A 113,051-nucleotide genomic window follows, 5' to 3' on the forward strand; every position below is an offset into this window, starting at 1 on the left:
CGCGACAGCACGAGGAATTTGATATGACTGACACGCAATTTGGCCAGCAGGGCTGGACACCGGAAAAGCTTGGGTCACTGACTGGCAAGACCTACGTCATCACCGGTGCGAACGCTGGAACCGGATTTCAAGCCGCACGGATTTTTCTATCTAAGGGCGCGAAGGTTGTGATGCTGAACCGCAGCGCTGGAAAATCCATGAAGGCAATCGATGATCTGAAACAGGAATTCGGGGCGAATGCCGATGTCGGTTTTGTTCAAATGGATTTGGCAGAGCAGGCAAGCGTCCGTAGCGCCGCCGCAAAACTGCTCGATATCGCCCCCCAGATTGACGCGTTGATCTGTAACGCGGCAATTGCACAGGTTCCAACCCAAAAGCTGACAGTGGACGGCTTCGAAAGCCAATTGGGGACAAACCACTATGGGCATTTTGTGCTTTGCGGCCTGCTGTTTGACCGGATTGAAAAATCGCAAGGCCGGATCGTGGTTGTCGCCAGCCTTGGGTACAACATGGGGATCAAAACCATCCAGTTCGATGACATGAACTGGGACAAAAACTATAGCCCGAACCCCGTCTACAGCCAAAGCAAGCTTGCGCAGATGATGTTTGCCTATGAGTTGCAGGACCGGATCAAGGCCGCGCATAAAGCAGTGGACGTTTTCGTCTGCCACCCCGGGTCATCTGCAACGTCGCTGATCTCGACCAGTGGAAGCCTTGTCATGCGAGCGGTTTTCCGGCTGATGGCAATGTCTCCGTTGGTACAATCTGCCGAAAAGGGAGCCTACCCCGAAGTCATGTGCGCGACCCAAGACGGTCTCGAACAACGCGCCCTTTACGGACCGACGGGCCGCATGGAATGGGTTGGACCCGTTGGCAAAGGCACGTTGGAACCGCATGCCTACGACAAAGCGGTGATGAGCAAGCTTTGGACGGTATCAGAACAAGCGACCGGATTTGATTGGTCATTGGACTGAAGCAGGTTCGACTGCGTCGCGCATCACCCCTTGGGCAGCAATACCGATGAATCCCCGTAGGAGAAGAACCGGTAGTCGTGATTGAGAGCGTGGGTGTAGATCGCTTTGATCTGATCCACACCCATCAATGCCGAAACCAGCATCATCAATGTTGATTTCGGCAGGTGGAAATTTGTCATCAACCCGTCGGTCAGTTGGAACTGGAACCCTGGTGTGATGAAGATGTCGGTGGCCCCCGACCATGCGTGCAACTGGCCGTCCTTCGCTGCACTTTCGATCAAACGTAACGCAGTGGTGCCAACGGGAATGATGCGCCCGCCTGCGTCTTTGGTTGCGTTCACCTCCGCCGCGGCTTGCGCTGTGACGTCACCCCGTTCGGCGTGCATTTTGTGGTCAGCAATATCGTCGACTTTCACGGGCAGGAAGGTCCCTGCGCCGACGTGTAATGTCACCTTGGTAAATTCGACACCCATATCGGCCAGCGTTTTCAACAGCTTGTCATCGAAATGTAGCGACGCAGTGGGGGCCGCGACCGCGCCCTTGTTTTCAGCCCATGCCGTTTGATAGTCGGTTTTGTCCGCTTCATCCGCTGGCCGTTTGGCTGCGATATAGGGCGGCAAGGGCATCGCCCCGACGGCGTTCAAAGCCGCATCAAAGTCATCGCCAGTCAGGTTGAATTGCAAAAGCCCCTGCCCGTCCGCGCGGCTGATCATGGTCGCTGACAGATCGTCGGAAAAGATGATCTCTTCGCCGTCTTTCACTTTTTTCAACGGCTTGATCAAGGCGGCCCATGCGCCATTCGGTTGCGGGTCGAGCAGCGTGACTTCGATCTTCGCCGACATCCGTCCCTGCGCCGTATCGCGCCACCGTAAGCCGGATAGGCGTGCGGGAATAACCTTTGTGTCGTTCAGGATCAGACGGTCGCCGGGGCGCAGGATACTAGGCAGATCGAACACGTGTTTGTCTGTGATCTGATCCCCTTGCGCCAACAACAGTTTGGCGGCTGTGCGCGGCTTTGCGGGCCGCACCGCGATCCGGTCATCAGGCAGCGAAAAGTCGAAATCGGAAAGCTTCATTGTGGAACCTGTGGCGGGGCACGGCGAAAGATTTCGCGGAACATGCCGGGTGTCAGTGCGGACAGTGGATTGACGCTGACGCTCGGTGCGTCCGCTGTGCCGCCGATGTTAAAGTTGAACCCGATGAGACCTTCTCCACGGCGTGTGAAAATCGACCCAATCGCGTTGATGATGTAGAGCGGTGAAATCACGCCCTGAAAGTCCATTTGTTTGCTGGCGAGCGTGTAAATCCCATCCAGCGAAATGCCAAGCCCCGGCCCCACCGCGCTTGATTGTGTCAGGATGACTTGCTGTGGGGTCAGGCGGAACCGCGCGTCGACTTCGTCAAAGGCGATGCCCTGCCCGTCCAACTGCTGCAACAGGCCAACAACGCTGATGGCATCCAAAAGCGCGGCTATGGCTGGGGCATCTTGGATGCGCAGGCTACGGATCGCCAAGGCCCCATCAAACGTCCCGTCGCCGCCCGTCGGCAGTAGCGTCAGGTCAAGCGTGCCGCCCCGTGCCCCCCGCAAAAGACCCGTCGCACGCGCCACCCCGCCCGCATCGTCACTGAGCAATCGTACAGCAGACCGCCCGTTGCGCGGGGCAACCGTTCCTTGAATGTTGGCTGCATCGTTGATCTTTGCTGTGAATTGGCCTGCAAAGCCACCGGAGCTGGTGAACTCACCGGCAAATCGGTTCAGCGCAATCCCTTGCGTCACCTGCAACCTGTCGAGCGCGATTGAAATAGGTCCCGTCGCCCCGCCAGAACTTGGGCCAAAGTTGGCGCGGCGCAGATCGATTGCCCCACCTTTGATTTCGACACCAACTGGACGGCCTTCGCCGCGTCCTCGCAGCGTGATCGGTGCGTTCAGCCAATTTCCGACCTGCACCTGTGAAAAACGCGCACGGTCCAAGGACCCGTCGCCCTTGAAGGTGACATCGCCGCGGGCGGTTAACCCGCCTCCGGAAATTGCGATTTCATCGACCTGTGGCGCATCACCCAAGCGTCCAGTTACCCGCAAATCTCCCGGTGTTTGCCGCGCTTTTGCCCACCCCACCGCAGGGATCGCCACGCGCATGCCGCGTAAATCAGATGAGATGGTATATTGCGGTGCCTGACCCGATGGTATGCGCAGGTCGATCCGCGCAGGCGCCGTGCCAGCCACCGATCCCGGTGGGAGAGACACATTGAAAGCGCGCAGTGTGTTTTCCGACAAAGTCAGCCCAGCTTGCAGCCTACTGCCCGTTCCATCGAAGCGCTGGACCCAAGATCCATTCATCCCGATCCCGTCAACAGTCGCGGCACCCGAAATTTCAAGCCTCGTTTGATCCGCGAACAGTGAAAGGCGATCAGCCGATAGACGACGATTGGGGATCAGCCGGTTTGAATTGATGCCGCGCAGTTCAGCCGTCACTTCAACATCAAAATCAGCAGGTGTATTCCCGCGCCGCATCGGATGACGCAGATTGATCCGTGCGTTCACGCGCCCGTCGGCGACATCAACGGGCAGTTTCGCACGTGTCGTAAAGCCGAGCGGCGGCAAGTCCATCATCGACATCACTGCGGTCATTGATCCGCTGAGGCGAATGTCATGTTCTGCAGGGCGCGGGTCTTGTTTCAGATCAGGCATATGCAGGACCGAACCCGTCGCATCTAACCGACCGCCAACAGGGGCTGCCACATGGCCAGCATCCAAGGTTGTCGTGAACGTGTCGGCTGTAAATGTGCCCAGGCCCGCGGCACCAACAATGGGTGGCATCGAATTCAGGAACCAGATTTCCGCGTTTTCAAATGCGTAGTTTCCTGCAACTTGCGCGGCGGCGCCCGGACGTTTCCGAAAGGCGAAATGCAGATCGGAATAGTCGGCCAAGGGAACTTGACGTTCGAGCCACCCGCGCACTTTCCCAAGCGATTGCGCGGGCCAAAGCTGCAGCAACGCCGCTTGATCGAACTGATCGATGCCCGCGTCAATAGCCACGTCCCATCCTGCATCAGTTGCCGCAAACCGGCCTTTACTAAGGATGTCAACGGTTTCGGTCTGCACAAAGACCTGACCGAGATCGATTGCAAAGGGACTGAGATTCAGGCGCATATCGACCTGCGTGTTGGGCAGTGTCAGGCCGTTTTCATACAGACCCGGCGGGTTTAACAATGTATCGGCAAAGCTGAATTGCCCAACAAGCGATTGCGGAAGACCATCTTCGATGTCCTTCAGAAACGCCTGACCATTTGCGCGTAGATTGCCCCAATCACTGCTCACCTCAATCTGATCAAAACTGATCGTCTGTGTGGCTGGATCAAAGTTGAGATACGCCTTGGCTGCGTCGAACCGGATCGGTTCTGTGGCCGCATTGGGCTGCAACGCACCCTGTCCCAAGGCCAATGTGGCATTCAGTGGGCCAAGTGCGCCTGCTTCATCCATAACGGTCCGAAGCGTCAGCGAAATCGGGGCGTTGATATCGGCCATCCAGCTTAGCGCCGCCGATTGCGCCGCGATATCGGACGCGAAGGCATCTGTGACGTTCACGCCAAAATCTGCCGCGCGGCTGCCGCGTGGACTATTATATGTCAGCGCTAGATCTGTGACACCTGCCCCGCCAGACAATACCGAGAAGGCCCCGCGCAAGTCGGTTTGGTCGTCGCGTAAGTCCAGATTGATCTGGCCGCCATCCACAGTCCACGCCTTACCCGCCCGCGCATCTTGGTAATTGACGATCAATCCATCCGCGCGGATCGTTTCGAGCGCGGCAAGAGCAGGCTGTTCGAACGCTTGATCCACCTGATCCAGCAATTCGGCAAAGCTGCCCGCCTGCCCCACGTCCTGCCCGCCTGTCTGAAATGCGAGTGCGACAGTGCCATCTGCGTTGCGGCGTAAATTAATCTGCGCACCACTTAACTGAACGTCCTGCATCAATGCTTCGCCTTGCAGCACAAGACCGCGTGGTGACATCAAGCCACGCACGACCGGAATGCGCGCCACTGTGGTGCCTGCCGCATCGGTCAATGTGGTATCGCGCAATGTGACTCGCGGATGCAGGTCGCGGCCCAGATTGACGGTCACTGCGCCAAAGTTCAGCGCGCCACCACTGAGAAAGTCACCTGCTGTCGCCTCTACGCGCGATTTGATCCATGAAGGTGCGGTAATGTCGCGATCCAGAATGGCTATGGCCACGATCATCACAATCACAAGCGGCGTCAGCAACAAGACGGCGGAGAGCTTGACGCTATGCCGCGTCCAATGACGCCACGCGCTGCGCGGCGGCTTTGCCCGCGTCGCCGGTTCTTCGACCGCGTCTAGCTGTGGTTCGTCGTTCATCACTGCCCATTACGGCGATCTTGGAAAGAACCCAAGAAAAAGCGCCGCATTTTGTGTCCCGGGCTTTATCTTTGCGCGCCTTGCCCTAAAACAAAACCTTAAATGCACAGACCGAAGGATAAACCATGACAAATCTTACTGTTGGCGATCCGGCCCCCGCAATCAATCTCCCACGCGACGGCGGTGGCATGGTTGATTTGTCTGAGACCAAGGGCATGAAAGTCGTGGTCTACTTCTACCCCAAAGACGACACACCCGGATGCACAAAAGAAGCGATTGGGTTTACCGAACAGGCTGCCGCTTTCGCAGAAGCCGGTGCCGTTGTTTGGGGTGTCTCGAAAGACAGCGTCGCCAAACACGAAAAATTCCGCGCCAAATACGAGCTGGGCATTCCTTTGCTGTCTGACGAAGACGGCACCGTCTGTGAAGACTACGGTGTGTGGGTCGAGAAAAACATGTACGGCAAAAAATACATGGGGATCGAACGGGCGACCTACCTAATTGACGGAGACGGAAAGATTGCGCAGATCTGGCGTAAGGTGAAGGTGCCGGGTCACGTGGACGCCGTGCTTGAATCAGTCCGCGCGCTGTAAGGATCCGAATTTTCTACGAAAATTTAGGCCTCCGGCGGGGATGATTGGTGCCAAAAGAATTGAAGGACAACGCAATGCTGCCACTGGCACAGATGGCCGTGACCGTCTTAACGACGGCTGACGGACGCGAAAAAACCGCGATATCGCGCGAGTTTGCGCAAGCATGGCGCGATGCACGTGCGGCGGGCGAAGTGCCCGAAATTGGTCATGCCAACCCGCCGGATATGCCTGCACGTCCCGCCGCGCCAGAACTGCTGAACCCACGCGATGTGCCACACCGCAAGCCCGGCACACCCGAGGGCCGCATCGCATTGTTGCACGCCGTGGCCCACATTGAGCTGAACGCCGTTGACCTGCATTGGGACATCATTGCACGCTTTACGGACGTGAAAATGCCGATTGGATTCTACGATGATTGGGTCCAAGCCGCAGATGAAGAATCCAAGCATTTCAATCTGATGTGCGACTGTCTTGAAGCGGAAGGATCGCACTATGGCGCCCTGCCTGCGCATGCGGGCATGTGGCGTGCAGCTGAAGATACAAAGGGCGATCTTTACGGGCGCTTGGCCGTCGTGCCGATGGTGCTGGAGGCCCGCGGATTGGACGTCACACCGGGGATGATCAAAATTTTCAAACAGGCAAAAGCCCACGATGCGGTGGCCGCCCTTGAGACAATCTATGCCGAGGAAGTCCATCACGTGGCATACGGATCGAAGTGGTTCCACTACCTTTGTGGCCGCCAAGAAGAAGATCCAACGCCGTTCTTTCACGCCCTTGTGCGCAAGTATTTCCACAGCGATCTGCGCCCTCCATTCAACGAAGAAAAGCGCGCCGAGGCGGGTATTCCACCGGATTTCTACTGGCCGCTAACCAAGGATGGACGACCGACTTAACCGTAGATCGGCAGAAACCCGCGCAAAAACGCCGAAAATGTCGTGTTTTCGCCTGCTTATCTGCCAAAGTTGTTGCGGGATGCCGACCTATTCCCTAACACAATCGCACGCGGACCAACGGGTGTGGGAGCCTGCCGTGTAGGGAATTGGGACAAGAGGGCATCACGTGCGATCACGGCTGACTAACCGCATTCACCATTGGCTTGAGCAATACTTTCCGGAGAAGCGCCTTTTCTTGCGCTCGGATTCTGAAACGCGCTTCATTCGTTTGATGCCAGAAACACAGCTTGTCGCTTGGGCTGGCAGCATCGTTGTTGTCGCGTGGACGATCATCGCCACTGCGATTTTGCTGATGGACAGCATCGGATCTGGCAACTTTCGGGCGCAGGCCCAGCGTGACCAGATGGTCTATGAGCACCGCTTGAACGCTTTGTCTGCCGAACGCGACGCACGTGCTGACGAAGCAATGGCCGCGCAGGAACGGTTTAGTTCAGCGCTTGAGCAGATTTCGATCATGCAATCCGAATTGCTAGCCACCGAAGATAAACGCCGCGAATTGGAAACCGGTCTTGAGGTTGTTCAAGCCACGCTGCGTAGCACGATGCGCGAACGTGAAGATGCACGCGACCAACTGGCCACAATTGCCGCTGACGGTACCGACCCTGCCGCAGTTGACGCCATCAGCGAAGAAGCAAACGGCACGGTTGAATTGCTGGCCTCTGCGCTGGCCGAAACATCTGCCGAACGCGACCTTATCGCCGAGGATGCCAAATTCGCAATTGATCGTGCCTCCGAGATCGAACTGGAACTGCGCCTGCTGCAGGACAAGAACGACGAAATCTTCCGCCAGCTGGAAGAAGCGATGCTTGTTTCTGTTGAACCACTGGATGATATGTTCCGCGCTGCGGGCATGAACCCTGACAACCTGCTGGCCCAAGTCCGCCGTGGATATTCTGGCCAAGGTGGCCCACTGATGCCGCTGTCTTTCTCAACACGCGGCGGCACGCCTGATCCAGATGCTGAACGCGCGAACGGGATTTTGGGCAAGCTGGACCGGATCAACCTGTACCGCATTGCAGCCGAACGCGCCCCGTTTGATATCCCAGTGAAAGCGAACTACCGCCTGACATCCGGTTTTGGTCAGCGTTGGGGACGCCTGCACGCTGGTACTGATTTTGCAGGTCCTGTCGGCACACCTATCTATGCAACCGCTGACGGCGTTGTCACATCTGCGGGTTGGTCGTCCGGTTATGGTCGCTTGATTAAGATCCAACACGAGTTCGGTATTGAGACCCGTTATGCCCACCTGAACCGCATGCGCGTGTCAGTTGGACAAAGGGTCTCGCGCGGCGAGCGGATTGGTGATATGGGGAACTCCGGACGGTCTACCGGACCGCACTTGCATTACGAGGTTCGCGTTGGCGGATCACCTGTTAACCCGATGATTTACATAAGAGCTGGACAAGATGTTTTCTAAAAGCAAAATCAACGAACCTGCACCTGCCGCCGGCGACAAGCCCGCTACAGACACTGCTACAGCAAAGCCTGCCGCATCCTCTGGCTCTGCTGATTACAAAGCTGCCGCACCAAAAGCGAAGCCACCAGCGTCCACGCTGTCCGCTGACCTTTTGATCACTGGCAACATCAAAACAACTGGCGATATCAATATCGAAGGTCAAGTAGACGGCGACATCCGCGCCCACCTGCTGACAGTTGGCGAAGGTGCCACTGTGAAAGGCGAAGTCGTTGCTGATGACGTAGTGGTCAACGGCCGCGTTGTTGGCCGTGTGCGTGGCCTAAAGGTCCGCCTGACAGCGACTGCACGTGTTGAGGGTGACATCATCCACAAGACAATCGCTATAGAGTCTGGTGCCCACTTTGAAGGTTCCGTGCAGCGTCAGGACGATCCATTGTCCACTGCTGGCACAGCGCCAAAAGCGAAGATGCCAGAAAACAAGTAAGCCGTTTACACGGCTGACACGACAAAGGCGCCCCAATTCTGGTGGCGCCTTTTTTGTTGCTTCAGTGGGTATGTGACGATCCGTTACTGCGCCGCGAAGATCACGCCACCCATCGTTTCGCCATTGAATGCCGCTGCAAGCTGGCCTTCCGGATAGAACCCGCCGGACAACGCACCGCTTTCGCCAGCATATGTCACGCTACCGGTCAGTGTGGTTCCATTCGCAATCGCTGCAACACTGACGTCGCCATCAACGCTAACCAATGTGTTGTTGCCGAATGTGTAGATCACCTCAAGCGGGCCGGTTGAGGTGCCACTTGCGTTTGTCACGGCGTAATTGCCGGTAAATGTCGCGTTACTCTCGGGGGCCGTTGTTGCAGTTGTACCGGTAATACCAGCAAATCCCCCGCCATTGCTGATCCCACCAATCGCAAGCATATCCGCGCTTTGCACTGCGTTCCCGCTGGTTTCATCGTCAGAGAACGCTGAGATTTCAGTATCCGTCAACGTCAATTCGGGGATGTCGATTGTCCCGGTGGTTTGCTCAATTGAAACGGCACCGTCGGCGTCTTGGTTTACCGCGCCTGGATCGACGTAGGTTGCCACATCGTCCGGTACGTCAGTCGTGAAGTTGAACGGGTTAGACCCGTCGCCACAGGCGCTCAATGCCAAAGTCGTCAATAGAAGTGGGATAGGGAACCTGATCATCTTGCTGCCTCGCGCTTGGATTGTCCCTCTTTGCGAGGGCATCGTTTACACGTCAGCATCAAGATTTGGCCCATTGGCGCAACGCATGAGTGTGCTGCGCCAATGGATCGCGTTTAGTTTGTGCCGTAAAAGACACCACCGATGGCGTCGTTATTGAATGCGCCAGCAACGGCATCGTCACCGTAGAACCCGCCTTCAAATTCCGCAGTTTCGCTACCGAATGTTACCGAACCGGTTACTTGACCGTTTGATGCAACGTCGCCGTCAACAACAAGTGCTGCGCCAGCAGCGCTTTCCAGCGTGTTGCCGGACAAGTCATAGACTAAGCTAATCGGACCGGTGCGTCCTGCGCCCGACGTTTCGCTCACGGCAAACCGACCGTCGAATGTAGCGTCACCTGCAGGGGCGTCACCAAGAGTTCCAGTAATACCAGAAAATGCAGTACCGCCTGCCCCGCCAGACACGCCGCCGATGGCAGTCACGTCGTCAGTGATAAAGCTGTTCGCGTTGTCTACGCCGCCATTGAAGCCCACCTGCCATGCAAGTTGGTCATTGGATCGGTTACATCAGTCCTCAGCCGTCGCATCGGCGCGGCTCATTCCTGATACGTCCATGGCGAGCGTTGCGGCCATCAAGCCATCAAGATCACCATCAAGAACCCCTTGGGTATCGGATGTTTCAAACCGTGTCCGGAGATCTTTCACCATTTGATATGGCTGCAGAACATAAGATCGGATTTGGTTGCCCCAACCTGCATCGCCAGCATTCTCGTGAACTTCATTAACTAACGCAGAACGTTTATCAAGTTCGATCTGATACAATCGCGACTTGAGTGCCTTCATCGCGATGTCACGGTTTTGGTGTTGGGATTTTTCAGATGACGTGACCACGATCCCGGTTGGGTGGTGCGTAATCCGCACTGCGGAATCGGTGGTGTTGACGTGCTGACCACCAGCACCGGAAGACCGGTAGGTATCCAAACGAATGTCCGCTGGATTCACCTCGATTTCGATATTGTCGTCGACAACCGGATACACCTTCACAGATGTAAAAGACGTGTGCCGCTTGGCGGCGCTATCAAACGGCGAAATCCGCACGAGACGGTGCACGCCGCTTTCCGACTTCAACCAACCATAAGCGTTCTGGCCGCTGATCTTGTAGGACGCGGATTTGATCCCCGCCTCTTCGCCCGGTGTCGTGGATTGCAATTCGACCTTATACCCTTTGCGTTCGGCCCAACGGACATACATCCGCGCCAGCATCGACGCCCAGTCACAGGATTCAGTCCCGCCCGCGCCAGAGTTAATTTCGAGGAACGTGTCGTTGCCGTCCGCTTCGCCGTCAAGCAAGGCTTCGAGTTCTTTCTTGGCCGCAAGTTCAGCCAGTTCGCCTAGCGATGCTTCGGCTTCGGCAACTACTTCGGCGTCGTCTTCCATTTCGCCGAGTTCGATCAGGTCGACCGTGTCGGTCAGTTCCTGTTTCAGCTTCTCGTAGTTGTCGATCCCGTCGACAAGATTTTGACGATCGCGCATCAGCTTTTGGGCCGCGGTCGCATCATCCCACAGGTTCGGGTCCTCAACGCGCGCGTTGAATTCTTCCAAGCGGTGCGGCGCTGTTTCGTAATCGAGCCGCTGTGCGAGCAAAGCCAATGACTTTTCAATGGCCGCAATCGTGTTTTGTGTCTCAGCGCGCATGGATCGTTTCCGCAAATATAATGTGATTTCAAAAGGTGATAGCCCGCCGCATCGCGACGGGCAATCGTGCTAGTACAAACCGCCAGAGGACAGTGACCCAAAGGACGCCTTTGGCCCCACAGTCGCAGTGCCACCAGTGGATGTGGTGACCTGACGGGCCGCGCGCGGCACTTCTTCAAACAGCGGCAGGTTGGCTGATACGCCAAAACCACCGTCAAATGTGATCCCGAAGACAGGTTCTTCGCCCGGACGGAAACATTCCGCGATCACGTTGTCGCCTGTCGCACCATCCGGTAAACGTGCTCCAGAAAAACGGTCGATCCGGATAAATTGGCAATCTTCAGGCGCACGGAACGCGCCGCCGCCGAAACGTTCAACGGCTTTGGTCATGAAGCGGTTAAAGACCGGACCACATGTCCCGCCACCGGACGCACCGCGCATTGTGCGTGGCGTGTCATATCCAATGTAGCAACCGGCCACGATGTTCGATGAGAACCCCACGAACCAAACGTCTTTGGTGTCGTTCGTTGTCCCTGTTTTACCCGCTATTGGCACGGATTGGTTCACCGTCCGCTTGGCTGTCCCGCGATCCACAACGCCCTGCATCATGGAGGTCAACTGGTACGCCGTGATTTCGTTCATCACGCGTTCGCGGTTGGACACGATACGTGGCGCTTCGCCTGCTCCAAGTTCGTAGCCCGTGCAGTTGACGCAGTTCCGCTGGTCGTGACGATACACAGTCGCACCGTAACGGTCTTGGACACGGTCGACCAATGTTGGCTCCACACGTTCGCCGCCATTCGCAAACATCGCGTAGGCCGCGACCATCTTGAACACCGTGGTTTCATCCGACCCCAATGACGCCGCCAGAACGCGGTTCATATTATCGTAAACGCCGAAACGTTCGGCATATTCCGCAATTGTCCCCATCCCGACCTCTTGCGCGAGACGAATGGTCATCAGGTTCCGGGACTGTTCGATCCCCGTGCGCAAAGGCGTCGGGCCATAGAACTGATTGGAAGAGTTTTGCGGACGCCAGACACCTTGCGGCGTGTTAATCTCGATCGGGCTATCGACCACGATCGTCGCAGGCGAATAACCGGAATCGAGGGCCGCAGCATAGACGAACGGTTTGAAGGATGACCCCGGCTGACGACGGGCCTGCGTGGCGCGGTTAAAGACCGAGTTCTGATAAGAGAACCCGCCCTGCATCGCCAGCACACGGCCCGTGTTCACGTCCATCGCCATGAACCCGCCCTGCACTTCTGGCACTTGGCGCAGCGTCCAACGGATAAATGCACCGTCGCTGTCTTGGGTCATGCGGCGCACGTGGACCACGTCACCAATTTCAAAATTGTCGAAGAAATTACCGCGCATCCACTGGATGTCGTCGCGAGGGACGACCTGTGGTTCGGCTGTGGTTTCAGCGATGCCTTCGATACCTACGCGAAGTTGCTGGTCTTCGATCCCAAGCACAACAGCTGGAAACCATTCATTTTCAAGTTCAATGTCGCGGGCAACACGGACGTCGGACAATGCATCGCGCCACGATGCTTCATCGACCAATGCCTCTGCCGGAATAGATTCACCTGTGCCGCGCCAGATCCCAAGACCGCGATCAAAGTCCTCGAGCGAAATTTGCAGCGATTCTGCGGCGACCTTTTGCAATTCTTCGTCGATGGTCGCGCGGATCGACAGACCGCCGTTAAAGAACTCTTCTTCACCAAAGTTAGCAGACAATTGGCGACGAATTTCGTCTGTAAAGTAATCGCGTGGCGGGCGTTCATCAAAGTGCGACGGGAAATCCCCGCCCTGCACGGTTAACAATGGGTCAGCCTTCGCGACTTCCCATTCTTCATCCGTGATGTAGCCGTTTTCGTGCATCTCGCGCAGAATAAACGCGCGGCGATCAAGCGCAGCTTCGCGGTTCCGTACTGGGTGGTAGCTGTACGGCGCCTTTGGATGCACCGCGAGGAATGCGGCCTCTGCCGGGTTCAGTTCAGACAGCGATTTGTTAAAATAGCTTTGCGCGGCCGCCGTCACACCAAAGGACCGGACACCAAGGTCGATCTCGTTCAGGTACAGTTCCAAAACGCCGTCTTTGCCGAGCGTTTCTTCCAGCCGGGGTGCCAGAATGATTTCTTTGATCTTCCGTGATATCCCGTCCAGACCGCGCCGCGATCCGTCCAAAAGGAAGTTCTTGGCGACCTGCTGTGTAATCGTAGACGCACCACGCAGGTCTTCACCGCGTGATTTGACTGCGTCCACAAACGCGGACGCCATACCGCGCGGATCGTAACCCGGGTGTTCGTAGAAATTCTTATCTTCCGCAGAGATGAACGCCTGCTTTACGATGTCAGGAATTTCTTCAATTGGTGTGAACAAGCGCCGTTCGGTCGCGAATTCATCAATGATCTTACCTTCACCCGAATAGATTCGGCTGATCGTTTTAGGCGCGTATTGTGACAGCACGTCATAAGACGGCAGATCACGCCCGTAGGCATAGAACACACCGCCCAGCCCCAGCGCACAGATCGCAAGACCAAACGTGAGGGTCGTAAAGATACCCCCGAAGAAAGATAAGATAAACCGCAGCAAGCCCGTAATCCTTTTGGATTTGTTGGCCGCTGGTATACGCGCTGTTGCGGTGATGGTCAAAAGCCGATTACGGGGAAACCTGCCGGAATTCGCCTATTTTTGCGCCCCGATGATCACGTTTTACTGGCGCACCAGCGGTGCGCGCGCGGCCTCTTCGCGGGCCCAGGTTAGTACGCCTGCGACAATCCCTTCCACGACAGGCGCGCGGCCCGACGGCGTGGACAGCATCGCCCGGTCATTTGCGTTGGACAAAAAACCGACTTCGATCAAGACGGACGCAAAATCAGGTGCGTTCAGAACGGCCAACCGCCCTTCGCGACGCGGCTTTGAATTGAGACGGGCACCTGCGTCGCGCAGCGCTGCCACCGCTTGTTCTGCAAAGCGTTGGCTTTGCGGTTCGGTTTCGGCCCGTGCGAGGTCCATCAAAACGGTCGCGACCCGGTCGTCTTGTTCTGACAAATCAACACCCGCCAGCAAATCGCCCCGTTCGTGTCTTTCGGCCATACGGGCAGCGGCGCGGTCGGACCCTTCGGCGTTGAGTGTGTAAATCGACGCACCACGGGCTTCGTCCACCTCTAATGCGTCGGCGTGCAACGAAATAAACAGGTCTGCCTTGGCGGCGCGTGCAATAGTCATTCGCCCTTCCAATGGAACAAAGATGTCGGATTCACGGGTCAAGATGGCCCGCACTTGGCCTGTTCTGTTCAACGCTTCCGCCACTTCGATGGCAAGTTTCAGCATCAGATTTGCTTCGACAACGCCGCCCTGAATTGCGCCGGGATCGACACCGCCATGCCCCGGATCCAGCACCACTGTCAGTGGGCCGTCTTCTGGCGTTGGCGCTGGCAAACTAGGTTGTGCGGTGGCGATATCCCACGCCGCACTGACAGGTGCGCCAGAGGTCGCAGCAAATTCGACTGGGTCTGCATCACGCAAAACTAACGTGAGCTTGGCGGTGTTATCCAATTGATTTACGGTCATTTCTGCCGCCTTCAGTACGACCGGTTCTGACAGATCAACGACCAGCCGCGACCACCCCGCCTGAAATGCACCGAAGCGGATGTCGCTAGCAATGTCGGACTGATCGAGCTGGGTCTTGTCCGTACCCGTCCACTCAATTTCGCGAAAATCGACAACCAGACGACGCGGTTCATCCAGCGTGAACACGCGGTAAGGTACAACCTGCGACAAATGTAAATTAACCGCCATGCCTTGGCGGGTGTCCGTGATCGCACTGGCTGAATGATCTATGCGGGCCAAGCCACTGAAATCTTGCGCAAACGCGGATCCCGCCGTCATCAAGAACGCCGCCACGACACGGATCATGCCGCACGTCCTTTCATAAACGCGGACAACCGTGCGAGGCCTTCGGTGATGTCTGCCGTGCCACGTGCATAGGAAAACCGCAGCCAGTGGTGCCCACGTCTGGGGTCAAAATCGAGTCCCGGCGTGACGGCAACCCCAGCCTGATCCAAAATCTCGCCTGCAAAGGCGAGCGCATCATCAGTGTAATCCGACACATCCACGTAGACATAGAAGGCCCCGTCAGGTGGCGCGAATTTGGTGAACCCTGCGGCCGTCAGGCCATCGATCATCAGCTGTCGGTTTGCGGTATAGACGTCGATATTCTGCGTAAGCTCTGCACCACAATCCATTGAATACAATGCCAAACGTTGGGCTGCATGCGGCGCGCAGATGAACATATTCTGCGCCAGTCGTTCCACGATCCGCACGTGATCTTCAGGCACAATCATCCAGCCGACGCGCCAACCTGTCATCGAGAAATACTTGGAAAACGAATTGATCACATAAGCGTCGTTGGTGACCTCTAGCGCAGAGACTGCGCGGCGGTCATAGCCAAGCCCGTGGTAAATCTCGTCTGATATCAACGCCGCCCCTTTGTCTGTACAGGCTTTGGCCAAAGCCGCAAGTTCACCCTTGTCCAGCATCGTACCAGTCGGGTTCGCAGGAGATGCAACGATCAAGCCCGCCAGATTGTGGTCAGCGACTGCAGATGGCTGGGGTTGGAACCGATCCGCGAGCGTCGTTTCAATATCAACAGGCGTCAGACCAACAGCCTTTAGAATTTGCCGGTAGGATGGGTAACACGGTGTGCCCAGCCCGACCTTTTCCGCGTTATCAAACAACGCACTAAAGGCCAAAAGGAAAGCACCTGAGGCCCCCGACGTAATGACGACACGGTTCGGATCGAGATCAACGTCATACCAGTCGCGGTAGTGTTGGGCGATCCGTGCGCGCAATTCCGGCAGGCCCAGCCCCACGGTGTAACCTAGAGGGTCATCCAAATCGGCCGCCAGCCGCGCACGTGCATCCGCAGGCGCACCCGTTCCGGGCTGGCCGACCTCCATGTGGATGATGTGACGCCCTGCGGCTTCGGCCTGACGTGCGGCCTCCATCACATCCATCACAATAAACGGATCGACCATACCACGGGTTGAATGACGCATCTGCTGCCCCTTATGATTTTGGCAGAGTTTTGCACGCAAGCGCCATGCGGCGTCAATGGCACTTGGCACGCAGTGCGCGATATGGTTTTCAGGTGACGACCCTGTAAAGGAAAACAGATTATGCTTCGTTTCGCCCCTTTCGCCGTAATGGCAGCCCTTGCCTCACCTGTTGTCGCACAAGACATGACACCAGAAGAACGCACAGCGTTCCGGGCCGAAGTGCGTGCATATTTGCTGGAAAACCCTGAAGTGTTGATGGAAGCCATCGGCGTTCTCGAAGATCGTCAGGCTGCGGACGCACGGGCGAACGACGTGAACCTTGTGGCACAAAATGCCGACGCATTGTTCAGCAGCGATACATCTTTCGTCGGGGGCAATCCGGACGGCGATTTCACAGTCGTTGAGTTCCTTGATTATCGGTGCGGTTACTGCAAACGCGCCCACCCCGAGGTCGCGGCTTTGATCGATGGCGACACAAATATCCGCTATGTGATCAAGGAACTGCCGATCCTAGGGGAACAGTCTGTTTTGGCATCCCGTTACGCATTGGCCGTACAACAGGTCGTGGGCGACGACGCCTATTACGACATCCACAACACGCTGATGGAATACCAAGGTAATATCACGGACGCGAACCTTGCGCGGATTTCAGATGCGTTTGGATATGATCACGACGCATTGGCGGACATGATGAACGGTCCCGAAGTCAACGCTGTGATTGCAGAAAACCGCGCGCTGGCAGACGCCTTGGCAATCACAGGCACGCCGTCCTTCGTGTTCGAAGACCAAATGTTGCGTGGTTACGTGCCGTTGGCGCAGATGGAACAGATCGTCGCCCAACTCCGGTCTCGCGACGGTTAATTCGGCCTTCTCGATAAATCATCTGGCCGCTGCGACGGAACGCCCTAGGTGTAGCGTATAAAGAATATGCACAACCAGGAGATTACCATGCAGCGCCTGCCCCAAAACCGCCGTCAGTTTCTAATTCACACAGCAGCAGCCAGCACACTGACTGTCCTGCCGTTCGCAGCACATGCAGATGGGCACGGCGCGGATAGCTTTCCGACCGCCAACGGCGCGATCGAGATTACCCCTGTGGACCACGCATCATTCGTGATGAAGACGCCGACTGCGGTGATCTACGTCGACCCTGTCGGAGATGCGTCCAACTACGAAGGCTTCCCGACTGCCGATCTTGTACTGATCACGCATGAGCATGGCGATCACTTCAACCTTGATACGCTCAATGGCATCGTTGCGGAAAACACAGCACTGGTCACGAACCCAGCCGTATTCGACATGTTGCCAGAAGACATGCAAGCTAAAGCGATGCAGATGGCAAACGGCGATGACACGACATTCGGCGATATCGCGATTGAAGCGATCCCTGCGTATAACACGACAGAAGATCGTTTGAACTTTCACCCTAAAGGCCGCGACAACGGCTACGTTCTGACCGTAGATGGATCCCGCGTCTATATTTCCGGTGACACCGAAGACATCCCGGAAATGCGCGCATTGGAAGACATCGACATCGCGTTTGTTTGCATGAACCTGCCATTCACGATGAGCGCAGAAGCCGCAGCTGATGCCGTGAACGAATTCAAACCCGCGAACGTTTACCCGTACCACTATCGCGGTCGGGACAATGGCACACAGGACCCGATGGCATTTGCCGAAATGCTTGCTGATGGTATTTCCGCAAAAATGGGCGGCTGGTACGGCTAAACGCAAAAACCTGCGCAGGGGGCATTTTTCAGATGCCTCCGGCGGGGATATTTAGAACTGAAAGAATGAGGCGGTGGAGAGTTACTCTGCCGCTTCTTTTTTTGCTGCAAGCGCGTCGAGTTCGGCGGCTTTCTTTTCGACCTGTTCGACGATGTGGTCGACCATACTGTCGTTGTCTTGTTTGTGGCTTTGCTTGCCCGCAAGATAGACCATGCCGTGACCCGCACCGCCGCCTGTGAAGCCGACATCAGTCATCAGTGCTTCACCCGGTCCGTTCACGACGCACCCGATAATGCTAAGCGACATTGGTGTTTTGATATGCTCAAGCCGTTGTTCAAGCGTTTCGACCGTTTTGATCACATCAAACCCTTGTCGGGCACATGACGGGCACGAGATGATGTTCACGCCGCGGTGGCGCAACCCCAAGGACTTCAGAATCTCGAAGCCCATTTTGACTTCTTCTACGGGATCAGCGGACAGCGATACACGGATCGTATCCCCGATCCCCATCCACAGCAGGTTGCCCATGCCGATAGCGGATTTTACTGTGCCACTGATCAAACCGCCCGCTTCAGTGATACCAAGGTGGATCGGTGCATCAGTGGCTTCGGCAAGCTGCTGGTAGGCAGCGGCCGCCATGAAGACGTCAGAGGCCTTACAGCTGATTTTGAATTCGTGGAAATCGTTGTCTTGCAAGATCTTGATGTGATCGAGACCGGATTCAACCATCGCGTCAGGCGTAGGTTCGCCATATTTATCCAGTAAATGCTTTTCCAGCGATCCAGCGTTCACCCCGATCCGGATTGAACAATTGTGGTCGCGGGCTGCTTTTATGACTTCCTTGACGCGTTTTTCGTCACCGATATTGCCCGGATTGATGCGCAGGCAGGCGGCACCCGCTTCTGCCGCTTCAATACCGCGTTTGTAATGGAAATGGATATCCGCAACGAGAGGCACTGACACCTCTGGCACGATCAACTTTAGCGCCTTGCTGGACGCTTCGTCCGGAACGGACACACGTACAATGTCGGCCCCTGCTTCAGCCGCTGCGTTAATCTGTTCGATCGTTGCCTTCACGTCTGTGGTCAGCGTGTTGGTCATCGTCTGGACAGAGATCGGCGCACCGCCCCCGACAGGCACATTGCCCACCATAATCTGACGGCTTTCACGCCGGTAAATGTTACGCCAAGGACGGATATGATTCAGCGACATAGGAGTATGGCCTTTGAATTACGCGACTGGCCTTAACCTATGCTTGCCGCCGCCTTACGGCAACGGGTAAGCCGCAGGTTATTGTGCCGCAGGGGCCACTTCGGCGACGCGGACGACTTCTGCCAAATCGCTGTCAGCTGTGATATCCGCGACTGAGTAGCTAGCCGTCAGATTATCAACCGACATTGCAAGGTTCGACGTCACCTGACCACGTGGACCAGCAGGCCCGTAGTGAGTGCCGTTGATCGCGAAATAAATCGCACCAGATGCACCAACCCGCAAAGTCGCGGGGTTTTCGGTTTGTGGTACTGTGAAGGTGTCACCAGCCTGCATCGTGGCTTCGTAGATCGTTGTGCCGTCAGCCGCCTTCACACGCACCCACGCAGGGCGTACAGCGACCATCTGCACCGCAGGCGCAGGCGTTTCAAGAACCTGCACACTGGACGGTTCTGGGAATGCGGCAGCTTCGGCAACGGCCTGTTCCAAAGTGGTTTCAGGTGCCAAGGCGCCGAATGAACCCGGGTTTAATGATGCGATAGGTCCGTCGCGCGACACCAGTACCGGCACATCAAGAGCGGCAGGACGGTAAAGGCGATCCAGCGCTTCGACAGACGGGGCTTGGAAGGATGCAACATCTTCAACTTCTGGGGCGATATTCGCGCCGCCTGCCAGTGGATCAATGTCGGACACTACCGTCGGCGTCTGTTCAACGGGTGCGAACTGTACGCGCTGGACTTCTTGCAAGACGGTCCAGCCGCCGTAACCGATGCCACCAATCAGCGCGACAAGCACAAGAACGGAACCAATTGCGCCCGGTTCGATCCGGCTGAACATTGCGTCGCCTTCCGGCACAAAAGGTGTCGCGGATGACGAGAAAATATCGTTGCCCTTGGCTGGTGTTTTCTGAAGTGTTGATGGCTTGGCGGCCGATGCTTCCGCAGACATGCCGTGTGCCGTTGCAAAACCGCTTTCGCCACAGAACGTATCAAACGCCCAATCCGGATCCATGTTCAGGTAACGCGCGTAAGACCGTACATAGCCCGCAATAAAACCCGGCGTATCAAACGCAGTAGGGTCCGCATTTTCGATCGCGGCGATGTATGCTGCTTTGATTTTGAGTTCGCGTTGCACGTCCAACAGGCTTTTGCCCATGGTCGCACGTTCGCCACGCATCAGGTCCCCAAGACGCAAATCAAATGCATCAAATCCGGTCGATTCAGCTTCTTGCTGAACGCGATTGCGTCTGAATCCCTTGACGATCATAGTATACCGTAGCCCGCTTGTGTCCCCATGTACTGCCGAAACCTGTCCCGAATCCTAGCAGTAGCACCACTGTCCTACCACAACATGAAGATGTTTGCACATGCGGAAAGAGTCAAATTTGCGGCTTAGCCCGCCATTTCGGCACGATTCAGCGCACAGTGGCTCCACAGTGTATCCAATCCGGAAACAAGCGCATCCATTTCGCCAGGACCGTGTACAGGAGACGGTGTGAACCGTAAGCGTTCGGTTCCGCGCGGCACGGTTGGGAAGTTGATCGGCTGCACATAGATTCCGTGATCAGACAACAAACGATCTGATAAAACCTTCGTGTGAACCGGATCACCCACGATCAGTGGCACGATATGCGACCCGTGATCGATGATAGGCAGCCCCATTCCTTTGAGACGGTACTTGAGAATCGCAGCTTGCGTCTGCTGCTGATCACGCAAGTCCTGATCCGTCTTCAGATGCGCCACGGAAGCGGCTGCACCAGCGGCAATCGCGGGTGGCAGTGACGTTGTGAAGATAAAGCCCGGCGCATAGGAACGGATCGCATCGCACATACGAGCAGATGCCGCGATGTAGCCGCCCATAACGCCATAAGCCTTCGCCAATGTGCCGTTGATGATGTCGATGCGCCCCATCAGGCCATCGCGTTCCGCAACCCCTGCCCCACGTGGACCGTACATGCCGACGGCGTGCACTTCATCGATGTAAGTCAATGCACCAAATTCGTCGGCTAGGTCGCAAATCTCTTCGATGAGGCCAAAATCGCCGTCCATCGAATAGATCGATTCGAACGCGATCAGCTTTGGCGCGTTGCTGTCATCTGCTTCGAGCAATTCGCGCAGGTGCGCCAGATCGTTGTGACGGAAGATCCGCTTGGCGCCGCCATTGCGGCGTACACCTTCGATCATGGATGCGTGGTTCAACGCGTCGGAATAGATGATCAAACCGGGGAACAGCTTTGGCAGTGTGGACAACGTCGCATCATTCGCGATGTAGGCCGATGTGAAAAGCAGCGCTTCTTCTTTGGCGTGTAGATCAGCCAGTTCGGCCTCAAGCTGTTTGTGATAAACAGTTGTTCCTGAAATGTTACGTGTCCCGCCAGAGCCCGCGCCTGTGGCTTCGATCGCTTCGTGCATCGCAGCCATCACAACCGGATGCTGCCCCATGCCGAGGTAGTCATTGCCGCACCAAACGGTGACAGGCGCTGTTGTCCCGTCTTCTTTGTTCCACACCGCATGGGGGAACTGACCGCGTGTGCGTTCGATGTTGATAAACGTCCGGTAGCGTCCTTCGTCGTGAAGACGGGTGATCGCTGCATCAAGTTGTGCGTTATAATCCACCGGGTATTCCTTCGCCTTAACAGCGGTCCAAGTCACTGATAGCGCATCAGTCTAGAACCTTTCTAGGTCTCATATAGGGCACAAGACCGCGCATCAACATGCTTTGACGCGCTACAATTTGACGCCCCCTATTTGATCAAGATCACACAGGGCCGAATCCAAAGACATGATCTAGATCAATTCCTTGGCAGGCTTTCAAATAAATACCCCGACCCAGCAAGCGCGAGATCGGGGTATTGTATTGCTTATCGTGAAACCCGCCGTGGATTATTCAGCGCCAAGCCGGACGTCTTCCAACGGGTAGCCCAATGAATCCTGATCAGCGTAGGCCGCGTGGCAATCGTGGCAGAAGGATTGTTTGACGCCCATTGTTTTGCCGTTTGGCTGGACACCTGAATAGATCCAGTTGCCGAATTCTTCGGCTTCTGTACCAGGCTCGACCTTAGTCATGATCAAAAGCGGCCCCAGACGTGGTGTGCCGTCGTTGCGCAGCTTGTAAGATTCTTTGGCGATGACAGTCCCGACCGGCATTACAAAATCTTCGCCGTAGCCGTAGGTCACGTAGGTATCAAAGCCCACTTCGTTCACGAATGTGTTCAAGAAACGTTCGCCGTGGACGCCCGGCAGTGCAGGACCAGTCGCCGCGTTGCCCCACGTGCGGTAAACACCGCCAACTTCGTGATCTTCGGCGCCATAGCCCGCTTCAAGGTCATCGGACACGCAGGCATACAGCGCCGCGACGTCTGCTTCGTCAAAATCGAAAACGTCCTTATCAAAGGTACACGCGTCCGCATGGCTGTCAGCCGCAGCACTGTGTGCGCCGCCAAAGAGTGCAACAACAGCCGCCGTCGCAATAATCATTCCCGATTTCATCGAATTCTCTCCCTTTAGGTATTCATCGCCCACCTCTGAGCGTCGTTCTGTCGCACACTAGCCATGCCGCCCGTTTGTGCATAGCCAACACGTTGTCACAAAACTGCGAGGATTGCGTGATACATTTAGCATCGGTTTATAAGCGATAGGTTAACCCGATCTGTTTGCATGACCTGAGATTTTGACGTCCTATGCAGGCAAACTCAGCCAGACACAGAAAGCGTTCACCCATGACCCTTGATCCAGTCCTTGCCCAGATTGATGCCGACCTTGATGCGGCCACTGCCCGTCTGTTGGACTTGCTGCGCATCCAGTCGATATCGACCGATCCGGCGTACAAAGACCAATGTGATGCCGCTGCCGACTGGCTGGTCGATGATCTGACCAGCATCGGTTTTGATGCATCCAAACGCGCAACACCCGGCCATCCGATGGTGATGGGTCACACCGGAGACGATGGAACACACGTCCTATTTTACGGCCACTACGACGTGCAACCCGTTGATCCGATTGACCTATGGGACAACGACCCATTTGACCCACAAGTCGAAGATACCGCCAAGGGTAAGGTCATTCGGGGGCGTGGATCATCTGACGACAAAGGCCAGCTGATGACTTTTGTCGAAGCGTGTCGCGCTTGGAAAAAGGTCCATGGCACGCTGCCCGGCAAAATCTCGATCTTCTTTGAAGGCGAAGAAGAATCAGGGTCCCCGTCGTTGGTACCTTTCATGAAAGACAACGCGGAAGAACTGACCGCCGATGTAGCACTGATCTGCGACACGGGCCTTTACGGCGACAGCACGCCTGCGATCATCACGCAGCTGCGCGGATTGCTGGGCGAAGAGATCACGATCACGGGCCCCAGCCTTGATCTGCATTCCGGCATGTACGGTGGTTTGGCAATGAACCCTGCCCGCGTTTTGGCAAAGGTTATCGCAGCGCTGCACGATGAAAACGGCGCAGTCACGGTACCTGACTTCTACGACGGCGTGCCAGAACTGTCGAACGAACTGGCGGCAAGCTGGGATGATCTGAGATTCGACGAAAAGGAATTTCTGGGCGAAGTCGGCCTATCAGAACCCGCAGGCGAAAAAGGCCGTCGTCCGTTGGAAATGATCTGGTCCCGTCCGACTTGCGAAGTGAACGGGATGATTTCGGGCTACACCGGTGATGGTTTCAAAACTGTACTGCCGTCCAAAGCGAGCGCGAAGATCAGCTTCCGTCTTGTGGGTACGCAAGACCCACACAAAATCCGCGAGAATTTCCGCAAGATGGTACGGGACATGATCCCAGTCGATTGCGACGTGGAATTCCACGGACACGGCGCGTCAGCCGCGGGTCAAATGTCCACCGAAAACCCTGCGTTCGCAAAAGCTGCAAATGCTTTGTCTGACGAATGGCCAAACGCAGCAGCCTATGTCGGTTGCGGCGGGTCGATCCCAATCGCCGGACATTTTAAGACCGTCTTGGATATGGATGCGATGTTAATTGGATTCGGCAAAGACGACGACGCGATCCATAGCCCCAACGAAAAGTATGACCTGTCCAGCTTTCACAAAGGTATCCGTAGCTGGGCGCGTATTCTGCATTCACTTTCAAAGGACTAAAGAATGAAACGCATCCTAGGATGGATCGCGGGGATCGCCATTTTGGCGATCACCGTTCTTGGTATTAGTTGGGTCAAATATGCCCCGTCCCAAGACTTGCGCGGAGTGTGGAAAACGGACGGTTACGGGTTGATGTTAGATGTTGGTGCCCTGACCATCGATGTCTACGAGGTCAGCGATATCCATTGCACGAAAGACCAGACAATCCCTGCTCACATGTGGATTGTCGATTTCCTTGAAGGGGTCACTTTGTATCGCGAAGACGCACAGCTGGTGCTGGCCGCTGAAGGTACAATAAATCCGATCACCGCAGATCCGGTTGCGGCCCTGCCCGACAGCTGCGATGCTCCCCTGCCCAACACGCCAACTGCGGTTTTTGACGTGATGTGGGAGGTGATGAATACGCATTATTCCCATTTCGACACCCACGGCGTCGATTGGGGCGCCCGCCGTGCCTTGCGGCCGGAAACGGGCAGCCAGATGGACGACGCCGCGCTGATGGCTGTCTTGCAAGAGGCCCTGACAGGCTTGGACGACGGTCATACCTTCATCGCGACCGGCGACAGCATCTGGTCGCCATCTGTCCGCCCGGACTGGCACGACGTCCGGCACGTGGTGCGGGATACCACGCTGGCCGCCGTGAGCGATCTGTCCGCACCAAGCGATACGGGCTTACGCGTCGGTTGGGCCACGCCAGACATCGGCTATGTTTACATCGAGCACATGGACCCCGAAACGGGACTTGGCCAATCCGCGGCGACGGTTGCTGCGGCATCATTCCAGCAGGTGCTCGACTACCTCGCGGACGCCAAAGGCATCATTCTTGACGTTCGGTATAACCCAGGTGGGTCGGATGACATTTCACTGGCCTACGCGGGGTTCTTCACCGACGAACCACTGCCGGTTTTGACCAAAACAACGCGAACCGAAACAGGATTTACAGCGCCGCACACGGCCATCTTGGAACCGCAGCAACCGACGTTCGATCAACCCGTCGTAGTGCTAACAACACCCTACACAGGCTCTGCCGCAGAGATTTTCACGATGGCGATGCGCGAACTGCCGAATGTCACGGTGATGGGTGAACCGACCTCTGGCGGGTTGTCAGATATCATGAGCATCGAACTGCCCAACGGTTGGGAACTGGGCTTTTCCCACCAAGTCTATCTCGCGATGGATGGCGCTGATTTTGAAGGGGTTGGCGTGCCATCGGATATTGATGTGTCCGTCGACGTATCTGCGGCCGAAGCCGGTGACGATACGATCCTGTCTACGGCAATCGCGCGGCTAGATGGTCAATAAAGGCCACGACAGCCTAAAGTACTGACAATTCAAGATTAACAGAAAATTTTTTAAGATTTATTAACGTCGCTCCCGATACTTGCCTGCGTGCGCACAGGTACGAAGGGAGCGACGACATGCTACAAGCAAATATGGCTGCGGGATACGCGGCCCAAGCGACACAACCCACCTCCATCACCAGCCAGCAGGCCGAAAAGCTGACAACGTTTTTGGCCGACTACGATTCATCCAAGTTGACCGAATCTGATGCCAAGAAGATCGTCACGCAGATCAAAGAAATTGGGATCAGGCCGGGGTCCGGATTGGAATCACTGCTGAGCGACAACGGGATTGATGCAAAATATCTAGTCGACCAAGCTGGCATCAAGGGCGGCGACCGTCCACCGCCTCCACCGCCTGAGGGCGGCCAAGGTGGATCACAATCCAAAGGGTCTGTTGACACAGGGATCGTCGCGTTGATCGCTGATGCGGTTGAAGCGTTTGCAGAAACGGATGATGCCGAAACGGTGTGGTCTTTGCTACAACCTGCCTTGGAAGAAGCGGGTTATGACACATCACAGCAGATGATCGACGTTTACCTGTGATCTGATCAACACTTCATTCAATCGTCCTGAACGAAATCGATCAAACATATGGTGGAAAGTGGCGCGGTTGACGGGGCTCGAACCCGCGACCCCCGGCGTGACAGGCCGGTACTCTAACCAGCTGAGCTACAACCGCGCGTGAGGGGTGGGATAGAAGGAAGTGTCACACCCGTCAACGCCAAATCGCGCGGTTTTTGTACTTTTTTGATCGAATGCTAAACTAAGTGCTAAGCCGAAAGGACTTCGGGCCAATTTGCATCCCCCGCAGCGATGTATCCAGCCGTATCACGTTCCCATTTACGGCGGATGCGGCGCGAATAGTTCAGGTACAGCTTACCATCTACAATCGACCAAGCAGCGGGCGTCGTAGACGCTGTATAGCCCTGTGATACAGCGTAGGCGCAGTAGCCGCCGTATTGCGGGGCATAGGCGTATGGATCAGCCTCAAACGCGGCACGGTTTGCGGCTGATGAAAACAGCCATGTCGCCCCCCGCCACATCACCTGGTGATCAGGAGATCCTGCAACGGGTTCACCGTTGGTAAAATAGGCAACAGGGTCCGTACCATCGATTGCGATTCCATCTTCGGCATAAATGGCTGGCGTCTGCGCGACGGCTTGAGTTGCGACCATGCTCACCATTGGGAGTGAGACGGACAGGGTCATGAATTGGCGGCGGGACAGTGACATCTGCAATTCCTCAATAGATCTGTTGGAATCAAATATAAGGATGCAGATCGCGCACGTCTGCTACGTGACAGCGTTCTCATGCTGATGTGAAATCTTGTCATATTTCTGGGAAAAGAGAGAGGATGGCGCGGTTGACGGGGCTCGAACCCGCGACCCCCGGCGTGACAGGCCGGTACTCTAACCAGCTGAGCTACAACCGCGCATCTCTCAACATCTTGCGACGTTGTGGGGCTTCTATGCCGGGCGTTTGGGGGCGTCAAGAACGCACAGGCAAGAAGTGCAAAGAAAATGCATTTTCTTTTGGATGCCCGATGTTAACGGGTCCGCCCCGTGCGACCGCCATAGGCTATCAAAGCAAACTAAGCATGATTAATTGTAGTCATCCCGCAAAACATGTGCAGAGTCATTGGGATTGGAAAACATCAACATATTAGGACGATTATGCGCAACCTACTGATCACATCTGCCCTGTGCCTTGCGCCGATGGCTGCGACCGCTGACGACCAACTCGACCGTTTTGCGTCAGTCATGGTCGATATGAATGTTTTGATGGGTGAAATGATGGCCCTAGAGATCGAACAAGGCGGCGGCGATGGCACACCTGTGCGCGACGCGCTTGCCCTGCTGGAATGGACCCCCGCGCTGCAAACCGCTGCTGCCTGCGTACAAGACAAATTCGCGGATGTCGCGGGGCCAGATACGTTTTCAACGATGCTGGACGACATCGAGACTGTCATCGCCGATTCTCAAGGGATGACCATGACCGAATTTGCAGACTCGGTGGACCCGGTGGCCCTGATCCCACAGGGCATGACGGAAGACGAATCCCTGGCAATCAACGAAGAATGCGGACTACCAGACGCACAGCTCGCCGCAATGAGCGAGACGGGATTCACAGCAGCCGTCATGGCCGCGATGTCCGAATCCCAGTAAGAAATAGATTAACGCAGCGCTGGACCGATCACTTCGATCCGGTTGGTCCAGATATACCCGTCAAACTGCGCAGGCACGCGCGCGAGCGTTTCCAAGTCATCGACCCCACTGGAAAAACCTGACCCGTCGTAGGGTCCCCACAAGATCGCCTCTGTCCCAACAGCATGCATGCGGCGAGTGAACTTATGCGGCCAGCCCCAAAGATACGGCGCGTAATCCATCGGCACAGCGACCGTCATATCGGCGCAAACCGCAGGCGCCCTGCCCGTCCAACCGGTCAACGCGTATCTGAACAGGCAGGCCTTTAGGGTTTGTCGACTGAACCCTGTCCAAACGGACCTGTTCATCGCACTACTAGTCGGCGGACCGCCACCGTATACGCCCCAAATCGGTGCTTCCGTCTGGTGAAACCGATCAACCAACACGTCACCGTCTTCGCATCGGTTGCTTTTAAAATTGACGAGAAGCCGACCGTCTGGGTTTGCTTCAAAAACCTCTGTTAGTGTCGACATCTGACCCACAGCAGTTCCGCGCAAAGGATATGTTTCACCGTCGCTGGTATATCCATAACCTAAGTCGAGACCACGCAGATACGCCATGTTCTGCTTATGCGTCACACCCGTTCCGTCGGTTTGACAGTCCAACGCCCAATCGTGGAAAACCGCAAATTGGCCATCGGTGGTCAAGTGCACGTCAACCTCGACCACGTCAGCACCCGCGTCAAAAGATGTTTCGATCGACGCAATCGTGTTTGCAATGAAGGGATGCGCCATTGGCGTGACGGGATTGGCGGTACAGGTATCGGCGTTACGATCATTGCCTGCGTAGATTTGATGAATGCCTCTGTGCGCTATCAGCTTTGGCTGCTGATCCGCAGGCAAGCTGACAAATGCATTCGTGTTGGCCAACCACAGGGCCGCGCCTAGACAAACAAGGACAGCCAAAAGCCGTTTTATACGTCGCATATACGACGATTGCATAGGGCTAGCGGGATGTGAAGTGGTGGGTGATGAGAGGCTCGAACTCCCGACATCTTCCGTGTAAAGGAAGCGCTCTACCAACTGAGCTAATCACCCGTGAGGCGTCGTTTAGGCTATCGGTTCGGGTTACTCAAGCAGTTTTTGCACGCCGTCTTTCAAATGATAGACGCAGCCCTGCCCTCCGTGAATCGTCGGCACAGAAACTGCACCTTCGCCCGCCACGATAGACCGCAACATCCGGCTGGTGATTCCGTGCGTAATCAGGACGCTGGGGCCCTGCAGATCAGCAAGAAATGCGCGGCAACGGGTTTCAAGCCGTTCGAATCCCTCACCATTTGGTGCGATTTCATACTGCGCCATGAACGGGTCTTTGCCTTCAGGCATCGGCAAGTCGTCCCGCAGCAGACCCGACCAATCCCCGACACCAATTTCGCGCAGGCGATCATCCGTGCGCACATCAGTCGCGATTCTGCCAAGGGCAATCCCTGCGGTTTGGAATGCACGGCCTTGCGGGCTGCATAGAAATGCAAATCCGGTCAGATCAAGGGTCCGCAAAATTTCGCCCTGTCGTGCGGCGTCCATTTCACCCTTTTGCGTCAATGGGGAATTCAATTCACCCTGCATCCGGTTTTCGGCATTCCATTCGGTTTCACCATGTCGCAGGATATAAAGCTCTGGATGGGACATGGTGCGCCTCGCAGTTGATACAGAAAAGGCGCACCAACTTGGTACGCCTTTGGAAAATCTGGTGGGTGATGAGAGGCTCGAACTCCCGACATCTTCCGTGTAAAGGAAGCGCTCTACCAACTGAGCTAATCACCCGATAGCGGTGGATTTAAAGCCGGATTCGTGTGGGCGCAACCCACAAAGTTCACTCTGACGTATTTGGTGTGCGCAATTTCAGCGTGATCGCCTTAGCGCCCTTGCCAACATCCTTCGTCTTTACGATTTTCAGCTTGCCCAAAGGCGGCAGTTGCATGTCTTCGGCGTTGATAAGCTTGTCGGCCATGACTTCAAACAAGGCTTCGACGACCAGTTTCGCATCGGACCGTTTGATACCACTTTTTTCGACGACAGCATCCAAAATCGGCCCCTTTTTGACTGGGCCATCATCACTGACGACAGCTTTCGGCGCGCCGGCTGGCGCGGATTTCGGTGTCGATACAGGCACCGCCTGCGGCACAGACACGACGACGGGCTTGGGCCCTGTGCTGACCGGAGCAAGCTTTGCTTTCGCGTTCGGTTTGCCGGGTTTCAATTTGACGGTGTTCGTGTCGGGGGTGTCATTATCAGCCATCGGGCCCTCTTTTTCTCTTTAACCTACCGTACCCTGTCGGATCAGTGCCGCAACGGGGAAAAGCAAAAGGGCGCAACCAACGCTGCGCCCTTTTTCAAATTTGTGGCTTTGACAGCGCTCAATGTGCGATCGCACCGGCGCCAGTGCCACCAGCGGCGAGCGCTTTGGCAGCAGCGGCGGCTTCTTCAGCCTCTGCATCCCATTCAATCGCTTCTGGTTTGCGGACCAACGCGTGTTCCAACACTTCAGATACGTGTTTGACGACGATGATCTCGAGGCCCTCTTTCACGTTGTCCGGAATGTCCGGCAGATCTTTTGCGTTATCTTCGGGGATCAGAACCGTTTTGATCCCGCCGCGCAGCGCTGCCAGCAGTTTTTCTTTCAAACCACCAATTGGCATCGCGTTACCACGCAATGATACCTCGCCCGTCATCGCAATATCGCGACGCACCGGAATATCAGTCAGAACGGACACGATAGACGTGACCATGGCCAAGCCCGCAGATGGACCATCCTTTGGTGTCGCCCCGTCGGGGACGTGCACGTGGATGTCGATCTTGTCGAACTTCGGCGGCTTCACACCGATTTCAGGACTGATGGACCGCACGTAGGATGACGCGGCATCGATGGATTCTTTCATCACATCACCGAGCTTACCCGTTGTTTTCATGCGACCTTTGCCCGGCAGGTTCAGCGCCTCAATCGACAGCAGTTCACCGCCGACAGACGTCCAAGCCAGACCGGTCACGACACCAACCTGATCTTCGGTTTCGGCCAGACCGTACCGATGTTTCGGCACGCCAAGATAATCGTCCAGATTGTCGGCGTTGACCTCTACGGCCTCGACTTCCTTCTTGACGATCTTGGTCACCGCTTTCCGTGCGATTTTCGCGAGTTCACGTTCAAGATTCCGCACACCTGCTTCGCGAGTGTAACGCCGGATCATTTCGGTCAAGGCCGCGTCATCGATTGCGAATTCCTTGTCCTTCAACCCGTGGTTTTTCAAAACCTTCGGCAGCAAATGCTGACGAGAAATCTCGCGCTTTTCGTCTTCGGTGTAGCCCGACAGCGAAATAATCTCCATCCGGTCCAGCAAAGGACCCGGCATGTTGTACGAGTTCGCAGTTGTCAGGAACATTACGTTCGACAGATCATATTCCACCTCAAGGTAGTGATCGACGAATGTGCTGTTCTGTTCCGGATCGAGCACCTCGAGCATCGCGGACGCGGGGTCACCACGGAAATCCTGACCCATCTTGTCGATTTCATCGAGCAAGATCAGCGGGTTCGTGGTTTTCGCCTTTTTTAGCGCCTGAATAATCTTACCCGGCATAGACCCGATGTAGGTCCGACGGTGGCCACGGATTTCAGATTCGTCACGCACACCACCAAGGGAAATGCGGATAAATTCGCGCCCCGTCGCTTTCGCAACAGATTTACCGAGCGACGTTTTACCAACACCCGGAGGACCAACAAGGCACATGATCGGGCCTTTCAGCTTCTTCGAACGCTGCTGGACGGCCAAATATTCAACGATCCGTTCCTTAACCTTTTCGAGGCCAAAGTGGTCAGCGTCGAGCACCTTTTGCGCCCCTCCAAGATCTTTCTTGGTGCGGGATTTCACGCCCCACGGCACACCCAAAATCCAGTCCATGTAGTTGCGCACGACTGTGGCTTCCGCGGACATCGGCGACATGTTCTTGAGTTTTTTCAGCTCTGCGTCGACCTTTTCACGGGCTTCCTTAGACAGCTTCGTCTCGGCGATCTTGGTCTCAAGTTCTTCGACCTCGTTCTGGCCTTCTTCACCGTCGGCAAGTTCCTTCTGAATGGCCTTCATCTGCTCATTCAAATAGTATTCGCGCTGCGTCCGTTCCATCTGGGACTTGACGCGTGTCTTGATCTTTTTCTCGACCGACAACACGGACATTTCACCCTGCATCAGGCCGTAAACTTTTTCCAGCCGTTCAGACACGGACAGCGTTTCCAAAAGCTCCTGCTTTTGAGCAACTTCGATGCCAAGATGGCCTGCCACGAGGTCTGCCAATTTCGCAGGTTCGGTTGTTTCACCCACAGCAGCCATGGCTTCTTCGGGAATGTTCTTCTTAACCTTCGCGTAACGTTCGAATTCGGTCGCGACAGAACGGATCAACGCCTCTGTCTCATCTTCGTTACCCGGCATTTCGGTCAGATATTCAGCTGATGCTTCGAAGAAATCAGGGTTATCCAAGAACCCTGTAATCCGCACACGGCCGCGTCCTTCAACAAGCACCTTTACGGTACCATCGGGCAGCTTCAACAGTTGCAGCACGTTGGCCAGAACACCGGCCTTATAGATGCCGTCCTGCGCTGGATCGTCCTCACCGGGATCGATCTGGCTCGACAGCAGAATTTGCTTGTCGTCCTGCATCACTTCTTCAAGCGCGCGGACTGACTTTTCACGGCCCACGAACAGCGGCACGATCATGTGTGGGAACACAACAATGTCGCGCAACGGCAATACGGGGTATGATGAACTCAACGGTTCTTGCATTTCTTTTTCCTTACTTTGCGGCAAACAGATCGGCCCCGCATCGCGGCTGCACGCCCTGTTTCCTGTCTGGTTCCTACATCTGGGGTCTTAGGGCCCCGTATTCAACCAGTGCTGCTTTCTCATTCCGTTGTATTTTGACCCTTTGCGCAGGAAGGAGCAAGCCATCGCGCAAACAAATCCTAGCGCGTCCAAATAAGCCAAGCATGCCACGCAATCATGGGGTTAGGGCGTGCATTTCTTTGCGTACTACGCGGGTATTATGGATTGTATCTTAAAATTGTCACTTTTGCGCCCAGAACCAAACGTTTCAGCGTCTTACGCCGAAAAAGTTGTTCCCATTTTGTAGGTTAGTCGGTCCAACCCTTTTCATAGGCTTCCCAAATTTATGCTTCATAACCTTATGCGTCAGCGCCGCCGTATTGCCTTTGCTGTGTTGTTTACCCAGCTTGCTTCGCTTTGGTTATGGCCCGGCGTTGTGATGGTCGGCGTTATGGCAATGTGTGTGATGGTGGTTGCGGTCATCGTCATCGTCGCTGCCAAAGATCTGCGTCAAAGCGTCGAATGTGGCGCTGTGGGGTTTTATGTCGCAGCGATGATGCCACCGGTTCTGATGGTCCCGATGTTCATCGCGGCAACCGTCTTGACCTATGCGATCTTTTACACATCGTTTCTGGACCGCCTGCCCGTACGGATCGGCCTACGTAGTCAAAAACGCTTTCACGCCCCTTTCGACCGCCGCACGACATGGGCCAAAGTGGTGCCCGGACAAGGCCATACAGCCGCACATTGGACGGGTACAATGATGTCGGCGCGCGCAGATTCAGATGACGACAACACGCTGTATCTGACCTTCGAAGGAGACCGAAACCAGATCGAACATGCCACACTGACATATCTCACGCTAAACCCGCACTTTAATGCGTCGTACCTGTTGGAACGCGACAGCCATATCGAGGGTGAAGAGATCATCATGTCCTACACATTCGCAAAAGCAGGTCCCGAAAGAACAACGATCCTTTCAGATATGCAGGTCAGCGGCTTGCCGATCCGCGTCGCATTGTTGCGGTATTTTGACGACGTGCTGGGCGACGAGTTGGACAGTTTCGCGCGCATGAGCGATTGTCACCGCGCTTGGCGTTTTCGCGATCCCAAGAAAGCAAATCTTACGGATGAACTCGCATCGACCGAGAATGTGCAGAGTATTCGTACGTTGGGTGAACCAGTTGAGGTGGTTGAAACCAGTGTAAAACCTACGACTGAAAGGGCCAAGGCACAACGGACTAACGCCGCTTAACGGAACAGCGGGCGCGCCTCGTGACGCCCCCGCCCAATCTGTCATCGGCCCTACAATGGTTCGATATCGCCCTGCGCACGGCCTGCATGGAAATCAGCCTCCCATGCTGCAAAGGTCCCGGCTGCAATCGCGTCGCGCATGCCCTGCATGATTTCCTGAAAGTAATGCAGGTTATGCCACGTCAGCAGCATGCCCGAGATCATTTCTTGCGACCGAAAAACATGATGCAAATATGCCCGTGAATATTTCGAACAGGCGGGACATGTGCAGGCTTCATCCAGAGGACGCGGATCATCTGCGTGCCGCGCGTTCTTGATATTGACCACGCCGTTGCGCGTAAACACCTGGCCGGTGCGCCCTGACCGTGACGGCAGCACACAATCCATCATATCGATCCCGCGTTTCACGGCCCCAACGATATCGTCAGGCTTGCCGACGCCCATCAGATAGCGCGGCTTATCGACAGGCAGCTGTTCCGGCGCGAAATCAAGACAGCCGAACATGGCCTCTTGGCCTTCACCGACAGCCAGACCGCCCACAGCATAGCCGTCAAAACCGATGTCCGTCAGGGCTTTCGCGCTTTCTTCGCGAAGGTCTTCTTCAAGACCACCCTGCTGGATACCAAACAACGCATGTCCCGGCCGATCCCCAAAGGCATCGCGGGATCGCTGCGCCCACCGCATTGACATTTGCATAGACTCGTTGAGCCTTGTCCGGTCGGCAGGCAGCGCGGGGCATTCGTCAAAACACATGACGATATCAGAACCGAGAAGCTTCTGAATTTCCATTGACCGCTCAGGCGACAAGAAATGTTTGGAGCCGTCGATATGGGACTGAAATTGAACGCCCTTTTCGGACATCTTGCGCAGATCGGCGAGGCTCATCACCTGAAAACCGCCACTATCCGTCAGGATCGGCTTGTCCCAATTCATGAACTTGTGAAGGCCACCAAGGCGATCGATCCGTTCTGCAGTTGGACGCAGCATCAAATGGTACGTATTGCCCAGCAAAATGTCTGCGCCCGTTGCGGCCACACTTTCAGGCATCATCGCCTTCACAGTGGCGGCAGTGCCCACTGGCATAAATGCTGGTGTGCGGATGTCACCACGCGGCGTTGAAATCACACCCGTACGGGCGCGACCATCAGTGTGGTTCAGCGAAAATGAAAAACGATCTGTCATGCGCCCCACATGATCCAAAATTACAAAAATGCCAAGACGTCACGGCGACGCGAAACAGGTGTCCGCAGATCGGCGGATAATTGGTTAGCAAATACAAACGTATATGCTGGCTCTCTAAAGATACCCCGAACATCGGGCATCGTGCCGCACTTTGAACACAAATGGGATTCAAGTTTGAGGGACTAGAAAACAAGAAGCGCGGGACCTTCACTGGTCACCAGTGTTCAAACGAAAAGGCGAGAGTATGACACGTAGATTAACACAAGTGCGGCTAACCACGATTTGCCCACCATTCGAATTGCTTGCCTGCGCAGCAGGGCTGATCATCATTCTGATGCAATGATGACGAACGTAACGAATGAACTAACGTAACGGCGGTAAGACGCCCTGACACAACGGGACCCGCATTGGCACTTTCGGTGCGGGTCCATCTTACGGATAGCCATCTGTCAATCAGGACGTGAAGGGCCATCCCATTTGCAGAACCGTCTTCGACAACGAAAAGGTCAGCCAGTTTGATTTACGCGGCGCAGCTTTCGGCAGTCGTTGTGCCAACCGTTCGTCCGCTTCGGCAGACAGACGTGCAATCATGTCTTGTTGGATAAGTGGAAACTGAGAATTCATCGTAGCGTGTGATGCGTTGTACATGCGTTGTCTCCTTTAGGTTTACTGTGTGTCCTCAAGGTGCACGAAATGGGTTGGTCCTGAAAAAGGGAAGCCATGCACTGCTTTCCCCCTACGCTACGTCAACTTTGCGAAAACCCCTTAAAACATGCACTTTTCGGTCCCAGACTCAAAAGAGCATCTTGACAGGATTCAGCACCTATCGCCGATTCGGGCATGTTTTTTGATGCAAAACGCAAGTTTTTAACGGGCATTGTCATACCTCGCGTGCGACTGAAACATTGCAAAAGAATGCCGCGACCGCCCCCTTTACGCCCCCTGCGCCTAACCCTATATGATTGGTCAGGATTAAGCAGGACCAAGCTCATGACAGATGCAAGCACACCGATGGAAGGCGCGCCACTGATCGCGCCATCAAGCACGGATCACCCGTTGTATGATGACATCGTCATGGCCTGTAAGTCGGTGTTTGATCCCGAAATTCCAGTGAACATTTACGATCTAGGTCTTATTTACACGATCGATATCGCAGAAGATAACGCCGTGAACGTGATCATGACACTGACTGCACCGGGTTGCCCTGTAGCGGGTGAAATGCCGGGATGGGTTGCGGATGCAATCGAACCGTTGCCCGGCGTGAAACACGTTGATGTGGAAATGACGTTCGAGCCGCAGTGGGGCATGGACATGATGTCTGACGAAGCGCGTCTTGAACTCGGCTTCATGTAACTGGCTTGTCACGAAACATTAACGAAACCATCCGATAACCGTCACATAACGCTTCTACCCCGTGCCCATCTTTGCATAGGGAAGAAGACATGAAACTGACGACACCCACACTGCTTGCTGCAGCACTACTTGGGTCATCGGCAATCGCTGATACAAACGCTGGCCTGACATACGGCCCCCGCCCCGCTTATTTGATCAGTCAGATGGCCGACGGCGCACTCAAAGACAAACTGCTGTCCTGTGCAGATCAAACGCCCACCCGCACTGATTTCTCAATCGGCCACCGTGGTGCCCCGTTGATGTTCCCTGAACACACGGTCGAATCGAACGTGGCAGCCGCGCAAATGGGTGCAGGCATCCTGGAATGTGACGTGACTTTCACAGCCGACCACCAACTGGTTTGTCGTCATGCCCAAAACGATTTGCATACAACAACAAATATCGTGGCGACCGAGCTCGGTCAGAAATGCACCACGCCTTTTAGCCCAGCCCAAGGCGACGCATCTGCGACTGCGGAATGTCGGACATCCGATCTGACACTTGCCGAATTCCAAACGCTGCGCCCGAAAATGGATGCCGCAGACAGCGCTGCGACCTCAGCCGAAGACTATCTCGGCGGTACTGCAGACTGGCGCACCGATCTTTACGCCAAAAACGCTACTCTTATGACTCATGCGGAAAGCATTGCTCTGTTCCGCGATCTTGGCGCTAAGTTCACACCGGAACTGAAATCCCCATCCGTAGAAATGCCGCACAACGGCTTTTCACAGCAGGATTACGCGCAAGCCCTAATCAACGAATATAAAGATGCAGGCATTCCGGCATCAGATGTTTGGGCCCAGTCTTTCAACCTTGAAGACGTGCTTTACTGGATTGAAAACGAACCGGAATTCGGCGCGCAAGCGGTATACTTGATGGATGAATACGATATCGAAGGATATTCACCACAAGACCCGTCCACATGGCCAAACACGATGGCCGAATTGAAAGACATGGGCATCAATTACATCGCACCACCGCTGTGGATGCTCTTGTCGGTTGAGAACGGTGTAATGGTCCCGTCCGCGCTTGCAACTGCTGCGAAAGTTGCGGAACTGGAAATTGTGACGTGGACGTTGGAACGTTCTGGTCCGTTGGGCAACGGTGGTGGCTGGTACCATCAAACGGTTACGGATCAAATCAGCCAAGATGGTGATTATTTCGCGGTCTTGGATGTTCTCGCACAAGACGTTGGAATCGCTGGTATGTTCTCTGATTGGCCAGCCACGACGACCTATTATGCGAACTGCATGGGTCTTTAACGCATCATTGTGATCATTTGGTCAGGGGCCGCACCTTGTGTTGGCCCCTCACCCCGCCTATTTTGGGGATAACGCAGGAGACACCCCATGTTTGGCATTCCCGGCAAGCAAGCCGTATCCATCACAGACAAAGCCGCCGCACAGATCGCGAAACTGATGACCAAGGACGGGTCACAGGGTTTGCGCATTGGCGTCAAGAAAGGCGGCTGTGCAGGCATGGAGTACACGATGGAATATGTGTCTGAAGTTGACCCATTGGACGAAGTTGTCGAACAAGACGGCGCACGTGTGATGATTGCACCGATGGCGCAGATGTTCCTGTTCGGCACTGAAATCGACTACGAGGTGTCTTTGCTTGAAGCAGGCTTCAAGTTCCGCAATCCCAACGTCGTGGACGCCTGCGGCTGTGGCGAAAGCATCAAATTCAGTGACACTATCGACGCCGCATGAGTCTGAGCGACGGCGATATTGCTTTCGCCGTTGATCTGTTTGCCGATCTTGGTGCGCTGACGACCCGCAAAATGTTCGGCGGCATGTGTCTGTATCACGACGGCACAGTCTTTGCGTTGCAATCCAGCGATGGGCAACTTTACCTGAAAACCAAAGACCCTATCGGCCTGTTCGACAGCCGAACCGACCAATTTCACAACATGCCCTACTACGCAGTGCCCGAGGATTTATTGGATGATCCCGACGCAGCGTGCGCTGCGGCACGCACGGCCCTTATGGCTTTGGCTTGACCGCGCCCTTCAGGTGAACGTAGGTCTCGTTAAACCGCTTTTGTAAATGATCGACTGCGTTGATTGGCTCGCCGCCATTTGGTGCCACATCTGCATCATGGTTCGGATTAAAGAACAAAGGCACCGAAATTCGCTCCGCTTCGGTCCCGATGACACGGTGCGGGGTCGCGACAATCCGGCGCTCCGTCCACATCTCGAGCATTTCGCCAAAGTTGATCACAAACTCTCCCGGAGGGGCTGAAACAGGTATCCAACCGCCACCCCGTTTGCGCACCTCCAACCCAGGTGATCCATCGGTGGCCAGCAATGTCAGGCAGCCATAATCGGTATGCGTGGCGATCCCGAAATCCTTGTCCGTCGCCCACTCAGGGCGTTTCGGATAGAAATTCCCGCGCAAAAGCGCCATCGGATGCGTGAATTTATCGCGAAAATAAGCGCCATCCTCACCAACCGCATCCGCAATGGCACAAAGCAGATTCAGCGCAAAGGTCACCGTTTCACGGTAATAGGCCCGCAATGTGTCGGCAAAGCCCTCCGGTTTGTCAGGCCAGACATTCGGCGCATAGGCGGGCAGTTTCAACGCACCCAACGGTTCGCGCTCTGCCACAGGCAAACCACAGTCAAACACCTGTTTGTAATCAGGATTTGCATCAGGATCGACCTGCTCAGACCCCGGCGCGCCCCATCCACGGTTTGATCCTGTCTTGGCCATATCATAGGCCGCCTTGTCCGAGGCAGGCAGGTGAAAAAACGAACCGTACGTCTCAATCACATCCCGTACTGTGTCCGCACTGATCGGTGTATTGTAGACAGTCAAAAAACCGATATCTGCGGCACCGGACACGGCCTGATCGCGCGCCTCTGCATGGCCCGGATGGGCCGGATCGATCAGCGCTGCGGCATCAATACGTGGGATCATCTCGGGGTCTCCTATCGTTGGTGCCCGTCATGATAGACTTTGCATCAGGCTGCAAGGTTGATACCACAGCCGCAACACACACCAAGGAGAGATCAATGCGCCGGAAACTTGCCGCTGGAAACTGGAAAATGAACGGGACGCCAGCAGAACTGGCGGAATTGACGGCGCTGACACAAACCCACGACACGCCAACAGTCGACGTTCTGATCTGCCCGCCCTGCACATTGATCGCACAAGCAGCAAATACTGTCGCAGACCACAAGGTCGCTATCGGCGGCCAAGACTGCCATGCTAACGCCAAAGGCGCACACACAGGCGATATCAGCGCTGATATGCTCGCAGCAGCTGGCGCCACATATGTGATTACAGGCCATTCCGAACGTCGGACAGATCACGGCGAAACAGATGCACAAATTGCGGCGAAATCACAGGCAGCCTACGACGCAAAGCTGACCGCCGTTATCTGTATCGGTGAGACGTTAGGTGAACGCGAAGACGGTACGACCCTCGCGGTCCTTGATACCCAACTCGCTGGTTCCGTCCCGGACACGGCTACGGCCGCAAATACAGTGATCGCGTACGAACCCGTTTGGGCCATCGGTACCGGCAAAGTTCCGACGCTCGATCAAATCGCCGAAGTGCACGCCCATATCCGGACGCGGCTGACAGCGCGTTTCAGCGACGGAGACCAATTCAGTGTGCTTTACGGCGGGTCGGTCAAGGGCAGCAACGCAGCCGATATATTCGCGGTTCCCGATGTCGACGGGGCGCTGGTAGGCGGGGCAAGCCTAACGGCGGCGGACTTCTCCCCCATCATCACAGCCCTCGAAAACGCCTGATACGCCACGAAACGTCCAATTCTTTTGGTCAAAAATATCCCCACCGGAGGCGGCACTGCATCAAAACCAAAAGGCGACGCTCCAGATGAAGCGTCGCCTTTATTCTTGCTCAAATCAGAAATGCGCGGAAGCGCGCCTTTTACCTGATCACGATCTCCGGTCCCATAAAGGTTGTCGGCAAATAGGTCGAAATCGCCGGAATGTAGGTGACCATAATCAGGAACACGAACAACACAGCCAAGAACGGTAGTGCTGCGCGCACCACGGCCATCATTGGCATCCCCGCCACACCGGATGTCACGAAAAGGTTCAGACCAACAGGCGGCGTGATCATCCCGATCTCCATGTTCACGACCATAATGATGCCCAAATGGATCGGATCAATGCCCAGCTCGATGGCAATCGGAAACACCAGTGGTGCGACGATCACGATCAATCCTGATGGTTCCATGAACTGACCACCGATCAACAAAATTACGTTGACCACAATCAGGAACATCCACCAGCTTAGCCCCGCGTCGAGCATCGCAGCTGCGATATGTTGCGGGATCTGCTCGTCCGTCAGCACGTGCTTTAGGATCAACGCATTCGCAATGATGAACATCAGCGTGATCGTCAGCTTGCCGCCCTCAAACAGGGTCTTGCGTGTATCGGCGTGGACCCACGCCGTGACCAAAGCCCAAGGTTTGCGGAACAGTGAAATCGGCTTTTCGCCTTCTGGCGTCGCCAGTGGTCCCATGTCGCGGTAGATGAAAGTCGCAACGATGAACGCATAAACAGCGGCAACAGCAGCAGCTTCGGTTGGCGTAAAGGCCCCGGGTTTCCAATGCAGGCCTTCGCTGAAATCAACCCAAGGGTGGCCGTAGATACCGCCCATGATGATCACGATCAAAAGCAATCCCCAAAGCGCGTCCTTCAAGCTTGCAAAAATCTCGGTCCAGCCCTTCCATTCACCCTTTGGCATGTTCTTGATGCGGGCAATCACATAGATCGCCACCATCAACATAGTGCCTGCAAGGATGCCCGGAATAACACCGGCCAAGAACATGCGACCCACAGAGACATCCGTGGCCGACGCATAAACAACCATCACAATAGATGGCGGGATCAGGATGCCTAATGTACCCGCATTGCAGATCACGCCTGCCGCGAACTCCTTGGTGTAACCCACCTGCCGCATCGCTGCGATCACGATGGACCCGATAGCTACAACAGTCGCAGGCGATGAGCCGGATAAAGCTGCAAACATCATACAGGCCAGAACACCCGCGATGGCGAGACCACCCTGCAGGTGCCCCACACAGGCAATCGCAAAGCGGATGATCCGTTTCGCCACACCGCCCGTCGACATAAACGTCGAGGCCAGAATGAAGAACGGGATCGCAAGAAGGGTATAGTGCCCTGCCATCGCTTGATACAGCGACTGTGCGACAGATGCCAACGACGTGTCAGAGAACGCCAATAGGAAGATGATAGACGACAGACCAAGCGATACAGCGATCGGAACACCAATCAGCAGCATGCCGATAATCATCGTGAATAATAGAATAACGTCCATGACTTAGGCGTCCCTGTTCAAGTGGGCCGCTTCTTCGACGGCTTCTTCTGCTTCATGGCTGACGATCAAGCTTTCGTCCTGATCACGCCAAATCCTGCGGGTAGCTTGGAGAATCCGGAACAGCATCAATGCCACACCAATCGGCAGCATCACGTATGGGATAAACCGCGGTAGCTTTTCGTATTCCTCACCCATGTTGAAGGTGTTTTCGAGATAGGTCTTCGCAAACGGGATCGGCACCTGTTCAGTTTCGTACCACGCCTGATCACGGGTCTTTTCGTCGAACCCGGTCGGGATCACGCGGCCTTCGGTCTTGTACATGCCACCGAACGGCGCCCAATAATCCCATGCGCCTTTCATCATCAGGCCACCATAGGCGATGCAACATAGCGCCGAAATCATCACAAGAATTTTGCGGGTCGGTTTAGCCACAATGTTCAAAACGGCGTCCACGCCTAAATGCGCCGTCTTTTTGAACCCGTAGGAAATCCCGAACAAAACGAGCCATGCAAACAGGATCAGAACGGTCTCTAACCCCCATAACAGGCTGTCCCCGAACCCGTACCGCAACACAACATTGGCGAATGTGACAAGCGTCATCAAACCTAGCAATGCGGCGATAAAGTTCTCCTCGAAGGTATCAATTATTTTTGCAAAGCCTGTTGGCTCTGGCTTGGATGCTGACATGGTTTTGTCCCCCCCTGTCGCATGTTTAAAAAAGGCGACCCGCATCAAGTGGCACGGGTCGCCCAAATGGCTGTATGGGATGGTGGGTGGGGCGTCGCGGCAAGGCCGCGCGCGTCACCTCATCATACCATACGAGGCATCACCTTACAGGCTTTCGTTGATTGCCTGTGCTGCATCGATGTTTTCTTGACCAACATCACCAACGAACTGCTCCCAAACAGGCTTCATCGCTGCAACCCAAGCTGCACGCTGTTCTGCGGACAGTTGACGCACCACGCCACCTGCTTCAACGATCGCGTTTTTGCTTTCTTCGTTCACAGCAAAGGCTTCGCCGTTACGCAGCTCAGTCACTTCGCGCAGGATTGTTGTCAGTTGATCGCGCTGCGCATCCTCAAGGCTGTCGAGGAAATCAACAGATGTCACAACAAGATAATCGATGATGCCGTGGTTGGTTTCAGTCACACCGTCTTGAACTTCAAAGAACTTCTGGCCGTAGATGTTGGACCATGTGTTTTCCTGACCGTCCACAACACCAGTTTGCAGCGCGCCATAAACTTCGGAAAACGCCATTGGCTGCGGAGACGCACCCAGTGCTTCCATCTGCGCGACAAGAACGTCAGAGGTCTGTACGCGGAACTTCAGGCCATCGGCGTCTGTTGGCGCTTCAAGTGGCACGTTCGCAGAAAACTGCTTCATGCCGTTGTGCCAGAATTCAAGGCCTTGCAGGCCGCGGCGCTGCATGGAATCTTTCATCGCTTGGCCAGTTTCAGACACTTGGAATGCGTCAACAGCTTCGATGTTTGTGAACATGAATGGCAGATCGAAAATGCGGAACTGCTTTGTGAAGGCTTCGAACTTGGACAGGGACGGTGCCGCCATCTGCACGTCGCCTTGCAGCATCGCTTCCAGAACTTGGTCATCGTTGTACAAAGACGACGATGGGAACACTTCCATACACATGGAACCGTCCATTTCAGCATTGACCCGTTCCATCAACAAGGATGCCGCGATCCCTTTTGGGTGACGGTCAGTGTTGGTAACGTGGCTAAACTTGATCACAACTTCGCCGTCGTCACAGCCCGCAGGACCGCCTTCAGCATATGCAGCAGAGGCCGCAATAGAAGCGGCTGCAATCAGGCTTGCGAGTTTCGTGAATTTCATTGGTTTTCCTCCCATGGAACCTTTTGGTCGTCGTCACACGACAACCTTGCGCAGATCAGACAGTGTTTTGCCGCCCCCAACAACTTTTTCGTCAAGTGATCGAAAAATGTGCTTTTACAGGGCGATACGCACGCAGCGCACGCATGGGTATAACCGTTTGTCCCGAATCTCACACAGCCGTGAGCGTTAACTGTGCGGAAATCCGCACACTACATGCGGCGGAAATCTTCTGCCCGCAGTCCATGCTTGGACAACTTATCGTAAAATGTCTTGCGCGGCAGTTGCAGCAATTTTGCCGTTTCCGTCGCCTGTCCGTTGCACCGCCGCAAAGCATCCACGATCAGCGACTTCTCGATCTGGGCGATCTGCGCATTCAGCCCGAGTGTCTCGCTCGGTTCAACTTCACTTAGACCCATCGCGAAACGCATCGCCGCATTCATCAACGCCCGCGCATTGCCCGACCAATCCTGTTCCATTAGCCGCCCGGTCACATCGGCCGTGATATTTGGCATCGGCAAGTTTGCCTGTTCACAGGCCTGCCCGACAAAGTGGCGGAACAAAATTGGGATATCCTCGGACCGTTCCCGAATGGGCGGTATCCGCAAACGCATTAGATCCAAACGATAGAAAAGATCGCCGTGAAAACGCCCCGCGCCAACTTCCCCGTCCAGATCATGCGTGCTGCCAGCGATAACCCGCGCTTTGATCCCGCTATCCAGCTGTTCAGCAAGATAGAACTGGCTTGCCATCGGCAAACTGCCCACTTCATCGATGAACAAGGTGCCAGTGTCCGCTGCGGTGATCGCTTGTTCCAATGCGTCCACCGATAGAGCCGCCCCTGCCCGTTTCACGAATGGATCGCGTGCCGCTGCGGACAAAAGATGAATGACTTCCGCGACCTTTGATGTGCCGGCACCCGGTTCGCCGGTGACGACGACCTCGGCCCGCGATTTTGCGACCGCCCGCACGCGATTGCGCATGGCTTTGGCCAGTTCGGACGTACCGATTAGCATCCGAGATGCCGCATCACCCTGCTGCACATCCCGCATCATTTCACGGCCCTTGATGATCTCGTCGCGTGCGGTCAGGGCTTTTTCGACAACCGCCATCAGATCGCGCGGCCCGCAAGGCTTTTCTAAAAACGCATAGGCCCCTGCATCCAGCGCTTTGACCGCAGTCGGCACGTCGCCCTGTCCCGTCAGCAATATTACCGGCAGGTCTGCATCAACCTGCTGCACATAGTCCAATAGGTGGAAACCATCACGCCCCGGCATCATCATATCCGAGATGATCACGCCTTCGAATTGCGGCGTGATATGGTCCTTTGCCGCGATAAAGGCTGATGCCAAGATCGGATGCAGTCCGGCAATATCAAGCGTTTGCCCCAACGCATCGCGCACTTCTTTATCATCATCAACGATCAGCACTTTGCGGGTCATGTCGTTTCTACCGGTTGTAGCATCACTGAAAACTCTGCCCCGCCGTCGGGGTGGTTGCGGCCTTGGATATCGCCTCCGAAACTTTGCACAAGCCCATAAGAAATCGAAAGTCCCAGCCCCATGCCCTCTGCCGCCCCGATTGATTTGGTTGAATAGAACGGATCAAAAATGCGGTCTGGCTCGGCGATACCTGGTCCCGTGTCGCGGATACTGAGGATTGTTTTGTGTGCTTGCGTCACCGTTACATCCAATTGCCGATGCGATAAGCCATCCATCGCATCCGCGGCGTTGGTCATCAGATTGAGAACAACCTGTTGCAACCGCACTTCGCCGCCACGCACATGGACGGGCATTTTGGGCGGTGTCCAGTTGACGACAACGCTTTCCTTGGCAAAACGGGCAGCCAACATGTCAAGCGTTTCGTACACGACCGCGCCCAGATCAACATCGACCAGTGGTTCGTTTTCGTTACGTGCAAAGGCGCGCAAATTGCGGATGATCCGCGCCATACGTCTCGCAAGGTCAGAAATGCGGCCGAGATTTTGATCTGCAACGTCATATCTGCCTTGCTGCATCAATGCTGTGCCGTTTTCTGCAAAGGATTGGATCGCCATCAACGGTTGGTTCAGCTCATGACTGATGCCTGCTGACATTTGCCCAAGTGCTGACAGTTTTTCCGCCTGAACAAGTTCCGCTTGCGTGCGTTGTAGATCCGCGTTGACCGCTTCCAATTCGGCGGTGCGTTTGGCAACCCGCCGCTCGAGATCCGCGTTTGCGAAGGCCAAGGTGCGGCGCCGTTCAGTCACCCAAAACAACACAGCGCCAAAGGCCAGCATGATCGCCGCCGCTGCGATCGTTTGCAGGTAGGCCAGTTGGCGGGCGGGTGCGAGATCCGGCAATGCCTCGCCGACAAGATCAATCACAGGCATTGGCAAGGTCAGATGCAGCGCTTGTTCAGGTAAATACCGGCCGCCGTCTATTTCCCAGACCTCAAACGACCGGAATTGTTTTTCATTATGTCGTACGAATGGAGTGATCAGCCCTGTCGGATATTCCGCACTTTGGCCGACCATGCGGATGTCGGATTCCTTTGTCCGGTACACCAGTTCTGATCGGTTCGAAATAAAGACAACGCCCAGTTCATCCGTAAAGAAAACCGCCAATTCATCGCCGCGCCATGCGGTTTCCACAACGCCCACATCAACCGCGACAATCACGACACCCATAACTGGTCCAGCATCCGCAAAAACCGGTGCGGCGAAGTAAAAGACACGGCGGTCGTAGCGTGGATCGACAAAGTGGTAGACGCCAAGTGCGCCGTCCATTGCGCGTTCGAAATAAGGGCGCTGCGCGTGATCTACGCCAACGGTTTCGGAAGAGGACAGAATTTCCTCGCCCGCGGCCCCGACAATTAGGATATCAAGCGATCCGGTTTTGTCAGCCATCTCGCGTAAAAGTCCGCTGACCTGCGGGCTGCTGGTCCCCTGCAAGATCGCCATAATTTCGGGGCGGTCCGCAGTCAGGACAGCCAGACTGCGAAACCGCTGTAATTCTCCGGTTAGTCGCGATGCCGCAAGGGCCAAATCAGCCCGGCCCCGCTTTTCAAGCTGGTCAACCGCTGCCCCATAACCGAATGACCAAACGCCGCCGCACACGATTGCGGTCATCGTCACGAAGGCGAGCGTAAGTATGCTGCGGGATAAAATCGGACCAAACATACCAACCTGATAGGAAGGACACGCCGAAATAGGAAGGGTCAGTTATCAGACTTGATGATCTGTTGCAGGGTTGGGATCGCAGTTTTGATGTCTTCCAGCACCAATTCAGCACCCACCAACTTTTGGATTTCAGGGTTCTGAATGACCAGATTACCGGCCAAAGCAAAAGGTGTCAGCGGCTGCGAGATACGCAAAGCAACTGCCAACTGCAGCAATGGTGCGACCACACGGTCCGAATTCGCGGCCAGGACGATGACGCTGTAATGACGTTGATCAGACAGTGCCATTATCTCGTCATGGGACTGCCCAATGCATACATCGACATGCCCGCCATCTCTGCGAAACATGTCTGCTGCAATTTCGATCCCTAGCGTATGTGTCTCGCCCGGTGGCAGCGCAAACAAGGCAGACGTCCGTGTTCGCCCTTCTAGGATGACAGGACCAATCGCATGTCTCAGCCCACGGATAATGCGGTACAGGCGCCCTGTCCCGAGACCGACCTCGGCAAACGACGCCTCATCAGCTTCCCACATTTGTCCCAAGCGGCGACTAGCACCCGCGATATACCCCAAATAAACAACCTCGAGCGGAACCCCATCCGCCCTTGCGCTTAGGATAATCTGGTCAGACGCCCGTTCGTTTCTGGATAGAAGTGCCTCACAGAACCGCTCAATTTCGGCATGATCCGGCATTGCCGATGCGGTTTCCGTGTCAGACAGCCGAAACGCCAACCGCCGCACAACTTCGCGCGCCAAATCTTGGACCAATCCCGGTTCAAATCGTTCGTTTGCTAGTCGAAACGCAACGTCAGCGTCTTCGTAAGCATCTATGTCGATATTAGTGTTTTGCTTATTCAATGGCTTTTGCGCCATCCCGTTCCCCAGCTAGTTTGTCAACGTATGAGGGGACACAGGAAGGAGCAATTGCCTTCGCAGCATCCCGTTGGAAATGTTTATCAGAATGTTTCAACTCAAGGGTGCGGCAGAAGGTCGCACAAATCAAGAGTTCTGCATTGCACCGCCCGAAAAAACCGCGCACAGAGTGTCCATGAAACGCTTCGATCAATCCCCGACTGACCCTCAATTCGTCCAAAATCCATACCCGACTTACAAACAGGTCCGCGATACGGACGAAATCGTCTGGTGGGACACATATGGCATGGCCTGTGCGATGTCGTATGACACCGTGCGCTTGGCTTTGCGCGACAAACGGATGGGGCGTGAACAGCCCGCAGAATTGGTGCAACCTGTGCCTGATCACATGAAACCGTTTTATGGGGTCGAAGCACATTCGATGCTGGAACTCGAACCGCCCGTACACACACGCCTGCGTGGACAGGTATTGCGGGCCTTTACGTCTCGGCGCATTGCGGCCCTTGGACCAGAGATTGAAGCGTTATCGCATCACCTGATTGATCAGTTTCCCGAAGGTCCGATTGATCTGCTGAATGCTTTCGCCAAACCCCTGCCCGTGATCATCATCGCACGCCTTTTGGGCGTACCCGAAGAAGACGCAGATCAGCTTTTGGACTGGTCCAACGCAATGGTTGCAATGTATCAGGCGGGCCGGACGCGTCAGATCGAAGACAATGCAAGCACAGCCGCCCTAGATTTCACCACTTACCTTAAGGATGTGATCGCAGCCAAACGCAAAGCACCGGCTGATGATCTGATATCAACCCTGATTGCGGCTAGCGACACGGGCGAAAAACTGAACGAAGACGAACTGATCACGACGTGCATCCTGCTATTGAATGCTGGCCACGAAGCGACCGTACATACTATCGGTAACGGCACGAAAACGCTGCTGGAAACGGGCCATCGCGATATCACAGACGGCTGTGTCGAAGAAATCCTGCGCTTTGATCCGCCTTTGCACATGTTCACGCGACACGTTTACGAAGACGTTTCGCTTGGCGGGCATGACTTCAAACGCGGCGATCAGATCGGCTGCATGCTCGCGGCCGCCAACCGCGACCCGCTAGCCTACCCCGATCCGGACGTGTTTGATCCGTCGCGGCCCATCAAGCAAAACACCAGTTTTGGCGGCGGTATCCATTTCTGCGTCGGGGCACCACTTGCGCGACTGGAACTAAAAATCGCGTTGCGGGCCCTGTTTGACCGTTGTCCTAGCCTCGCTATCGCGGCGCCGCCGCAGTATGGCAATGTCTACCATTTCCATGGACTAACCGCCCTGCAAGTCACAGCCTAAGCCAGCGCCGCCTGCGGGGTACGGCGCCTCTGAACCTGCTCAAATCAAGAATGCGCGGTAGCGCACACTTGTTTCAACCCCCGTCAAAGCGGTAGCGCGACCGTCGATTTGATCTCTTCCATAGACAAAAGTGCTGTGACGTTGAAAACCCGCACTTCCGAAATCAGGGCCTGATAAAATTCGTCGTAGGCCCGCGCGTTTTGCACCCTCACCTTCAGAATGTAATCGATGTCCCCGGCCAGACGGTGCGCTTCTTGCACTTCGGGACGGGCTTGTAGGGCCGCGAGAAATTTTTGCTGCCATTCTGCTTCGTGTTCTGACGTCCGGATCAAAACAAAGAAACATGCCTCGAACCCAAGCGCCTCTGCGTCCAACAAAACAGTCTGTTGGCCAATGATTCCTCCTTCGCGCATTTTCTTGATCCGGTTCCACACAGGCGTCTTTGAAGACCCCACTTCTCGGGCAATATCATCAAGACTTTGTGAGGCATCACGCTGCATCGCCTTGAGAATTTTCCGATCTACCTCGTCTAACCGCACGTTCATCCCGAATTCCTTCGTATTGCAGAAAATGTTGCCCAGATCCGCCCGCAAGCAGAACACACGTCCTTACTTACCCACTCATATAGGCAACATCCAGAATAATGTTCTATATAGAGGGCAAGAAACACACGAGGTTCCATCATGGATCATTTTCCAGTCTTCATGGCCGTCGCCGGTCGCCGCATTGTCCTGTCGGGCGGTGGCGATGCTGCCATGGCGAAACTGCGTTTGATTATGAAGACCACCGCGCATGTGTCTGTCTTTGCTGAAACAGCCTCTCCTGAAATTCAGGGCTGGGCTGCGGACGGCAAGCTGACATTGATCAATCGCGCGATGGAACCCGGCGACGCAATGTGCGCGGTGTTGTTTTATGCGGCGAACGAAGACGACGCAGAAGACGCCCGCGTCGCGGCCATCGCCCATGCCGATGGCGCGAAGGTGAACATCGTCGACAATCTTGCTGACAGCCAGTTCATCACGCCTGCCATTGTGGACCGTGATCCGGTTGTTGTGGCCATCGGCACCGAAGGCGCGGCTCCTGTCGTTGCCCGCAAGGTCAAGGCTGATATTGAGGCACAGCTTCCTGCGTCCCTTGGTGTGCTTGCCCGTATCGGAAAAACCTTCCGTTCTGCGGTAGAGGTTCTGCCAATGGGCGCCAAGCGCCGCACTTTCTGGTCTGACTTCTACTTCAACGCTGGCCCAAAGGCCGTTGAAGCTGATGGTCAATCGGCAGTTATTCCGACATTGGAAGCCCTGCTTGATAAACACATCATGACCACCGAGAAAGCTGGTCACGTTGATCTCGTCGGCGCAGGTCCCGGCGATCCGGAACTGTTGACGCTGAAAGCACGGAACGCCTTGGACAAGGCAGACGTCGTGATCCACGACCGTCTTGTGACGCCTGAAATCTTGGAACTCGCCCGTCGTGAAGCTGTCATCATTGACGCGGGCAAAACGGGTTTTGGTCCTGCTATGGCGCAAGGCGATATTGACGCTCTGATCGTGGAACACGCCGTGAAGGGCCACCACGTTGTCCGCTTGAAAGCAGGTGACCCGACTGTATTTGGCCGTCTCGACGAAGAAATCGACGCTTGCGATGCCGCCGGAATCAGCTGGCGTATTGTGCCCGGTATTACTGCCGCCTCTGCTGCTGTCGCCAACATCGGCCAGAGCCTGACAAAGCGTGATCGCAATTCATCGGTGCGTTTCATCACTGGCCACGACACCAAGGGCTACGCCGACCACGATTGGCGTGCGCTGGCCCAGAACGGCGAAGTTGCTGCGATCTATATGGGCAAGAAATCCGCCCGTTTCATCCAAGGTCGCCTGCTCATGCATGGTGCCGATCCAGCGACGCCTATCACAATCATCGAAAACGTCAGCCGCACGGATCAACAGATCATCGCGACCACGTTGTCCGATCTGGAACCCACCCTGACACGCGCCAACTTGCGCGGTCCGGCAATCACTTTTTACGGGCTTGCCCCGCGTGCGGCGATGGACGCCGCAGACAGTTTACCCCTTGAGGAGTTCGCATAATGGCCCGTCAATTTACACCAAAGGTCATCACAACCAATCACCTGATGTCAGGCGATGCAGTGTGGTTCACCGCTGAAAGCACATGGACTGGCGATATCTCCAAGGCTGAATTCCTTGAAGACGAAGCCCACGCTGATCTGCGTCTGATCGAAGCCCAAGCGCAAAAAGATCAAATCACTGGCGCTTACTTGGCCGATGCCAAGCAAGGCGAAAACGGGCCAGAGCCTGTCCATTTCCGCGAAGCGTTCCGCACGCGCGGTCCATCCAACTATTTCCACGGCAAACAGGCAGAGGTGTAAACCCATGTATAAGTACAATGATTTCGACGAAGCCTTTGTCCGTGAACGTGTCGCCCAGTTTAAGGGCCAAGTAGAGCGCCGAATTGATGGGTCTTTGACTGAGGACGAATTCAAACCATACCGTTTGATGAATGGTCTGTACCTGCAATTGCACGCTTACATGCTGCGCGTCGCCATTCCGTATGGAACGCTGAATGGCGGTCAAATGCGTCAGCTGGCGTATATCGCTGAGACCTTTGACAAGGGCTATGGCCATTTCACAACGCGCCAAAACATTCAGTACAACTGGCCAAAGCTGGCAGATGTACCGGTGATCCTTGAAAAGCTTGCTGATGTGGAAATGCACGCGATCCAGACGTCTGGCAACACGATCCGGAACGTGACCGCTGACCATTTTGCTGGGGCGGCTGGTGACGAAATTGCTGATCCGCGTCCAGTTGCGGAACTGCTACGTCAGTGGTCAACAGATCACCCTGAATTCCAAGCGCTACCCCGCAAATTTAAGATTGCAGTATCTGGCGCCGAGAATGACCGTGCTGTTTTGCGTGCCCACGATGTGGCTGTGCAGGTTGTCCAACAAGACGGTCAACGCGGCTACCGTATTTTCGTAGGTGGTGGCCTTGGCCGGACACCGATGATCGGGAAGGTCCTGCGCGACTTCCTGCCAGAGGCTGATCTGCTTCCATATGTGGAAGCCGTTGTCTCTGTATGGAACCTGCTGGGCCGTCGCGACAATAAATACAAAGCGCGGATCAAGATCACGGTGCATGAGCACGGGATCGAAGAAATCTCGCGCCTTGTCGAAGATCGCTTTGCCGATATCCGCCCGACATTCAGCGGTGTGGATCAGGTGATGCTGCGCGAGATTGAAGCGCATTTTGCGGCCCCTACTTTCAAAGCTGCTGGCACCGATGCGTTTGACGCATACAAAGCTGCAAACCCTGCGTTCCGGTCTTGGGCTGACACCAACCTTGCCGCGCACAAAAACCCGGATTACGCGATTGTGTCAATTTCGTTGAAAGCCCACGGTGCTACACCGGGCGATGCGTCTGCAGATCAGATGCGGTTGATGGCGGAACTGGCGGAAAAGTATGGCCACGATGAATTGCGTATTTCGCACGAACAGAACGTGATCCTGCCTTACGTTCACAAGTCGGACCTGCCGGAAATCTACAACGCGCTGCGCGAAGGCCAGTTGGCCACAGCAAATATCGGCCTGATCAGCGATATCATCGCCTGCCCCGGTATGGACTATTGTGCGTTGGCAACGGCCCGTTCGATCCCGATCGCGCAAGAGATAGCGACACGGTTCGACGAGCTGAAACTGGAGCATGAAGTTGGTCCGCTGAAATTGAAAATCTCCGGCTGTATCAACGCTTGTGGTCACCACCACGTGGGTCACATCGGCATCCTCGGGCTCGACCGTGCGGGTGTTGAGAACTACCAGATCACGTTGGGTGGCGACGGCACCGAAGACGCAGCAATTGGCGAACGCGCAGGCCCTGGCTTTAGCGCGGACGACATTGTGCCTGCGATTGAACGTCTGGTTTTGGGCTACATGGATATCCGCCGCGACGCGGACGAGACGTTCATCCAAGCCTACCGCCGTCTTGGCGCACAGCCATTCAAAGACATCCTGTACCCAGAAAAGGCCGCTCAAAATGCCGCTTAAGGAAATCGCAGAACGTCAAAACCTGCTGCATGCGAAAAGCACGCCGCAGACCATTTTGAAACATGTTTTGGACGACGTCCGCATGGGCGACACAGCCTTGGTCAGCTCTTTCGGTGCGGAAAGCGTTGTTTTGTTGCACATGGTTGCCGAAATTGATCCTACGACGCCAGTGATCTTTATCGAGACCGAGATGCTGTTCAATGAAACGTTGGTTTACCAAAAAGAAGTCGCTGCCCATCTTGGCTTGACCAATGTGCAAGTGATCACACCGTCCCGCGCCGCACTGCTCGAACGTGACAGTGAAGGTCTGCTGCATCAGGCTGACGTTGATGCTTGCTGCACCTTGCGCAAGAAAGAACCGCTTGAACGTGCTCTGAAACCTTATGGGTCTTGGATCACGGGCCGCAAACGTTACCAAAGCGGCACGCGCGCTGCACTGCCCGTTTTCGAAAAAGAAGCCGGATCGACACGGATCAAGGTAAACCCGCTTGCCAGTTGGGGCCGAACAGAGATCGCCGCTTATATGGACGATCACGATCTGCCGCGCCACCCGCTTGTCGCAAAAGGCTATCCATCAATCGGGTGTCAGCCTTGTACCCACGCTGTTGGCGTGGACGACGATCCCCGTGCAGGGCGTTGGGAAGGCACCGAGAAAACGGAATGCGGCATTCATTTTTAGGACTTGGTCCCAAAGATGAATTGTTATGGACAGATGAAAGACGGGCCAAGCGCCCAGAGGAACGAATGATGTCAGAAGAAAAGACAGTAATTGTCGTGGACACCGGTTTTGTCGCAGATGATTGGGATTGCGGGTTCCGCGACTTGGACACCACGCCCGCAAATGACTGCCCGCAAGGGATCGATTTGCCGTCTGATACAGCCCCGACTGCGCTGAACGGCCTGACCAACGCCGCGATGATCCGCATCGACTTCCCTGCACCCACAGACGGGCGCGGGTTTACGCTGGCTGCGCAACTGCGCCGTTTGGGTTTCAAGGGCCGCCTGCGCGCCCGCGGCCATGTTCTGGCCGATCAATATGCCATGGCGCGTCGATCCGGTTTTGACGAAGTGGAAATCCCTGCGGATCTCGCCGCACGCCAGCCCGAGGACCAATGGTTGGCCCGCGCCGACTGGAAAGCCCACGATTACCAAGCCCGCATGCGCGGCTAACGCAGCCCTTTACTGATACAGATCAATGATGAATACGGAGGGCGGTCTTATCAAGGCCGCCAATTGAGTTATGACAGAGCAAACACCTGTGACCGAAACAACCGCCAAAGCCGTTCCCGCCCTGCCCGATGCGCAGACGGTGACTTCCGTGAAACACTACACTGACCGCCTTTTCGCGTTCCGCGTGACCCGTCCTGCGTCTTTGCGCTTTCGGTCTGGTGAGTTCGTGATGATCGGCCTGATGGGCGATCCTGATCCAAAAACCGGCAAACAGCGTCCGTTGTTGCGGGCTTATTCCATTGCGTCCCCGTCGTGGGATGAAGAACTGGAATTCTATTCGATCAAAGTGCCGGAAGGCCCACTGACATCAAAGCTGCAGCACATCAAGGTTGGCGATCAGATCATTCTGAAACCAAAACCAGTGGGCACATTGGTTCACGATGCGCTGCTGCCCGGGAAACGTTTGTATTTCTTCGCGACTGGCACAGGTTTTGCACCGTTTGCGTCCCTGCTGCGCGAGCCAGAGACGTATGAAAACTATGATGAAATCATCATGACCCACACCTGCCGTGATGTTGAAGAACTGACCTACGGTCGCGAATTGATCGAAAACCTCAAGCAAGACGAAATGATGATCGAACTGCTGGGCGAAGAGAACCTCGCGAAGATCAAGTATTACCCCACGACGACCCGCGAAGAGAGCCCGAAGATGGGCCGGATCACGACGTTGATCGAAAACGGTGAATTGTTCACTGATCTTGGAATCCCGCCGCTTGATCCAGCTGTGGACCGCGCGATGGTGTGTGGGTCTTTGGCATTTAACTTGGATATCAAGGCGTTGATGGAAAAAGCAGGCCTGAATGAAGGCGCAAATTCCGAGCCGGGCGAGTTCGTGATCGAAAAAGCCTTCGTCGGCTGATCCACTAACACTCGACAAAATAAAGAAAGGGCCGCGTCATTGCTGACGCGGCCTTTTTTGTCTGTGTTTTTCGCTGCTTATTGCGCAGCTGGGATGCCGAGGGCGTCCTTGATTTGTGACAAAACACCTTCCAGAAGCTCTGGGTTGTCTTTCACAGCGTTCAGACCGGTTGTCAGGGCTGTTTTCTGCAACGCACCCAGTTCAGAACCGTCCAGCATTTCCTGAACTTTGTCGAAATCGAAACCGTCGACAGTCAGCAGATCAGTCATGGATACTTCTGCGTCAGCTTCAACAGTCGCGTCTGCCGCTGGGGCTTCTTCGGCAGTTGTGACTTCTGCATCTTCTGCAGTCACTTCTGGTGCTTCTTCAGTCGCAACTTCTTCTGTTGCGGCTTCTTCAACAGCTTCTGCGGCACCTTCAACTTCGGCAGCAGCGTCGGCTGCGCCTTCAGTAACAGCTTCTTCTGTCGCATTAGCAGCGTCTTCAACTGCAGTGGCAGCGTCTTCAGTCGCAGCGTCGACTTCTGCAGCAACGTCAGCGGCAGCTTCTTCTGTTGCGGTAGCAGCTTCTTCGGCTGCGGCTTCTACTTCAGCGGCGGCTTCTTCTGCAGCAGCCTCTGCTTCAGCGGCAGCGGCTTCGGCGGTAGCTTCTGCTTCGGCAGCAGCGGCTTCGGCTTCTGCTTCCAGCGCTGCAGCTTCAGCGGCGGCGGCTTCTTCGGCTTCAGCAGCAACTGCAGCAGCTTCTTCAGCTACCGCTTCTGCTTCTGCTTCAAGGGCGGCTTCTGCTTCGGCGGCAGCAGCTTCAGCTTCTTCGGCGGCAGCGGTTGCTTCTTCAGCTGCGGCTTCTTCGGCGGCAGCAGCGGCGGCGGCGGCTTCTTCAGCTTCGGCTGCAACGCGTGCGGCTTCTTCTTCAGCCATTTTCGCAGCTTCTTCTTCAGCGGCCAGTGCGGCGGCTTCTGCTTCGGCAGCGGCAGCAGCCGCTTCTTCTTCGGCAGCTTTTGCAGCAGCGGCTGCAGCTTCTTCCGCCGCAACAGCAGCTTCTTGCGCTGCAACTTCAGCAGATGACGGGCTTAGGCCCAATGCTTGCGACGGGTTATTCCCGTTCACGCCCATCTGGTATCCAAAAAAGCCGAGCACTGCGGCCACGATGATAATGATTGTCGCTCTCATTGGGTGTTCCCTCTCCACAACAAAGTACTTGTCTCACGATTGAGACTCGGTCGTCGTATGTCAGATGTTACAGATAAGTAAAAGTCTACGCATACGGGGAATTTCGTCCACATCGCCCTATTTTTGCGGGTTGAAGCTGCACCCTATGCACATTAAGTTGCCCCCAGTCATAAGATTAACGACCAAAGGATAAAGACCATAGGACGCAGACCCCACAACGCGCCACCACAGCGCGACACAGGCCCCCGTATCAACGAACGGATTCGGGCCTCAGAAATCCGCCTGATCGGGGCGGACGGCGAAAACGTTGGTGTTGTTACGCCAGATCGCGCAATGGGCATGGCCGCTGATGCCGGCCTTGATCTGGTAGAAATCTCGCCAAACGCGAATCCGCCAGTCTGCAAGATCATGGACTTTGGTAAGTTCAAATACGAGACTCAGAAAAAAGAAGCTGAGGCTCGTAAGAAGCAGAAGATCATCGAGATCAAAGAAGTTAAGTTCCGTCCGAACACGGATACGAACGACTACAACGTCAAGATGCGCAATGTCTTCAAGTTCCTCGAGAACGGCGACAAAGTAAAAGTCACCCTGCGGTATCGCGGACGTGAAATGGCGCACCAGGATCTGGGCCGTCAGTTGCTGGAACGTGTTGCTGAAGACACCAAAGAAGCAGGCCGCGTGGAAAACTTCCCGAAAATGGAAGGTCGCCAAATGGTTATGCTGATCGGACCGCTTCCGAAGTAATCGCAGTATTGAGCGATCCTTCTAGAGAAATCGAAAACCCCGCGCTGCAAGGTGCGGGGTTATTCTTTTGGCTTACCCCTTGGGTGATGCCGCGCGGGGCTTTCCTTGAGTAGCCCGCCAACGCCCATTCCAGCGATGTCATGATCTGATAAATGCATGCCACAGATCGTCCGTTCGACAACCCAATCCGCCCCGTTCAATGCCAACGACCGTGCGCAGCCCGGCAAACCGATAACTGGTTTTTCCCCGATCTCGCCCACAAACAAAAGGTTTCCCGGATCAACCGGCATGCCAAACCGCGTAACTTGCCCGCCTGCGATCCGCACTGCCTGCGGTGCCACATCATAACCGTCAGAGGTCGCAGAGCCTGTGAGGATCATAATCATCGTGCCGGATGCGGCGGAAATAGCTGCAGCCAACGCAACCTCCGTATGATCCACGACAATCCGCCGCGTCAGGGATGCGCCTAACCGATCAAGGCGCGTCGCCATGGCTGCCCGTCCTTTCGGGTTTGGCGCTTCCGATCCGATCTGCGTTTCGATCAAAGTGATGTCGGTGTGTTGCGCATTGAGCAATGCGAGCGGCATCGCAGCATCCACAGCCCGCGCAATGTCCAGCTCCGCCACCGCATAGCTGATGATCTTGATCGTTGCCACCATGTCGCCTGCGACAACACGTTGGTTTTGCGGCTGAGTGGCGATCGTGATCATCGGGTTGATTGCATTGACTTTTTCAATTGATTCAACGTCGCATCGGAAGATGCCGGGCATTGTCGCGATCACATTGACCCGCCCTGTTGTTGCGGTCGTCAATCGTAAGCCGGGAGCAGGCGCAAATGCTTCGGCCAATCGCTGAGCCGCCACATCTTCGTGCAAATCCCCGACTTCAAGCTGTGCGACGACGACGTTTTCCGCGCCTGCCGCCGCGAGCAACGCAATGTCGTCAGTTTTTAATACCTTGCCCTTCCGCAAGCGCCCGTTCGGCAGCTCCGCCGAGTGAGCCAAGATTGCGCCCGCTGCGTCCTGCAATGGAACTGGACCAAATTTCATGCGCGGCGCAACACGTCGGTGACTTGCGCCATAATACTGACGGCGATTTCCGCAGGCGATTTCCCCCCGATATTCAAACCAACTGGTGCATGGATTCGCGCGATTGCGGCCGCATCAAATCCCGCGTCTTCGAGCCGTGTGACCCGTTTGGCATGCGTCCGCGTGGAGCCGAGGCAGCCCAAATAGAACGCGTCGGATTTCAGGGTCGCCATAATCGCCGGATCATCGAGCTTGGGGTCATGGGTCAGGGTCACAACGGCCGTCCGTGCGTCGGGCTTCAGCGCTACCAATGCTTCATCCGGCCAATCGTCGAGAATAATCTCACCCGGAAAACGGTCTTCGGACCCAAACGCCCCGCGTGGGTCAATGATGGTGGGTGCATAACCGCAGGCGTGAGCCATTGGCACAAGGTGCTGCGCGATATGAACGGCACCAACGATGATCATCCGCAAAGGTGGGTTGTGGATACCGACGAAGGTGCGCCCATCGTCCTCAATGCCCGATTTGTCGGACCTGAACCGGTTCACGAATTCCGACGCGTTTGTCGTGCGCCGCATATCGTTTTCCAGATCAACCACATAGGCAATGGGCTGCTTCGCCTCTGCCGCGGCGACCAATTCTTCAAGAATTGAAACGGGCATAGCTCCACCGACAGGTTCCACAAGAATGCGGATACGCCCGCCGCAAGCAAGGCCAACGGCAAAGGCTTCATCGTCGCTGACTCCATACTCTAACAGGCGCGGTTTCCCGTATTCCAACGCTTCTAACGCTTCAACGATCACCGCCCCTTCGACGCATCCGCCGGATACGGACCCTTCCATTGCTCCGTCACCGTCGATGACAAGCAGACTGCCCACAGGCCGCGGCGCTGATCCCCATGTCTCAACAACAGTTGCGATCGCCACTTTGCGCCCTGCCCGATGCCAGTTGAGGGCCAGTTTCGTGTACTGTGTTTCAGCCATGGTGATCTTTCTTGTTACGGGTATGGGCCAGCGACCAACCCAATTTCGTCTCATCTGGGCGCGGGGTCTGATCGATCAAGGACATGAACCTTTGTTTGTCGCCCCCATCGTGCGGCTGCATCAACGCATGCGCCACCCCTTCCAACGATGCAATGTTGTGACCAGCCCGAAAAGTGTCCACGTGAGGTAGCATCTGGGCGATACCGCGTGCTTTGGGCGCAAAACCGTCATAGCGCAACAGCGGGTTGAGCCAGATGACCTGTTTGGCAGTCAGCGACAAACGCTCCATGACTTTTGCCAAATCCGCATCGCCGTCACGATCCAGCCCGTCAGTGATCAGCAGCACAACGGCACCCTGCCCCATGACGCGCCGCGACCAGTCGCGATTAAATCGGTCCAGACAGGCCGCGATCCGCGTCCCGCCTTCCCAGTCCTGCGCTTGTGCGCCGGCGGCAGCGAGTGCTGCGTCCACGTCGCGGGTCCGCATGTGGCGGGTGATATTGGTTAGCTGAGTACCGAAAGTGAAGGCGTGGACATGCGCCCAGCCCTGCCCCTGTTTGTTTGCAACAGCATGAACAAAATGGAGCACTGCCCGCGAATATTGCGACATCGACCCCGAGATGTCGCAAAGCACCACGAGGTTGGGATAACGGATACGCGGACGCTTTGTGCGGAACTGGTTGATCTCGCCGCCCGTGCGCATGGCGCCGCGCATCGTCCCGCGCCAGTCAGGCATCCGCCCCGGCAAGGCTTGCGTCCGGCGGCTAAGGATTGGTGGCACAGGCAGGCGCATGGTCGCGAGGATGCGTTTGGCGCGGGCCATTTCAGCGATGCTCATCTGTTCAAAGTCGAGCGTCTTCAGGTGTTCTTCGCCCGACGTTGTCCGGCTCGCGTCGATATCGACTTCGACCTCGTCCTCGTTGGTTTTGCCGTCGGGCAATTCCGGATCTTGTTGGTCCAACAACGCCTGAGCCGCGCGTCGTTCCGCCGCCACGGCCTGCCGTTCTTCCTGCACACCACGCACGGCCGGTGTGAGAAACGCCATCATATGTTCCATGAACTGCGGGTCGCGCCAGTACAGTCGGAAGATTTGCGCAAAGACCGCGCGGTCCTCGGGTTTGGAGACGAAACAGGCGTGCAGCGTCCAGTAGAAATCGACCTTGCTGGTAAACCCCGCCGCCGACACCGCGAGGATTGCGTCGGTGATCCGGCCCGGTCCGATGTTCAGGCCCGCCCGCCGTAAAGCACGGCCAAAATGCGTGATGTTTTCTGCGAGCTTGGGATCGTCGGGCAAAGATAATGGAGGGAGTTTCATGGCGCAATCGCTGGGGGCTTCACGCCCCCAGCCCCCCGTGGGATATTTGAGACCAAAAGAAAGGGATCATGCCGGTATGCTTGCGCGTGCGTCGTCGAGGATTTTCTTGGCCTCTGATCCTTGCAGCCGTTGGATGTCGTCCTGGTATTTTAAAACCGCGCCAAGGGTGTCTGCGATAACTTCGGGAGACAGCGTCAGCACGTCAAGCGCAAGCAGGCATTTGGCCCAGTCGATCGTTTCAGCGACACCCGGCTTCTTGAACAGGTCTTCAGCGCGCAGGCGTTGGACGAATGCCACGACTTCTTCAGACAATTGCTTGGTAGCTTCCGGAGCACGCGATTGCAGAATTTCCATTTCACGATCAAAATCGGGGTACCCGACCCAGTGATATAGACAGCGCCGTTTCAGCGCGTCGTGGACTTCGCGCGTGCGGTTAGAGGTCAGGATCACGATGGGCGGTTCTGGTGCTTTGATCGTGCCGCGTTCGGGGATTGTAACTTGGAAATCGGAAAGCGCTTCGAGCAGGAAAGCCTCAAAGGGTGCGTCGGTCCGGTCAATTTCGTCGATCAGCAGCACGGGTGCGCCGCCGTCTTGAGGCATCATCGCTTCTAACAAAGGGCGCGCGATCAGGTAGTCGTCGGAAAACAGGTCTTCTTTGCTCTCGCCTGCCCGTATCGCAATCATCTGGGCTGCAAAATTCCATTCATAGACTGCTGACGATGCATCGAGCCCTTCGTAGCACTGCAGCCGGATCAGACGTTTCCCCAAACTGGCAGCAATAGCCTTGGCGATTTCCGTTTTGCCTGTGCCCGCTTCGCCTTCCAGAAACAGGGGCCGCCCCAATCGTTGTGCCAGAAACGCCACCGTTGCCAATGGCCGATCACAGACATAACCGGTCTCGCCGAGTTCGGCTTGGACTGCGTCGATGGTTTCAAAGGTCATGGTAGTCTCCCCGCTAGTGCATAGAACTGCACCCTGTGCGGCTGTCGTCAAGTGACCCCTTAGTCGTAGTCAGCAACTATGCCTCTACGTCGTGATCGACGATCCGTGACGTCAGGATGTGATCTTCCCATTCATCTGCGATCTTCAGGTAGCGTTTGGCGTATCCTTCGTTCTCGAAGCCCAACCTTGCCAGAAGACGTCCGCTGCGTTCATTGCGCGGCATATAATTCGCCATGATCCGGTTGAGGCCAGCATGCGCAAAGACGAACGGGATGATTTCGGCGAGAGCTTCGCGCAGGATGCCTTGGCCCTGATGGGACAGATCGACCGAATAACCCAAGTGGCACGCTTGAAAAGCACCCTTCGCGATATTGGTGAAGTTGCAAACAGCAGCGATGTCATCCGCCGTATGACAGCGCACTGCGAAATGATAGGATTGCCCAGACGCGTTTTGCGCGGCCTGATCTGCTGCCCGTTTCTGCCAAGCGTCGTGGCTGTGATACCCCGTCGGCCTGCGCGGTTCCCATGGCGACAGATGTGCATGGTTGCGCGTATAACACTGGTGCAGCGCCCTCGCATCCGTTGGCGTCACAAGCGCAATTCTGGTGCGAGGGCTGGCAAATGGCGTCATTCTGGGCGTCCTGAATAGCGGAATGTCTCGGCTGAACTTAACTGAACTTGGCCCCATGATCACAGCCCATTGTCATGCACAGCTTGCGAGCGTAGGTTTTGCGCAAATTGCTTGAGGAGGCTTCCATGAAAGATGCAGCAACAGATCACAAGTCAGGCTTTGGCCCCGACCTGAATGCATTTGATTGGGAAGACGCACTACGTCTCGAGGATCAGCTAACTGAAGACGAACGCATGCTGCGCGACGCCGCGCGGACGTTTGCGCAAGATGTATTGCAGCCGAAAGTGACAGCGGCGTACCGCGACGAAACAACTGACCCCGGTATTTTCAAGCAAATGGGCGATGCGGGCCTTTTGGGGGCTACGGTTCCTGAAGAATATGGCGGGCTGGGTGCGAATTACGTGACCTATGGTCTCATCGCGCGTGAAATCGAAAGGGTGGATAGTGGCTATCGGTCCATGATGTCTGTGCAATCATCCTTGGTCATGTATCCAATTCAAGCTTACGGGTCAGAAGAACAGCGTCAGAAATATTTACCTGGCTTGGCGGCTGGTACATTGATCGGCTGTTTTGGCCTGACCGAACCTGATGCCGGATCAGACCCTGCAGGGATGAAAACGACGGCGAAGAAGACAGACGATGGCTACGTGTTGAACGGATCCAAGATGTGGATTTCCAACGCGCCGATCGCAGATGTGTTTGTGGTTTGGGCCAAGTCGGAAGCCCACGGCGGCAAAATCCGCGGCTTTGTGCTGGAAAAAGGGATGGAAGGTCTGTCAGCTCCGAAAATCGGCGGCAAGCTGTCCTTGCGCGCGTCGATCACCGGCGAGATCGTGATGAAAGACGTGGTCGTATCCGAAGATGCGCTGCTACCCGGTGTCCAAGGGTTGAAAGGGCCGTTTGGCTGTCTCAATCGGGCGCGTTACGGCATTTCATGGGGCGTGATGGGTGCGGCAGAGTTTTGCTGGCACGCCGCGCGCCAATACGGACTTGATCGCAAACAGTTCAACAAACCTCTTGCCCAGACACAGCTGTTCCAGAAGAAACTCGCCGATATGCAGACGGAAATTTCACTGGGATTACAGGGTGCGCTGCAGGTCGGTCGCCTGATGGATGCAGGCAAAGCCGCACCAGAGATGATCAGCCTGATGAAACGCAACAACTGCGGTAAGGCCTTGGACATCGCGCGAATGTCGCGTGACATGCATGGCGGCAACGGCATTTCCGATGAGTTCCAGATTATGCGTCATATGGTCAATCTAGAGACCGTGAACACCTACGAAGGAACCCATGATGTGCACGCGTTGATCCTCGGGCGCGCACAAACGGGACTTCAAGCTTTCTTTTGATCCCGAAACACCGCAAAACTGGCCCATGACCCGCCCAATTTCGCCACATTAACGCGCAATAACGGATCACCCGCTGCTGGAGACAACCATGAACAAAGATAACCGAATTGACATCGATTCCGGCCTGTCAGGCTTGGAAGGAGATGCGTGGTTTGTCCAACTTGAAGAAGTTGCAGAGGACCTTGGGTACTTCGAACGGCTTGAAAAGCATGCGGCGGCCTTCATTGATGCAGGTCCCAAGCTGCTTGTCACCTTCGAAAACGCCGATACGATTCAGGACACAAGCAAAGAAAACGAACCTTTCGGGTTCACCTTTGTCCGTGAAGAAGGTTGGTCGCATCTTGGGATCTATGCCCAATCCGAAAGCTGGTATCGCGAAAAACGCATCTACGGTTATTTTGATCGCCTGATCGACGATGGCTTCTTCGAAGACTTTGACGAAGTCTTGTTTTATGGTGCGGATTCAGGTGGGTATGCAGCGACAGCTTATAGCGTTGCAGCGCCCGGTTGCCGCGTTCTCGCGCTGCGCCCACAGGCGACGCTTGACCCGCGCATTGCCGGGTTTGATCAACGCTACCGCGATCAACGGATCAAGGATTTCTCGAGCCGCTATGGCTACGGGCCGGATATGATTGATGCCGCTAAACAAGCGTATATCGCGTTTGATCCTCATCAGCTGATGGATGCCGTGCATGCTGCGCTCTACACAAAACCCAGCATGACGCCCTTGCGGTGTCATGGTTTGGGCGGGCGGTTGTCCCGCTCTCTAGAGGGCATCGAAATTCTTGATGATTTGGTAGTTGGCGCAATGGATGGCACGCTGACGCCGCAAAGCTTTGGCAAATTGCTACGGGCACGCAGGTCTTACGCGCCATACCTGCGCAACCTGTTCAACCAAACCATGAAACGGGATCGTCTGGATTTGGCCGTCAACGTTTGCGCGCACGCGATCAGAACGGGCCACACCCGCTTTTTCGATGAACAACTCGAGATCCTGAAAGAACAAGGGTATCACCCTTACCGCCCAGTTAAGATCAAAGCGGCCGAATAGCCCCGAAATGACAAAGGCGGCAACAAAAGTGCCGCCTTCCCTTCAGTGCTTCCAAATATAGCAAATTAGAACGTGGCAGGTTCAATCGCGACGGGAATGTTTACCCCTGTTTCGGCCACAGAAGAACTACTGGACAGGATGTATGCCGTGTCGAGCGCAGGCAGATATGCGTAAAGCAGCGACACGCCGTATTCATCCGTAGGCCAGCGATATTCGACGACCGCGTGGATCGTTTCATAATCGCACCCGGAAATCCGCGTTACGGGCGCGTCCAAAAAGAACACGTCGTAAAGTTCAGACCGTTGGTCCCCATCGGGAAAAATGTTTGTGGTGCTGCCTGACCAGAAAGTCCCCACTTCCGGTGCAGGCAGCGCCGCAGATGCTTCGTCAAACACGATTTCAAGGCGCGAGGAGCTTTCCGGACGGGCCGCGACAAGTGTGACCTCTTCGGTGAAGTAAAGCCCGTGTTGTCCGGTGAACTTAATAGTCAGATCTTCTGACGCATAGGTTTCCGTGACTTCAACAAGCCCTGCTCGCGTCCTGCGCATTGCAACGGATGATTGGTTTTCGAAAGTAACAATGATCCCACGACGCATGTCTTCTTCGTTTAGACAGGCAGCGTTAACACTATTTACCCCGGCTACCACCATCAACGCGGCCCCCACCGCGTATCTGACTGTATTCAACATCTTTGCCCTTTCAATTGAGCCACCATCACCGTCACACAATCGCCACATCCTTGCCAACCCGGCGCGAGCCGCAGAACAGTTCTTTGTCAATATGGAAACAATCGATTGAATCGATTTCCATCTTATGAATAGTTCGTTCACCACCCCGATCCTAGGCAGAGAACAGGCCAAATCATAGCAATTTCGTATAGAATAAAGGATTACGCGCACGATACGTCGTTGAAGGTGCGGCCTCACAGTTCGACGGAACATCGCGAAGCGGGGCCTGTGAACGGCTACGTTAGAGCCCCACAGCGGCGCGCATGGGCAATCTCTGATCCGGCAACAGATGCCATAGTTTTGGCACAATTGACCACGTAGAGGCGGCCAAATCGTACCAGCCGCTATCACTTTTCGATCTTTTTGCCCCGTGCCGCATCAAAGATTCGCGTGCCAAAATAGCCAAGGCTAAACCCAACGGTCAGCCCAATCGCATTGCCGCTGTCAAAAATGGACGCCACAAACGCCGCGATAATCAAGCAAATCAGGACGGTGATTGCCCGATGTTCGACCGCATCGATTGGTAAGACTTTGCGCAGCTTTGCGATAACGGGCTTACCGACAACCGGCTCTAGCTGCGGTACCAAGAAACCGGCGGCAGCAGCGATCAAAAATCCAAGCATTATTCGTCCCCTTTATTGTCCCAGAGTAAGCGTAAGCTGTGCAGGCCGTTCCTTTCAACCAACATTGTGATCTTTGCCCTTTCGGTGTAACCGGACTGCATGAAAGATAAAGCGATTACCGAACTCACAATCCGGCGTCCGGATGACTGGCATCTTCACCTGCGTGACGGCGCAATGTTGCAAGCGGTGCTGCCTGAAACAGCCCGTCATTTTGGTCGCGCGATCATTATGCCAAACCTTGTGCCGCCAGTCGTGACAGCGGACCAAGCCCGCGCCTACCGCGCGCGCATTATGGCCGCCCTGCCCGCCGGCATGACGTTTGATCCACTGATGACGCTCTATCTGACTGAAGACACAGACCCCGAAGATGTTGCAGCCGCTTATGCGGACGGCACCGCCCGCGCAGTCAAACTGTATCCGGCTGGTGCGACAACAAATTCGGCATCCGGTGTGTCCGATTTCGATAAAGTCCGGCCAGTTTTGGCCAAGATGGCCGAAATCGGGATGCCGCTGTGTGTGCATGGCGAAGTCACGAGCCACAACATCGATATCTTTGATCGCGAAGCGGTGTTTATCGACAAGGTGCTCAAGCCGATCCGCAAGAAGAATCCAGATCTTAAGGTCGTGATGGAACACGTCACAACGCAAGATGCGGTTGATTATGTGCGCGACAATAATAAAAACCTTGCTGCAACGATCACCACGCATCACCTGATCATTAACCGGAACCACATTCTGGCCGGCGGGATCAAGCCGCACTTCTATTGCCTACCAGTGGCCAAACGTGAAACACATCGCGTCGCATTGGTGCAGGCCGCTGTGTCTGGCGACAAACGCTTCTTCTTAGGCACCGATAGCGCGCCGCACACGGACCCGAACAAGCTGCAAGAATGTGGGTGTGCTGGTATTTTTACCGCACCCAACACCATGTCCTGCTTGGCAGAAGTGTTTGAAGCGGCCGGCGCATTGGACAAGCTTGAAGCATTCACGTCGTTGAACGGTCCATCTTTCTACGGTCTGCCTGCCAACGAGGCGACGATCACGCTGACTAAAGGCGAACCTGTCAGCTACCCCACCCATATCGTCACGGACGACGGCCCCGTGACCGTGTTTAACCCGGGCTTCCCGCTGCATTGGGATGTTTCCGTTTAACCCCGATTTTCTAAAAACCGATGCCTCCGGCAGAGGTATTCTGACCAGAAGAAGATGAGACCCACATGATCCCGACCTCCTACCCGCCCAAAGAAGAAATCGCGCGTTTGACGGCCGGGATGTTGATTGAAATTGGTGCTATTGATTTCAACGCGAAAGAACCGTTTACCCACGCCTCGGGCAAACAGGCGCCGACCTATGTGGATTGCCGTAAACTGATCTCTTTTCCGCGCATTCGTGCGACGTTGATGGATTTTCTGACCATTACAGTGATGCGTGAGGCTGGTTTCGAACAGTTCGACAACATTGCAGGTGGCGAAACCGCGGGCATCCCGTTTTCCGCACTTGTGGCCGAACGCATGGCACTGCCGATGACATATGTGCGCAAAAAACCAAAAGGTTACGGGCGCAACGCCCGCATCGAAGGTGTGATGACTGAAGGCCAGCGCGTGTTGTTGGTCGAAGACCTGACCACCGATGGCGGGTCGAAGCTGTCGTTTGTCGACGCAATCCGTGACACGGGTGCGACCTGTTCAGCAACAGCGGTGATCTTCTATTACGGCATCTTTGACGGTGTTGAAAAAACGCTGGGCGATCACGGCGTGCAACTGATCCATCTGTGCACATGGTGGGATGTTCTCGCCGAAGCAAAACGGCGCAATGCCTTTGACGCCGCGACCTTGTCCGAAGTGAACGCATACCTGCATGATCCGGACGCTTGGTCGGCATCGCGGGGCTAGGCCACAAGAAAACTTATCCCCAAGCCTGTGGGTGAAACGCATTTTGTGCCGATTCCTTTGCCACTGAATACCCCCAGTGTTGTGAGTTGCTGACACGCGACCACAAGCTGTGGTATACTGTTTCAGGATGGCAAGTTACGCACAGCGTTGTCCCGGAGTTATCCCCCATCATTTCCAGATGGCGCTGAACAATCAGCCACGGTAGATACAGCGCGGGACTACATAGGGGTGAAAAATGAACGAGATTGCGACATTCAACGCAACCGGAGAGGACGTGGAAACGGCCAATCAGATGCCACATTCCATCGAAGCGGAACAACAGCTTCTCGGTGCTATTCTAACCAACAACGATGTGTTTGACCGAGTGGCATCCATCCTTGGGCCCGATCATTTCTACGATCCTGTACATGCCCGCATCTTTGAAGTCGCCGCATCGCGGATCGCCAAGAACGCGCTCGCGTCACCTGTGACGTTGAAGACATTTCTCGAAGACGATGCAGGCCTGCAAGAACTTGGCGGTCCGGCCTATTTGGCCCGGCTGGCTGGTGCGGCGATCTCTGCTTTCGCCGCAGCTGACTACGCGCAAATGATTTACGATCTGTCGGTCCGCCGCGAATTGATCACCGTCGGCCAAGCGATCGCTGAGAAGGCCGCGAAGGTGGACGTAAAAAGCGAACCGCGCGAACAGATTGTTGAGGCAGAACAGGAACTTTACCGTCTGGCCGAACAAGGCACGTCTGAAAGCGGTTTCCAAAGCTTCCTGAAAGCCGTGACCGAGGCTGTGAACATCGCGAACACCGCCTACCAGCGCGATGGCGACTTGTCCGGTGTCTCTACCGGTTTGATCGACATGGATAAAAAGCTGGGCGGCTTACACAAATCCGACCTTTTGATCCTCGCCGGTCGTCCGTCGATGGGGAAAACATCGCTGGCCACGAACATCGCTTATAACGTCGCAAAGGCCTACAAAAAGGGCATCCTGCATGACGGGTCCGAAGGGGCTGTCAACGGCGGTGTCGTGGGATTCTATTCGCTCGAGATGTCGGCAGACCAGCTCGCCGCACGTATTCTATCCGAGGCTGCAGAGGTGCCATCAGAACAAATCCGCCGTGGTGACATGACGGAAGCTGAATTCCGGCGGTTTGTTGAAGCGGCGAAGCAGCTCGAATCCTGCCCACTTTTTATCGATGACACGCCTGCTCTGCCGATTTCCCAGTTGGCCGCCCGTGCCCGTCGTTTGAAACGGACACATGGTCTTGATTTGTTGATTATCGACTATCTTCAGCTTGTGCGCGGCACCGGTCGATCCGAAAACCGTGTGAACGAAATTTCCGAGATCACGATGGGGATGAAAGCGATTGCGAAGGAATTGCAGATTCCGGTGATCGCACTGTCCCAGCTTTCGCGACAGGTGGAAAACCGCGAAGATAAACGCCCGCAGCTGTCGGATTTGCGTGAATCGGGTTCGATTGAGCAAGACGCCGACGTCGTTATGTTCGTGTACCGCGAAGAATACTACGTCGAACGCGAAAAACCGGGCGATCACGAGATGGAAAAGATGGCCCATTGGCAGGAACGCATGGAAAACCTGCACGGAAAGGCAGAGGTCGTGATCGGCAAACAACGGCACGGTCCGATTGGCACGGTCGAGTTGTCGTTCGAGGGGCAGTTCACGCGCTTTGGTAATCTTGTCCAGCCTTGGCAGAACCCGAACCAGTCCGAAGAGTTCTGATGTGACGCCATTTGAGGTTGCACATTTGCGATCTCAAACGGCAAACACTCCTAACTCAGCGCCCAAGAAATTGTACTTTTCGAACCTAAGCGGGGTTTTGCACTGCGGCGGGTTCTGCCGTGGTCACGCGCTGGTACAGATGCCAACTCGCGTGTCCCAATATCGGCATTGCCACAAACAGCCCCAAGAAGAACGGCAACATCGCGATCAAAGTAATCACCGCGACGCTGATGCCCCAAATCAAATAGACCTGCGGTTTGCCGACAACTGCACCGATTGAAGTGATGATCGCTGTTACGAAATCGACGTCACGATCAAGCAGCATCGGCATGCCGAGCACTGACATCGCAAAAACGATCATCGCAAAAACACCGCCGACGGCGGTTCCGAAACCTAGCATCATCAGTCCAGTCGGACTTAAGAACACATCCAAAGTGGACAGCACGTTTGTCATTGGTGAAAGGCCAAGGAAAAGCGCGAATATCATGTGCCCAAGAAAGAACCAGAACAGAAAAACCACCACGATGATCGCTGCCAACCAAGGCAACTGCCCGCCGCGTTGCGTCCAAACGGACCGCGTTATCGCGGCAAATGTAACGTCGTCGTCATCTTGAAGACGTTTGCTGGTCTCATAAAACCCAAGTGCCGCCAAACTACCCACTAACGGGTACCCCATAACGGCCAGAATTAACCAATATGTCGTCCCTGTGAGAACCGTAATTCCCGCCATCAGCAAACCTGCCAACACAAAGAAACTTGCGAAAAACAGACCAAGACCAGGTGCGGCGCTAAAGTCTTTCAGACCTGATCGCAGGCTTTCGGTCAGATCGTTGAATGTCGGTGCGCGCAGGGTTGGTGCGCCATGGGGGCGTGGTTGTGTCATGATCTGACTATGCCAAACCGGCGGAAAAAGTAAACGCAACTGCCTCGTGATTTGTTTTTTCACCCACCGCCCCCTATCTTTTGACGAAACCAGAGGGGGACCATCATGGTCAAAGACACTGATCCCGCGAACCTGAGCCGCTCGCAGGCCCACGCGTTACGACATGCCCGCGAATTGGAAGGCCATTTGACGTGGCTTGATGGGATCACAGGGACGGCGCTTGGCGTGCTGGCCGTCGCATCTGGCATCTACACGTATCTCGGTGTTTCATCGCTTCTGGATGATAATGGCGCGCTGAGTTTTATTGCGGCGATGGCCTATTCAGTCGCTGTTTCGGTCGCGATTTTCGTTTTCTGGTCCTACCTGATGCGCCTTCTGCCAGCCGTCCGTACGATGGGTGCGCGGATCGGGCTGTTCCTATCGATGTGTTTGGGATCGCTTGCGATTATCGCGATGTCGTCGTGGTTGAATGCGGCCGCGTTGGCCGGGGCTGCCGCGGTAGAACAGCACCTTGCGACGACAGTTCAGGATTATCAGGCCGCATTGGAACGCGCCAATACCATCGCCGTATCGGGCCAAGGCCTGCAACGTGATGTCGCGCGGGTCCGGCAAGGGTTTGACGACCTGAGCGAACAGGAAGCCACCGGGAATTTGTCAGGTATCGCAGGCCAAGGCGCTGTGTTCCGGTTGTTGCAGCAAAAGTCAGATGAACTTGCAGGGTTGGAGACACAAATCGCGTCACAACAACCCTTCGTCGATGCGGCATTCGCTGAAGGCAACGCCATCCTGTCGCGGATGCGAGCGTTAACTGTTGAGGCGGGACCGGTTGAACCCCGTTCTGTCTTATTCTCCGAAGAAGCCGTGCGCCTTGCGAACATCATCACGCAACTGCGCCAGCTGTCCGTTGCCCCGCTTGTTGTGCGCGCCGCCCAAGATTTGTCGGCCTCTGTCGTGACCCCGCAATTGCGATCTACATCCGACGCCACACGCCAAGACCAAGCCGCAACAATCGATTCCGTATTAACCGTGTTGGGGCAACGGGCAGAGACTTTGCGCCTTGCTGCCGAAGCTGTAAACGGCATGACGCCGCCGTCCGATACCGTTTACACGCCGATTTCAACTGCTGACGCGGTAATCAAATACGCCGCGAACTTCATCCCGAGCTGGGCAGGCGCCATTGCGATTGACCTATTGCCCGCCGTTCTTGTGCTGATCATGACCGTGACCCAAGCCGCAATTCGTGCGGGCCGTGACGGATCAACGACCGAAGATATGATGACGCTTGCTGACTTGCGCGCAGCGATGATTGCGCTGAAAGAGGTTGAAGGTCACACCAGCGTCAAAGCCCCTGAACCGATCGCAGAACCACATCCCATCCCTGCCCCGCAGCCCGTCCCAATGACAAAGCCCGCGGAATGAGCAAATCGGCGAAACGCGGCCCGGGAACGCTGCTGAAACTGGTCCTGTTCATCCAGCTTGGCTTTGCCGTGATGCTGTTTGGCTCCGATTTGGTGCGGGTGCTGCCGCAGGCGATGTCGCCGTCGGATGCCCCGCAACTGACCGAACCCCTGCGCCCCGGTGATCAAACGCGTAGGTTCAATCCTGCGCAGGTCCCTACCCGCGAAGCATCCCCCAATTCGCGCCCACTGCCCAATACCGGCGATATGCCATCACGGCTGTTGTTCGAAAGCGTACAGTGGGAAGGCCGCGATGTGGTGACGATGACCGGAGAAATCCAACCGGGCGATGCCGCACGGTTTGATGATTTTATCGACCGTGAAGGTGCACCAGAAGTGGTCTTCCTGAACAGTCCCGGCGGATCGGTCACCGATGCGTTGGTCATAGGCCAAACGATCCGCGACATGGAATCCGAGACCGCCATGTCCGACGCCGATGTCTGTCTGTCCGCATGCCCTTATATTCTGGCAGCAGGCACTACCCGCGATATTCCCGAAGGTGCGTGGGTGGGCGTTCACCAACATTTCTTTGGCGAAAACATCGCTCTGCCCGCTTTTCTAGCCGTTGAGGACATTCAGCGCGGTCAGGGCGACGTCATGACGTACCTCGACAAAATGGGAATCGATCCGCTGGTGATGCAGCACGCCCTAGTGACGCCGCCCGACGAAATCTATTTGCTAACCCAAGCCGAACTGCGCATCTATGATTTTCTACCTGAAATCGCCGATGATACCGCCAACTGACAGCTTTTTCTTGACCTCCGCCCCCGGAGTGACAAAAGGGGTCGCATGAGCACTGGACACTTATCAATCGACCTTTCCGCCGTGGCCGCCAACTGGCGTGCCCTTGACGCAAAAACCACCGTGGAAACGGGGGCTGTCGTTAAGGCAGACGGCTATGGATTGGGTGCGGCACGCGTTGCAAAGGCTTTGGCCGATGTCGGTGCGCGTCGCTTTTTCGTGGCGATTGCTGAAGAAGGTGCAGCTGTCCGTCAGGCATTGGGACCGGACGTTGAAATCAGCGTATTCTCTGGCCACATGGACGGCGACACCGCTTTGATCCGTGATCTGAACCTGACGCCGATGTTGAATTCTGTGGATCAGGTGTCGCGTCATCTGGAACATCTGCCCGGCCACGGGTTTGGTCTTCAGCTTGATACCGGTATGAACCGTCTCGGAATGGAATGGGACGAATGGGCCGCTGTTGCCGAAGTTGTGCTGGCACAGCGCCCGTCCATGGTGATGAGCCATCTGGCCTGCGCCGACGATCCCGATCACCCGATGAACCCGTATCAATTGGATATCTTCCATAAAATGACCGACGGGATCACCACGCCACGCTCCCTTTCTGCGACGGGTGGGATGCTTTTGGGTGCGGATTACCATTTCGACATTTGCCGTCCGGGGATCGGCCTTTACGGCGGCGCGCCGTTTAAGGATGCCCGCGCGGTCGCGCGACTTGATCTGCCCGTTATTCAGGTCCGCGCCTTGGACGCGGGCGAAGTCGCAGGCTACGGCAATTCGTGGCAGGCCGCGCGTCCGTCGCGCATCGCGACTGTATCCGCTGGCTACGCAGACGGATTGATCCGCGCGATGTCAGACCGCGCCACGCTTTGGTACGACGACCACCCCTGCCCGCTGATCGGGCGCGTGTCGATGGATTTGCTGACTGTAGACGTCACCGATCTTGGCTTTGATCCAGAGGCGCTGACAATTCTTGGGCCAAAACAATCGGTAGATCAATTGGCCGACCGTGCAGGCACGATTGGTTATGAAATCCTGACATCGCTTGGTAACCGCTACAGCCGCCAATCCGTCACAGGATGATGTTTCTGGCCGCGATAGGTGCGGCAATGCTTGGGGCGCTTGCGGCCCTTGGTCGGTTTACGATTTTCACCGGTCAAACGATCAGCCACCTCGTACGGCCTCCGTTTTATGGGGGCGCCTTTGGTCAGGCGCTTATTCAAATCGGTTACTTTTCACTGCCTGTTGTCGGTCTGACCGCGTTCTTCACCGGCGGTGCATTGGCCTTGCAAATCTATTCTGGCGGTGCGCGTTTCTCGGCAGAGGCAGTTGTCCCCCAGATCGTGGCCATTGGCATGGTCCGAGAATTGGGTCCTGTATTGGTTGGCCTGATGATTGCTGCACGCGTGACGTCGTCCATAGCCGCTGAAATTGCCACGATGAAAGTGACCGAACAGATCGACGCATTGGTCACACTGTCCACGCACCCGATGAAGTACCTGACCCTGCCCCGCGTGTTAGCTGCAACGTTGATGATGCCGCTTCTGGTTGCCGTCGGGGATACCATCGGGATTTTCGGCGGTTATCTGGTCGCCACTCAACGGTTGGGCTTTAATGCGGCCAGCTACATTCAAAACACAGTCGATTTTCTCGAAGCTTTGGACATCGCGTCTTCGTTGGTCAAAGGCGCGGTCTTCGGTTTCATCGCAGCGCTTGTAGGATGTTACTACGGTATGCACTCCGAACGTGGTGCGATGGGCGTGGGGCGCGCGACAAAGGGTGCTGTGGTTGCCGCGTCAGTTTTGATCCTAGCTGCCAACTTCTTCCTCACAGAAGCGTTCTTTAGCACATGATTACCCTATCCGGCGTTCATAAGACCTTTGAAGGCAATCACGTCCTGCGCGGCGTGGACCTATCGGTTGGGCGCGGCGAAAGTATGGTCATCATCGGCGGGTCTGGATCTGGAAAGTCTGTGCTGATCAAATGTATACTCGGGCTCCTGACGCCGGATGCGGGTCAGATCACGATTGACGGTGCTGCGATGACGCCGAAAACCCAAGCTGGCTTTCTGGATCGTTTCGGCATGTTGTTCCAAGGTGGCGCGTTGTTCGACAGCCTGCCCGTTTGGCAAAACGTGGCGTTCCGCCTGCTGCGCGGACCACGTAAGGCGCAGGCCCGTGAAATTGCGATTGCGAAACTCGCGCAGGTCGGGCTGACCGCAGTTATCGCGGACCGCTATCCATCAGAACTGTCGGGCGGCATGCAAAAACGTGTCGGGTTGGCCCGTGCGATTGCGGCTGATCCGGAAGTGATTTTCTTCGACGAACCGACCACGGGACTCGACCCGATTATGGCAGGCGTGATCAACGATCTGATCCGCAATGTTGTGACTGATCTGGGTGTCACGGCCGTGACGATCACCCATGATATGACGTCGGTTGATACGATCGCGGATCACGTCGCAATGTTGCACGACGGGGTCATCCGCTGGACTGGACCGAAAATGGCGATGAGTGACGTTGATGATCCCCACCTGAGACAGTTCATTGCTGGTTCGACAGATGGGCCGATCAAAGCGCGCTGGTAACTGCGATTCGTTCGAAATTGCCGACTGTTTCGATCAATCTGTCAAAAAGAAGGCAATTGTGACACTTTGCGCAACAACTCTGACGTGAATGTCATTGTTTCAGATTTGGCAACGGCTTGACCTTGACGGATGTTAACCATTTTCCCTTAGAATGCGGGCGATCAGACCTGCCCTGCCATCAAAGACAAAACACGTCACGCGCGAACCAAGAGCGCAAATTAATCGCAATTCGGAAACAATACCGGATCATTTTGCGCCCTGACCGCACCTGAAAGCGTAACAGTCGCTTCTTGTCCCCAATTCCCCTTTGGCAGTTGGCGAGTCTTCGCCTATCTTAAGGACATCCTAAGCATTTGGGGGAATGCACCTTGTTTTTGTTTCTGCGCAATTTGGCGCGCATGTGCCACGCGCTTTCATTGTTTCTGGTTGCTGCTATCGCATTGGCGTTGGCCTTTTACACCATCATGTGTGCGTTTGGGCAGTCGACTTGGCTGACGATGCCTTTGACATTTGGCGAAACCACAATCCCCGAAGCAGGCATGTACCTACAAATCATTCTGACCGTGCTTGTCGGGTCAATGGCTTTTTATCTACCGACCAACACGCGGATCATGGCGCTTGAAAACAGCCACCGCAAATTCCAGATTTCGATGCACGATGTGGCCAAAGCCTATCACGAAGTGCATACGGCCGACCGGTCTGGCGTTTTCACACTGTCATCCGAATTTGATGCCATCCGCGAACGCTTGGCCTACCTGCGTGACCATCCGGATATGGAACAGCTGGAACCATCGGTGATGGAAGTTGCCGCCCAAATGAGCCAGCAATCACGCCATCTGGCAGATGTTTATTCAGATGAAAAAGTTGCGCGTGCCAAGGCGTTCTTGGTTCAGCGTCAGGAAGAAGCGGAAAAGCAGCAGGAACGTATCGTTGAAGCGCTGCATGCCTGCACTGAAATTCGCAAATGGGCACAACAGGTGGAACTTGAAGAAAGCATCGTCGCGTCGCAACTGGCCCAGCTTGATGAAAAACTGCAAAAGGCCCTGCCCGCTTTGGGGTATTCGCTAGAACATGACGATGGTGATGAATTCATGGAAGACCTCACCATGCCGGATGTGAAAAAGGACGTTGACAGCAACGTGCTGATTTTAGCACAAAAGCCAGCCGCTGAATAACCCGCCCTTGCACAAAGGCGGAACGCATCACCATCTATGATCAAGCGACATAAATGGTGAGTGCGTACATGCAGACGGCCCTGAAGATTACAAACCTAAGCCTATTGGTTTTGTTTCCCATCGCGTGGTTTGCGCCATTGATGCGCGCAGGCCTGCTACCGTTGTTTGGACTATCCGAAATTTCCGTCATTTCCGGTCTGCAGAGCCTTTGGAAGTCAGATGTATTTCTGGCGTTGGTCGTCACGGTCTTCGCGCTTTTCGCGCCGTACCTGAAGACAATTGGCCTCGCGTTGGTTCATTTTGATCTGCTTAAGGCGAAAACACTGCCAGTCCTGAGCTATATGGGCAAATTAGCGATGGCCGATATCTTCTTGATTGCGTTGTACATTGTACTTGCGAAAGGCGTTGGTATCGGCAAAGTGGAAACCGCATGGGGCCTTTATCTGTTCACGGCCTGCATCGTCGCATCGTTACTCATCTCGATGTTCACCACAAAATCCGCCGCCACAGACTGACCCCGATTTTCCGGAAAATTCGCGTTTGCGCATTTGCATTGCGGCCCATGTCAAAATGGGACAAAACGGAAACATGGCTAAATCGTTAAATTACACCTGCAATGAATGTGGCGCCTCCAGCACGAAGTGGTCAGGCCAATGCGACGCGTGTCAGGCTTGGAATTCGATTGTCGAGGAAAAGCCGCTTGGGGCCGGACCCGGCAAAAAATCACTTGGCGCGCGACGCGGTAAACCGATCCCGCTAACCGATCTTGCAACAGTCGGCGAAGCCCCGCCCCGCACCATGTCAGGCGTCGGCGAATTGGACCGTGTGCTTGGCGGCGGCTTGGTGAAGGCGTCCGCCCTTTTGGTCGGCGGCGATCCCGGCATCGGGAAATCAACGTTGCTATTGCAGGCTGCCGCCCGCTTTGCCCGCAACGGGCTAAAGGTCGTTTACATCTCAGGCGAAGAATCCGCGGCCCAAGTCCAAATGCGCGCCCGTCGTTTGGGACTGCATGAAAGTCCCGTGGCGCTCGCCTCTGAGACAAACCTGCGCGACATTCTCACCACCCTTGAGGCCGAAAAACCCGATTTCGCGATTATCGATTCGATCCAGACCATGTGGGCCGACCACGTGGACAGCGCCCCCGGTTCCGTGTCGCAGGTCCGCACCTGTGCCCATGAACTTACGACATTTGCCAAATCCCATGACGTCGCCATCGTGATGGTCGGCCACGTCACTAAGGAAGGTGCAATTGCTGGCCCGCGTGTCGTTGAACATATGGTTGATACGGTGCTGTATTTCGAAGGCGAACGCGGTCATCAGTTCCGCATTCTGCGGTCCGTGAAAAACCGCTTTGGCCCCGCAGACGAAATCGGCGTGTTTGAAATGACTGGCAAAGGGCTGGCGGAGGTTAAGAATCCCTCTGCTCTTTTCTTGTCAGAACGCACCCCTGCACCCGGATCAGTTGTGTTTGGCGGCATCGAAGGCACCCGTCCGATGCTTTGCGAGATCCAAGCCCTTGTGGCCCCTTCGCCACACAGCCAACCGCGCCGATCCGTCGTCGGATGGGACAGCGGGCGGCTTGCGATGATCCTCGCGGTGCTCGAATCACGCTGTGGTGTCCCCTTCACCGGATTGGACGTTTATCTTAACGTAGCAGGGGGTTTGCGCATTTCAGAGCCAGCCGCGGACCTCGCCGTTGCAGCCGCGCTCGTTTCGGCGCGAGAAGACGCAGCATTGCCAAAAGAATCGGTGGTTTTTGGCGAAATCAGTCTGTCCGGTGCGTTACGTCCTGTCGTTCAGACGGAAAATAGATTGAAAGAAGCGGCAAAACTTGGTTTTACCTCCGCAATCACGCCGCAACAGACCAAACAGGTCGCGGCGTCCGGTCTGACTTTGCGGCAACCGCAAGACTTGGCTGGTTTTGTTGAAGAGGTATTCGGCGCAAGATCCTAGGCGTCGGGCAAGAGGAACGACATGGACTTTACAATCATCGACGGCGTCGTCGCGATCATCATCGTGCTTTCCGCCCTACTGGCCTACAGCCGTGGCTTTGTCCGCGAAGCAATGGCCATCGCGGGATGGATTGGGGCCACGATCTTAGCCTTTATCTTTGCCGATCAGGTGCAACCGCTGATCCGTCAAATTCCGGTCGTTGGCGACTTCATAGGTGATAGCTGTGAATTGTCGATCATCGCGTCCTTTGCGGCTGTTTTCGCCGTAGCCCTTGTCGTCGTGTCGATCTTCACGCCGCTGTTTTCCAGCATCATCCAACGGTCCGCCCTTGGTGGTTTGGATCAAGGTCTTGGTTTTGTCTTTGGCGTGGCGCGCGGCATCTTGCTCGTAGCCGTTGCGTTCTTCGTTTATCAAACCGTTCTATCTACGCAGAAAATCGAAATGATCGAAAACAGCCGCTCTGCTGTGATCTTCTCGCAGTTCACCGGCACGATCGGCGAACGTGATCCCGAAGCAGCACTTGGCTGGATCACCACCCAATACGAGCAGTTGGTCGGCGATTGCGGCGCAACAGAGCCCTCCGAGACACTGACAAACGAATAAGACAAACATAGGTGCGCTGCGGCGCACCTTTTCATTTGTGGGATGCCCGATCTATGGGCGTGACTCTGTCGTCCCAAATGATTAAGACGCCCCTAAACGCAGCCACTGGATATGGAAAGCTCACCTTGTCCCATCAGATGCCCCCTGCCCACCCTTTTGACGATGATAAGCTCAAGGAGGAATGCGGCGTCTTTGGCGTCGTTGGTGTCAGCAACGCCGCCAACTTTGTAGCGCTCGGTCTTCACGCCCTGCAGCACCGCGGCCAAGAAGCGGGCGGCATCGTCACCCACCACCCAGAGACAGGTTTTCACCAAGCCCGCCGTATGGGTCTGGTCCGCGATAACTTTACCTCTGCCGAGATGATCGAACGCCTGCCCGGTCCGATTGGGATCGGTCACGTGCGTTACTCCACCGCAGGCAACAAAGGTCAGCGTACAGAAATTCGTGACGTTCAGCCGTTCTTTGGCGAATTTTCGATGGGTGGGGCTGCGATTGCCCACAACGGGAATATCACCAATGCGATGTCCTTGCGCAAAGAGCTGACCGAACGCGGATCAATTTTCCAGTCGTCATCTGATTCCGAATGCATCATCCACCTGATGGCCCGCTCCATGGGCAAAACCATTCCTGACCGGATGGAAGAAGCGCTACGCAAAGTCGAAGGAGCATTTTCCGTCGTCGCGATGACCCGCACAAAGCTGATCGGCTGCCGCGATCCATTAGGCGTTCGTCCGTTGGTTCTGGGCAAGGTCGGCGATGGTTGGGTTCTGTCTTCCGAGACCTGTGCGCTTGATATCATTGGCGCGGAATTCATTCGTGAAATCGAAGCTGGCGAAATGGTCGTGATTTCGGACAAAGGCGTCGAAAGCCATTTCCCGTTCCGCCGCGCGAAATCACGTTTCTGTATCTTTGAACATGTGTACTTCAGCCGTCCAGACAGCCAGCTTGGCGGTCGGTCCGTTTATGAGACGCGCGAAAACATTGGTCGCGAATTGGCCAAGGAAAACCCGATTGAAGCTGATCTGGTTTGCCCGGTTCCGGATTCCGGGACCCCGGCTGCGATTGGCTATTCCTTGGAATCCGGTATCCCGTTTGCCATGGGGATTATCCGCAACAACTACATGGGCCGGACGTTTATCGAGCCGACTGAACAGATCCGCAACATGGGTGTATTGCTGAAGCTCAACGTCAATAAGGCGCTGATCAAAGGCAAACGCGTGATCTTGGTTGATGACAGTGTTGTACGCGGCACAACCAGCCGCAAGATCAAGGAAATGGTGCTGGATGCAGGCGCTGCCGAAGTCCACTTCCGCATCGCGTCCCCGCCTACAGCTTGGCCGTGCTTCTACGGCGTCGATACGCCAGAACGCGAAAAACTGCTGGCCGCCACTATGTCCGAAGAAGAAATGCGGGTGCATCTGGGTGTTGATAGTTTGAAATTCATCTCACTGGATGGCCTGTACCGCGCGGTTGGCGAAAAAAATGGCCGCAAGGCAGCGTCGCCTGCCTATTGCGACGCATGTTTTTCCGGCGAATACCCGATTCCCCCTTCTGACATGATCGAACAAGGCTTTAAAGCGAAGCAGGCCGCCGAATAGGCCAGCGAAACGTTTCCTAAACTTTTCCATGCGATCCACAAAGCATCCAGAATTCAGGAGGTGTGATGGGACGCATGGAAAGCAACGATAGTCACCAAGTCAGCTATCGCTGGTCCATCATTATGGACGGCGGCCAAACCATCGCTTTTGAAGGTGGTAACACAGCTGGTGCTGCAAAATTCGTAGATGAGGTGCAGCGGTTTCATCTCACAGGCGAGAAACCGAAGGAAGTGCGAAACTACCGGTTCCCTACGCACAACCATTCAACCGCGTTAGCCGCTGATATCCTTGTCGACATATCCAAAGTTCAACTTGTTTTGCGGGAAACACTGCCGCTAACCTTGTCGGCCCCTTGACCGTTTGAAGTTGACGCGTCACATGGTGCGTTATGACAAAGATTGCATTGATCACTGGGGCCTCTCGTGGGCTTGGCGCAGCACTTGCCGAAGAATTGGCCGCAACCCATCATGTTGTGGCCGTCGGTAAGACAACCGGTGCGCTGGAAGAACTGGATGACCGTATCCAAGCAGCAGGTGGTGTATCGACATTGGCCCCGATGGACATCACGGTTGAGGCCGCGATGCAGCAGTTGTGCCGTTCGATCTATGATCGCTGGGGTAAACTGGACCTATGGGTACACGCAGCCGTTCATGCCGCCCCTCTTGCGCCTGCTGGCCACATCGGCCCCAAAGATTTCGATAAATCGGTTTTGACCAACATCACCGCAACCGCCCGCCTGATCGGTTACATCAGCCCATTGCTTGGGACCGATGGACGCGCAGTGTTCTTTGACGATCCCAAGGCCGGCACGGCGTTCTTTGGTGCTTACGGCGCAACGAAGGGCGCACAAGTCGCGTTGGCACGCAGTTGGCAGGCCGAAAGTGCCAAAACCGGCCCGGTCGTCAAAATTCTATCGCCCGCAGCCATGCCAACCGCAACGCGGGCACGGTTTCATCCAGGCGAAGACAGATCCACGTTGGCCAGCCCGGCAAGCGAAGCAAAACGTCTCTTGGGTGAAATCCTGTCATGACAAACCCGACGCTGACCGACATTGTTGGTAGCGTCAAAGCACATTCGGCACCAGACAACATGAAAACCGCAATCATCGCGATTGATGGCTGCGGTGGCGCGGGCAAAACAACTTTATCCGAACGCTTGGCAACGCGTCTTGATGCGCAAGTGATCCATACCGATGATTTCGCGAGCTGGGACAATCCGCTGAATTGGCACGACAGGCTGATCCAGCAAGTGCTGCAGCCGCTTCATGCTAATACCGCCGCCCGATACCAACGCTTCGATTGGTCAACGAACCGTCTGGCGGAATGGCACAGCGTCCCGATACAACCTTTCGTCATCCTTGAAGGTGTGAGCAGCGCACGGATCGCTTTCCGAAAATTTCTGTCATTCGCCATCTTTGTCGACACCCCGTCCGACATTTGCCTGCGACGCGGCCTAGCGCGCGACGGTGACGGTGCGGCCCCACTTTGGCGAGACTGGCAAGCTGCCGAAGCCGCATACCTGACCTCGGACGCCCCACAAGATTTCGCCGATCTGAAAATCGACGGCACCCAATCCATCCCCAAATAACACCCACTGTCTGAGTCTCAGCCGCAACATTGCAAAAATGACGCTATCCCCTTCTTGTCCACTGCGAAAACCTCGCTTACGAACAAAACAACAAAGGGGCGCAGATGCGTATTTTAATCACAAATGACGATGGCATTAACGCCCCGGGACTAGAGAGTCTTGGAAGCCATTGCAACAGAAGTTGCTGGTCCCAACGGCGAGGTCTGGGTCGTTGCCCCCGCGCTGGAACAGTCGGGCGTCGGCCATTGCATCAATTACACCCGCCCGACCATGATCACCGAAATTGCACCGCGCCGTTTTGCCGTCGAAGGTGCGCCTGCGGACTGCGTGCTGGTCGGTTTGTATGAAATTATGAAATCGGCAAAACCGGACTTGATCTTGTCTGGCGTCAATCGCGGCAATAACGCAGGCGAAAACACGCTTTACTCCGGCACCATTGGCGCCTGCATGGAAGCCGCTTTGCAAGGCTACAACGCCATAGCGCTGTCGCAATATTACGGTCCTGATAACGCCCATCTGGACGACCCATTCGAGGCCGCAGCGCAACACGGCGCCCCCCTAATCAAGAAACTGATCGCTCAGGGCGTCTGGGACAATGCTGATTACCGCTTGTTATATAACCTGAATTTCCCACCAGTGCCCGCCGTTGATGTAAAGGGCCACAAAGTCGCAGCACAAGGCTATCGCCCCAACGCCCGTTTTTCAGTTGAGCCGCAGACGTCACCGTCCGGCCGCCGCTATGCGTGGATCAAAGGTGGCAGCCAGCGCGAAATGACAACAGAGGGCACTGATGTGCGCGCCAATCTCGAAGGCTACATTTCGGTCACGCCGATGCGCGTTGATCTGACAGCCTACGACGTGTTGGATCAGCTTAAGGGTCAGTTGGATTGATGATCGACCCTGACATCAAAATGCAGTTTCTTTTCGCGTTGCGATCCAAGGGCGTGACCGATGCACGTGTGTTGACCGTCATGGAGCAGGTCGACCGCGCCGCCTTTTTGACGGGCTTGTTCAAAGAACGGGCATACGAAGATATGCCGCTGCCCATTGCCTGCGGCCAAACGATTAGCCAGCCGTCTATCGTTGGCTTGATGACCCAAGCGCTAAACGTGCAACCTCGCCATAAAGTTTTGGAAATTGGAACAGGGTCCGGCTATCAGGCCGCAATCCTCGCGAAATTGGCCCGTCGTGTTTACACAATTGACCGTTTCAAACGACTTGTGACCGAAGCAAAGTCCCAATTTGACGCTCAAGACATCAGCAATATCACCGCGATCGTCGCAGACGGCAGCCATGGGTTACCCGAACAGGCCCCCTTTGATCGCATATTGCTGACCGCAGCTGCAGAAGACCCACCCAGCACCCTCTTGGCGCAATTGCGGATTGGGGGTATCATGGTGTTGCCGGTCGGCCAGTCCGATACCGTGCAAAGCCTAATCCGTGTCACAAAGACCGAAGACGGATTGGACTATGAAGAATTACGTACCGTTCGTTTTGTGCCCCTTCTTGAGGGGCTCGGCCAAGACTGACGCAAAAGGCGAGACAGGGCAGAACTCCGGCAAACGGGGCGCCCGCATGAGGAGCAGAGATATGACCGCCATCAGGCGCAATGGGGTGCGACGCATCCTGATGACCACCGCAGCCCTTGCCGCATTGGCTGGCTGCGCGGAAAACCCATTTGAAGGGTTCGACTTTGACCTACGGGACTTGGGTGACGGGTTCGACACCTCTGAAGCGGTTGCGAATATTGCGCCACGCCCTGCCCCCGATGATCGCGGCGTTATTTCTTACCCCAATTACCAAGTCGTTTTGGCCAAACAAGATGACACAATCCGTACGATTGCGGGGCGCTTGGGTCTGAATGCAGCAACTTTGGCAACGTTCAACGGCATTGATGCAGATGCCACGCTGCGCCGCGACGAAGTTATTGCACTACCTTCCCGTGTCACCGAACCGTCACCTGCAACAGGTGCCGCAACGACCGGCCCGATCCAACCGCTTGATGTTGCAGCGGTTGCGACGACCGCACTCGACCGTGCCGATGCAGCCGCACCGGCGGCGCAGGCGACACCGCAAGCTGCCCCTGCTCGCCAATCCGGAGCAGAACCTGTCCGCTACCAAGTCGGTCGCGGGGACACCGCATTTACCATTGCACGGCAGTTCAACATTCCCGTCGCAAGCATCGCTGAATGGAATTCGCTTGGGCCCGACTTGGCCATCCGCGAAGGTCAGTTCCTGTTGATCCCGCAAAGTAGCACGCCAAGCCGTCCACAATCCGTGGCCGATGCGCCAGTGACAACGCCGGGCACCGGTAGCCAAACTCCCGTACCGCCAAGCGCATCCGCACCGCTGCCAGATGAAGCCCCATCCGTTGCAGCACCCGCGCCAGAAGCACCGAACCTTGGCACACCGACGGCAACGCCCGCGCCTGCACCGGCGGCGGTACCTGCCCCCGCACCAGCGGCGAGCAGCAATGCACAACTTGTCCGTCCGGTCGCTGGCACAATCATCCGCGCCTATGCCGCAGGCCGTAACGAAGGGATCGACATCGGTGTGCCAGCAGGGACAAGCGTGAAAGCAGCTGATGCAGGGTCCGTTGCCGCTGTGACCACTGACACGTCCGGCGTTGCGATTGTTGTGATCAAACACGCGGGCAATCTGCTGACCGTTTACACCAATCTCGCAGATCTGACCGTCGAAAAAGGCGACAGTGTTTCACGCGGTCAAGCCATCGCCAAAGTCGCAGCAGGCGATCCAAGCTTCCTGCACTTCGAAGTGCGGCGCGGGTTGCAATCTGTTGATCCGGCGGACTTTTTCTGAGTTTTCGTAAGTATCTCGCCGAGGCGCCCGTTGATCGGACGGGATGCCTCCGGCAGGGATATTTAGGACCAAAAGAATTAGGGCGTTGCGCTGTTAACCTAGCGTGACGCCCTTTCTACCTGCGAGATCAACGAAATACTGCCAAGCCACGCGGCCCGACCGTGATCCGCGTGTCGCCTGCCATTCGATAGCCTCTGCGCGCAGTGTATCGTCGTCAATAGACACACCATGTGCGTCGCAGTATCCACGGATCATGGATAGATATTGATCTTGATCACAAGGATGAAACCCGAGCCACAAACCAAAACGGTCGGAAAGAGACACTTTCTCTTCCACAGCTTCCCCCGGCGTGATCGCCGTGGAGCGCTCGTTTTCGATCATATCGCGCGGCATTAAGTGACGTCGGTTGGACGTCGCATAGAGCACAACATTGTCCGGCCTGCCCGCGATGCCACCATCAAGGACCGCCTTCAGTGATTTGTAGTGCGCGTCGTCATGGCTAAACGACAGATCATCGCAGAACATCAAGAAGCGTTGCGGCTGATCGCGCAGCATATCAAGACAGCGACCGATGCTTTCCATGTCCTCGCGCTGGACCTCAACGATCCGGAGGTCGGGGTAATCTTTGATCACCGCCCCATGGATTGCTTTGACAAGGCTGGATTTTCCCATGCCCCGTGCACCCCAAAGCAACGCGTTGTTGGCGGGCATACCTTTGGCGAACTGGATCGTGTTGGCCAGCAGCGTGTCCCGTGATCGGTCCACCCCGATCAAAAGATCCAAATCAACGCGGTTGACCTTGTTCACGGGCACCAATTGGTCCGGGTCGGTTTGCCAGACATAGGCGCTTGCGGCGCTCAGATCAGGTGCAGGCAGCGGCGCGGGGGCAAGCCGTTCCAGCGCCTCCGCGATCCGCAACATCACGTCGTCGTTCATGGTTTTGGCTCGTCCGCAGCGTCGGCCAGATCGGCTTCTTCTTCGTCATCATCGATGTCGTCGAACAGGCTTTCATCTTCGCCGATGATGCCTTCAGCACGCGCCGCTTTATCTTTGCGTCGCTCTACGCCTGCCACCAAATGGATCGAGATTTCGTACAGCCCGAAGACCACCACAAACAAGATCAGCTGGGTGGTGACGTCCGGTGGCGTGACCAAAGCTGCGACAACAAGGATACCAACAATCGCGTATTTCCGGACGTTCCGCAGGCCACGCGATGACGCAAGACCAGCCGTACCCATTAGGGTCAAAAGAACCGGAAGCTGGAAACAAACCCCAAAAGCCACGATCATTTTCAGCGTGATATCAAGGGTTTCGTTAACTTTTCCGTTGAATACAATGTCCACACCACTGTCGCTTGGCGGTGCTGCGAAGACTGGCATTGCGCTTGTCCCGCCAGAGCCAGGCAGCAACAGCGTGCCGTCCGCAGGAGGCGCAATTGCATCAGCCATGATTGCAGAAACGAACGATGGAAGGTCAGCAAACCCGAGGAAAAACGCCATGGCAAGCGGGACAACCACATAATGGGCGAAGGCCGCGCCGATCACAAAAAGTACGGGACTTGAGATGATAAATGGCAAGAACGCGTTCTTTTCGTTCTTGTAGAGACCGGGTGCCACAAAACGCCACAGCTGATACGCGATCACAGGGAAGGATAGCGTTAGACCACCCACAACCGAAATGCGGATCAACGTGAAAAAGTATTCCTGCGGTGCGGTGTATTGCATCACAGGGTTTTCGTTGCCCAAGGACCGCATCGTTTTCTCAATCGGGCCAAGCAAAAAGTCGAGCAACATGCTGCCAAACGAAAAGCACAGAACCATGGCAACCAAAAACGCGCCAACCGAATAGATAAGACGCTGCCGCAGCTCCGTCAGGTGTTCGATTAACGGCGCGGCGCTGCCGTCCATCTCGTCTTGGGTGCTCATGCTTCGCCCTCTTTTGGCGCGGTCGGTGCTTTGGTTTGGCCGACCTCAGGTGCGGCCGTATCAGCGTCAGCTGCTTTCGCAGCCTCGCGTTCTTTGCGGGCCTCTGCGGCCTGCGCCATACCTGCGTCCATCTTTTCTTTGGCCGCTGCCCGTTCAGGCGACAAGGCTGCGGTCGCGGCAGTGATGCCAGACGCTTCTTTCAGTTTGTCGACACCAAATGCCTTGGGGTTTGCAGCGGCTTTCAGCCCCTTAGAGATATCGTTCACACCTGCATCGTTGGCCGCATCATTCATCGCTTTCGAGAACTCGCGCGCCATGCCTTTGGCCTTGCCTGTGAACTCTCCCATTGTGCGGAACAGTTGCGGCAGGTCTTTGGGACCGATCACGATGAGGGCAACAATGCCCACCACCATCATTTCACTCCAGCCGAGGCCAAACATGTGCGATTACCTTATAGGGATCAGATATGGGCGACTTAGACTTTGTCTTGCTCTTCAGCAGGTGTCACGCCTTTGGCGTTTGCCATTTCGTCTGTGACTTCTTTGTCCGCATCGTTCACGCCCTTTTTGAAAGCAGTGATGCCTTTGCCCACTTCGCCCATCAGGCTGGATACTTTGCCACGGCCAAACAGGACCAAGACAACAACGGCGATCAGAAGGATGCCGGGGATACCGATGTTATTAAGCATGATGTTCTCCTTAGAGCAGGCCGTTCGACCCGCATAAATCTGTCATTGATTGACAGATAGGGGGCAAAGTGCCGCGATGGAAGTGGGAAAATACAAGATAAAACCCCTTTTTTGCAAGGGCATGATGTTATTTGTGACAAATACTTGTCAGTTGTCAGTTTTTTGTCAAGATGGACAAGTTGATAAGGAATCATAGATGCGACGCGCAGACCGCCTGATGGCACTTGTTCAAATCCTCAGAGATGGCGCGCTACACCGCGCAGCAGATCTGGCTGCCGCCGTCGATGTCAGCCTGCGGACGATCTATCGCGACATGGAAACGCTCGCTGCATCCGGTGTGCCGATCGAAGGTGAACGCGGTGTGGGCTATCATGTGACGGCTGCTATCACCCTGCCCCCACTGAACCTGACCATGACCGAATTAGAAGCGTTGCACATGGGATTGATGGCTGTCGGCGGCGGCAATGATGCAGAACTTGCGACGGCAGCGAACACATTGACCCAAAAACTGGACGCGGTGATGCCAGAGGACCGATCACGCAGCCCTGCCCCCTACAGTTTTGCGATCTACCCTTTTGCGGATGCGGCGAAGGGTTTCCAGCATTTGCCGCAAATCAGGCAGGCCATTCGCGCCCGCCAAAAACTGCTTCTGTCTATAGGTGGTCACCATAGGACCGTCAGGCCGCTCCAACTGGATTATTGGGGGCGGCTTTGGACCTGCGTTGTCTGGTGCGAAACGTCCAAGGGCTTCGATGATCTCCGCGTTGATCAGATCACGGATATGCGTATTCTTCCGAGCCTTTTCGTGGATGAACCTGAAAAGTCCTACACGGCATATTTGGCCCAACGGAAATAACCGCAGGGCCAAACTTTCGCAAAAAGCGAACTGGTTAACCGATTAGTGCTTTGCGCAACATATTCAGTGCCACGAGGATCAAGAATACACCAAAGACCTTCTTGAGTGGTTTAGGATCCATCTTATGCGCCAATGCAGCCCCCCAAGGCGCGGTGATCAAGGTCATCGCAATCACCAGTGCAAAAGCCACAAGATTGACCGCCCCGATCGTCAACGGCGGGGTTGGGACCGCCGACATATCAGCAAGCAAGAACCCGATCACGGACGGCACGGCGATGATCACACCGAATCCTGCCGCGGTGGCCACGGCCCGGTGAATAGCAACGCCATATAGTGACATCACAGGGACGCCGAACGACCCGCCACCGATCCCCATAAGCACCGACAAGAACCCCAGCAGCGGCGAAAGCACTGCACGTGCTGGCCCCACAGGCATGTCCGGACCTAGGCGCCATGATGCGCGTCCAAAGGCCATATAAGCCCCAACGATAATTGCGAGCACGCCGAAGATGGCTTGCAAGGCGCCAGACCGCAGTGATGTCGCGATGCTCACCCCGATGACCGCACCGATCACGATACCGGGCAGCCAGCCTTTTAGGATTTGCAGGTCCACGGCACCTTTTTTGTGATGCGCCAACCCAGACCGGACCGACGTCACGATAATCGTTGCCAGCGATGTTCCCAGGCATAATTGCATCAGCTGCGGGCTGTCGTAACCAAGGGCGCTGAATGCGTAGAAAAACGCGGGGACCAACACGATACCGCCCCCGACCCCCAACAGGCCCGCCAAAACACCGGCAAAGGCACCAATGATCAAGATCAAACCGACCATCGGCAACAACAGTGAGAGTTCAGGCATTAGGCAGCTTCTTTCGTAATAAAGGACAAAGCATCAAGCAGGACCTGCGCATCAGCCCCGTCGCGGTGCGCGTTCTCGGACAGATAGCGCCGCCACATGCGTGCGCCAGGGCGGGCTTGGAACATGCCAAGCATATGACGTGTAACTTGGTTCAGGCGACCACCTTGCGCGATGTGATCTGTGATGTACGGCACCATTTCGTGCACGACGCCTTCAGCGGTCTTCGCGGCATCGGCCCCGTAGATAAGGCGATCTGCGTCTAACAGCACGTCAGACGGCGTGTGATACGCGAATCGCCCGATCATCACACCGTCCAGCCCCGCATCCAGAAAGCCAAGCGCTGCGTCCAAATTGGTAATTCCACCATTGATGGACAGATGAAGATGCGGGAACAACCCTTTCATTTCATGTACCAATTCATAATCAAGTGGCGGCACATCGCGGTTCTCTTTCGGAGACAAACCTTGCAGCCACGCCTTGCGCGCGTGAATCGTAAATCGATCGACGCCAGCGGCACTGACTTGCGTCAAGAAGTCGGGCAAAACCTTCGCCGGATCTTGATCGTCCACACCGATCCGGCACTTGACGGTCACAGGCAAATCGGACGCGTCCTGCATTGCTTTCACACAGGCCGCAACGACGTCAGGGCTTTCCATCAGGATCGCGCCAAATGAACCGGATTGCACCCTGTCGGAAGGGCAACCGCAGTTCAAATTAACCTCGTCATAGCCGTATTCGGCGGCAATAGCGGTCGCTTGCGCCAATTGCGCGGGATCAGACCCGCCAAGCTGCAGCGCCACAGGATGTTCGGCGGCATGATAGCCAAGCAGCCGATCACGATCACCATGAACAATCGCAGGTGCGGTCACCATTTCGGTGTAAAGCAGCGTCTGCTTTGACATCAGCCGGTGCAAATAACGGCAATGCCTGTCCGTCCAATCCATCATCGGGGCGACGGACAAACGGGCGGCGCTTCTGACTTTGTCTACACTCATGTGACATATCCCAATCGCAGCCCCTCCGGGCCGAGTTCGGGTTCGGGTTAGCCCATACCGCTTTGAAAGAAAAGCCATGCAGCTTTGGCCTTAGGGTGCTTGCTCAAGATGGATCGAAAAACGCTGCGTTCTGTTCTGCGAGGTCCTGCAACAACGCCAGAACTGCCCTTGTGTGATCCCGTGCAATTTCTGTCGCCAGCGCATTGTCTTTTGCAATCATCGCATCAAATAATTCGGTGTGCTCTGCATGTAGAGTGTTCAACCGTTCTGGATCATTCAAAGAAATCACCCGCAAACGGTCTAGCTGCGCTTTCTCGTCATGCAACACCTGCGCCGCACGCGGGAAGCCCGTGCCGTCTGCAATCAACCCGTGGAAAGCGTCGTCGAGATGGTGAAACCCAAGATGGTCGCCATCCACAATCGCCGCCGCCTGCCCTGCAAGGTTTTCAGCAATCGCAGCCCGCACATCAGCAGACATACCAAATTCAACGATGCGAGTGACGTTGGCGATCTCAAGCGCCTCTCTTAAAAATTGTGCCTCTTGCAGCTTTGCAGCGTTTAGCTTGGTGACAAAGCTACCGCGACTTGGCCGCGTTTCAACCAGATGCAAGGCGCGCAGTTGCGCAAGCGCTTCGCGGACAGGCGTTCTGCTGACACCCAACTGAGTTCCGATTTCGGGCTCCGACAAGGCCTGACCAGGCACCAGCCGCATCGACAGGATCGCATCTTTCAGAATTCCGAAAACCTGCGGACCTGCCGCCAATGCAGGATCAACAAACGCGGGTGTCAGCGTCGTCAAGTTAGGCGGTGCGGAAGGATGATCATCGGACATACCAATTGGTATACCGGTATACCGGTGCTTTACAATGGCCACCCGCTCCCGTTACGCTTCCTGTAACGCAAAAGAATGGAGCGAGACGCAATGATGAACGCGGTGCTGATCGGTTTGGGAATGGTTGCCGAAACGCACGTCCGCGCCATTGCGGCTGCTCCGGATGTGACCTTGCGCGGTATCTACGGACGCAACACTGAAAAAGCGGTTGCTTTTGCACAGGAAATGACACCGGTTCTGGATAGTGCTCCCAAAATCTACGACACGGTGGCTGACATCGCTTCGGACCCGGACGTCGATTTCGTCATTATTTGCACACCGCCCAATGCCCGCCTTGATCTGGTCACCGCATGCGCAAAAGCCGGTAAGCCGATCTTGATGGAAAAACCCGTGGCCGTTGATACCGAAACAGCCACAACCATCGTGAAAATCTGCGAAGATGCATCTGTACCGCTTGGTATCGTTTTTCAACACAGAATACGGGAAAGCACGGCGGAACTGGCTAAGCGCTTGCGTGGCGGTGCGATGGGCGACATCGCCGTCGTGGAAATATCCGTGCCTTGGTGGCGGGATCAGTCCTATTACGACGAACCCGGACGCGGCACATATGGGCGTGACGGTGGTGGCGTATTGATGTCCCAAGCGATCCACACCTTGGACCTTGCCCTTTCGTTGATTGGCCCGATTGAAAACGTCCAAGCGACCATCAGGACAACCGCATTACACGACATGGAAGCCGAGGATTATGTGACAGCGGGCCTTAATCTTGCGTCTGGCGCTGTCGGATCGCTCGTTGCCAGCACGGCCAGTTTTCCGGGGCAGCCCGAGTCCATCACTCTACACTGCACACATGCGTCCGCGACGCTGACAGGCGGGCAAGTGACCGTGCAATGGCGCGACGGGACGACGGAGGTCACTGGCGAAAAGGCCGACACGGGCGGTGGCGCGGACCCGATGGCCTTCACCTTCGCATGGCATCAGGCGATTATCTCTGATTTTGCACAGGCCGGTCGTGACGGCAAAGCCCCGATCGCTAGCGGCCGTGCCAGCCTTCAGGTCCACCACTTGATCGATGCTATCGTCCAGTCGTCACACGAAAAGCGGTCGGTCCGCGTTCAGAAAGGTCCGTAGATGACGAAACCATTAAAATTCGCCGCGATTGGAATCGATCACCGTCATATCTTTGGCATGTCAGAAAGCATGATCGAGGTCGGTGCAGAATTCGTCGGATGGTGGACCGCAGGGTCCCCGCCCCCGCTAGACGGTTTTATCAAACGATTTCCGGACGTGCCGCGGGTAACGGATGTAGAGACGCTGTTAGCTGATCCGTCAATTGATTTGATCCTGATCTCTTGCGTGCCTGCTGATCGGGCCGCATTTGCTGTGCGTGCCATGCGGGCGGGCAAAGACGTTATGACCGACAAACCGGGATGCACAACGTTGGACCAACTCGACGCGATCAAGACAGCCCAAAAAGCGACCGGTCGGATTTGGTCGGTGAATTTTTCTGAACGTTTCGAAGTCGCCTCCATGACCCGCGCCGCTGAACTGGTCGCTGCCGGAGCTATCGGCAAAGTTATCCAGACGACCGGTCTGGGACCACATCGCCTGAATGCAGCAACGCGACCTGACTGGTTTTGGGAACGAGACCGTTACGGAGGCATTCTATGCGATATCGGGTCGCACCAGATCGATCAGTTTCTGTTTCTGACGGGCCAAACCGACGCTGAAATAAAGCGCGCCTATACCGCAAATTATGCGAACCCTAACCATCCCGAACTTGAAGACTATGGCGAAATCGTCCTTCAAGCAGGTGACGCGCATGGGTTTATCAGGGTCGACTGGTATACACCCGATGCTTTGCCGACATGGGGCGACGGGCGGCTGACCATTCTTGGCACCGAAGGGTATATCGAGCTGCGCAAATACGTGGACGTCGCACGCGATGAAACGGGCGATCACCTGTATTTGGTCAACGGCGACCGCTGTGAAAAGATCGATTGCAGCGATGCGGGGCGTCCGTATTTCGCGCGGCTGTCTGATGATATCCGGAACCGTACAGATACGGCGGTTCCGCAAGCGCATACCTTCAAAGCGATGGAACTTGCGATCAAAGCGCAGATGCTCGCCGAGGAAACCAAATGATCACGGTCGCAATTTTTGGTGCGGGGATCGGTCGCGAGCACCTTGATGGCTATCGCGCCTTGCCGGACCTATTCGAGGTCAAGACACTTTGCGATCTCGATCGCGCGCGCGCGTCAGAAGTGGCGGGCGAAGATCCGATAACGATCACCGATAACCTCAGCTCGGTGCTCGCTGATCCCCGTATCGATCTCGTGGATGTCTGTTTGCCGCCACACCTGCATTACCCGGTCACAATGCAGGTTTTGAAGGCTGGTAAACATGCGATTTGCGAAAAGCCGTTGGTGTCATCCCTTGCGGATGCAGATAGTTTAATATCCATCTCCAATACATTGAAAAAGAAAGTTTATCCGGTATTTCAGTACCGCTACGGACGCGCAATGACGCAGGTCCAAGCGTTGCGTGATGCCGGCCTTCTGGGCACGCCTTATGCCGCATCCATTGAGACCCATTGGTGCCGCCGCGCCGATTATTATGCAATCGATTGGCGTGGGACATGGGCAGGCGAAAACGGCGGCGCAGTTTTAGGCCATGCGATCCATAACCACGATCTAATCACAGCACTGATGGGGCCAATTCAAAGTCTTTCAGCATTTACGGCGACGCGCGTAAACCCAATAGAAACAGAGGATTGCGCGTCGATCTCAATGCAGATGATGAATGACGCCTTAGTCACATCGTCAATCACCCTTGGGGCGGCGGATGATACCACACGGCTCAAATTGGCTTTCTCGGGTGTCACCATCACCAGTGGCACAGCCCCTTACGCGCCTGCAACCGATACGTGGACCTTCACCGCACGCGATCCAGAACTTCAATCTGCCGTTGATGACGTCATCAATAGCGTGGGTGATGTGCCGCAAGGATTTACAGGTTTTCTTTCAGCCATCGCAGCTGACCTCAAACAACAGCCAGCCGAAGCGGTCACCCTAGCCGACGGCCGCCAATCGATTGAACTGGTTGCTGCGATTTACCACGCCGCGCGGACCGGAACTGTTGTCACCCTCCCTTTGACCGAAGACCACCCGCTTTATGCGGGTTGGCACCCCTCGAAAGACTCGTAAGACATGAAACAAACTTGGCGCTGGTTCGGACCACACGACACGATCACAACTGCGGATATGCGGCAATGCGGTGTGCAGGGGGTCGTTTCGGCCCTGCACCACATCGCCCCCGGCAAAGTATGGCCGCAGGATGAAATCAAAACACGACAAGCCCAGATCAGCACCTTCCCCGACGGGACTGTATCGGGGCTAGCTTGGGATGTCGTCGAAAGCCTGCCTGTTTCCGAAACGATTAAGACAAAGGGTCCGGACTACACCAGCCATGTCGCCAACTACATTGAAAGCCTGCGCAACATCGCGGCCTGCGGCATATCGGTCGTGTGTTACAATTTCATGCCAATCCTTGACTGGACACGGACCGATCTGCGCCGTCGGATGGATCATGGTGGCAATGCAATGTCATTCAACCTAATCGATTTCGTCGCCTTCGACCTTCATATCTTGAAACGCGCGACAGCGGCGGACGACTATAGCGCGGAAATCCTTTCGCAGGCGGCCGAACGGTATTCCAAACTTGGCGCCGATGGGGCGTTACAGCTGCAAAACAACATCATTGCAGGTTTGCCCGGTGCCAACGACACATGGACCTTACAACAAGTTCGCGACAACCTTGCGACCTATGCGCAAATTGACGCGGTCAAACTTTACGACAACATGATCGACTTTCTTGCCGAAGTGACCCCCGTCGCCCAAGACCTTGGCATTCGCCTGTGCTGTCATCCTGACGATCCGCCTTTCCCCCTACTTGGCCTACCGCGGATCATGTCGACGCAAGCGGACTATACCAAACTGATCCAAGACGTTGATGTCGCCGCCAACGGGATCACGTTCTGTACAGGATCGCTGGGTGTTGATCCAGATTTTGACGGTCCGGCATTTATCCGCGCGCTAGGACACCGCATCCATTTTGTCCACCTGCGCAATACGACCCGCGAACAGCCCAGTGACGGCGAGCGTACAAGTTTCCACGAGGCCGCCCACCTCGAAGGCGACACAGATATGGTCGCGGTGATCCAAGCGCTTGTGGCGGAGGAAGCGCAACGTCGCAAGGCGGGTCGAGACGATCACGAAATCCCGATGCGTCCCGATCATGGCCAAGACATTCTGGACGACCTGACAAAGGACAGCATGCCGGGTTACCCGTTGATCGGTCGGATGCGAGGGCTGGCAGAACTACGCGGGATTATGGCCGCAACGCCGCACGCCCAAAGATAGGAATTCGTTAACTTTTTTGAGGTATGGTCTGCTGGCAAGGAGAGCAGCTATGGACCTATCCCGCAATCGATCACCACTAGATGCGCACACGACCGAACCGCACAATCCGAACTGGCGTTGCGTGAATAACCACACAGTTGCAGTGCAACGATCAGACGATTTGCACCCTCAATCTGCTTTACTGTGGAGGTTTATGTTATGCTTCAGCATCGTTTTCTGGGTGGGCGTAGGGCTGCTGGCATTCGGCTAACGAAAGGCTGCGACCTTGCAGCGACGGCGATGAGCTGAATGTTTGTCTTCTGTTCCTCAACATGTGATCCAACCACACGGGCAGCAATTTCTTGTAGGTTCTTGATCACAAACGCTTCCGTTTTCCCGCGTAGTATTCTAGTATTTCAAGCTGAAAATACGTTGAATCGACGAAAGCAAGGAAGCGCCAAATGACTGATTTTCCGGTAATCGAAGCAGGCGAAAATGTGACACGGCAAGTGCTGGCGGATCATCCTGATTTGATGGTTGTCGCCTTCGGCTTTGGTGCAAAAGGTGCCGAGGGAGCGTTGCACAACCATCCGCATGTTCAATCGACGTTTGTTGAAAGCGGTCGGTTTCGGTTTTCGGTAGATGGTGTCGAGACCGAAGTAGGTCCCGGCGACAGTTTTGTCATACCGTCAAATGCTGTGCATGGCTGCGTCTGCCTTGAACCGGGCCGTCTGGTCGATTGCTTCACGCCACGACGCGATGATTTTCTATAAGCTCTGCGGCTACTTACGTAACCCCACACAGTCCAACTGCCAGAACGCATCGCGCATGATGACGGTGCCGCGATGCTCGGCGTTATCTTCGATCAGATAGACCTGAAACGCATTTTCAGGAATGCGTAGCGACGGCCGTCTAAAGCCCAAATCACCGGCCGCGACAAATCCAGAGCCGCGGTAATATTTGGGGTTTCCTTCCAAAAAGACCATGCCCGCCCCAGCGTCCTGCGCTGCTTGAATACCGGCGGCGACCAGTGCTTTTCCAACACCTTGGCCTTGGTGTTCAGGAAGAATGCCCAGCGGCGATAACGTATAGACATCCACCATTTGCGCATCCGCGTCCAACCACGTGTGGGACAACAGGACATGTCCGACAATAAGTCCTTCGTTTTCTGCGACGATCGAAAGCGTTGGCAACGCCCCTTTCAGCGAACGCAAGGCCGATACAAGATCGACAATCGGTTCATCGGACCCAAATGCTTCGGTATGCAAAAACGCAACCGCCCCAAAGTCCGATTGGACTTCAGGGCGGATGATCACATTTTCTGGCGTCGCCATTAGCTGAACAACATGCCGCCGTTGATGTCGATGTTCGTGCCCGTCATGAACGCGCTGTCGTCACACGCGAGGAACAGAACCAAGTTTGCGATATCATCCGGCACGCCCTGACGACGCACAGGTGCGGATGCTTCCAAACCACGGCGTGCAGCGTCCGGCGTGTGGATGTTGTGGAAGTCGGTGTCGATCATGCCGGGGCAGATTGCGTTGACGCGTGTTTTTGGACCCAGTTCTTTGGCCAGACCACGTGTCATCGTCATCACCGCACCTTTGGAAGACGCGTAAGCCACGGAACCCGGGCCACCGCCATCACGACCAGCTTGGCTGGCAAGGTTCACAATTGTGCTGTTCTCGGACATGTGCGGCAAGCACGCCTTGATCATCAAGAAGATGCTTTTCAGGTTTAGATCCATGACCGCATCCCAATGGGCAACCTCCATATCAAGGATCGTTTTGCGCGCGATCAGACCGCCTGTGTTGTTCACCAGAACGTCGACGCCGCCGAATTCTGCGACGGTCTTTTCGACCAGCGCGTTCACGCCCGCCTCTGAAGACAGATCGCCTTGCAGCGCAAACGCTTTACCGCCCGCGGCAGTGATTTCGGCCACAGCCTCATCTGCGCCTTTGCTGGATGAAAAGTAGTTGATCGCAACATTCGCGCCTGCTTTTGCGAGCATCTTCACGCAAGCCAGACCGATATCGCGGCCACCGCCTGTGACGATGACTGTTTTCCCTTGAAGTTTCATGCGTAATTTTCCTTCTTATTACGTCGCGCCGGCTTATCTGCCGACATCGAAAGTTTTTGGAACGACCACTTTAAAACTGCGGTCGTCGGCATCTGTGAAATAAAGATCGCAGTCGTAGCCTTGGTCATCCAAGAAGCTGAACACCCGTTTGGGGTCATTCAGCGAATATGGGACAAGCAGGGTCGCGATGCGGTGACGAATGGCTTTCGGGAACTTGGCGTGCAGACATGTGCTGACGGGCAAGCCTTCGATTTCGGACGGGTCGACATTCGGGAAACCCGTTTCTTGGGTGATTTCAGGTGTGCCCGCCTCAGACCACAATAACTGACCGTAGAAACCCGCCTTTTCGCCAGTGTAGCGGAATGTGGTATCGCCCAGATGCATTGGCGCATTCGCATGCAGCAGCCAGTCAATTTCGACCGGTTCTGACGCATCAATGCTATCCACCATCACGAAATAGCTGTCGTTGACGAAATAGACGTCGCGTTTGACCGAAGTCACTTCGGGTGACAGCGACTGATAGGCCTCTGTTGCATCACCTTGAATATAGATGTGATCGTCGTTTGTCTCACACGTCGTGATCTGGCCCTTTGACCGCATCGCCTGGACTTTGTCCTTGCCGGCGTACTGGCCCTTACCGTTGATCAGGATCGCGTTCTTGGAATGCGTTTGACGCCGCCAGTTCTGGTGCATCGTCGAATTGAATGCGACGTAATAGCCAGACTGGATCGCAAGGTCTTCGCCGTAGCCTGCAAGACAGAACGCGTTCTGGTCGCCATGGCTGTGGCTAATGGAGCCGTAGGGCGATGACTTCATCACGAACTGGATATGCTCATCAGGATTTTGCATCCGGCGCTGAATAGCTACCCAACCGATACCTTCGAAATGGCGCAACTGGTCGTCATCCGCAGGCGGCACCGCTTCGATGATCGGGAAGTCGGTTTGATAGGCCAATTCGTCAAAATTAAAGTCCCACCAACCCCAGTTGTAGAACATCTTTTCCGTGCCGGGGTTCGTGCGCTTAATTTCGTCGTAGTACCACTGATAAGCGCCGTTGCCCGTCACACCTGCATATTGACGCAGGTTGAAACCGATCTTGACCGCAGGCAAATCGCCCATGGTGCTGTCGTCGCCAAACGTGGCGCGGCGTGTGTCTGGTGATTTTGTGTAAAGCGGGAAATCACCGGTCTTTTGGAAAAACGGTCGGTCATACAGGTTGATACCAGTGTAACCTTTTAGAAGATTTGCCGCGTCAATCAGATAGGCCATACCGGTCATCCAATAATGCGGCCCTTCCGCCCAACCACCATCGGTGTCGCCCCAAGGCGAATAGACTGTGAACAGGAATTCGACGGAATAGTTCAGCCATTCTTCGGCTTCGTCGCAATGATCCAACAGCGCGATAGAAGCCGGAATCAGCACCGCAGACACCGCGCGTACGGCGTGGCTATCGAACGGGAATAATTGGATGTTGGCGTGCTTGATCAGGTGATCGGCAGTCTCGCGGGTCCGTGCCAACAAAGCCACGCGCACTGTTTCACGCTCATCTTCGTCCATTTCGTTGTAGAGCCAGTCATAGCCCCACGCGAGTGCCACATTCACGCGGAACGCCCATTCATCGGTGTAGCTGCGCGATGTGGTCCCTGCTGGGTTCCATGCGGCGGCTGACAGCAACCATTCTTTGGCGCGGGCCAACATGGCTGCGTCTTCGGTGACCTTCCCACCAACAGCCAGATGCCGGATCGCGTAAAGCAGTTCCTGACAGTCGATGTAGGTCTGGCGCCAAACAGGTGCCACACGCTGGTGGTTCGGGTAACCCGCAGGTTCAGGCATGATGTCACGGTCCATCCACGGCAGGACAGATTCCTTATAGAAGTGCGACCATGTGCAATGGTCCGGATCTTCGGCAACATCCTTGCGGAATTGTGCCAAGCGATCACCAGTCAGCCACATGCGTGGATGAGAACGCGGCGCATCATTGTAACGCACAGCGCGGGAGGCGAGCGGCGTCACTGGCAATCCCTCGGCGACGGAAAAGGCACGGTCCGAACTCCATGTCGATTTGGCCTTCCCCGTTTCTGGGTCACAAACTGCGTAGGACCAGACGTAATCGCCCGCAGGCAAAACCACGTCAGGGGTAAAGAAATTCAACGCAATATGCGGAAATGTATAGGTATGTTTCGCGGGGTACTTTGTATCCTTCGAGACGCGCAGCACGTAAGTGGCTTCGTCTTCGATCTCTGGCAGCCATGAGAAACGCGGCGGGTTCTCGGCGACAGCGACGCCACCTTGTGGGCAGTATTGAATAGTCAGACGACCCGTTTTGGGTTCGTCCAGTTTTGCAGCAGAGGCAGACATTTTTGTACTCTCAAAGTCAGAGGCGAATAAGATGGTGCGGCCAACGCGGGGCCGCACCGATTAGCTTTGAAAAGGCTTAGCCGTACTGGCGGGCGTAAGCAGAGTTCATGACGTCCAGAACCTCCTGAAGACCCATGTCTTCCAGTGTCTGCTGGTACGCATCCCAGTCTTCCATGACGTCGCCGTTGCCAAGGATCCAGCCTTGCTGACGCTCGAGCATGTAGTCACGGATGGACGGCCAACGACGGTCATAAACGCGCTGTTCTTCCGCGTTGAATGCAACACCAAGGAACTGGTCGACGAGGTAATCACCTTCGTCGTACAGCGCGATACCTTCGAGCGCGAACTCGTTCGACCACTGCTTTTCGTAGTTGTAGTCTTGGAAGTAACCACGCGCCTGAAGCTGGGACCCGACTTGGTAAAGCTGGTTGTTCACCGGCTCGCCGTTTGTCAGGAATTCTTCAGTGAACGTCGGTTCACCGTCAACCATAGTGTACTGTTCGCCTTCGACCCCAAAGTTAGCCAAACGACGGCCTTCTTCGGTGAACCAAAAATCAAAGTACTTGATGGTTTCAACAGGATGATCGTTCGTGCCACCGATTGCCCAGCCATCTGGCTTGATCGGAATACGACGGTGCTCTTCCATACGCACGCCAGACACGGACGCAGGTGGTGCAATTGCCTTGAATTCAAAGCCGGGCACTTTTTCCTGCAACGATGTGTTGTAGCCGGATGTAGATGCGAACCAATCGTGCGTCATGCCACCAAGGTTTTCAGACAACAGATACTCACGCGAAGAAGACCCACGTGTGAAGATTTCTGCGTCGATCAGGCCATCAGCGTACCAGCCAGCCAAACCAGCAATACCATCACGGTAGCCTTCACCAGCATATGGGTGCTCGATCATGCCGTCGTTGACGTAGAAATCGTGGTATGTGTCAGAACCGGATGAACGGCCATCCCACAGTGTCACAAGGCGGATCAGCTCTGGCCACTGACGTGCAAAGTAAGGCACTTCGTCTGCCAGACCGTTGCCATTTGGATCGTCGTTCTTGAAGGCGCGCAGGACAGCTTCGACTTCTTCGACTGTTTCTGGTGCTTCTAGGCCAAGTGCGTCCAACCAATCTGTCCGCATAAAATATGCACGACCGTATTTGCCGTCCGGCAGATATGGGATGTAGTACATGTTGCCATCAGCCGCAGAGATCGCGGATGCGATTTCAGGACGCTCTGCGAAGAACGCCTTCAGGTTTGGCGCATGTTCGTCGATCAAATCGTTCAGCGGCAGGAACGCGCCTTCTGGACCGTACTGGTTGACGAAGTCTTTCAGACGGCTGGACCCTACAATGTCAGGGATCGCACCAGATGCGAGCATCAGGTTCAGCGCTTCGGTTTTACCGTTGTTTTCAGATGTCCGTGTGTTTGCCCCCACAGTGTCGTCAACAAGGCTAATACCTGTCAGTTCGCTTGCTACTTTTTCGACAGGCCAATCGCTGTCGTAACGTGGGTAACGTGCGTGGTTCATCTGGATGGTCAGTTCAAGCGGTTCCTCCACAATCCGCAAGTGACCGTCAGCAAATGCCGCCCCGCTCAGTGTTGTGCCGGCAAGCAATGCCGCCGTAAGTGTCAGTCTGTGCATAGTTTCCTCCCTTATGCGTTCTTCGTCTTATTCTTTGACACCACCCAGCAGGATACCTTTTTCAAAGTACTTCTGGATGAATGGATAGATGATCAGGACCGGTATGATGGAGCAGACGATGATCGCTGCTGATACCGTTTCGACCGAATAGCTGGCGTCAACCAAAGTGGCGGTGAATTCCTGATCGTCGGATAGCGTCACGATGGTGTGGCGCAGGAATACCTGTAGCGGGATTTTCTGATCGTCCTGCAAAAGAACCATGGCCCAGAAAAAGCCATTCCAGCGGGATACGATGCAGAACAAGGCCACAGTCGCAATCGCAGGTTTTGCCAGCGGCATGTAAACCTTACGCAGCACCTGAAAGTCATTCGCCCCGTCCATTCGAGCGGCTTCTTCAAACGAACTCGGCACGCCTTCAAAGAAGTTTCGCAGCAAGATCAGGTTAAAGCCGTTCACAGCAAAACCGATGATGATCCCGAAATAGCTGTCCAGCAGCCCCAAATCACGCATGTTCAAGAAGAACGGGATCAGACCAGCGTTAAACCACATCGTAAATGCGACAAGCAGGTTCCAGAACCGCCGACCATAAAGCTGGGGCCGCGACAGGGCGTAGGCGCCCGGGATCAGGAACATCAGCGACATGATCGTCCCACCGATGGTGTAGATGAACGTGTTCTTGTAGCTGATCCAGAACATCGGCTCTGCAAGGATGTACTTATATGCCTCAATCGTCGCCTCAACGGGTGTCAGGACAACGTTGCCTGCTCGTGCCTCAAATCCGGAACTGAACGACAAAGAAGCAATGTAGATAAACGGATACAGCGTCGAGATGGTGAAAATCGCCAGCAACACCATGTTCACGATCACAAAGATCCGGTCATTGCGGGAATATAGGTTCATATTAGCCATGTGCCCGGCCCCCTACCAAAGTGATGTGCGCGAATAGCGCTTAGAGATGGTGTTGGCAGTCATCACCAATGCGAAGGCGATCACGGCGTTGAACAGACCCGCAGCGGCGGCAAAGTCATACTGACCGCCCTGCAGGCCCTGACGGTAGATGTATGTGTTCACAACATCCGCAGTCTCGTAGGTCGCAGGCTGATAGAGCAGGATGATCATCTCGAAGCTAACCTCGAGCATGTTCCCGATCCGGATGATCAACATGATAATGATGGTCGGCATGATGGACGGAATGGTGATCTTCCACATCATCTGCCAGCGGCTTGCACCATCCACCACAGCACTTTCGTAAAGCGTAGGCGACACGCCAGAGATAGCCGCGATAAAGACGATCGATTGGAAACCAGCCTCTTGCCAAATCGTTGTCCCGATAAAGATCGGTCGGAACCATTCGGGTTTCGTCAGGAAGTAAATCGGGTCGATATCAAACCAACTGAGGATCGTATTCACGATACCCGCTGATGGCGAAAAGGCCGTAATCACAATACCGGCGATAATCACAGATGAGATGAAGTGTGGCAGGTAAACGATTGTTTGTGATGTCTTTTTGAAGGTCTGATTGAGGACTTCGTTAAACATCAACGCCAAGAAGATCGGCACAGGAAAGCCGATTAGAAGGCTCATCATCGAAATGTAGATGGTGTTCTTCAAAGCGCGCAAGAACTGCTCACTACTGAACAACGTCTCGAAATGCTCGAAACCGATCCATGGGCTTGCTGCGACACCGCGGAAAATCGAATAGTCTTTAAACGCGATCTGAAGACCGTACATCGGCTTGTACAAGAACAGCAAAAGCCAGATCACGGTCGGCGCAAGCATCAGATAAATCTGCCATTCACGCTTGAGGTGATCAATCACACGCTCGCTGACCGGTCGGCGGGTCAGGACCGCAGGTTGGACGGGGGTATGTGTGTCGGCGTCACTCATGCGACACGCAACTGACCGGACAAGGCCACCCCTGTTTCAGCGTCAAATACTTTGATTAATTCTGGATCCGCCGTGAACGCGTTGACAGATTCCAGCTCTGCCATTTTCCCTAAGGTTTCGGTGCGGATCACAAACGGTTCGCCGCCAACTGTCGTGTGCAGCAAGGCTTCCGAGCCAAGCGTTTCAACCAGTTCCAGATCGCAGGAAATGCTGCCTTCAGACGGACCGGCCTGCGGCGTCGCATATTCAGGACGAATGCCCACGATGACCTTACGACCCACCGCATTTTGCAATCCAGGCAAAGGTGGCAACGTAAACTGTTGGCCGCCGAATTCCGCGATCGGTGCTGTATCACCGCCAGAAATCGTCGCCTTCAACTGGTTCATTGGCGGTGCGCCAAGGAAACCGGCCACAAAGGCGTTCGCAGGGTTCAAGAACAGCTCCATCGGCGTCCCGACTTGTTCAATCCGGCCGTCATTCATGACCACAATACGATCAGCCAAGGTCATCGCCTCGACCTGATCGTGTGTCACGTAGATGCTAGTGACGCCCAAACGCTTGTGAAGGCGTTTAATCTCTGCGCGCATCTGCGTACGCAACTTGGCGTCGAGGTTGGACAAAGGTTCATCGAACAAAAAAACCTTCGGGTTCCGTACAATCGCACGGCCCATCGCAACCCGCTGGCGTTGACCACCTGACAAATCAGCCGGACGCCGTTCGAGATAGTCTTTCAGCCCCAGAATACCAGCGACTTCATCAATCGAAGACGCAATGGATTCCTTGCTTTCCTTACGGATACGCAGGCCAAACGCGATATTCTCAGCGACATTCAGGTGTGGGTACAAAGCGTAGTTCTGGAAAACCATCGCCACATCTCGGTCCTTCGGGGCAATCCGGTTCACGAGCTTGCCGTCAATCGTAAGATCACCACCGGAAATTTCTTCAAGACCCGCGATCATGCGCAACGTCGTTGATTTGCCGCAGCCCGATGGCCCCACCAAAACGACGAATTCTTTTTCCTGAACCTCAAGATCAATGCCGTGCACGACCTGTAAGGCCCCATAGGCTTTGACAATGCTCTCTAACTTTACGCCAGACATGGACCCCCCCTAGCGCCGCAGCGCGATCCTATAAAATTCCTCCCGGAGCGATATAGATTCGCCCTCGGTGTATCTGGTATACTAGTTCCAAAACTAGAATACTAGTATTGATTTCTGAGCAAAAATGCGTCTAGATAGAAGTACCTGGGAGGATGACCATGATTAATCGGACGATGACGACGCCATTAGAAACTGACCCCTGCCAGCCTTACGATGCAGGCGTTCGAAAGGGTCCACCGTCTGACGTAGGTAAGGTGCCCCGACACACAGGCGACCGATAAAGACCGCGCCACGCTGATAACAATTCTGTCGAACTGGTCATTTCCGTCACGGCAGATTATGTACCCGCAACTTCGGAGACCTTGCACATGACAAACATAGCCCCCAACAGGGACCGCCGTACAAGCGTCGACGTCGTTTTCGATCATTTGTACGATGAAATTTCGTCGTTAAACCTTTTGCCTGGCGACAAAATCTCGGAAGCAGAGATTGCCGCACGGTTCGGTGTTTCACGACAGCCTGTACGCGACGCCTTTAGTCGGCTCGAGAATCTTGACCTGCTTCTGATCCGCCCGCAGCGCGCGACAGAGGTGAAACGCTTTTCATCCCGCGAAATCACAAAATCCAGATTTGTCCGTGCAGCCATTGAATCCGAAGTCCTGCGCCGTGCAGCCGCTGAATGCGATGCGATGGGCGCCGCGCGTCTGGACGCCAATCTGCTGATGCAAAAGGTAGCAACCGATGCGCGCGACTATGAACAATTCGGCAAATTGGACTACGAATTCCACCAAACACTGTGTGAGATCGCCAAAGTCGACTTCGCGTTTGAGATCATCAAACAGGAAAAGGCCAGTGTTGACCGGCTGTGTATGCTGAGCCTGTCAAAGGAAGATCGTATGGCCCTGCTGTTGGAAGATCACCAAACGATCAGAGATTGCATCAGTACCCACGACGCTGAAGGCGCGGTCGCCGCGGGCATGCTGCATCTGTCCCGTCTAGATGCAACAATCGAAGCAATTTCCGAAGCGAACGCCGACTACTTCGACAATTGATTAAGCATCCAAAACTTGTGCGGTTCTCCAGTTGCCTTTGAATATCCGCAAGTGGAACAACGGGAATTTGACGATTTCGTCCAGCAGGACCAAGGCAAATACCCACCCGACCGACAGATCAAGGTAGACAACAAACAATAACGTCAGTGGCACTTTGAAAAGCCATTGACCGATGTTGAAGATGTTCATCACCCGCACCGTGTCACCCGCCGCACGCAATGTTTGGCCGCAGATCGCGTTTGATCCTTTCGGGAATGGCAGGATCAGCAGGACAGGCAGAAACATCATCAGTGCGCGCGTCGTTTCCGCCTGAAGGTCGCTGTAGATCCAGTCAGCGTTCAGGATCACGATAAGATACGACAGCGATACAAAGCCGGCCGAAACAAACGCGCCTCGCCATGCCCTGCGCAAAAACACGTCAAGCCGTTCGGGCGCCAGTTTGCGCCCCAAAAGTTGCGCCATGATGATGCCCGTCGCCTGCGCCCACGCCATTCCAAAAGTTCCAGCAGTGTGCACCCACGGCAAAATCAACGTCATTGCCGCAAATTCGATGACTGTCATTTTCGCGTAGATCAGCGCACAAACCTGCGTAGCAACAGACATGCTGACGAACGTTCCAGCGATGGGCAACGCGAAGACCCAGTGCCTGCGCAACGCAATCCAGAAACTGTCACGCGACCAGCCCTTTGCCGCAAAGACATCCCAGTCGTCCGTAACCCCGCGGATAACCATGTAAGCGACGCGTGCAAATGAGGATGCAGCACTGCCGACAGCCGCCCCCGCGACGCCCATTTCGGGAAAACCGTAAAGGCCGTGGATCAGAACATAGCTCAGCCCGATATTCATCGGAACAGCGATCAGATAGCTATAAAACGGGACTTTGGTTTTACCGCAGCCGTTGAAATGACCGGCAAGGCATTGACCTACCGCTTCGAACAGCACGACGAACAGGAAGATGTGCAAATAACGCACGGCCTCCACGGCAATGTCGGGCGTGTGTGCGAAACGGGCGATCAGATCATCCCCGAATAAGATCACCAAAGACAGGCCAATCAAGCTCATTCCGATGTTGATAAACAAACCGCAGTAGAAACTTGTTTTCAGCGAAACGGGTCCAGCGGCCCCGAATGCTTGTGCAATCCTGATCTGCGTCGCGTTCGAAAACGCAAAGATCACGCCCATCAAAAGGCCTGCAATCGCGCTCGCAAGCCCCATCGCAGCCAGCGCCTCCTCCCCCAGCGGCGACACGAGAAACGCGTCGATCACGACAATCCCGTGTAGCATCAACGCCTTCAGCCCTAGCGGCCATGCCATTGCAAACGCGTCGCGGTAAGTCGGAATGTGATCTGCAGACGATGAGGCGGACAAACGCATTGGCTTTCGAATTGAAAGAAACCGCGAAGGCGCGGCGAAATGAATTACTAGTATGCCAGACGTAGCAAGCCCACGCGCCAGTCACCAGTGCGACAGATCAACTTTGTGATTTTTCCGGCTGGGTCAGCCACGACAATTGCGCCTTTTGATTGGTCTGCGCGATCTGGGCAAAGGTTTGGCCTAGCTGCGCCTCGGCCTTCAGGACGACTTCGGCGGCAGCACGTGCATCTTCACCTGCATCGTGATGCCGAAACGATAGACCCAAGGCTGTTTTCAAATGCCCCAAACCATGCCCGCCATTCCCCTTAAATTCCGGCCATGCACTGCGCGCAATCTTGACGCTATCGCTCCAGCTTAGGTCAGGTGGCGGCAGCCGGTAGACACGGCAAGCCGCTGCAATGGCGGATTTGTCAAAATTACTATGCTGAACAAGATGATAGGGATACAGAAATGGATGCAAGTCCATCCAGACTTCAGGAAAAGTCGGCGCATCTTTGACCGTATCAGGCCCAATCCCGTGCAAATCGATGTTAAAACTTTCGAAACGCTGCTCTGGGTTCACGTAGGTCGTCCACGTCGCAATCCCGCCCTGCCCGTCCACACAGGCGATCCCAATCTGGCAAATGCTCGCGCTATCGCGGCAGGCGGTTTCAACATCAAGGGCAACGAACCGAAAAGGACCATCGGGCAAGGGCGCAGTCGGATTTCCCATTGATGTTGCCTCTCCTGATTGGACTTACACAATACCACCACAGCAAGATGCAATTGAAGGGGCAGCCACAGCAAACCAGCCAGAAAAGCCGCCTAATCGTTCACAATTTGACAGTTTTCACATCGCACACTTTATAGACAATCTCGCGTAATTTTTACGCACACCGATCAGCGGCGCCCAAGACGAAGGCACTGGACCACCCTTACCTTGCCCCTTCGCCAAAACAGGTCGATGAACATCAAGCGACAGGAGAACCCGCCCCGATGAACCAATGCGTGCCGATGCCAAAGCCGCCTGCGCTACAACGTGCGCGGGGCACGCTTGCCGTTCGCGTGGCCAAGGATGCGAACAGCCCGACACGTTTGGCTGATCTGCGCGAACAAGGGTCTTTCCGCGTCATTTTCCCGCGCGCTCCGCATGATAGCGTCGAGGCGGTCATCTTGAACACAGCGGGCGGCATTGCCGGCGGCGATCACTACACCATTGATGCCACCGCTGGGAACGACACGACACTTGCGCTGACGACCCAAGCCGCCGAACGTATTTACAAAGCCGCAGACCAGACCGTTGGCCAATTGCAGACAACGCTCGCTGTCGAAAAAGGGGCGCGTCTGCACTGGTTGCCGCAAGAAACGATCCTGTTTGACGGATCACGACTACAGCGCCGCCTTAACGTGACGCTTGCGCCTGACGCGACATTCTTGATGGTCGAACCTCTGGTCTTCGGCCGCGAAGCCTCTGGCGAAACGGTCACAAGTGGATTGTTCAACGACCGCGTACGGATCACCCGTGATGATGTGCCGATCTACTTGGATGGCGTGTCCCTGTCTGGCGATATGTCTGCGACGTTGGCACAATCTGCCGTGGCAAATGGTGCTCGCGCAATGGCGAACATCGTGTTTTGCCACCCCGCTGCCGAAACGCACCTTAATCCGATCCGCGAAACGCTATCCGACACGGCTGGCGCCAGCATGCTGAATGAAACAACTTTGGTTGTGCGCATGCTAGCCGCTGACAGCTTTGCCTTACGCCAACAGCTTTTACTGATCATGACCCGATTAACCGACGACGCCGTCCCCAAGAACTGGAGGCTTTAGCCGATGAAACTGACCCCTCGTGAAAAAGACAAACTGCTGATTGCGATGGCCGCTGAAGTGGCCCGCAAACGCCTGTCGCGTGGTGTAAAACTGAACTACCCCGAAGCGATTGCGCTGATCACCGACGCCGTTGTTGAAGGTGCACGCGATGGTCGGTCGGTAGCCGATATGATGCAGGCCGGCGCGCACGTGATCACCCGCGATCAATGCATGGAAGGTATTCCCGAAATGATCCATGACGTGCAGGTCGAAGCCACCTTCCCCGATGGGACCAAGTTGGTCACCGTCCACAACCCGATCCGCTAGGAGAACAGCCATGATCCCCGGAGAAATGTTTCCTGCAGAAGGCACGCTGACCCTGAACGCAGGCGCGGACGAAGCGACGATGATGGTCGCCAACACAGGCGACCGGCCTATTCAGGTCGGTTCGCATTACCACTTTGCCGAAGCCAACGGTGCGCTTGATTTCGACCGCGACACCGCACGTGGCATGCGCCTGAACATCGCCGCAGGCACAGCCGTGCGGTTCGAACCCGGCCAACGCCGCGAAGTCAATCTGGTCGCGATATCGGGTGCCCGCCGCATCTTTGGTTTTAATCAAAAAGTTATGGGGGACTTGTAAATATGGCCCATCAACTATCTCCCCCAAACCCTGCTAAACTGATGGGTAGCGCCATCGAAGTTGGCATGATGATGGCCGAAGCCCAATCCGTGATTGCGATGCGAATGTTGGGCATGTGGGGCATCTGGTCTGTTACGCCAGCAGAAGACGGCAGGATGATTTCAGAAAAAGTCTATGCAATGACGAAGGCGAATACCGATGCGACACGCGTCGCAATGAACGGCGGCACGCTGGATGAAATCGCCGCAGCCGCGATCAAACCAATCCGCAATAAAACCCGCGCGAATGCCAAACGTCTTGGCAAACGCGGCCTGAAGAAAGGGTAAGCCATGCCTTCTCATATTTCCCGCGCCGATTACGCCGCTATGTTTGGCCCGACAACGGGCGACCGTCTACGCCTTGCGGATACGGATCTCATTATCGAAGTCGAACGCGATTTGACTGCGGAACGCGCTGGCGCCGCGACCTCTGGTGGGACCGGTAGCAATGCCGCCCTTTACGGCGAAGAGGTCAAATTCGGCGGCGGTAAAGTCATCCGCGACGGTATGGGCCAGTCCCAAGTCACGCGTGCCGATGGGGCTGTTGATACCGTCATCACTAACGCGCTGATCGTGGACCATTCCGGTATCTACAAGGCGGACGTCGGTCTGCGCGACGGGCGCATCTACAAGATCGGCAAGGCAGGTAACCCCGACACCCAGCCGGGCGTCGATATTATCGTGGGTCCGGGAACCGAGGCGATTGCAGGCGAAGGGCGCATCCTGACTGCTGGTGGGTTCGACAGCCACATCCATTACATCTGTCCGCAACAGATCGAAGACGCGCTGCATTCTGGTCTAACCACGATGCTTGGCGGCGGCACTGGCCCTGCGCATGGCACGCTGGCGACGACCTGCACCCCCGGCCCTTGGCATATTGGGCGGATGATGCAGGCGGCGGATGCGTTTCCGATGAACCTCGCCTTCGCGGGTAAAGGCAACGCGAGCCAACCCGCCGCGTTGGAGGAAATGGTCAACGCAGGCGCATGTGCGCTGAAACTGCATGAAGACTGGGGCACCACCCCTGCCGCCATCGACTGCTGCCTTTCCGTGGCCGACGACATGGACGTGCAGGTGATGATTCACACTGATACGCTCAATGAATCCGGCTTTGTGGAAGACACGGTTGCAGCCTTGAAAGGCCGCACCATCCACGCGTTCCACACGGAGGGCGCAGGCGGCGGTCACGCCCCCGACATCATCAAAATCTGTGGCGACGCCAACGTGTTACCAGCATCAACTAACCCGACACGGCCCTACACCGTAAACACGTTGGAAGAACATCTCGACATGTTGATGGTCTGCCACCACCTCGACAAATCCATCCCCGAGGACGTAGCCTTCGCCGAAAGCCGCATCCGCAAAGAAACCATTGCCGCAGAAGACATCCTGCACGATATGGGCGCGTTTTCGATTATCGCTTCGGATTCCCAAGCTATGGGCCGCGTCGGTGAAGTCATCATCCGCACATGGCAAACTGCTGATAAGATGAAGAAACAACGCGGTGCGCTACCGGAAGAAGAAGGCGATAACGACAATTACCGCGTCCGCCGCTACATCGCGAAATACACGATCAACCCAGCCATTGCCCACGGCCTGTCCCGCGAAATCGGCAGCATCGCTGAAGGCAAACGCGCCGATCTGGTGATGTGGGACCCTGCGTTCTTTGGGGTCAAACCAGAGATGGTTTTGATGGGTGGTTCCATCGTGTCTGCACAGATGGGCGATCCGAACGCGTCAATTCCAACGCCACAGCCGGTCTATTCGCGGCACATGTTTGGGGCTTATGGGCGGTCGGTCGAAAATTCGGCTGTTGTCTTCGTTTCCGAGGCCGCGCAAGCAAACGACATCGGCAACAAACTTGGCCTTTCTAAGCAGACGGTCGCGGTGCAAAACACGCGCAACATCGGTAAAGAAGACCTGATCTTGAACGACGCCCTACCCGTAGTCGAAGTGAATCCCGAAACCTACGAAGTCCGCGCCGACGGCGAATTGCTGACCTGCGAACCCGCGGCAGAACTGCCAATGGCACAACGGTACTTCTTGTTCTGATGGCTGATTATACCTGCAACGGCGTTATCGCGGCTGGCGATTGGACCGATAGCATTGATCAATGCGTCTTGAGCTACGACGACCGTTTTTTACGGCGCAAAGTCATCAAGACACAGACCGGCGCATCTGTCCTGATTGATCTGGCCCAAACGACATCGCTAAACCACGGCGATGGCTTGCGTGTTCAAGACGGGAAATACATCGCGATCGAGGCCGCCGCAGAACCGCTGCTTGCGATCACGGGCGCAAATCTGGTGCAGCTCGCGTGGCACGTCGGCAATCGCCACACCCCCTGCCAAATTGAACCAAACCGCCTGCTGATTCAGCGCGACAAAGTGATCGGGCACATGCTTGAACATCTCGGGGCGGTTGTGACTCAAGTCGTCGAACCCTTCACCCCCGAAGGCGGCGCCTACGGACATGGCCGCACACATAGCCACGAACACGGGCATACGGCGCATGACCACTGACGTCCTGACGTTGTCGCAACTGCTGTCGCCATCCTTTCCAGTTGGGGCGTTTGCCTATTCAAACGGGCTTGAAACGGCCATTGAAACAGGCACGATTACATCAACTTCTGATCTGACCAACTGGCTGACGGCACTGTTAACCTTTGGCGGCGCGCGAGCCGATGCTGTGTTACTTGTCACGGCTTATCACGCAGACACGTCTGACGTGAATACAGTCGACGCGAGCGCCCGCGCTTTTGCAGCATCAAAAGAACGGTTGATGGAAACCGACCTGCAAGGGGCCGCGTTCTGCGACACAGTGCGTGACGTGTTTGACGTGCCGCTGTCAGGGCTGACTTATCCGGTTGCCGTGGGGCGCACAGCCCATGCGCTAGGGCTTGACCCGCAACTGACGACCGCGATGTACTTGCAGGCATTTGTAGGCAATTTGACCGCTGCCGCAATGCGACTTGTTCCGTTAGGCCAGACGGACGGGCAACGTGTGCAAACACAACTGAAACCGCTTTGCCTATCTGTCGCCCAAGACGTACAAACCGCAACGTTAGACGATTTGCACGCCGCGACGTTCATGTCCGATATTACCGCAATGCGACATGAAACCCAATATTCACGTGTTTTTCGCACATAAAAGGAATTCACATATGTCTCGAAACGGACCTTTACGGATCGGCATCGGCGGCCCGGTTGGCGCTGGCAAAACGACCCTTACGGCAACACTTGCCAAGCTGTTTCATCCGCAGTTGTCGATCGGTGTCATCACAAACGATATCTATACGCAGGAAGACGCCGAAGCACTCATGCGGATGCAAATCCTGCCGCAAGACCGCGTGATTGGTGTGGAAACAGGCGGCTGCCCGCATACCGCGATCCGCGAAGATGCGTCGATCAATCTGGCGGCAGTCGCGGAAATGCGCAAACGTCATGACGACGTTGAAATCGTCCTTATCGAAAGCGGTGGGGACAACCTATCCGCGACTTTCAGCCCGGAATTGGCTGACGTGACGGTCTACGTTATTGATGTCGCGGCTGGCGAAGAAATTCCACGTAAAGGCGGGCCCGCGATCACCAAATCCGACATTTTAGTCATCAACAAAACCGATTTGGCGCCGCACGTCGGTGCATCACTCGATGTGATGGAACGGGACGCCACACGCATGCGTGCGGGCAAGCCGTTCGTCTTTACATCGCTCCGCAAGAATGAAGGTGGGACCGCCGTCGCAGACCTACTGGCCCAGATCGGCGGGCTCTCGTATTAAACGAGAACCTGCT

At 55.5% G+C, this 113,051-nt stretch carries 113 protein-coding genes, 4 tRNA genes and 1 pseudogene (1 of these 118 only partly in view); 61 read left to right on the forward strand and 57 right to left on the reverse strand.

What is annotated here, in order from left to right; translation table 11 throughout:
* Positions 1-23: 23 nt before the first annotated feature.
* A complete protein-coding gene (locus AC0L7R_RS10630) occupies positions 24-974 on the forward strand; it encodes an SDR family NAD(P)-dependent oxidoreductase (protein WP_473656851.1) in 951 nt (316 codons plus the stop codon).
* Positions 975-997: 23 nt separating this feature from the next.
* Here the strand turns inward: AC0L7R_RS10630 and queA are convergent, their stop codons facing one another.
* Positions 998-2,050, reverse strand: coding sequence for a tRNA preQ1(34) S-adenosylmethionine ribosyltransferase-isomerase QueA (queA, locus tag AC0L7R_RS10635; RefSeq protein WP_473656852.1), 1,053 nt, complete (start codon positions 2,048-2,050; stop codon positions 998-1,000).
* Positions 2,047-5,349, reverse strand: a complete 3,303-nt coding sequence (locus tag AC0L7R_RS10640) for a YhdP family protein (protein WP_473656853.1) — start codon at positions 5,347-5,349, stop codon at positions 2,047-2,049. Before AC0L7R_RS10640 ends, queA begins: the two co-directional genes overlap by 4 nt.
* Before the next feature lie 125 nt (positions 5,350-5,474).
* Between AC0L7R_RS10640 and bcp the strand changes: the two genes are divergently transcribed.
* From bcp to AC0L7R_RS10660, 4 genes are all read left to right on the forward strand, one after another.
* Positions 5,475-5,942 (forward strand): thioredoxin-dependent thiol peroxidase, encoded by a 468-nt coding sequence (bcp, locus tag AC0L7R_RS10645; protein WP_473656855.1) that lies wholly within the window; start codon positions 5,475-5,477, stop codon positions 5,940-5,942.
* Positions 5,943-6,016: 74 nt separating this feature from the next.
* A complete protein-coding gene (locus AC0L7R_RS10650) occupies positions 6,017-6,835 on the forward strand; it encodes a DUF455 family protein (RefSeq protein WP_473656856.1) in 819 nt (272 codons plus the stop codon).
* A gap of 166 nt (positions 6,836-7,001) precedes the next feature.
* Positions 7,002-8,312 (forward strand): DUF5930 domain-containing protein, encoded by a 1,311-nt coding sequence (locus tag AC0L7R_RS10655; RefSeq protein ID WP_473656857.1) that lies wholly within the window; start codon positions 7,002-7,004, stop codon positions 8,310-8,312.
* Positions 8,302-8,796, forward strand: a complete 495-nt coding sequence (locus AC0L7R_RS10660; RefSeq protein WP_473656858.1) for a polymer-forming cytoskeletal protein — start codon at positions 8,302-8,304, stop codon at positions 8,794-8,796. Before AC0L7R_RS10655 ends, AC0L7R_RS10660 begins: the two co-directional genes overlap by 11 nt.
* Before the next feature lie 83 nt (positions 8,797-8,879).
* Here AC0L7R_RS10660 and AC0L7R_RS10665 read toward each other — a convergent pair whose 3' ends face one another.
* From AC0L7R_RS10665 to AC0L7R_RS10690, 6 genes are all read right to left on the reverse strand, one after another.
* Positions 8,880-9,503, reverse strand: coding sequence for a hypothetical protein (locus AC0L7R_RS10665; protein ID WP_473656859.1), 624 nt, complete (start codon positions 9,501-9,503; stop codon positions 8,880-8,882).
* A 113-nt stretch (positions 9,504-9,616) separates the two neighbouring features.
* Positions 9,617-10,036: a hypothetical protein gene (locus tag AC0L7R_RS10670; RefSeq protein ID WP_473656860.1), complete on the reverse strand. Its 420-nt coding sequence runs from the start codon at positions 10,034-10,036 to the stop codon at positions 9,617-9,619.
* A 33-nt stretch (positions 10,037-10,069) separates the two neighbouring features.
* Positions 10,070-11,197: a peptide chain release factor 2 gene (prfB, locus tag AC0L7R_RS10675; RefSeq protein ID WP_473656861.1), complete on the reverse strand. Its 1,128-nt coding sequence runs from the start codon at positions 11,195-11,197 to the stop codon at positions 10,070-10,072.
* Positions 11,198-11,266: 69 nt separating this feature from the next.
* Positions 11,267-13,795 (reverse strand): PBP1A family penicillin-binding protein, encoded by a 2,529-nt coding sequence (locus AC0L7R_RS10680; protein ID WP_473656863.1) that lies wholly within the window; start codon positions 13,793-13,795, stop codon positions 11,267-11,269.
* Positions 13,796-13,915: 120 nt separating this feature from the next.
* Positions 13,916-15,121, reverse strand: coding sequence for an N-acetylmuramoyl-L-alanine amidase (locus tag AC0L7R_RS10685; protein WP_473656864.1), 1,206 nt, complete (start codon positions 15,119-15,121; stop codon positions 13,916-13,918).
* A complete protein-coding gene (locus tag AC0L7R_RS10690; RefSeq protein WP_473656865.1) occupies positions 15,118-16,263 on the reverse strand; it encodes an aminotransferase class I/II-fold pyridoxal phosphate-dependent enzyme in 1,146 nt (381 codons plus the stop codon). The genes AC0L7R_RS10685 and AC0L7R_RS10690 overlap by 4 nt, the downstream gene beginning before the upstream one ends.
* Before the next feature lie 120 nt (positions 16,264-16,383).
* Between AC0L7R_RS10690 and AC0L7R_RS10695 the strand changes: the two genes are divergently transcribed.
* Together AC0L7R_RS10695 and AC0L7R_RS10700 are read left to right on the forward strand one after the other, a co-directional pair.
* Positions 16,384-17,124 (forward strand): DsbA family protein, encoded by a 741-nt coding sequence (locus AC0L7R_RS10695; RefSeq protein WP_473656867.1) that lies wholly within the window; start codon positions 16,384-16,386, stop codon positions 17,122-17,124.
* 96 nt (positions 17,125-17,220) lie between these two features.
* Positions 17,221-17,991 carry an MBL fold metallo-hydrolase gene (locus AC0L7R_RS10700; protein ID WP_473660396.1) on the forward strand — a complete coding sequence of 257 codons (771 nt, stop codon included), beginning with the start codon at positions 17,221-17,223 and terminating at the stop codon, positions 17,989-17,991.
* Positions 17,992-18,072: 81 nt separating this feature from the next.
* Here the strand turns inward: AC0L7R_RS10700 and ispG are convergent, their stop codons facing one another.
* The 4 genes from ispG to AC0L7R_RS10720 form a co-directional block, all read right to left on the reverse strand.
* Positions 18,073-19,203 (reverse strand): flavodoxin-dependent (E)-4-hydroxy-3-methylbut-2-enyl-diphosphate synthase, encoded by a 1,131-nt coding sequence (gene ispG, locus AC0L7R_RS10705; RefSeq protein ID WP_473656868.1) that lies wholly within the window; start codon positions 19,201-19,203, stop codon positions 18,073-18,075.
* 78 nt (positions 19,204-19,281) lie between these two features.
* Complete coding sequence (locus AC0L7R_RS10710) at positions 19,282-20,466, reverse strand: RodZ domain-containing protein (RefSeq protein WP_473656869.1); 1,185 nt, start codon at positions 20,464-20,466, stop codon at positions 19,282-19,284.
* Between the two features lie 125 nt (positions 20,467-20,591).
* Positions 20,592-21,815: a 5-aminolevulinate synthase gene (hemA, locus tag AC0L7R_RS10715; RefSeq protein WP_473656870.1), complete on the reverse strand. Its 1,224-nt coding sequence runs from the start codon at positions 21,813-21,815 to the stop codon at positions 20,592-20,594.
* A 267-nt stretch (positions 21,816-22,082) separates the two neighbouring features.
* A complete protein-coding gene (locus AC0L7R_RS10720; protein ID WP_473656871.1) occupies positions 22,083-22,688 on the reverse strand; it encodes a cytochrome P460 family protein in 606 nt (201 codons plus the stop codon).
* Between the two features lie 230 nt (positions 22,689-22,918).
* On the opposite strand from AC0L7R_RS10720, the gene AC0L7R_RS10725 reads away from it, so the two are divergent.
* From AC0L7R_RS10725 to AC0L7R_RS10735, 3 genes are all read left to right on the forward strand, one after another.
* Positions 22,919-24,295, forward strand: a complete 1,377-nt coding sequence (locus AC0L7R_RS10725; RefSeq protein ID WP_473656872.1) for a M20/M25/M40 family metallo-hydrolase — start codon at positions 22,919-22,921, stop codon at positions 24,293-24,295.
* 3 nt (positions 24,296-24,298) lie between these two features.
* Positions 24,299-25,597, forward strand: a complete 1,299-nt coding sequence (locus AC0L7R_RS10730) for a S41 family peptidase (protein ID WP_473656873.1) — start codon at positions 24,299-24,301, stop codon at positions 25,595-25,597.
* 116 nt (positions 25,598-25,713) lie between these two features.
* Positions 25,714-26,181, forward strand: a complete 468-nt coding sequence (locus AC0L7R_RS10735; RefSeq protein WP_473656874.1) for a hypothetical protein — start codon at positions 25,714-25,716, stop codon at positions 26,179-26,181.
* 59 nt (positions 26,182-26,240) lie between these two features.
* Here AC0L7R_RS10735 and AC0L7R_RS10740 read toward each other — a convergent pair.
* From AC0L7R_RS10740 to AC0L7R_RS10750, 3 genes are all read right to left on the reverse strand, one after another.
* Positions 26,241-26,317 (reverse strand) — tRNA-Asp (locus AC0L7R_RS10740).
* A gap of 91 nt (positions 26,318-26,408) precedes the next feature.
* Positions 26,409-26,870, reverse strand: coding sequence for a YHS domain-containing (seleno)protein (locus tag AC0L7R_RS10745; protein WP_473656875.1), 462 nt, complete (start codon positions 26,868-26,870; stop codon positions 26,409-26,411).
* A 123-nt stretch (positions 26,871-26,993) separates the two neighbouring features.
* Positions 26,994-27,070: transfer RNA gene (locus AC0L7R_RS10750), tRNA-Asp, on the reverse strand.
* A 241-nt stretch (positions 27,071-27,311) separates the two neighbouring features.
* Between AC0L7R_RS10750 and AC0L7R_RS10755 the strand changes: the two genes are divergently transcribed.
* Positions 27,312-27,803: a hypothetical protein gene (locus AC0L7R_RS10755; RefSeq protein ID WP_473656877.1), complete on the forward strand. Its 492-nt coding sequence runs from the start codon at positions 27,312-27,314 to the stop codon at positions 27,801-27,803.
* Positions 27,804-27,811: 8 nt separating this feature from the next.
* Here the strand turns inward: AC0L7R_RS10755 and AC0L7R_RS10760 are convergent, their stop codons facing one another.
* From AC0L7R_RS10760 to lon, 6 genes are all read right to left on the reverse strand, one after another.
* Positions 27,812-28,768, reverse strand: a complete 957-nt coding sequence (locus tag AC0L7R_RS10760) for a glycerophosphodiester phosphodiesterase family protein (protein WP_473656879.1) — start codon at positions 28,766-28,768, stop codon at positions 27,812-27,814.
* Positions 28,769-28,803: 35 nt separating this feature from the next.
* Positions 28,804-28,879: transfer RNA gene (locus AC0L7R_RS10765), tRNA-Val, on the reverse strand.
* Positions 28,880-28,909: 30 nt separating this feature from the next.
* The gene (locus AC0L7R_RS10770) at positions 28,910-29,470 is read right to left on the reverse strand and encodes a histidine phosphatase family protein (protein WP_473656881.1); all 561 of its coding nucleotides are present in this window, start codon (positions 29,468-29,470) and stop codon (positions 28,910-28,912) included.
* 59 nt (positions 29,471-29,529) lie between these two features.
* A tRNA-Val gene (locus tag AC0L7R_RS10775) sits at positions 29,530-29,605 on the reverse strand.
* Between the two features lie 49 nt (positions 29,606-29,654).
* The gene (locus tag AC0L7R_RS10780) at positions 29,655-30,080 is read right to left on the reverse strand and encodes an HU family DNA-binding protein (protein ID WP_473656883.1); all 426 of its coding nucleotides are present in this window, start codon (positions 30,078-30,080) and stop codon (positions 29,655-29,657) included.
* 118 nt (positions 30,081-30,198) lie between these two features.
* On the reverse strand, positions 30,199-32,610 hold the full coding sequence (gene lon, locus AC0L7R_RS10785; protein WP_473656884.1) for an endopeptidase La: 2,412 nt from the start codon (positions 32,608-32,610) through the stop codon (positions 30,199-30,201).
* A gap of 385 nt (positions 32,611-32,995) precedes the next feature.
* Here lon and AC0L7R_RS10790 point away from each other — a divergent pair, with 385 nt between their 5' ends.
* Positions 32,996-33,904, forward strand: a complete 909-nt coding sequence (locus AC0L7R_RS10790) for a hypothetical protein (RefSeq protein ID WP_473656886.1) — start codon at positions 32,996-32,998, stop codon at positions 33,902-33,904.
* 50 nt (positions 33,905-33,954) lie between these two features.
* Here the strand turns inward: AC0L7R_RS10790 and tgt are convergent, their stop codons facing one another.
* Together tgt and AC0L7R_RS10800 are read right to left on the reverse strand one after the other, a co-directional pair.
* Positions 33,955-35,085, reverse strand: a complete 1,131-nt coding sequence (tgt, locus tag AC0L7R_RS10795; protein WP_247126908.1) for a tRNA guanosine(34) transglycosylase Tgt — start codon at positions 35,083-35,085, stop codon at positions 33,955-33,957.
* Between the two features lie 453 nt (positions 35,086-35,538).
* The gene (locus AC0L7R_RS10800) at positions 35,539-35,733 is read right to left on the reverse strand and encodes a hypothetical protein (RefSeq protein ID WP_247126907.1); all 195 of its coding nucleotides are present in this window, start codon (positions 35,731-35,733) and stop codon (positions 35,539-35,541) included.
* Between the two features lie 342 nt (positions 35,734-36,075).
* On the opposite strand from AC0L7R_RS10800, the gene AC0L7R_RS10805 reads away from it, so the two are divergent.
* From AC0L7R_RS10805 to AC0L7R_RS10820, 4 genes are all read left to right on the forward strand, one after another.
* A complete protein-coding gene (locus AC0L7R_RS10805; protein ID WP_247126906.1) occupies positions 36,076-36,438 on the forward strand; it encodes an SUF system Fe-S cluster assembly protein in 363 nt (120 codons plus the stop codon).
* Between the two features lie 89 nt (positions 36,439-36,527).
* Entirely contained in the window at positions 36,528-37,739 is a 1,212-nt protein-coding gene (locus tag AC0L7R_RS10810; protein WP_473656888.1) for a glycerophosphodiester phosphodiesterase family protein, read from the forward strand.
* Between the two features lie 87 nt (positions 37,740-37,826).
* On the forward strand, positions 37,827-38,189 hold the full coding sequence (locus tag AC0L7R_RS10815) for a HesB/IscA family protein (protein WP_247126904.1): 363 nt from the start codon (positions 37,827-37,829) through the stop codon (positions 38,187-38,189).
* Positions 38,186-38,479 (forward strand): TfoX/Sxy family protein, encoded by a 294-nt coding sequence (locus AC0L7R_RS10820; RefSeq protein ID WP_473656889.1) that lies wholly within the window; start codon positions 38,186-38,188, stop codon positions 38,477-38,479. The genes AC0L7R_RS10815 and AC0L7R_RS10820 overlap by 4 nt, the downstream gene beginning before the upstream one ends.
* Here AC0L7R_RS10820 and AC0L7R_RS10825 read toward each other — a convergent pair.
* On the reverse strand, positions 38,463-39,398 hold the full coding sequence (locus AC0L7R_RS10825; RefSeq protein ID WP_473656891.1) for a 2-oxoglutarate and iron-dependent oxygenase domain-containing protein: 936 nt from the start codon (positions 39,396-39,398) through the stop codon (positions 38,463-38,465). The genes AC0L7R_RS10820 and AC0L7R_RS10825 overlap by 17 nt on opposite strands.
* Before the next feature lie 95 nt (positions 39,399-39,493).
* Between AC0L7R_RS10825 and tpiA the strand changes: the two genes are divergently transcribed.
* Entirely contained in the window at positions 39,494-40,237 is a 744-nt protein-coding gene (tpiA, locus tag AC0L7R_RS10830) for a triose-phosphate isomerase (protein ID WP_473656892.1), read from the forward strand.
* 139 nt (positions 40,238-40,376) lie between these two features.
* Here the strand turns inward: tpiA and AC0L7R_RS10835 are convergent, their stop codons facing one another.
* From AC0L7R_RS10835 to AC0L7R_RS10860, 6 genes are all read right to left on the reverse strand, one after another.
* On the reverse strand, positions 40,377-41,795 hold the full coding sequence (locus AC0L7R_RS10835) for a TRAP transporter large permease (RefSeq protein WP_348107503.1): 1,419 nt from the start codon (positions 41,793-41,795) through the stop codon (positions 40,377-40,379).
* 3 nt (positions 41,796-41,798) lie between these two features.
* Entirely contained in the window at positions 41,799-42,482 is a 684-nt protein-coding gene (locus AC0L7R_RS10840; protein ID WP_348107504.1) for a TRAP transporter small permease, read from the reverse strand.
* Positions 42,483-42,626: 144 nt separating this feature from the next.
* Positions 42,627-43,643, reverse strand: a complete 1,017-nt coding sequence (locus tag AC0L7R_RS10845) for a DctP family TRAP transporter solute-binding subunit (protein ID WP_473656894.1) — start codon at positions 43,641-43,643, stop codon at positions 42,627-42,629.
* Positions 43,644-43,852: 209 nt separating this feature from the next.
* Positions 43,853-45,082: a response regulator gene (locus AC0L7R_RS10850; RefSeq protein ID WP_473656895.1), complete on the reverse strand. Its 1,230-nt coding sequence runs from the start codon at positions 45,080-45,082 to the stop codon at positions 43,853-43,855.
* Positions 45,079-46,800: an ATP-binding protein gene (locus tag AC0L7R_RS10855; protein ID WP_473656897.1), complete on the reverse strand. Its 1,722-nt coding sequence runs from the start codon at positions 46,798-46,800 to the stop codon at positions 45,079-45,081. Before AC0L7R_RS10855 ends, AC0L7R_RS10850 begins: the two co-directional genes overlap by 4 nt.
* A 38-nt stretch (positions 46,801-46,838) precedes the next feature.
* Complete coding sequence (locus AC0L7R_RS10860; RefSeq protein ID WP_473656898.1) at positions 46,839-47,672, reverse strand: cobalamin B12-binding domain-containing protein; 834 nt, start codon at positions 47,670-47,672, stop codon at positions 46,839-46,841.
* 175 nt (positions 47,673-47,847) lie between these two features.
* On the opposite strand from AC0L7R_RS10860, the gene AC0L7R_RS10865 reads away from it, so the two are divergent.
* Positions 47,848-49,011, forward strand: coding sequence for a cytochrome P450 (locus AC0L7R_RS10865; RefSeq protein WP_473656899.1), 1,164 nt, complete (start codon positions 47,848-47,850; stop codon positions 49,009-49,011).
* 83 nt (positions 49,012-49,094) lie between these two features.
* Here the strand turns inward: AC0L7R_RS10865 and AC0L7R_RS10870 are convergent, their stop codons facing one another.
* Entirely contained in the window at positions 49,095-49,556 is a 462-nt protein-coding gene (locus tag AC0L7R_RS10870; protein ID WP_247126893.1) for an Lrp/AsnC family transcriptional regulator, read from the reverse strand.
* A 138-nt stretch (positions 49,557-49,694) separates the two neighbouring features.
* Between AC0L7R_RS10870 and cysG the strand changes: the two genes are divergently transcribed.
* The 6 genes from cysG (at position 49,695) to AC0L7R_RS10900 (ending at position 55,152) form a co-directional block, all read left to right on the forward strand.
* Positions 49,695-51,092, forward strand: a complete 1,398-nt coding sequence (gene cysG / locus AC0L7R_RS10875; RefSeq protein WP_473656901.1) for a siroheme synthase CysG — start codon at positions 49,695-49,697, stop codon at positions 51,090-51,092.
* On the forward strand, positions 51,092-51,391 hold the full coding sequence (locus AC0L7R_RS10880; RefSeq protein ID WP_473656902.1) for a DUF2849 domain-containing protein: 300 nt from the start codon (positions 51,092-51,094) through the stop codon (positions 51,389-51,391). Before cysG ends, AC0L7R_RS10880 begins: the two co-directional genes overlap by 1 nt.
* Positions 51,392-51,395: 4 nt before the next feature.
* Positions 51,396-53,063, forward strand: a complete 1,668-nt coding sequence (locus tag AC0L7R_RS10885; protein WP_473656903.1) for a nitrite/sulfite reductase — start codon at positions 51,396-51,398, stop codon at positions 53,061-53,063.
* Complete coding sequence (locus tag AC0L7R_RS10890; RefSeq protein WP_473656905.1) at positions 53,053-53,742, forward strand: phosphoadenylyl-sulfate reductase; 690 nt, start codon at positions 53,053-53,055, stop codon at positions 53,740-53,742. Before AC0L7R_RS10885 ends, AC0L7R_RS10890 begins: the two co-directional genes overlap by 11 nt.
* Before the next feature lie 68 nt (positions 53,743-53,810).
* Positions 53,811-54,233 (forward strand): DUF934 domain-containing protein, encoded by a 423-nt coding sequence (locus tag AC0L7R_RS10895; RefSeq protein WP_473656907.1) that lies wholly within the window; start codon positions 53,811-53,813, stop codon positions 54,231-54,233.
* A 70-nt stretch (positions 54,234-54,303) separates the two neighbouring features.
* On the forward strand, positions 54,304-55,152 hold the full coding sequence (locus tag AC0L7R_RS10900; RefSeq protein WP_473656908.1) for a ferredoxin--NADP reductase: 849 nt from the start codon (positions 54,304-54,306) through the stop codon (positions 55,150-55,152).
* Between the two features lie 77 nt (positions 55,153-55,229).
* Here AC0L7R_RS10900 and AC0L7R_RS10905 read toward each other — a convergent pair whose 3' ends face one another.
* Entirely contained in the window at positions 55,230-56,321 is a 1,092-nt protein-coding gene (locus AC0L7R_RS10905; protein ID WP_473656910.1) for a hypothetical protein, read from the reverse strand.
* A 249-nt stretch (positions 56,322-56,570) separates the two neighbouring features.
* Here AC0L7R_RS10905 and infC point away from each other — a divergent pair, with 249 nt between their 5' ends.
* Complete coding sequence (gene infC, locus AC0L7R_RS10910; RefSeq protein WP_473660398.1) at positions 56,571-57,065, forward strand: translation initiation factor IF-3; 495 nt, start codon at positions 56,571-56,573, stop codon at positions 57,063-57,065.
* Between the two features lie 59 nt (positions 57,066-57,124).
* Here the strand turns inward: infC and AC0L7R_RS10915 are convergent, their stop codons facing one another.
* The 5 genes from AC0L7R_RS10915 to AC0L7R_RS10935 form a co-directional block, all read right to left on the reverse strand.
* Positions 57,125-58,114, reverse strand: a complete 990-nt coding sequence (locus tag AC0L7R_RS10915) for a molybdopterin-binding protein (RefSeq protein ID WP_473656911.1) — start codon at positions 58,112-58,114, stop codon at positions 57,125-57,127.
* Positions 58,111-59,076 (reverse strand): XdhC family protein, encoded by a 966-nt coding sequence (locus AC0L7R_RS10920; protein ID WP_473656912.1) that lies wholly within the window; start codon positions 59,074-59,076, stop codon positions 58,111-58,113. The genes AC0L7R_RS10915 and AC0L7R_RS10920 overlap by 4 nt, the downstream gene beginning before the upstream one ends.
* Entirely contained in the window at positions 59,069-60,391 is a 1,323-nt protein-coding gene (locus AC0L7R_RS10925) for a VWA domain-containing protein (protein WP_473656914.1), read from the reverse strand. The genes AC0L7R_RS10920 and AC0L7R_RS10925 overlap by 8 nt, the downstream gene beginning before the upstream one ends.
* Before the next feature lie 66 nt (positions 60,392-60,457).
* Positions 60,458-61,333: an AAA family ATPase gene (locus AC0L7R_RS10930; RefSeq protein ID WP_473656915.1), complete on the reverse strand. Its 876-nt coding sequence runs from the start codon at positions 61,331-61,333 to the stop codon at positions 60,458-60,460.
* Positions 61,334-61,409: 76 nt separating this feature from the next.
* The gene (locus AC0L7R_RS10935; RefSeq protein ID WP_473656916.1) at positions 61,410-61,964 is read right to left on the reverse strand and encodes a GNAT family N-acetyltransferase; all 555 of its coding nucleotides are present in this window, start codon (positions 61,962-61,964) and stop codon (positions 61,410-61,412) included.
* A gap of 125 nt (positions 61,965-62,089) precedes the next feature.
* On the opposite strand from AC0L7R_RS10935, the gene AC0L7R_RS10940 reads away from it, so the two are divergent.
* Both AC0L7R_RS10940 and AC0L7R_RS10945 read left to right on the forward strand, forming a co-directional pair.
* Positions 62,090-63,313, forward strand: a complete 1,224-nt coding sequence (locus AC0L7R_RS10940) for an acyl-CoA dehydrogenase family protein (protein ID WP_473656917.1) — start codon at positions 62,090-62,092, stop codon at positions 63,311-63,313.
* 88 nt (positions 63,314-63,401) lie between these two features.
* The gene (locus AC0L7R_RS10945; RefSeq protein ID WP_473656918.1) at positions 63,402-64,364 is read left to right on the forward strand and encodes a phosphoadenosine phosphosulfate reductase; all 963 of its coding nucleotides are present in this window, start codon (positions 63,402-63,404) and stop codon (positions 64,362-64,364) included.
* A 65-nt stretch (positions 64,365-64,429) separates the two neighbouring features.
* Here AC0L7R_RS10945 and AC0L7R_RS10950 read toward each other — a convergent pair whose 3' ends face one another.
* Both AC0L7R_RS10950 and AC0L7R_RS10955 read right to left on the reverse strand, forming a co-directional pair.
* Positions 64,430-65,053, reverse strand: coding sequence for a hypothetical protein (locus AC0L7R_RS10950; protein ID WP_247126878.1), 624 nt, complete (start codon positions 65,051-65,053; stop codon positions 64,430-64,432).
* Positions 65,054-65,439: 386 nt separating this feature from the next.
* The gene (locus AC0L7R_RS10955; protein WP_473656919.1) at positions 65,440-65,715 is read right to left on the reverse strand and encodes a hypothetical protein; all 276 of its coding nucleotides are present in this window, start codon (positions 65,713-65,715) and stop codon (positions 65,440-65,442) included.
* Positions 65,716-65,814: 99 nt separating this feature from the next.
* Between AC0L7R_RS10955 and pyrC the strand changes: the two genes are divergently transcribed.
* The 3 genes from pyrC (at position 65,815) to AC0L7R_RS10970 (ending at position 69,339) form a co-directional block, all read left to right on the forward strand.
* Positions 65,815-66,867: a dihydroorotase gene (pyrC, locus tag AC0L7R_RS10960; protein WP_473656920.1), complete on the forward strand. Its 1,053-nt coding sequence runs from the start codon at positions 65,815-65,817 to the stop codon at positions 66,865-66,867.
* Between the two features lie 65 nt (positions 66,868-66,932).
* On the forward strand, positions 66,933-67,607 hold the full coding sequence (locus AC0L7R_RS10965) for an orotate phosphoribosyltransferase (protein WP_348107293.1): 675 nt from the start codon (positions 66,933-66,935) through the stop codon (positions 67,605-67,607).
* A 235-nt stretch (positions 67,608-67,842) separates the two neighbouring features.
* Entirely contained in the window at positions 67,843-69,339 is a 1,497-nt protein-coding gene (locus AC0L7R_RS10970) for a replicative DNA helicase (RefSeq protein WP_247126874.1), read from the forward strand.
* Between the two features lie 85 nt (positions 69,340-69,424).
* Here AC0L7R_RS10970 and AC0L7R_RS10975 read toward each other — a convergent pair whose 3' ends face one another.
* On the reverse strand, positions 69,425-70,222 hold the full coding sequence (locus AC0L7R_RS10975) for a DUF2189 domain-containing protein (RefSeq protein WP_473656921.1): 798 nt from the start codon (positions 70,220-70,222) through the stop codon (positions 69,425-69,427).
* A 105-nt stretch (positions 70,223-70,327) separates the two neighbouring features.
* On the opposite strand from AC0L7R_RS10975, the gene AC0L7R_RS10980 reads away from it, so the two are divergent.
* The 16 genes and pseudogenes from AC0L7R_RS10980 (at position 70,328) to AC0L7R_RS11055 (ending at position 84,746) form a co-directional block, all read left to right on the forward strand.
* Positions 70,328-71,641 (forward strand): hypothetical protein, encoded by a 1,314-nt coding sequence (locus AC0L7R_RS10980; RefSeq protein ID WP_473656922.1) that lies wholly within the window; start codon positions 70,328-70,330, stop codon positions 71,639-71,641.
* A complete protein-coding gene (locus tag AC0L7R_RS10985; RefSeq protein WP_473656924.1) occupies positions 71,638-72,423 on the forward strand; it encodes an ATP-dependent Clp protease proteolytic subunit in 786 nt (261 codons plus the stop codon). The genes AC0L7R_RS10980 and AC0L7R_RS10985 overlap by 4 nt, the downstream gene beginning before the upstream one ends.
* Before the next feature lie 45 nt (positions 72,424-72,468).
* Positions 72,469-73,506, forward strand: coding sequence for an alanine racemase (gene alr / locus AC0L7R_RS10990; protein ID WP_473656925.1), 1,038 nt, complete (start codon positions 72,469-72,471; stop codon positions 73,504-73,506).
* Positions 73,503-74,276 (forward strand): MlaE family lipid ABC transporter permease subunit, encoded by a 774-nt coding sequence (locus tag AC0L7R_RS10995; protein WP_473656926.1) that lies wholly within the window; start codon positions 73,503-73,505, stop codon positions 74,274-74,276. Before alr ends, AC0L7R_RS10995 begins: the two co-directional genes overlap by 4 nt.
* Positions 74,273-75,010: an ATP-binding cassette domain-containing protein gene (locus tag AC0L7R_RS11000; protein WP_473656927.1), complete on the forward strand. Its 738-nt coding sequence runs from the start codon at positions 74,273-74,275 to the stop codon at positions 75,008-75,010. Before AC0L7R_RS10995 ends, AC0L7R_RS11000 begins: the two co-directional genes overlap by 4 nt.
* Before the next feature lie 368 nt (positions 75,011-75,378).
* Positions 75,379-76,185, forward strand: coding sequence for a DNA repair protein (locus AC0L7R_RS11005; RefSeq protein WP_473656928.1), 807 nt, complete (start codon positions 75,379-75,381; stop codon positions 76,183-76,185).
* Between the two features lie 68 nt (positions 76,186-76,253).
* Positions 76,254-76,700, forward strand: a complete 447-nt coding sequence (locus AC0L7R_RS11010) for a paraquat-inducible protein A (RefSeq protein WP_473656929.1) — start codon at positions 76,254-76,256, stop codon at positions 76,698-76,700.
* Between the two features lie 73 nt (positions 76,701-76,773).
* Complete coding sequence (gene radA / locus AC0L7R_RS11015; protein WP_473656930.1) at positions 76,774-78,138, forward strand: DNA repair protein RadA; 1,365 nt, start codon at positions 76,774-76,776, stop codon at positions 78,136-78,138.
* Positions 78,139-78,159: 21 nt separating this feature from the next.
* The gene (locus tag AC0L7R_RS11020) at positions 78,160-78,741 is read left to right on the forward strand and encodes a CvpA family protein (protein ID WP_348107283.1); all 582 of its coding nucleotides are present in this window, start codon (positions 78,160-78,162) and stop codon (positions 78,739-78,741) included.
* Between the two features lie 137 nt (positions 78,742-78,878).
* Entirely contained in the window at positions 78,879-80,339 is a 1,461-nt protein-coding gene (gene purF / locus AC0L7R_RS11025; protein WP_473660400.1) for an amidophosphoribosyltransferase, read from the forward strand.
* 65 nt (positions 80,340-80,404) lie between these two features.
* Complete coding sequence (locus tag AC0L7R_RS11030; RefSeq protein WP_247126863.1) at positions 80,405-80,695, forward strand: hypothetical protein; 291 nt, start codon at positions 80,405-80,407, stop codon at positions 80,693-80,695.
* A gap of 32 nt (positions 80,696-80,727) precedes the next feature.
* Positions 80,728-81,369: an SDR family NAD(P)-dependent oxidoreductase gene (locus AC0L7R_RS11035; RefSeq protein ID WP_473656931.1), complete on the forward strand. Its 642-nt coding sequence runs from the start codon at positions 80,728-80,730 to the stop codon at positions 81,367-81,369.
* Complete coding sequence (locus AC0L7R_RS11040) at positions 81,366-81,926, forward strand: uridine kinase family protein (protein ID WP_473656932.1); 561 nt, start codon at positions 81,366-81,368, stop codon at positions 81,924-81,926. The genes AC0L7R_RS11035 and AC0L7R_RS11040 overlap by 4 nt, the downstream gene beginning before the upstream one ends.
* Before the next feature lie 104 nt (positions 81,927-82,030).
* A pseudogene (surE, locus tag AC0L7R_RS11045) lies at positions 82,031-82,817 on the forward strand (5'/3'-nucleotidase SurE).
* Positions 82,817-83,455, forward strand: coding sequence for a protein-L-isoaspartate(D-aspartate) O-methyltransferase (locus tag AC0L7R_RS11050; RefSeq protein ID WP_348107279.1), 639 nt, complete (start codon positions 82,817-82,819; stop codon positions 83,453-83,455). The pseudogene surE and the gene AC0L7R_RS11050 overlap by 1 nt, the downstream one beginning before the upstream one ends.
* Before the next feature lie 61 nt (positions 83,456-83,516).
* Positions 83,517-84,746: a peptidoglycan DD-metalloendopeptidase family protein gene (locus AC0L7R_RS11055; protein ID WP_473656934.1), complete on the forward strand. Its 1,230-nt coding sequence runs from the start codon at positions 83,517-83,519 to the stop codon at positions 84,744-84,746.
* Between the two features lie 93 nt (positions 84,747-84,839).
* On the opposite strand, the gene AC0L7R_RS11060 is transcribed toward AC0L7R_RS11055, so the two are convergent.
* The 4 genes from AC0L7R_RS11060 to tatA are packed head-to-tail and all read right to left on the reverse strand — an operon-like array spanning position 84,840 to position 87,359.
* The gene (locus tag AC0L7R_RS11060; RefSeq protein WP_473656935.1) at positions 84,840-85,682 is read right to left on the reverse strand and encodes a DUF815 domain-containing protein; all 843 of its coding nucleotides are present in this window, start codon (positions 85,680-85,682) and stop codon (positions 84,840-84,842) included.
* On the reverse strand, positions 85,679-86,671 hold the full coding sequence (gene tatC / locus AC0L7R_RS11065; RefSeq protein WP_473656936.1) for a twin-arginine translocase subunit TatC: 993 nt from the start codon (positions 86,669-86,671) through the stop codon (positions 85,679-85,681). The genes AC0L7R_RS11060 and tatC overlap by 4 nt, the downstream gene beginning before the upstream one ends.
* Complete coding sequence (gene tatB, locus AC0L7R_RS11070) at positions 86,668-87,111, reverse strand: Sec-independent protein translocase protein TatB (RefSeq protein WP_473656937.1); 444 nt, start codon at positions 87,109-87,111, stop codon at positions 86,668-86,670. The genes tatC and tatB overlap by 4 nt, the downstream gene beginning before the upstream one ends.
* Positions 87,112-87,146: 35 nt before the next feature.
* A complete protein-coding gene (gene tatA, locus AC0L7R_RS11075; protein ID WP_473656938.1) occupies positions 87,147-87,359 on the reverse strand; it encodes a twin-arginine translocase TatA/TatE family subunit in 213 nt (70 codons plus the stop codon).
* Positions 87,360-87,555: 196 nt separating this feature from the next.
* Here tatA and AC0L7R_RS11080 point away from each other — a divergent pair, with 196 nt between their 5' ends.
* Positions 87,556-88,215 carry an HTH domain-containing protein gene (locus AC0L7R_RS11080; protein WP_473656939.1) on the forward strand — a complete coding sequence of 220 codons (660 nt, stop codon included), beginning with the start codon at positions 87,556-87,558 and terminating at the stop codon, positions 88,213-88,215.
* Between the two features lie 34 nt (positions 88,216-88,249).
* On the opposite strand, the gene AC0L7R_RS11085 is transcribed toward AC0L7R_RS11080, so the two are convergent.
* The 3 genes from AC0L7R_RS11085 to AC0L7R_RS11095 form a co-directional block, all read right to left on the reverse strand.
* On the reverse strand, positions 88,250-89,074 hold the full coding sequence (locus AC0L7R_RS11085) for a TSUP family transporter (protein WP_473656940.1): 825 nt from the start codon (positions 89,072-89,074) through the stop codon (positions 88,250-88,252).
* Entirely contained in the window at positions 89,074-90,069 is a 996-nt protein-coding gene (dusA, locus tag AC0L7R_RS11090; RefSeq protein ID WP_473656941.1) for a tRNA dihydrouridine(20/20a) synthase DusA, read from the reverse strand. The genes AC0L7R_RS11085 and dusA overlap by 1 nt, the downstream gene beginning before the upstream one ends.
* Positions 90,070-90,172: 103 nt before the next feature.
* Positions 90,173-90,901 (reverse strand): GntR family transcriptional regulator, encoded by a 729-nt coding sequence (locus AC0L7R_RS11095; RefSeq protein WP_473656942.1) that lies wholly within the window; start codon positions 90,899-90,901, stop codon positions 90,173-90,175.
* Positions 90,902-90,991: 90 nt separating this feature from the next.
* Here AC0L7R_RS11095 and AC0L7R_RS11100 point away from each other — a divergent pair, with 90 nt between their 5' ends.
* The 5 genes from AC0L7R_RS11100 (at position 90,992) to AC0L7R_RS11120 (ending at position 96,074) form a co-directional block, all read left to right on the forward strand.
* Positions 90,992-92,032 (forward strand): Gfo/Idh/MocA family protein, encoded by a 1,041-nt coding sequence (locus AC0L7R_RS11100; RefSeq protein WP_473656944.1) that lies wholly within the window; start codon positions 90,992-90,994, stop codon positions 92,030-92,032.
* Positions 92,033-93,046, forward strand: coding sequence for a Gfo/Idh/MocA family protein (locus AC0L7R_RS11105; RefSeq protein WP_473656946.1), 1,014 nt, complete (start codon positions 92,033-92,035; stop codon positions 93,044-93,046).
* Positions 93,043-94,107, forward strand: a complete 1,065-nt coding sequence (locus tag AC0L7R_RS11110) for a Gfo/Idh/MocA family oxidoreductase (protein WP_473656947.1) — start codon at positions 93,043-93,045, stop codon at positions 94,105-94,107. Before AC0L7R_RS11105 ends, AC0L7R_RS11110 begins: the two co-directional genes overlap by 4 nt.
* Positions 94,108-94,110: 3 nt before the next feature.
* The gene (uxuA, locus tag AC0L7R_RS11115) at positions 94,111-95,322 is read left to right on the forward strand and encodes a mannonate dehydratase (protein WP_473656949.1); all 1,212 of its coding nucleotides are present in this window, start codon (positions 94,111-94,113) and stop codon (positions 95,320-95,322) included.
* Between the two features lie 440 nt (positions 95,323-95,762).
* The gene (locus tag AC0L7R_RS11120; protein WP_247126845.1) at positions 95,763-96,074 is read left to right on the forward strand and encodes a cupin domain-containing protein; all 312 of its coding nucleotides are present in this window, start codon (positions 95,763-95,765) and stop codon (positions 96,072-96,074) included.
* Between the two features lie 9 nt (positions 96,075-96,083).
* On the opposite strand, the gene AC0L7R_RS11125 is transcribed toward AC0L7R_RS11120, so the two are convergent.
* The 7 genes from AC0L7R_RS11125 to AC0L7R_RS11155 form a co-directional block, all read right to left on the reverse strand.
* Positions 96,084-96,635, reverse strand: coding sequence for a GNAT family N-acetyltransferase (locus AC0L7R_RS11125; RefSeq protein WP_473656950.1), 552 nt, complete (start codon positions 96,633-96,635; stop codon positions 96,084-96,086).
* The gene (locus AC0L7R_RS11130) at positions 96,635-97,381 is read right to left on the reverse strand and encodes an SDR family NAD(P)-dependent oxidoreductase (RefSeq protein WP_348109111.1); all 747 of its coding nucleotides are present in this window, start codon (positions 97,379-97,381) and stop codon (positions 96,635-96,637) included. The genes AC0L7R_RS11125 and AC0L7R_RS11130 overlap by 1 nt, the downstream gene beginning before the upstream one ends.
* Before the next feature lie 33 nt (positions 97,382-97,414).
* The gene (locus tag AC0L7R_RS11135; protein WP_473656951.1) at positions 97,415-99,739 is read right to left on the reverse strand and encodes a DUF4962 domain-containing protein; all 2,325 of its coding nucleotides are present in this window, start codon (positions 99,737-99,739) and stop codon (positions 97,415-97,417) included.
* A 76-nt stretch (positions 99,740-99,815) separates the two neighbouring features.
* Positions 99,816-101,378: an extracellular solute-binding protein gene (locus tag AC0L7R_RS11140; RefSeq protein WP_473656952.1), complete on the reverse strand. Its 1,563-nt coding sequence runs from the start codon at positions 101,376-101,378 to the stop codon at positions 99,816-99,818.
* A 27-nt stretch (positions 101,379-101,405) separates the two neighbouring features.
* The gene (locus tag AC0L7R_RS11145) at positions 101,406-102,287 is read right to left on the reverse strand and encodes a carbohydrate ABC transporter permease (RefSeq protein WP_247126840.1); all 882 of its coding nucleotides are present in this window, start codon (positions 102,285-102,287) and stop codon (positions 101,406-101,408) included.
* Between the two features lie 12 nt (positions 102,288-102,299).
* Positions 102,300-103,265, reverse strand: a complete 966-nt coding sequence (locus tag AC0L7R_RS11150; protein ID WP_247126839.1) for an ABC transporter permease — start codon at positions 103,263-103,265, stop codon at positions 102,300-102,302.
* On the reverse strand, positions 103,262-104,365 hold the full coding sequence (locus AC0L7R_RS11155) for an ABC transporter ATP-binding protein (protein ID WP_348109108.1): 1,104 nt from the start codon (positions 104,363-104,365) through the stop codon (positions 103,262-103,264). Before AC0L7R_RS11155 ends, AC0L7R_RS11150 begins: the two co-directional genes overlap by 4 nt.
* Positions 104,366-104,733: 368 nt before the next feature.
* Between AC0L7R_RS11155 and AC0L7R_RS11160 the strand changes: the two genes are divergently transcribed.
* Positions 104,734-105,417, forward strand: coding sequence for a GntR family transcriptional regulator (locus tag AC0L7R_RS11160; RefSeq protein WP_247126837.1), 684 nt, complete (start codon positions 104,734-104,736; stop codon positions 105,415-105,417).
* Here AC0L7R_RS11160 and AC0L7R_RS11165 read toward each other — a convergent pair whose 3' ends face one another.
* Together AC0L7R_RS11165 and AC0L7R_RS11170 are read right to left on the reverse strand one after the other, a co-directional pair.
* On the reverse strand, positions 105,418-106,791 hold the full coding sequence (locus tag AC0L7R_RS11165; protein WP_473656953.1) for an MATE family efflux transporter: 1,374 nt from the start codon (positions 106,789-106,791) through the stop codon (positions 105,418-105,420).
* Positions 106,792-106,888: 97 nt separating this feature from the next.
* Positions 106,889-107,503 (reverse strand): exonuclease domain-containing protein, encoded by a 615-nt coding sequence (locus AC0L7R_RS11170; RefSeq protein WP_473656954.1) that lies wholly within the window; start codon positions 107,501-107,503, stop codon positions 106,889-106,891.
* A 281-nt stretch (positions 107,504-107,784) separates the two neighbouring features.
* Between AC0L7R_RS11170 and AC0L7R_RS11175 the strand changes: the two genes are divergently transcribed.
* The 8 genes from AC0L7R_RS11175 to ureG are packed head-to-tail and all read left to right on the forward strand — an operon-like array spanning position 107,785 to position 113,038.
* A complete protein-coding gene (locus AC0L7R_RS11175; protein ID WP_473656955.1) occupies positions 107,785-108,600 on the forward strand; it encodes an urease accessory protein UreD in 816 nt (271 codons plus the stop codon).
* A 3-nt stretch (positions 108,601-108,603) separates the two neighbouring features.
* The gene (locus tag AC0L7R_RS11180) at positions 108,604-108,906 is read left to right on the forward strand and encodes an urease subunit gamma (protein ID WP_247126830.1); all 303 of its coding nucleotides are present in this window, start codon (positions 108,604-108,606) and stop codon (positions 108,904-108,906) included.
* 10 nt (positions 108,907-108,916) lie between these two features.
* Positions 108,917-109,222 carry an urease subunit beta gene (locus tag AC0L7R_RS11185; RefSeq protein ID WP_473656956.1) on the forward strand — a complete coding sequence of 102 codons (306 nt, stop codon included), beginning with the start codon at positions 108,917-108,919 and terminating at the stop codon, positions 109,220-109,222.
* 2 nt (positions 109,223-109,224) lie between these two features.
* Positions 109,225-109,548, forward strand: a complete 324-nt coding sequence (locus tag AC0L7R_RS11190) for an antifreeze protein (protein WP_473656957.1) — start codon at positions 109,225-109,227, stop codon at positions 109,546-109,548.
* 3 nt (positions 109,549-109,551) lie between these two features.
* Positions 109,552-111,312, forward strand: coding sequence for an urease subunit alpha (ureC, locus tag AC0L7R_RS11195; RefSeq protein ID WP_473656958.1), 1,761 nt, complete (start codon positions 109,552-109,554; stop codon positions 111,310-111,312).
* The gene (locus AC0L7R_RS11200; protein ID WP_473656959.1) at positions 111,312-111,782 is read left to right on the forward strand and encodes an urease accessory protein UreE; all 471 of its coding nucleotides are present in this window, start codon (positions 111,312-111,314) and stop codon (positions 111,780-111,782) included. Before ureC ends, AC0L7R_RS11200 begins: the two co-directional genes overlap by 1 nt.
* Entirely contained in the window at positions 111,772-112,410 is a 639-nt protein-coding gene (locus tag AC0L7R_RS11205) for an urease accessory UreF family protein (protein ID WP_473656960.1), read from the forward strand. Before AC0L7R_RS11200 ends, AC0L7R_RS11205 begins: the two co-directional genes overlap by 11 nt.
* 13 nt (positions 112,411-112,423) lie before the next feature.
* Positions 112,424-113,038 (forward strand): urease accessory protein UreG, encoded by a 615-nt coding sequence (ureG, locus tag AC0L7R_RS11210; RefSeq protein WP_473656961.1) that lies wholly within the window; start codon positions 112,424-112,426, stop codon positions 113,036-113,038.
* On the opposite strand, the gene urtE is transcribed toward ureG, so the two are convergent.
* Positions 113,035-113,051: the 3' portion of an urea ABC transporter ATP-binding subunit UrtE gene (gene urtE, locus AC0L7R_RS11215; RefSeq protein ID WP_247126817.1), read on the reverse strand. Its footprint extends 679 nt past the window's final position; the window shows 17 of its 696 coding nt (coding positions 680-696); its start codon lies beyond the right edge, outside the window — the gene reads right to left on this strand; it ends in the stop codon at positions 113,035-113,037. The genes ureG and urtE overlap by 4 nt on opposite strands.

It is taken from the genome of Yoonia sp. D2-7, assembly GCF_055809435.1.

Excerpts from the sequence above, each read along its gene's own strand:
- AC0L7R_RS10630 (WP_473656851.1), top strand. The coding sequence starts at position 24 with ATGACTGACACGCAATTTGGCCAGCAGGGCTGGACACCGGAAAAGCTT.
- queA (WP_473656852.1), bottom strand. The coding sequence starts at position 2,050 with ATGAAGCTTTCCGATTTCGACTTTTCGCTGCCTGATGACCGGATCGCG.
- AC0L7R_RS10640 (WP_473656853.1), bottom strand. The coding sequence starts at position 5,349 with ATGAACGACGAACCACAGCTAGACGCGGTCGAAGAACCGGCGACGCGG.
- bcp (WP_473656855.1), top strand. The coding sequence starts at position 5,475 with ATGACAAATCTTACTGTTGGCGATCCGGCCCCCGCAATCAATCTCCCA.
- AC0L7R_RS10650 (WP_473656856.1), top strand. The coding sequence starts at position 6,017 with ATGCTGCCACTGGCACAGATGGCCGTGACCGTCTTAACGACGGCTGAC.
- AC0L7R_RS10660 (WP_473656858.1), top strand. The coding sequence starts at position 8,302 with ATGTTTTCTAAAAGCAAAATCAACGAACCTGCACCTGCCGCCGGCGAC.
- AC0L7R_RS10665 (WP_473656859.1), bottom strand. The coding sequence starts at position 9,503 with ATGATCAGGTTCCCTATCCCACTTCTATTGACGACTTTGGCATTGAGC.
- prfB (WP_473656861.1), bottom strand. The coding sequence starts at position 11,197 with ATGCGCGCTGAGACACAAAACACGATTGCGGCCATTGAAAAGTCATTG.
- AC0L7R_RS10685 (WP_473656864.1), bottom strand. The coding sequence starts at position 15,121 with ATGATCCGTGTCGTGGCGGCGTTCTTGATGACGGCGGGATCCGCGTTT.
- AC0L7R_RS10690 (WP_473656865.1), bottom strand. The coding sequence starts at position 16,263 with ATGCGTCATTCAACCCGTGGTATGGTCGATCCGTTTATTGTGATGGAT.
- AC0L7R_RS10695 (WP_473656867.1), top strand. The coding sequence starts at position 16,384 with ATGCTTCGTTTCGCCCCTTTCGCCGTAATGGCAGCCCTTGCCTCACCT.
- ispG (WP_473656868.1), bottom strand. The coding sequence starts at position 19,203 with ATGTCGCTGAATCATATCCGTCCTTGGCGTAACATTTACCGGCGTGAA.
- AC0L7R_RS10710 (WP_473656869.1), bottom strand. The coding sequence starts at position 20,466 with ATGATCGTCAAGGGATTCAGACGCAATCGCGTTCAGCAAGAAGCTGAA.
- AC0L7R_RS10720 (WP_473656871.1), bottom strand. The coding sequence starts at position 22,688 with ATGAAATCGGGAATGATTATTGCGACGGCGGCTGTTGTTGCACTCTTT.
- AC0L7R_RS10725 (WP_473656872.1), top strand. The coding sequence starts at position 22,919 with ATGACCCTTGATCCAGTCCTTGCCCAGATTGATGCCGACCTTGATGCG.
- AC0L7R_RS10730 (WP_473656873.1), top strand. The coding sequence starts at position 24,299 with ATGAAACGCATCCTAGGATGGATCGCGGGGATCGCCATTTTGGCGATC.
- AC0L7R_RS10735 (WP_473656874.1), top strand. The coding sequence starts at position 25,714 with ATGCTACAAGCAAATATGGCTGCGGGATACGCGGCCCAAGCGACACAA.
- AC0L7R_RS10745 (WP_473656875.1), bottom strand. The coding sequence starts at position 26,870 with ATGTCACTGTCCCGCCGCCAATTCATGACCCTGTCCGTCTCACTCCCA.
- AC0L7R_RS10755 (WP_473656877.1), top strand. The coding sequence starts at position 27,312 with ATGCGCAACCTACTGATCACATCTGCCCTGTGCCTTGCGCCGATGGCT.
- AC0L7R_RS10760 (WP_473656879.1), bottom strand. The coding sequence starts at position 28,768 with ATGCGACGTATAAAACGGCTTTTGGCTGTCCTTGTTTGTCTAGGCGCG.
- AC0L7R_RS10770 (WP_473656881.1), bottom strand. The coding sequence starts at position 29,470 with ATGTCCCATCCAGAGCTTTATATCCTGCGACATGGTGAAACCGAATGG.
- AC0L7R_RS10780 (WP_473656883.1), bottom strand. The coding sequence starts at position 30,080 with ATGGCTGATAATGACACCCCCGACACGAACACCGTCAAATTGAAACCC.
- lon (WP_473656884.1), bottom strand. The coding sequence starts at position 32,610 with ATGCAAGAACCGTTGAGTTCATCATACCCCGTATTGCCGTTGCGCGAC.
- AC0L7R_RS10790 (WP_473656886.1), top strand. The coding sequence starts at position 32,996 with ATGCTTCATAACCTTATGCGTCAGCGCCGCCGTATTGCCTTTGCTGTG.
- tgt (WP_247126908.1), bottom strand. The coding sequence starts at position 35,085 with ATGACAGATCGTTTTTCATTTTCGCTGAACCACACTGATGGTCGCGCC.
- AC0L7R_RS10800 (WP_247126907.1), bottom strand. The coding sequence starts at position 35,733 with ATGTACAACGCATCACACGCTACGATGAATTCTCAGTTTCCACTTATC.
- AC0L7R_RS10805 (WP_247126906.1), top strand. The coding sequence starts at position 36,076 with ATGACAGATGCAAGCACACCGATGGAAGGCGCGCCACTGATCGCGCCA.
- AC0L7R_RS10810 (WP_473656888.1), top strand. The coding sequence starts at position 36,528 with ATGAAACTGACGACACCCACACTGCTTGCTGCAGCACTACTTGGGTCA.
- AC0L7R_RS10815 (WP_247126904.1), top strand. The coding sequence starts at position 37,827 with ATGTTTGGCATTCCCGGCAAGCAAGCCGTATCCATCACAGACAAAGCC.
- AC0L7R_RS10820 (WP_473656889.1), top strand. The coding sequence starts at position 38,186 with ATGAGTCTGAGCGACGGCGATATTGCTTTCGCCGTTGATCTGTTTGCC.
- AC0L7R_RS10825 (WP_473656891.1), bottom strand. The coding sequence starts at position 39,398 with ATGATCCCACGTATTGATGCCGCAGCGCTGATCGATCCGGCCCATCCG.
- tpiA (WP_473656892.1), top strand. The coding sequence starts at position 39,494 with ATGCGCCGGAAACTTGCCGCTGGAAACTGGAAAATGAACGGGACGCCA.
- AC0L7R_RS10835 (WP_348107503.1), bottom strand. The coding sequence starts at position 41,795 with ATGGACGTTATTCTATTATTCACGATGATTATCGGCATGCTGCTGATT.
- AC0L7R_RS10840 (WP_348107504.1), bottom strand. The coding sequence starts at position 42,482 with ATGTCAGCATCCAAGCCAGAGCCAACAGGCTTTGCAAAAATAATTGAT.
- AC0L7R_RS10845 (WP_473656894.1), bottom strand. The coding sequence starts at position 43,643 with ATGAAATTCACGAAACTCGCAAGCCTGATTGCAGCCGCTTCTATTGCG.
- AC0L7R_RS10850 (WP_473656895.1), bottom strand. The coding sequence starts at position 45,082 with ATGACCCGCAAAGTGCTGATCGTTGATGATGATAAAGAAGTGCGCGAT.
- AC0L7R_RS10855 (WP_473656897.1), bottom strand. The coding sequence starts at position 46,800 with ATGTTTGGTCCGATTTTATCCCGCAGCATACTTACGCTCGCCTTCGTG.
- AC0L7R_RS10860 (WP_473656898.1), bottom strand. The coding sequence starts at position 47,672 with ATGGCGCAAAAGCCATTGAATAAGCAAAACACTAATATCGACATAGAT.
- AC0L7R_RS10865 (WP_473656899.1), top strand. The coding sequence starts at position 47,848 with ATGAAACGCTTCGATCAATCCCCGACTGACCCTCAATTCGTCCAAAAT.
- AC0L7R_RS10870 (WP_247126893.1), bottom strand. The coding sequence starts at position 49,556 with ATGAACGTGCGGTTAGACGAGGTAGATCGGAAAATTCTCAAGGCGATG.
- cysG (WP_473656901.1), top strand. The coding sequence starts at position 49,695 with ATGGATCATTTTCCAGTCTTCATGGCCGTCGCCGGTCGCCGCATTGTC.
- AC0L7R_RS10880 (WP_473656902.1), top strand. The coding sequence starts at position 51,092 with ATGGCCCGTCAATTTACACCAAAGGTCATCACAACCAATCACCTGATG.
- AC0L7R_RS10885 (WP_473656903.1), top strand. The coding sequence starts at position 51,396 with ATGTATAAGTACAATGATTTCGACGAAGCCTTTGTCCGTGAACGTGTC.
- AC0L7R_RS10890 (WP_473656905.1), top strand. The coding sequence starts at position 53,053 with ATGCCGCTTAAGGAAATCGCAGAACGTCAAAACCTGCTGCATGCGAAA.
- AC0L7R_RS10895 (WP_473656907.1), top strand. The coding sequence starts at position 53,811 with ATGTCAGAAGAAAAGACAGTAATTGTCGTGGACACCGGTTTTGTCGCA.
- AC0L7R_RS10900 (WP_473656908.1), top strand. The coding sequence starts at position 54,304 with ATGACAGAGCAAACACCTGTGACCGAAACAACCGCCAAAGCCGTTCCC.
- AC0L7R_RS10905 (WP_473656910.1), bottom strand. The coding sequence starts at position 56,321 with ATGAGAGCGACAATCATTATCATCGTGGCCGCAGTGCTCGGCTTTTTT.
- AC0L7R_RS10915 (WP_473656911.1), bottom strand. The coding sequence starts at position 58,114 with ATGAAATTTGGTCCAGTTCCATTGCAGGACGCAGCGGGCGCAATCTTG.
- AC0L7R_RS10920 (WP_473656912.1), bottom strand. The coding sequence starts at position 59,076 with ATGGCTGAAACACAGTACACGAAACTGGCCCTCAACTGGCATCGGGCA.
- AC0L7R_RS10925 (WP_473656914.1), bottom strand. The coding sequence starts at position 60,391 with ATGAAACTCCCTCCATTATCTTTGCCCGACGATCCCAAGCTCGCAGAA.
- AC0L7R_RS10930 (WP_473656915.1), bottom strand. The coding sequence starts at position 61,333 with ATGACCTTTGAAACCATCGACGCAGTCCAAGCCGAACTCGGCGAGACC.
- AC0L7R_RS10935 (WP_473656916.1), bottom strand. The coding sequence starts at position 61,964 with ATGACGCCATTTGCCAGCCCTCGCACCAGAATTGCGCTTGTGACGCCA.
- AC0L7R_RS10940 (WP_473656917.1), top strand. The coding sequence starts at position 62,090 with ATGAAAGATGCAGCAACAGATCACAAGTCAGGCTTTGGCCCCGACCTG.
- AC0L7R_RS10945 (WP_473656918.1), top strand. The coding sequence starts at position 63,402 with ATGAACAAAGATAACCGAATTGACATCGATTCCGGCCTGTCAGGCTTG.
- AC0L7R_RS10950 (WP_247126878.1), bottom strand. The coding sequence starts at position 65,053 with ATGTTGAATACAGTCAGATACGCGGTGGGGGCCGCGTTGATGGTGGTA.
- AC0L7R_RS10955 (WP_473656919.1), bottom strand. The coding sequence starts at position 65,715 with ATGCTTGGATTTTTGATCGCTGCTGCCGCCGGTTTCTTGGTACCGCAG.
- pyrC (WP_473656920.1), top strand. The coding sequence starts at position 65,815 with ATGAAAGATAAAGCGATTACCGAACTCACAATCCGGCGTCCGGATGAC.
- AC0L7R_RS10965 (WP_348107293.1), top strand. The coding sequence starts at position 66,933 with ATGATCCCGACCTCCTACCCGCCCAAAGAAGAAATCGCGCGTTTGACG.
- AC0L7R_RS10970 (WP_247126874.1), top strand. The coding sequence starts at position 67,843 with ATGAACGAGATTGCGACATTCAACGCAACCGGAGAGGACGTGGAAACG.
- AC0L7R_RS10975 (WP_473656921.1), bottom strand. The coding sequence starts at position 70,222 with ATGACACAACCACGCCCCCATGGCGCACCAACCCTGCGCGCACCGACA.
- AC0L7R_RS10980 (WP_473656922.1), top strand. The coding sequence starts at position 70,328 with ATGGTCAAAGACACTGATCCCGCGAACCTGAGCCGCTCGCAGGCCCAC.
- AC0L7R_RS10985 (WP_473656924.1), top strand. The coding sequence starts at position 71,638 with ATGAGCAAATCGGCGAAACGCGGCCCGGGAACGCTGCTGAAACTGGTC.
- alr (WP_473656925.1), top strand. The coding sequence starts at position 72,469 with ATGAGCACTGGACACTTATCAATCGACCTTTCCGCCGTGGCCGCCAAC.
- AC0L7R_RS10995 (WP_473656926.1), top strand. The coding sequence starts at position 73,503 with ATGATGTTTCTGGCCGCGATAGGTGCGGCAATGCTTGGGGCGCTTGCG.
- AC0L7R_RS11000 (WP_473656927.1), top strand. The coding sequence starts at position 74,273 with ATGATTACCCTATCCGGCGTTCATAAGACCTTTGAAGGCAATCACGTC.
- AC0L7R_RS11010 (WP_473656929.1), top strand. The coding sequence starts at position 76,254 with ATGCAGACGGCCCTGAAGATTACAAACCTAAGCCTATTGGTTTTGTTT.
- radA (WP_473656930.1), top strand. The coding sequence starts at position 76,774 with ATGGCTAAATCGTTAAATTACACCTGCAATGAATGTGGCGCCTCCAGC.
- AC0L7R_RS11020 (WP_348107283.1), top strand. The coding sequence starts at position 78,160 with ATGGACTTTACAATCATCGACGGCGTCGTCGCGATCATCATCGTGCTT.
- purF (WP_473660400.1), top strand. The coding sequence starts at position 78,879 with ATGCCCCCTGCCCACCCTTTTGACGATGATAAGCTCAAGGAGGAATGC.
- AC0L7R_RS11030 (WP_247126863.1), top strand. The coding sequence starts at position 80,405 with ATGGGACGCATGGAAAGCAACGATAGTCACCAAGTCAGCTATCGCTGG.
- AC0L7R_RS11035 (WP_473656931.1), top strand. The coding sequence starts at position 80,728 with ATGACAAAGATTGCATTGATCACTGGGGCCTCTCGTGGGCTTGGCGCA.
- AC0L7R_RS11040 (WP_473656932.1), top strand. The coding sequence starts at position 81,366 with ATGACAAACCCGACGCTGACCGACATTGTTGGTAGCGTCAAAGCACAT.
- AC0L7R_RS11050 (WP_348107279.1), top strand. The coding sequence starts at position 82,817 with ATGATCGACCCTGACATCAAAATGCAGTTTCTTTTCGCGTTGCGATCC.
- AC0L7R_RS11055 (WP_473656934.1), top strand. The coding sequence starts at position 83,517 with ATGACCGCCATCAGGCGCAATGGGGTGCGACGCATCCTGATGACCACC.
- AC0L7R_RS11060 (WP_473656935.1), bottom strand. The coding sequence starts at position 85,682 with ATGAACGACGACGTGATGTTGCGGATCGCGGAGGCGCTGGAACGGCTT.
- tatC (WP_473656936.1), bottom strand. The coding sequence starts at position 86,671 with ATGAGCACCCAAGACGAGATGGACGGCAGCGCCGCGCCGTTAATCGAA.
- tatB (WP_473656937.1), bottom strand. The coding sequence starts at position 87,111 with ATGTTTGGCCTCGGCTGGAGTGAAATGATGGTGGTGGGCATTGTTGCC.
- tatA (WP_473656938.1), bottom strand. The coding sequence starts at position 87,359 with ATGCTTAATAACATCGGTATCCCCGGCATCCTTCTGATCGCCGTTGTT.
- AC0L7R_RS11080 (WP_473656939.1), top strand. The coding sequence starts at position 87,556 with ATGCGACGCGCAGACCGCCTGATGGCACTTGTTCAAATCCTCAGAGAT.
- AC0L7R_RS11085 (WP_473656940.1), bottom strand. The coding sequence starts at position 89,074 with ATGCCTGAACTCTCACTGTTGTTGCCGATGGTCGGTTTGATCTTGATC.
- dusA (WP_473656941.1), bottom strand. The coding sequence starts at position 90,069 with ATGAGTGTAGACAAAGTCAGAAGCGCCGCCCGTTTGTCCGTCGCCCCG.
- AC0L7R_RS11095 (WP_473656942.1), bottom strand. The coding sequence starts at position 90,901 with ATGTCCGATGATCATCCTTCCGCACCGCCTAACTTGACGACGCTGACA.
- AC0L7R_RS11100 (WP_473656944.1), top strand. The coding sequence starts at position 90,992 with ATGATGAACGCGGTGCTGATCGGTTTGGGAATGGTTGCCGAAACGCAC.
- AC0L7R_RS11105 (WP_473656946.1), top strand. The coding sequence starts at position 92,033 with ATGACGAAACCATTAAAATTCGCCGCGATTGGAATCGATCACCGTCAT.
- AC0L7R_RS11110 (WP_473656947.1), top strand. The coding sequence starts at position 93,043 with ATGATCACGGTCGCAATTTTTGGTGCGGGGATCGGTCGCGAGCACCTT.
- uxuA (WP_473656949.1), top strand. The coding sequence starts at position 94,111 with ATGAAACAAACTTGGCGCTGGTTCGGACCACACGACACGATCACAACT.
- AC0L7R_RS11120 (WP_247126845.1), top strand. The coding sequence starts at position 95,763 with ATGACTGATTTTCCGGTAATCGAAGCAGGCGAAAATGTGACACGGCAA.
- AC0L7R_RS11125 (WP_473656950.1), bottom strand. The coding sequence starts at position 96,635 with ATGGCGACGCCAGAAAATGTGATCATCCGCCCTGAAGTCCAATCGGAC.
- AC0L7R_RS11130 (WP_348109111.1), bottom strand. The coding sequence starts at position 97,381 with ATGAAACTTCAAGGGAAAACAGTCATCGTCACAGGCGGTGGCCGCGAT.
- AC0L7R_RS11135 (WP_473656951.1), bottom strand. The coding sequence starts at position 99,739 with ATGTCTGCCTCTGCTGCAAAACTGGACGAACCCAAAACGGGTCGTCTG.
- AC0L7R_RS11140 (WP_473656952.1), bottom strand. The coding sequence starts at position 101,378 with ATGCACAGACTGACACTTACGGCGGCATTGCTTGCCGGCACAACACTG.
- AC0L7R_RS11145 (WP_247126840.1), bottom strand. The coding sequence starts at position 102,287 with ATGGCTAATATGAACCTATATTCCCGCAATGACCGGATCTTTGTGATC.
- AC0L7R_RS11150 (WP_247126839.1), bottom strand. The coding sequence starts at position 103,265 with ATGAGTGACGCCGACACACATACCCCCGTCCAACCTGCGGTCCTGACC.
- AC0L7R_RS11155 (WP_348109108.1), bottom strand. The coding sequence starts at position 104,365 with ATGTCTGGCGTAAAGTTAGAGAGCATTGTCAAAGCCTATGGGGCCTTA.
- AC0L7R_RS11160 (WP_247126837.1), top strand. The coding sequence starts at position 104,734 with ATGACAAACATAGCCCCCAACAGGGACCGCCGTACAAGCGTCGACGTC.
- AC0L7R_RS11165 (WP_473656953.1), bottom strand. The coding sequence starts at position 106,791 with ATGCGTTTGTCCGCCTCATCGTCTGCAGATCACATTCCGACTTACCGC.
- AC0L7R_RS11170 (WP_473656954.1), bottom strand. The coding sequence starts at position 107,503 with ATGGGAAATCCGACTGCGCCCTTGCCCGATGGTCCTTTTCGGTTCGTT.
- AC0L7R_RS11175 (WP_473656955.1), top strand. The coding sequence starts at position 107,785 with ATGCCAAAGCCGCCTGCGCTACAACGTGCGCGGGGCACGCTTGCCGTT.
- AC0L7R_RS11180 (WP_247126830.1), top strand. The coding sequence starts at position 108,604 with ATGAAACTGACCCCTCGTGAAAAAGACAAACTGCTGATTGCGATGGCC.
- AC0L7R_RS11185 (WP_473656956.1), top strand. The coding sequence starts at position 108,917 with ATGATCCCCGGAGAAATGTTTCCTGCAGAAGGCACGCTGACCCTGAAC.
- AC0L7R_RS11190 (WP_473656957.1), top strand. The coding sequence starts at position 109,225 with ATGGCCCATCAACTATCTCCCCCAAACCCTGCTAAACTGATGGGTAGC.
- ureC (WP_473656958.1), top strand. The coding sequence starts at position 109,552 with ATGCCTTCTCATATTTCCCGCGCCGATTACGCCGCTATGTTTGGCCCG.
- AC0L7R_RS11200 (WP_473656959.1), top strand. The coding sequence starts at position 111,312 with ATGGCTGATTATACCTGCAACGGCGTTATCGCGGCTGGCGATTGGACC.
- AC0L7R_RS11205 (WP_473656960.1), top strand. The coding sequence starts at position 111,772 with ATGACCACTGACGTCCTGACGTTGTCGCAACTGCTGTCGCCATCCTTT.
- ureG (WP_473656961.1), top strand. The coding sequence starts at position 112,424 with ATGTCTCGAAACGGACCTTTACGGATCGGCATCGGCGGCCCGGTTGGC.